We start from the raw sequence: 115,343 nt of genomic DNA, 5'->3' as shown, positions 1-115,343 counted from the left end.
TAAGACCTTATTTTCAGTAGTTGCATTTCTACCTGATATTCCTAATGAGTCTTTTATAAAACCGTTTTGTTCGTCTCTTAAAAGATATTCTCTAATTGAAGCAAATGAAATATCGCTATTTTCATCACCTAATATCTCTTTCTGGACCTTCTTCTTATAATCCTTATCTTCATATATATCCCAATCATTTAAATCATAAATAATATTTTTGTCCCATAATATATATCCCTTATCAGGTGTATTAATGAACCTAGCTAAAAAGAAGTCTATATCATTTGAATGAACCTTAAGGGTAATTAAAATATCTTTACTTAATAGAATTTTGTTAGTTCTATAATATGCATGTACTTCTTCACCTAAAAGGAAGGAAAGACATTCTATCATAGTTGTCTTCCCAACCCCATTTGCTTCATCCTTTTCGTCTTTTTTTTCACCCAATATTATATTTACGCCTACTTCATTGAATTGATAAGTATTTAAAACTTTCTTCTCTTTATAAGAATATATTTCTAACTCTTTTAAAATCATTTCTTTACCCTCTTTATCATATTGCTATCTGACGTTATTAAACCCATTGAATACAAGAATGACAATGATAAGAATAAAACTCTTTCTATATTTACATTTAATACAATACTTTGTTTTTGGGCAAATTCAGAAAAAAGTTCATCTAAATGTTTCGGTTTATTATCATCCAAAAGAGAATACAATACCTTAGCGTCGTATAGTAAATTCTCTTCAATACTTTGATATTTATGCATTGTAAAAAAATTCATAAAGACACCTTTTTCCGCTTATCTTCATTAAAAATATCACAACCAATAATTGTCCATGAAACTAAAATCTTGACGTAAAATCGTAGCTTAGCCTTTTTATATGAAAGTTCGCTTGAATATTCATTATAAATTTCATCGACAGTTGCCTCAAATATACTTTCACCACTATCAAAACGATTATGAACCCTATTATAACTAGACCTTACAGTACTTGTTATAATAGTCTTTTTATCAAAATCAATATAGCTTGGTGACATCATAATCTCATCAATTGAAGGAAAATACGAAGAATAAGTTTCAATTTCCTTCCTAAAACTCTCGCTACAAACCATTTTTTCATACTTTTTTTCTATTTCTTCTTCATTTAAATCTAGAACATCAGGTGCTTTTTTTTTATTTTTGTTAAAGTCTAATAGAAAGCTTTTAAACTCATCTTCATCTAAATCTTCATCTTCATTTTTAACTATAGGCTTTTCCTCCCCTAACTTTTCACTAAGTTGTTCAAGAAAAGTAACAATTTGATCATGGTTTTCTAATTGTATATTTGTAACATTATATTTTGTGAAATCATCATTATTAACAGATAAAATAAAACTTTTTTCATGATATCCACCGTAAATTTTATTAACATACTCAAATAAGTGACTTACATAAGGATCTGTTAAACTAAATCCAATGAAAAGAATTGACTTACTAGCAATTATACTTTTCATTTGGGCTAGAGCAGCATTATCTTTATCATATAACTTCTCATAGTCCTCCCTTAATAAGACACAATCATTAGCAAACTCATGGTCTCCATGGATTTTCAGAATAAATTCGCCAAAATTATGAATTTGTCCCATCAAATGAGCATTTGTATATACTACTTTATCTATTTGTTCTTTTGCAGCTTTTTCTAATAATTGATCATAGTTAGTAGTAATAATTTTCTTTGAGATACTAAATAACTTTCTATGCTTTTCCAATAACTCTTCTTTACTAATATCGTACTTAAATTCCTTATAAATAGTATCCCTAATTATTCTTTTCTCACTTTTTATATGTTCTAATATATCCAATACTCCCATAGTGCCACTCTCGAGTAGAGCTAAAAATGGTTTATATTTTGGGTTCTCATCAATCATCTTCTCTAACATTATTTTCACTAATCCATTCCAATCAGGGAAGCCAAAATCTCTCGAAAATCCAGCACCAATAAAGAATACAAGATTATTATTCTTTGCATTTTCAATTAAGGATTTAGGTATAAATAGTTCTTTTGTCATTTTAATCACCTTTTTTTGTTCTCTCTTTCATAGATTACCATATCAAGTTGTATTATTGGGAAATTTTGTCGAATTATTTATTTGTTTCATTCCAATATTCCGCCTTTTTAATTCAACTTTATAATTCATCCAAGTTTTATGACTAAAAATATTTGTATTTATAAGGCTAATTGGAAGCCAAAAATAGGAATATGTTAGTATGTAAATATAAAATTGGTTAGGAAAGAGGTACTGTTATGGAAACCCTTGTTAAAAAAATTATCGACTTTAGAGATGATCGGAATTGGCAGCAATTTCATAATCCAAAGGACTTGGCTATTTCATTGAATTTAGAGGCTAGCGAACTACTTGAAAACTTCCAATGGTTATCAAGTGAGGAAGCAGTGAGCAAAAACATTAAAGCTATCAAGGAAGAACTAGCGGACACATTAATATATAGTATTTTATTAGCTAATGAACTAAATCTGGATATTGAAGAGATCATTTTAGATAAACTAGCTAAAAATGAAAAGAAATATCCTATTGAAAAAGCTTTCGGATCAAATAAAAAATACACAGAATTTGGTGAATGATAATGAATGAACTTTTTAAAGGGTCTGTCAGTCAGTTATTAAAAGACGCTAAAGATAAAAAGAAAAGTTTGGGTGTTTATCTAAAAGATATTTATGAAATACATTGGGGTGAAAATACCCCACCTTCAGATGGTGAAGTTAATTCATGGGATAAATCTCTTACTAACTTATTAGATTTAGTTCACTCTATAAAGGAGTTAGATGACATACAAATTCTAGTGGAGTATCAATTACCATCTAAACTCGAAAGAATAGACTGTATTTTAACAGGAGTTACTAAAGGCATTTCTAAAGTTCTGTTGGTGGAATTGAAACAATGGTCGAACGTAAATACTACTAATAGCATTAAGAGAGTAGAATACGAGTGGCAAGGTAAAATCACTAGATGTCTTCACCCATGCGTACAGGTAGGAAATTACGAAAACTTTTTGCGTAATAGCCATTCTTTCCTGTCTCAAGAAGAAGTTGAGATTTCATCTTGTGTGTATATGCATAACCTTCCTGATAACGAGATGGAGAAAATTATTCACAGTTCATTCTCACACATCCCTATCTTTAATAAGGAAAATACCTTAGCAGAGTTTATCAAAGATAAATTTCTAAATATTAGTAATAAAAGTATTATTGATAATGTATCAGATGGAACCTTTTTATACTCAGATGATTTACTTAAAGTCTTAGGAGAAATGCTTGAAAAAGAAAGCCAACCATTTCATTTAATTGGGGAACAATAAAATGCATATGAGAAAATCTTTGAAGTGCTAAATCAGGAAGGTAAGCACATTATAGTTGTTAAGGGTAATCCAGGAACAGGTAAAACAGCAGTTGCTTTAAACTTACTTTTCTTAGCTAAGAATGAAAAATTCAAAAACAATATTATAGATTACCTAAAGGGAATTAAATCAACATGTATTAGTACTGATTCTGGGGTTATTAGTCACCCACGATTCGAGGAATTACATAGAAAGCTAAGTGATTCTTTCTATTGCACTTGAGAAAATAAATTTTAGAAAGGGTCTCATACGAGAATACGAGCACCAAATATATTTAATAATAGGGTATTTCACGAGTGAGTGGCTTAATTAACTTCTCTTATACGGCTATTTAAGTATCTAAAATAGAATGTATAAATTTTTAATAATAGAGTAGCCAACAAATTTAATTATGTTGGCTGCTTCACTCCAGAAATATTCAACTTGCAATTACATTCTGGCATTCCCAATAGAAATATAATGGACAATCCCGTTTATAGGGTAAAATAAACACCTGTTCAGCTTACTAACTTTTAATTAAGGATCGAAACCATTTATGACCTTCCTCTTCTGCGTCCTCTCGAGACTTCATGTCGAAATACCACTTCATATTTTTATAAACCTCTTTGATAGTTTCTTCTGGAACATTAGCATCTTTACAAGCTAGGAGGAAATATCCTAATGCTTGATTTTGATCCAACCCTTTAATCCTTGATGTGAAAGACAAATTTTTTTCTTCATCTAAAGTCTCGCTACTCACAATCTTAATAACAAAATCCCTCCCCCCTACTTCTTTTATTTTTTCAAGTAAAAGCGGCTTATATCTCTCTTCTACCCAATCTTTAGAGATATCATTTTGAGTTGTAATTATGATAGTTTGATCTTCTACATGAGCAGTTAGAGGAGCAATCCAGGTATCAAAAGACGGCTTAGATATGCTTTTTCTAATTTCATCTAAAGCTTTTTCCCAAAACTCGAAAATATTATTTTTATCAAAAATATCATTCATATGGCTACCTCTTTCATAACTTTTCTAATAATAAAATAGTATTATAAGCTAAAAGAAGTAACCTACCCTGCCGACCAAGCTTGTGTAGGTTACTCCCCTTAGTACCACACCCTGCTGTGGTTACTATAATAAGAATAGTAAATTTATTACAATAAAACAACTTTATTCTACTTTTAGCATATTCAGTGGATCTACAACCTCTTTTACTAGTTTCAACAATTTTCAATTACAGATACCATCATTCCGAAGTCTACAACAGTAAGAGGTGTTCTTTTTTTCACTCATAATTAGTTTTTTGAGCGATGCACCTAACAAAAAGTAAATGCTTTATTCTAATATTAATTCCAATATTCCTTCTTATTAAACCCTTCTTTTTGTTGACGAAACTATATTAAGAGATGCTAGAATATACCTCTGTCTTATTTAATGAAATTATTTTTAATTAATGTTTTTCACTTTTTTAGCACCTTTTTATTGTAAGCTTTCAAATGGGTTTTAGACGGTACTATTAGCCCTGTACACTAACCAATCATAGATAGGTCTAACCTTCAATTACTAGTCCATATTTATCTACTATTCCTTCAAATTGTCGACAAAAGGGGTTCGAATGATCTCATTCCGAACCCCTTTTTCTATTTTCATACTATTGAGGAATTATACCTCTTTTCCATTAATCAAGAACCTCTTTCCAGTGCCTTCCTCAAACGGCAGAGTGTTTAGGATTCTTTTATATAAATCATCAATCCATATTGGTTCCCTCAACATTTTTACGTTCTATTCTGCCTCTGTTTTGAAAATCTCCTGTTACAAGACGGTACTTTTTAGCTAATTGTTGTTGTTTTTTTCCCAGCTGCTTTTGCCAAAATCTATACTTGATTTTTCAAAACATCCTTATTTCATAGTTTAATTAATATATTTATGTGCAAAAGTTGATCATCCGTTTATTTGGTAAAGGCTACAGAAGTTACAAGGTTACACATAATATAAAAATAGTATTACCCTTTTACATAATTCCCCATGGTTTGTTTAATAATTCTATTGTAACCTTGTAACACGTAACTCTATCATTCATAAGCAGGAAATTTCAGTTATATCAGGTGTTAAACGTTATCTGTAAGAAACTTTCCGTGTAACTCCTTGTAGCTTACATTATTGTTTATTAAAGTCTAATCCCATATCTTCAATGAACTCTCTTTTTACTATAATTACACGGTGACTAGAATTGCAATGCTTCACTGTCTTGTAATCAATCATTTTTCCATCCCTATTTTCAAATGGTTGTGTGTACCCTTTTTTCAGCCACTCTGCACGAACCATTTTCTCTTCTAAACCCAGATAATCGTGTAAAAAGGCAGGTGTTAGACAAATGGTTTCAAACTTAAAAATAGCCTTAGTGCTGAATGGTTCAATATCGTAATATACATTATTTCTAGAGCTGTCTAGTAATAGTAATATTTGCTCAAGTAACTGTTTTGGCTTATCAGTTGCCTTATTTTCATCAGCTATTTCATCATATAAAAAATCCAATTTTTTGAAATCTATATCCAATTGAAATAGCTTCTTTACTACAAAGCCAGCAAATACAACAGCTGCATAATACATACTTAAACGAATTAACACTTCATTACACTTAGCCTTGTTGAAATAGTGTTCTTTAAATCTACCAAACAGCGGAATGAAGGAATCTTTATGTTTTTTCCATAACCTTACAAACTCCAAGCCTATTGCCCCAAAATCGTTATTAATCGCCTCATAAAGCTCAGAAAAGAACTTGTAATTCACATTGCTAAACGGTTCATCAAATAAGGTGATAACACGTGCTGCCGCACCACCAGCCTTTCTTGCATATTCCGTTAAAGAAACTTCTCCAGTACTAATAAGGATATTCCACCAATTCTTTTCTCCTTGAGAACCATTTAAGCTTCCACGCCCTTTGGAGCGCCCTCCACTGAACTGATAGATTATCTGCTGTATAATATGGGGGTCTACTTTTCGAGAATCATCTAGAAAGAGCGGAAAGCTGTTTAAGAATTCAGCTTTACGTTCAATAGATACCATGGTTGTATTCCATTCATTAATAAGCCCATCAGTACCCCAAATACTTCTTGCTACTTGTAAAGCAGTTGTCTTTCCTTTTGATGTACTCCCAGATAAATCTACAATAAATGGCGGTACTCGTAAATCATGAAGCATTACCGATGCGAACGATGACAATATTAAAAATAAAGGCTTAGGAAAATCTTTTACTATTTCAAAAACACCCGATACCCAACCTTCCACCGTGCCTATTATTCTAAATGCTTCTAAGAGTTGTTTATCTCCACTATCTGCTGGGATGATATTTATATCATCATCTAAGACAAGCGGATGAATTAAAGTGTCGTTTATATGTCCTAGATGTTCCACCATCGCTTCCTGTTTTAATTCATTATTTATTAAAAATTCATTAAAGTAATCAATAAGGTTTTTACAATTCAAGTCGTTGACTGCCAAACCTTTGTCCGCTAATGTTATTAGTTCCTTCTTGGTAGCAATTTTAGAAGCTGCAACCACTTCCCGCTTTATTTTTTTCCGTTCTATCCAAACAATTTCATAATAAACATCATTTCTTTCTAAATTTATAAACTCTCTTGCAAGAATAGGAGCTGTTCGTGAAATTACTCTCTCTTTTTCCTGCTTTCCAAGGTTATTTTCTTCCCTTTTATCAAGCTTTGAAGCTATGTAAATCAATTTATTATCTTTGATACTATAAAATTTTGGTATAATAAAGTTCTGAGAGAATTCTTTAATTGAAACAGGTTCTTGGATGGAACCTGTTTCTGCTTTGTAGTTTTCGATTTTTTGAGCATTTTCTTTTAAAGTACGGCAATCCTCTTTTTTTAAATGATCAAGTTCAGACAGTAGCTCAATTTTTGATAACAACACAGACACATTGTCAAGTATCTCCTCATTTGGAATTGATGGGAGAAAGTTTACTATGTCATCTTTATACATGTTTCCAACCTCCTTCTAACGGTTTCCCTTTTTCGAGTTCATCCCTGGCAATTCTTATGTGTCTACCTACCATGATTGATGGGAAGTTTTTTCTCGAATGAGCCTATGAACCCTTGCATCCTCATTTCGCAATGCTTTAAAAGTGTTTCATATAATCTCACCTCCAAATATAAAATTGTACAAATCAACAAAAAAAGAAGCACCTCAAATAGCTTTCGCCACTTGAGGTGCTTCCTCGCAGATAAGATATACTATTTAATTATTGATTTACTATTTAAAATAATTTACTTTCTTTTAATTGTCAATAGTTTTGATTATTGTTTCTATATTCAATTTTTCATTCATAATTAAATTGCAAATTTACGGTGTTCTAAAATCTTATTTACAAATGATATAGCCAGAGTAGAGACTATTTATTATTTCCCTCAAAATTGTTTAAACTCCGTAATATCCGTTTACCCACTGATAATTTGCTTTTTCAGGTTGGAAGTTACGATCCAGAATATTTAATCCAATCTTACCAACTGTTCCTTTCTAAGAACGGATTTTCTTCATACCCAAAATCATGCTCAAATAACCAAGACTCAGAGTTTAATTTCTCAATAATTTTATTCAAATTCTCGTTAATTTCTCCAATCTCACTGCAAAACTTTTTTAATTTCTTCTGTCTTTTTTTATCATAGAATCTCGAAAGTGTGCTAGGCAGTTCCTGTCCGGTGAGATTTACAAAATTTAATGTTAAATCATTAATTTCTTTAATTGTTTTTGAGTGTTCTTCTATCATATCGTTCAGCTCCATATACTTCCTATAAACGATCTCATCAAATTTTAAACAACTATGTTCTTCCCTAACTATTTCGTTAATAGCATGATATCTTTTCATTGCCTCTTTAGAAATGCGGTCAATAAAGTTATATGATGTACATAAGTGACTAAGCTTTAAATCTTCGAATTTCGTACCATTATTATGATCCATAACATAAACACTAATTTTTTTATCTCTAATTCGAAAATAGTACTCTACAAGAGGCTCACGAATACTTCTTGCTATATAAATAAAACCCTTTGTATTCCTGTCACCTTTTGCCAATCTTGATTTACTAATCAGATCTTCAAAGTTTGTCCATTGAATTATATCAACATAATCCACATCCAACGGAACATATATTTTTGCATTAAATAGAGGAACCTCTTCAAAGAATTGTTTGAAAAGACCTGGTAAAGAATTTAATAAAGCATTATCTTGATATATTTCTTGTTGATCTTTTGTAAGTGTTTGACCATTAAAGTTAATATCATATAACTGAATCTTTCCTACCATTTCTTTAAAGAAGTTCATATCATTCATATCCATATAAGCCATCGTCGTTCTCCCCTTACACTATAAATTTTGGTTGGCTTTTTTTATTTCCTAATTTTTCGGCAAAAACAGAACATACATTCCCATCTAAAAAAAGTATCTTCCTAGCCCCCAAAAGCGACTGTTTTTTCTTTTGACTTCCTCTAGTTCTTCCTTTTGACTTTCTTCTATCAATTTTCGTTCCCTTACTTGCTGATTTCTTTTCTGTTCCAATCTAGGATTTTCTTTTTGAAGACCTTCTAAGATAGACCTATGTATTTCGTCTTCCCTATGTTTCTCCTTGTTTAACTTTTGCTGTTCCCTATTTCTTTTCTCAATTAAAGGATTAACTTTAGATGGAATAGAAATATCTACTTTTCTTAAAACATCGGTTTTTTCTTTCAGAAGTCCGAGTAGAGTGTATTTTGAATATTCGTTTTTTCGATTAAATATAAAAACAGGAAAATCATAGACATAATGTTGAAGTCCCTCACATGCTGCTCTTAAAATCGTATGAAGCCTAATGTCTTTCTCAAATGGAAGTTCGGATTGTTTAGTTACAATAAATATTCCATTCCATGCTCTTTTATGGTTTTCCTCAAAACAATAATCTAGATATTTTTTATAATTGGTGAACTTACCTAACAAGCTGCTAAATCTCTCATGTCCAGTGTCGACTTCCAAGGACCAAACTTTTTCGCCAATCATAATTTCTCCATCGGGTTTAATACTTGCTGTTTTTTTTATAGTAGATGAAGAAGAGATTTGTTGATTAAAAGTATAGTTTTGAACAGCATAATAATTATTTCTGACAGGAAATTGTTTATTTCTAGTAACAAAGTCAAGAAACAACATAGTGTGTTCAATATATCCCGTGGATGGGCTTAGCAACTTCGCATCAAAATCACCACAAATCTCGTCATTGAAACCTGCCATAGAATTCTTGGGATCAATAATTACATTTTCTTTTACATACTCAACTCCTTTTTTCGTCAGATTATGAATTAATTCTCGGGAGTACGGGTAACAACTAGAAGACTCAATTAGTTTAGCCTTTTTTAGCATAGATACAAATTTAGAAATATTCGCCTTTTGGCCTGGAATATCGGATTTCAAATGACTATAAAGAATTCTTCTTAGATGTTCATTTGTTAGGCCTCTGTATCTATAAATCAAAATTAGTATTCTATGCTGCATATTATGAATTTTAATGTTACTCCAGAGCTTCATATGTAACACTCTCCTTTCTTCATATTGACTTTTCAACCTACCTTTTTATTTAATACTAGAAAAACGTGGAACAGAAAAATAGCAACCCACCTCTAATGGTAGCTTGCTAATGTAAATGTCCAATTTCCCAACAAAAAAACACTGTTCCAATGTAAATGTGAAAAGGACATAAAAAATCCACTAACATTTTACACTCGAACAGTGTTTTTAAAAATAATTTCTCTTACCTGCTTAGGCAAGAGCAATCAAGAAATAATTATAAATTTATTATACTATTTTTTACCTTAGAGTCAACAGAAAAGTTAATCTTTTTTATCATTTCCCATTAAAATATCTTCTAACTTTTGGATGTCCAGTTCTTTAATAATTTCATAATACATCTTTCTATGCTTCGCTATTGGAATAAAATTATTTGGGTCATCTTCATGAAAATCTACCCCTAAACTTTTTAAATACCTGATTTCTTTACTTTCAAAAAATATCGAAAATTTCCTTTCAAGATTAAACTTAATATTCACAAATTTCAGCTCCCTAAAATAACTTTAAGAATTATGAAAAAATAATGAATGGTTAATAATAATATGAGTTTTTTACAGTAAACTACATTTATTACATAATAATTATAATAGTATCAAACATTATCTGTTTTTTCAAATAATTGTATTCTTTTTTATAGGAGGAATTTTTTATGAATCAATCCAAATGTCCCCACTGTTACCTGTGTGCAAACTATAACCCCAATATAAAACTGTGCACTCTAAGAAATATAAAAGTAAATGAAGTTGGTATTGACCTTCATCACTGCATTGAGAATAAGCACCTTATACGCTATCCTTTTGCTTTATCACCTAAAAAGTATTCTTCTATTACAGAATTCCACTCTATATTCAAGAAGGATATTAACGGTAACCCATTATTTGTTGTAACTAAGAGAGGAATTGAACATGCCATTCAAGCTGGACCTGGAGTAGTTTTAATGTCCCATTCCAATAGGGGCGTACCAAAAGTACTTACCTATCAAGGTCAAAGAGAAATAATTTACGATTTGGGGTTTCGGTGTGCTTACATTGAAGCCTGTAAATATAATACACCTTTATTTTATTATTTTTATGAGAAAGAATCTAAAGGGCAGAAAGATTTGATCAACTCCTTTTTAATAGATAACAAGGACTTTATTGAAGAATTAAAGAAGAATAGGAAGCTTCTTGTTAATACAATTGTAATTCAAGATAAACTCAGTGAAGAACATCAAAAATTCCTCTCTTGAAGTCTTTCTTACACATCAGGCATTATGAAAAGCTATTTTTATTATTATTCAATTAATTCACTAATAAAATTGAAGTTGAATTACAAGCTATATTGTCGCAGCTCAAAAAAATACATTATTCAATTACCTCCCCCTTGGTACTGTTGACTTTTTGGTCTAATCAAAATTCACATTACCTATGTATAGGAGTTATGTACATTTTAATTTTGAAACAATGTAATAGGAAATTAAAAATTAAGGCTGTTTTCTAAAAGATTGTTGTTTTTTGAGATATATTTTGTAATTAGTTATTATTTTGTTAAAGTAAATATTAAAATTAAATATTTTTAAAATTATAATTTTAAAAGGGGTTAAGAAAATGTATTAGGAAACTCTCCCTAATTGGTTTTGGATAATATATTACTTGGTTTTATTAATTACATTGATAACTACTATATTTAGTGTTGTAAAAAAGAAAATGAAAAGCTTATCCATTGTAGCCATTGTATTCTGTGTAACAGTTCCAATTATTAGTTTGATTAATTGTATCGGTAGATTACCAGGAATGAATGAATTTGAATATTTAATTTTTCAATTACAACAAGGTGCTACTTGGTCTATCTTTACAATTGTAGGCTATTTATATTTATTATTTTGGTGGGTTTTATTCCTACTCAAAAGAAAGACTAGAAATCAAATTATAGTTTCAAAATAAGACATTGCATAGACCTCGACTGAGGTCTTTTGTTACGCACTTCTCAGTATCTTGTAGCAAGACTTCAAATAAATCGAAGAAAATAAGTAATATCAACCGTAGGAAGGATACTTAAGTCATTTTATTAGGTACATTTTTTTTCATCCGCTCATGGCTATCTCCTGCAAGAAATGATTAATGAGAACGAGTAGGAAGCAATATATATATACCTATATCTTTGCATTAAATCTCTTAAGAACAGCTTTCAAACTCTTCTAATTCATTTTATATTGTTCTAAACATTTCACTATTTCTCTTTCTCATCATTGTTTTTTAATTTTCTTGCTTATCTACCGCATTCTCTTGATCTAGTCAAATAGGAATCTTTTCTTTACCCGTTACTTCAATATGAAGCGTCAATGTTATAGATATTTTAATAACAACTTCAATATATTATTACTATAACCTTGAAATAAAGTTTGAGTAAAAATACCTAACAAACCCATATTTCACGATAAATTTGAAAAATCCCTTTTGAAAAAAGATTGATCAAAAGGGACCCTTATTCAGCAGATTTCAGTTTGATTTTTATAAAAAAGTTTGATGATTTTCTACCTATTTTGTTCCACAATCGCGCCCGATTGTGGAATAAGACTATTAAGTAGTTAAACGAAAAGATTAAGATTTTTCCTGCAATTCCCAACCACTAAAAGTTTCAAGGAATTTGTCATGTAGTTCTTTATCTGCGCTTATAATTTCACATCCTCTATCATCGTATAAATGAAAAATACAATTAGTATTAACATTTATTAAAAAAACATCAGGTGCATAAAGGCAATGTGCCTTTCTTAATCGAGGTTGTAAAGAATGGAAATCCTCATGAATTAATGTTTTCAAAAGGTGTTCTAACTTCAAATTAGAAACTTTACAGAACAATGTCATTTGCTGAACAAATAAATTATCTTCATCGAATTGCCATTGGAACTCATGTAAGTGCAAGGAATACTTTAATTTTTGTTCATTTACATATCGTTTGAAAAAGTTAGGATAAACTACTTTGTTTGTTTCATGGGGATATGAATTTACCACCACTAGACCCTGTACCAGCGTAGCTGACACAGACCGCAAAGTAAGAAGAAAAAATTTCCTGAAACTGTGAGTATCGAAACTTTTTTCTTTCTAAGCCCCTTTGTCCGCTGGATAAGACGGGAATTACTGTTACTATGCCACAAAGTTCCCATACCATTAACAGAAATGGAACTTTACTCTGAAATACGGTTTAGTTATTACTAATTATTTACATCTACTTTGCGTGTGGTGTCAGCTACGCAGGTATTACCCCAGATCACGGTAAAGTTTCTTTTAAGCACATTTATCTGTTCTTTTTCATCCAGTACCATTAAAAGATCTCCATAATCAAAATCCCATTCTGCCTCATCATTTCGATATCCATATACAAAATACCTTTTACCTTCGTCTTGGCGGTAATCCACCTTTAAAACATTATATGATTGTTTGATAATTTCAAAATTAAATTCCATCTAATCACCTCACCAATATATTTTCCAAATAAATAGAAAAAATCCATGATGAAAATAAATTGGCAGATCTAAGAACTGAGGAGAGTTCCTTGGTTCTTTTTTGCGTTCTTTAATTATACAGGGTTCAATTTGGCTTCTCTTTTGTTATTACCCTAGTACAAAATACCGATCATAAAAAAGTTTTGCCGAACGGTTGTGAAAAGGAACCGCCATGGCTCTTTATGATTACGTAACCAAAACAATTAAGGAGTGTGGAACAAAATGGCATGTAAAGAAACGTATCCAGGTATCTGTTCAAGTGAAACAAGGGTGACCGTCTGCGGTTCATCTTACTCAGCAAGTGCCATCTCTGGCAGTGTCCTTGTGAATACCCCATGTACATTCAAATACACGATGACATTGCAACGATGGGATCAAAATATCGGGCAGTGGTTTGATTCAGGATCACGCACCGGATACAGTAACGATGGGATCTCCCAAACATTCAATTTATCTAGGAACAATTTTGACTATCGCCTAAAAGTAGAGCCAAATGGGTCTGGGGCGCGCGTTTGCTATTCGCCAGTGTTTAGACACTAAACGCCTGCTATTCCTAGCTGTGTGACGACTCAAGAATAAGAAAAGGAACCTCTCATGTGATTTTTTGCCTGAGAGGTTTTTTATATAAAAAATCGTGTTAATGGTTGTAAAATCTAGTGCCGAACGTTCTTTATCTAATAGGTAGGAAAAAAATAAGCATAAAGAGAGGATTCTTTATGAGTACAATCGATATTCCTTTATGGACTACTATTCTGGGCAACTTTGGATTCCCTATTGTGATTACCACCTACCTCTTTTTGAGGTTTGAGAGGAAATTGGAAAAGTTAGAAGAAGTCATACTGAAATTAGCGGAGGTCATAAACAAAAATTAGGAAAAATGAAATCGTCTGCGTAAATTCTCCAAAATTATACAAAATTTTGGTACAATTTAAGAGAGGTAAAGCTAGTCAAATAGGAAAGACCTATTTTTTTTGGTTATTAATACGAACGTACGTTTCGGAAAGGAAGGTGGACGTTTGAAAATGCGCAATTTATCGATGGATTTGACAGGGTATTTGAAGGCGAACGAAGATCAATTGAAAAACTCTATCATTCATTCATTTTTGGCCATTCCGGGAAATATGGAGCTATTAAAACAGGTAATTGAAGACCCAACCGATCATTTAATCCATCAATTAGATGAATCGTTTAAGGAATTTTACTTTCGGATCTGGTTTACTAGCTATCTATCTAAGACCATTCATTTTCACTCCATCAACTTTGATAAGAGGCATAGGCAAAATGCCGATAGGTTTAGATTGATCCTGGATAAACCTTTGAGCAGCGAAACAGAAACATCACTCCTCGATGTGCTGGCGACAACAGAGTTCAAGGACGAACTGAGTGAGATTGAGATGTCATTCGGAATCGAGGACCAGCTTACGAATTATTGGCTATACGAGGGGTATCGGCAATTGACGGAAAATCAGCGCCAAATTATAAGTTTGGCCTATCTTCATGGTTTGACCGACTCAGAGATAGCCCATAAATTAAACCGATCCCAGCAGGCGGTTTCAAAAAGTCATGCGAGGGCTTTGAAGAAAATGAGAGATTTTCTCGAAACGGCAAGTAAGAGGGAGGAACATAGATGAGAGATAGTTTATACACGCTTGTAAAACGATCCAAGACGGATGTTCAATCAATGAATAGGGTTATCGAGACGTTTTCCCCGAAAATCCTATCTTCCCTGAACCAAACCAACCATCAGGATAGGGAAGATTTATCGCAAGAGATCAAAATGAAATTGTTGCTTTGTATAAAAAATTTTGATGTGGAAAACACTCCAGGCTATTTTCAAATGATGGAGCAACTCAAAGAACGAGACGTTGCGCAGCGATGAATCATAAATGAGATTTGGGGGATGGGAAGAAAATTGTGTAAACGGGTTGTATTTAACCATGTGAGTCTTTCTTTATTAAGTAGCTGTTCATAGGAACGTGGGGAACGCTTCCCCGAAGTTCCTATGAGTAAGTACAAACTAAAACGAAGGAGTGTTTGGATATGGATTTAATGGTCTTGATGGTTCAAGAATGGGTCAACAGCACATATGGAGGACGAAACGGTTATGTGCCAGCTCCGGAAAACGGAAAAACAGGGTGGTCAACGGTATATGCCCTCACGCGTGCCCTACAGATTGAATTGGGGATTGGAACCCCAGCCGACAGTTTTGGACCTGGTACAAGTTCCGCTTATAAGGCTTGGGGTGAAATGGAATTAGGGAAAGTACCCGAAACGACGAAAGGGAAAAATATCGTTCAAATCCTACAGGGGGCTTGTTATTGCAAAGGTTATGATCCAGGCCGCTTCCATGGAATTTTTGATGAGAACTTAAAGAATGCCGTGATTCGACTGCAAACCGATGCGGGATTGCCCGTTCGTAACGGAAAAGTATATGATTACGTGTTTAAAGCGTTCCTGACCATGGATGCCTATGTTCTGACAATCGGCGGCGATCCTAGAATTCGGCAAATGCAGCAGGAATTGAATAACAAATATTATACAACGTCCGGCGTGCAGCCATGTGACGGCCATTATCAAAGAGGAACGAATAGAGCGTTGATCTATGGCATTCAAACAGAAGAAGGGATTGAGCCAAGCCTTCAAACAGGCAGCGTGGGTCCGACGACCAGGGACCGATTGCCGACATTAAGTTTAGGTAGCAGTGGCAACTTTGTTAAGTTGCTCCAATATGCCCTCTATGTGAACGGGTTTGACCCTGGATCCTTTAGCGGGATTTACGACAGTGCCGTCAGACAAGCCGTACTGAGTTTTCAAAGTTTTTGCATGTTGCCTGCTGATGGTGTCACTGGAAAGCAAACATGGCTTTCCGCTTTAGTGAGTACCGGGGATTCAACCAGAAAAGGGACGGCTTGTGATTGTGTAACCATGATTACCCCTGCGCGGGCACAAGCTCTGAAAGCGGCAGGGTATCAGACAGTGGGGCGTTACTTAACGAATGTGCCTAATTCCTCGTTGAATAAAAAAATCCAACCTGGTGAGCTGCAGAACATCTTCAACGCTGGATTGACTGTCTTCCCAATCTATCAGACGATCGGGAGTTATTTGGACTATTTCAGTCTTGAACAAGGTCGCATTGACGCTCAGGCGGCGTTGAATGCCGCCAGGGAGTATGGCTTCTTGAAGGGTACAACCATTTATTTTGCTGTGGATTTTGACGTCCTTGGTCACGAAATAACAGAGAATATCATCCCTTATTTTATTGGGGTGAACGAGAGAATGAGTAATCTTGGGGGTATTTATAAAATCGGGGTTTACGGGCCAAGAGCGGTTTGTATCCGAGTTTCTGCGCAAGGGTTGGCCACAACAAGTTTTGTGAGCGGCATGTCCACTGGATATAGTGGTAACCTTGGTTACCCTCTCCCTGGGAACTGGGCTTTTGACCAAATTTCCACTATTTCGATCGGTTCTGGTACAGGCCAAATCGAAATTGACAACAATATCAAGTCTGGCAGATACAATGGGGAAAGCAAAGTAGACCCTCAAGCTCAATACCCTGACAATCCAGACATGTCGAACCACGTATTCTTTGATTTAGTGGATAAAATCTATGATATTGCGTTTGATCACACGGGTGGGGATATTCCAGAGGCAAATATACTCGTATGCCAATATCTGAGAGGAAAGCGTTATTTTGGATCTCTTTGGAATATGGCAGCTGGTTTTTTGGATGACGAATTTATGGCTAAGGTAGATAGTCAATTAAATAACCCACCCATTAATGAAGTCTACGATCCAAAATTTAAGGTCGATATAGGTGTTTATCATTTAGCAGCCACCCTGAATAGTGTTTTACATCATGGAACGATCAATAAGGCCATTGTGGATTTTGCTGGTTGGGCCGGGGATTTGGTTGACGCTGCTGGGACATCTGCGGTTGCAGAGGGTTTCGACTCAGCTTATGACGCAGCATTACACCTAATTGGGCATCTCGATGAAACCAAGAGTAGGTTTTCAATGACCGATTTTATAGGGGATGTGGATGCGGTGAACATCGGAAATATGCTCCTCAATATCCCACAGCCAATAAATGGTTTATTGCGACATTACTATGAAGATAGATATAAAGTACGGTTCAGTCTATTCTTTGAAAGTCGATTCTCGGGAGACCCTAATTTAGTGCAATCTCAAAGCACATATATACTGACATCGGATGAGGCGGGTATGCTGGAGTTGCGATGGTTATTCATGACTGCCATTGATACCCCTGGTTTTTCCGTTGAGGACGGGAAAGAAGTGGCCAGGGCCTTCAAGGACATCCTTGTTCGGCTATCAAACGAAGAATAGAGTTCTCGAATCAAAAAGGCTAACCACCATATGGCGGTTAGCCTTTCTTCTTTGAATTTGGCGTCGAGTTAATCGTTTTGGTATTGCAATTCAATCGTTTTAAACTGGTGCTTATAATTAAAAGCATAATGGACGATTAATGTATTGGGTGACTCCCATTCCAATTCATAAGCCCCTTCCGAAAATGGTTTGTATTCCCGATCTACATCGAGCCTGGTCTTGGTCAAAGCGGTCATGAATAAGCCTGAATTGGAAATCTGGTAAAGTTTTACATACCCTTTTTCGATCACCACAAATTTTTCGCTTTGATCGGGTGAGGAGAACGTGGTGTATTTGGTTTCCATGAGCAGATTCGGTGCGCTAGTCACTAAGATGAAAAAGATCCCAACCCCTATCGCCATCCATTTCATCCCTTTATCCGTTAACATATATACAGCTGAAATGACGGCTGCAATAATGAGCAAGGCGCTTATGGTATGATGCCCGATGCCTTTGGATGGCGGCCCTAGTTGAAAGTAAACACCCTTTGTATCCATCACCAATTGTATGAGCAGAAGGAATACGCTGACACCAAGGCAAATGATGGCCATCTTATTACGTTTGATCATTTGATTTAACCCTCCCTTACCTTTGAGAACCTATCGCACAAAGTATATCATAATTAAGTTCAAAACATTGCGAGAACTCTTGTATATGGTTGGAAAGACGAATATAATGGATATGTAAAATATTAGAAGGTTGCCATCATTCATTTTAGAAGAATGCGGGTCATGGTTTCTGTTAAAGGGAGGACTGTTTTTGAAAATCATTAAAATCGGATTGGTCGGTATGTTGGCAGCCGGATTGTTGACGGCATGTAATGGAAATGACGCTAAATCGGTTGCGAAAACGGACGATCAGCCAGCCGCGATTGAAAATGATACGGTTGAATTTTCTCCGGAAGCAAAAGAATGGATTGCTGAAATGGCGGCGGAGTTCAATCGGGCACCGGAGGAAAGTTTTGATGAATTAAAGCAAGAAGATGTTGGATTTGTTTATTATACAAAAACCAATGATCTCTATGAAAATATGCAGCACTATATTGATGACAAAAATGAAAGTTTCGATGAGGACTTTGCCAACTTGCGAATGCTTGCAGCTGGAATAAGCCATGATCAATTTGAACGGACCGCCCATATCGATGATACGGGGAAAGAAAAGGACAACCTTGAACATGCTGAGGATTGGAAACCCGTACCGGCAAGCATGGAGACGGCGTATCAATACATGGGACAATTACTCAACGATTTGGACGTTGCCATCAATAAGGGCGGCAAAGGGAATTCTTTTGGAGTGTCACACTTAACGAATGGCGACAAGGTGAATGAACTGGAGTCGTTTATAAAACAGGACAGCTGATAAAAAACACCTTTCATTGGAGAGGTGTTTTCTTTTCGCCGATTAGTCGAATCACTATTTATCTTTGAAACTTACAAAAAAACCGGACAACGGGGTAGTACCAGCGTTGTTGACATCACCCGCAAAGTAGATGGAATTAAATTGGAAATTTATTGATTACTTCGTTATATTCTTGTTGGGCATCCGTAATAGCCAGCTTTGAGTAGACCTCCAAGGATTTTCTGCTTTCATGGCCTGAGTATGGTTGAATCAAAGCATCATCGATTCCTTGTTTTTTCAACCAAGTTAATAGAAAATGCCGTAGCTTGTGTGGCGACAGATTTTGGGCAAGCCCTGCTTCCTCTGAGTATTTAGCTAATATTTTGCGAACACCTCGATCCGTATATTTCTTATTCCATGATGATTCCCAAATTTAATAAAATTGATGAACCATTTCCCCATTGAAAATGGATATGCAGCAGTATTTGAATGGTTCGAAGGTGAATGCCTGCATTCTCACTGGTCTTTTGCTGGAATAGCTAAATATACTCACCCACAATCGCCGTTCTATCGTTTTAAGAATCTTGAAATTAAAAAACGCATTGATGCACTTAATACAATTTTTGCTTTTCATACTTATGTAGAATCACAAGGATATGTTGCCGTAGATTTTTATGATGGAAGTATTTTATACGATTTTAAAAATCATCAAACAAAAATATGTGATATAGATTTTTATCGTATATCACCTTCTGTAAATGATTTAGGGGAGCATTTTTGGGGTGCTACAAGATCTAAATCTCCAGAAGAGTTTACTCTAGGAAGTCCTATTGATTCAAAGACCAATGTATTTACAATGGGAGCAATAGCATTTGGGTTGTTAGGTGGCGAATTGGATCACTCATTTTCAAAGTGGGAAGCCAACAAGAAATTATATGAAGTAGCAATTAAAGCTGTCGAAAAAGAGCGAGATAATCGTTATTCAACGGTTAAAGAATTTTATGAAGCGTGGAACATCGCTTTAAAATAATAATTTTTATTAACTAAGGGTGATACATCGGAAGGTAATCACCCTTTTTTTTCACGTTATTTTTGATTGTGAAGAATCGCACTTATAATTACCAATAATATCCATCCACTTTGCGGGTAGTGACAGCAACGCTGGTACTACCCCCACTAAGACGTCATCCATTTTCTTGAAAAGTATAGAAACAATAGCAGATACCTGTTCATAAATCGTGTTAAACCTTTCCATGTTAAGGCGATTATTATCACCAATCTGATAAATATCATTTCCTAATTCTAGATGTATACCGATTTTCCATTGATGGTAAAAATCTGGTGTTATAGAAAGGCCATCAAAATGTTTTCCCATAATTTCTTTTAGTTTCATAAATATCGACTTTTACTCCCTTGCTATTTTAGTTATTTATAAATTGATTTTCATTGAATTTTAACATAAATATTAAGCTTACTTCTTATACAAGATAATGGCCCTTTAGTTGAACAATACAAATGAAGTTTAAGGTCAAAAGAAAACCCCTATATTAATATAACGGGTTCAATTTAGGGAAAGAAAACATTAAATAGTCATTGATTTAGAATACATTTCGCATAGAGATTTGGTCTTCATTTTTTATTGTTATATCAACATTTATAGATAAATTAGTATAGAAATAACAGTACAATTAACAAACGAATTAACAAGCGGACAATAATTATTGTCCTATGTAATATTGATATGTTTATTTAGGTGCTAATTTTAGTGCTAAAAGCTGTTTGTAGAAATTCAATATTGAGGATTTTTTATATCTAAGGTAATAAATGCGGATAATAATGTCTAAGCATGTTTCCAGAAAAAATTCAAGGACGTGGTAATTATCAAGATATTAAAAATCTTCGTTTTGTGTATTATTTTGGCCTACTCGATTTCTTACGGAGCTAAAGCTAACTACACAAGTGAAGAATTTCAAAAATCGCTTTTTGACATTGGTTTCAAGGAAGTTAATGTTGCGTTGCAAGAAAGTAAAGACCATTTTAAAAAGGATATTGGTTTGCCAATACAAATACCTCCAATTGAATTTACACACATTTTCGGCAGGCTTAGTGACTTGGATGGTGACATAAACGATGGTTTTGAAATTGAATACCGACATAAAGATAAACCAAAAAATCACTATATGATTAGGGTAAAGCCATTAACGTACGGTTTACCGATAAGGGAGGAGCATATTGACCAAACCTTAAAACTTAAAGATGGAAGCAAAGCGATTTATAGTACAAAAATCGCAAGAGGATTTAATCTTTTGGTATTCGAAAAAAAAGGTTGGCAGTATGTTCTAAACATTAACAAAGCTGTTTCAGACCAAGCAACACCAGAAATTTTAGTAGAGATAGCCAACTCAGTAAGTCCATAATCAAAACTACAAAAAAAGCATCGGTTTAAATGACCGATGCTTATCTTGTGGTATTTAGAAGTTTTAAGTTTATCCTGCAAACTGTACACTTTCGCTCTGGCTTTTGCTGGTACAAACTCCATAATTCCCACAGGTCTTATAATCATTACCTTCCTCAATACCAAGCAGCCAGCTGTATTCCCCTAATCTTATTATCTATTTTCTTTCGCTACATTTTCAGCGTTTTTATTGATAAAAAATCCCCACAGTAGCCACGGAGGAATAACAAAACATATTTTATCATGTTACCTTCACTACTTAATTTTACTACTGGTGTTAATGAAAAGATTGGTATGGTACAAGCATATGGTGCATTAGAATATTTCAGGTTCGTTTTTAATACTGTTATACCTGTAACTGTATTATTCCAAATGCCTCTCGTTATCTTATTATTAACAAGACTAAATATCATTAATCCATTTATTTTAAGAAAATCTCGAATAATAGCTTATTTCATTCTAATTATTATTTCTGTTATTATCTCACCACCAGATTTAATTTCGGATCTTTAGTATTTATTCCACTGATTATACTATTTGAATTTAGCGTTTTACTTTCTTCATGGGTTTATAAAAATAAGCTAGAACTTAAAAATAATACTTCAATTGACTCTTGATGCTAAAAATTATTCAATAAGTATATAATAGTATTATTATGGAATATTTGATAATGAGTCTATAAAAAGCTGAAAGGTTGAGATAAAATGAGAACTACTTTGTTATTTTTAATTAGTGTTTTCTTTGTAATTTCAGCGTGCAGTCCTAATAGTCAAAATACTAAAATTGAAGATAAACAAAAGGATGGTGAAGAAAAAATTAGCTACAATCTCACTCCCACATTCATTACGGAAGGTCATGAAATGAGAGGAATTGAAGGGAGGATAGGGTTTCTTAATTTAAAATTTAAAGCTAAAGAATCCCAAAAAGTACTATGGCACTTTTGGGGTGAAGAAAATGAAATTTCTGGAACATTTAAATTAGAAGGTACGCATTTATTGTCTGGTAAAAAAACTCCATTATTAGTTAATTTAAATACGCATGAAAAGATATATGAATCTATTCAACCTTATACACAAGCTAATTTAGGTGCTATAAAGTCAATGCCATCAACTTTATTATTTGAAGAGCCAGGTGTTTGGCAGTTAAATGTTTTTATAGACAATAAGCACTTTGCTGAATTAGTTGTAGAAGTTGATTAGTGTTTATTTCTAAGTGGTAGCCTTACAGTTACCTTGCACAATCCTTTTCAAAAATGTTCCTCTATAGTTAAGCTAAAAAAATTAAACAGCAATTTTCATTACAAATTTATCTATAAAAAAGTATATATTTTATTAAATGTAGCATTCTAAATTTCTTGCAAGCTATTATTTTTTTCCTTTATTAGGTGAACAAAAAATAATTAGGTTTCCAGTCTTTTGACGCGCAGAAATAACCGAAAGTTTAAAATTGTTTAAGCTTGTTCAACCAGTTTAATAAAACCTCAAATCCCTCTTCACTATTTTCAAATATAAGAGGATCACCTAATGTCCACACCAACAACCAGGTGCGTATCGGAAATTTTCTCTATTAGTTGATTTTGTTTGTCTTGCATTTTAAACTCCATATTAGGGGTTCCTCCTTAAGGATTTGAGTTAGAGTGGTGTCTATACTCATATCTTACTGAGTAGCCCTATATTTTTCAAAATCCGAAAATAGCAATCTACAGAAATGCTAACCTGCTTGGTTAGTACAATAAATTCAACAAATCAAGCGTTAATCCCTTCTGAACTGCACCCCAATAGTTTATTAACAATCTCTTGCATCTGCTATAAAACTTTGTAAAGATTTTATTAACAATATAATTTGTATTTTCCATGTTCTAAAATTTTAGTAAGGACTAAGAATCGATTACTGCATATGTTCTTTTTTTATAAGGGTGCGGTTAAATGCCAAAAACAAATATTTTTTTTGATTTATTCCCAAATCTTATAGCCGAGTGGCATCCAACTAAAAACGGTGATTTAAAACCTTCGAATTTCTCTTATGGATCTAATAAAAAAATTTGGTGGATTTGTGCGAAAGGACATGAATGGGAAACTAGTATTAAAGAACGTTCTAGAGAGAGTCAATGTCCTTTTTGAACAACTTCAAAATTTACCACAATACCATAACAAACAATTATTTGTTTATTCCACAAACGCGCCCGATTGTTGAAGAGCGTTATTGAACTAAAGCTCCCGTTAGCTTAATAAATCATTTTACTATTTTTCCAGTAAGACCAACAGTGTCCGCCATAGTTCCCAAAATACACAGTGCGTAAGTAGAGTCTTCCTGAGCTATATAAGTAACTGTTAATTCCTTATCGGTAGTTTTTGAATAAATACTCTCAATTTCATAATTGGCAGTCGAATCAAAGGAATAATCTTTTATGATGCCTATATTAACGTTGTTGAATGAATCATTAGATTGTAATTGTAATGTTAAGGTTACTTTTTCTCCTTCCTTTAAATGTATAGGCTGAAAAATAATTGCCTGAGCATTATCCAGTTTCAAATCTTTAAATTCATATCCATTTTCGTCTTCTAATGGCAAAACATTAACTTCTCTAAAATCACCTAATTTCATTAAGTTTTGATGTTCTGAAGAACCATTTTGTTGAGTATTTATAGACAAGGAATTTTCATTGTTTTCCTTATTGCTTGATTCCTCTGAACAGCCGACTAAAACAATAAATAATAAAGGCAGAAACAGTTTTTTTATCATATCTAATCCTCCTGAGTGGTTTGAAAGTTCTGAAAAATCATAACATTTAATGTTTAAGAATAACATATTTTGGAACAAAAAGTTGCTCATTTGTGTTCAACTAACCTGCCCCTTTAGCTCAATAAGGAAAGGAGCTGCGCAGCAACCCCTTGTTAAACTCTTGCACCCGTTAGTGAAGTCACTCTAAATTAATTACAATTTCAAGACCTGTTGGTTTATCCTTTAAAGTGTCGCTATATTCTTTAAATACTAAATCAATTTCTGAAATATCATCAGGTAACGGTGGTGAAACAACAAAATTGTATGTTAAATGACCTATTGAGCCTCCTGCTCGTTTCTGCCAACAATCATATTGCTTGCTTATAAACAGTTCAAACGAATTATTATTGCGTCTGTTAATTCGGTCAATTGGTGAATCATCGGGCTCATCCCAATCGATATGAAGTTGTACTATGCTAGCATTCTCGTACTGTTGAATAGCAGTAACTGAATAAAAACGATCATCTATTTCTATTGATTTTAAAACAGGTAAGTGCTTTCTAAATCCAGTCGGTTCAACACGAGGTTTAAAGAAACCTTCCATTCTCAGTGCCACAAATAATGAATTTAAATATTCTTCATAAAGATCGTACTTTATAGCCCAATTAGAGATAACATCATCAGGTGGAAAACCTGGATTATTGTTTGAAAGCTCCTTACGCTGTTTTAATAAAGCACAAATTTGTTCATCAACTTGGTAAAGTTGTTTATCATAATGGTCTGTTGGACGGGGGTGTCGATTTAGCTTCATTTGGTCCCTTCCTTTCAGAAAGTTAAGGATTATCATTATTCTTATTTTAACACAAAATGGATATTTTGTAATTGTTTTACATCACACTGACCTGCCTGTTAGCTGAAAAAGCGACTGCCCCTGTTGAACAATCGCTACCCGATAGTTTAAGTACAATATTTCACAAACTTTCTTCTAGAATAGAGAAAAAGCAACCTACCTTTAAAAGGATTCCATCCTTTAATTAAAAAACATATCATTACCCCAAACAATTCCCATAAATATAAGCCACGTCAATACAGGAATTGCCAAACTTTTAATTGCTTCCAACCACTTGTACTTTTTATACCGACTTCCCAATATTCTATCGGTAATAAAAAATAATATAGATGCTCCAAGACTAACCCAGAACAATATCAGACCAAAAATGATATGCAAGGCTCCAGAAACAATAAGTTCTACCTTTTTCTCATTAACTTTGATTGCTATAAAATCTCCGACCTTATCACTAATAATTGACGTAAACACGCCATAAATTAAGATTACTGGAAAACTATACATCATATATATTGGGATAATCGTACTGGTAGATAATAAATAACTTTGGATTGAACTAAGATTTATATTACCAAAAGGATCGGGCAGAGTTAATCCTAAAATAATCGCAAAGATAGTCCCAGAAACTGACGCTGATATTATTTTCCTTGGTAAAATTGTCTTGACCCCCTATTTGTACACTTTTTCTATATTTTAACATATTGGAGGTTTCAATTTTCGTTTTTTCTTCAACTAACCTGCTTCTTTACTTCAATAAGAAAAAGCCATTCTCCTTCTTGAAGAATAGCCCCCGTTAGTCTAAGTACATTTCTTCACAAAGTAGACTTTATGTTGATGAAGAATAAATTAATTACTTATAACCACCATTAGATTCTGGTAATTTTTTATATTCATCCTTGTTTAAAACAATATCTAAAATATAATTTCGTAATTCAATTAGTTTTTTGGCATCCTTGGTGGGGTTGCAATATTCTTCAGACAAATAAAATGTAATTGTCTCCCCATTTAATTTTATTTTCCATTTATCTTCATCATATGGAATTTGCATACAGCTTTTTTTCTTTGGTTCAAGTTTCTTTGGTTCTAATACATTTATCTGTTTCATTTTTTTATATACCCTTTTTATTTCTTCTTTTGTTAATGGTATTTTTTCAGTTATGGTCCCATCAACTACTAAATCTTTTGTAACTGTATTATCAAAAGTATTTATTTCATTTTTGCTCCCTACACCAAATTGTACTAAAAAATCAAAGTCATTCGGCATTTCATCTGGCATTGAATTTTTAACACTACAACCAGAAATCACTAAAAGTACAATTGTAATAAAAAGACTTAAGGGGTTTCTAATTGTCAATTTCTATCCCTCCTTCATCTTCTTAGACGTGTCTTTTTATAAAAAGTTCCTTTAACCTCCTTATTAAACAAACCTGTCAGATAGTTTAAGTAAAAAAATTTCACCAACACCATACCATCATTTCCAGAAGTATTCAATTATTCTTGATATTCTTCCTGCATTAAATGACCCTATTACTGAAAAAGGCACAATTCTTCTTCAAGAATTGCGCCCGATTCTTGAAGATTAGCTCATTGGAATATCCTAATAATTAAGGTAATACTGCCACTAAGGCAAAAAATACGACTACTGAAAACGGAATAATATATAAACATTGCTTTTTTCTTTTCGGTACAAGAAGTAAAATTATAATTATCATTAAAGCATATAATATTTCAGTGCCAAGCATATAAAAATAGTTTCCCTTACTTATAAGAACATTTTCGTATTGCATGAATTTTTCATAATACTTTACCGTAGAAAGATAGATTTTATACCCTTCAAATGCAATTACGGAAATTGGTAACGCTATAATAATACTAGAAATTAAGTGGTCAGCACGAGAAAACCACATTATGTAGGCTGGAATTATTGATAGTAATGCAGCCAAGAACCAAAAAACAATATACTTTATTGGAAAAAGGCTAAGAATTAAGATCGTATACATGTAATACGAAAATAGCATTGAAATAAGGAATACAAAAACACGTGTTGCGGCTAATTTGGGAGTGTAAGAGTAGGCAGCTACCAAGGAAAGAATAAATATCCATACACCCAAATTACTTCCAACTAACCCTAAGAATGAAAGTTCGTTAGGAATTAAAGTCGAATCAAGTATTTTAGCAATAAGACCTGATGCAAATCCAAAAATGAAAGAAAATAAAACAGAATATGCTTTCTGCTTTTTGCCCATTTCATTATTAGGACGTATTCCATTAAATTTTAAAAATACACTCATAATTAACCTTCCTTCTAGATTTAGAAACACATTTTTACGTCTGTCACAGTTAATGTTTTCCCTTGATAATCTTCAATAATCTGGCCCGATTCCGGCACACTGTACTCCTGGAATCACGCCCTATAGTAGAAGATGAGTTAAGTATTTTGCAACAATAAATTCATTACAAACTGTTCACCAATAGGACCAATTTTTCTTTTACCTGTATCTTCAAAACCTACTCTTGAGTACAGTCGCTGAGCAGGAATATTTTTATGATTAACAACTAAAACGATTTCATCACAATTAGGAAATTCAGTTTTTACAAATTCACTTAGTAAGAGCATACCTTGTTTAGCATAACTTTTCCCTTGCTTCGCATGATTAACAGAAAATGCAGTTAACAACATAGCTTTCGGATTATCCGAATACTCCTTTACTCGTTCAGTTGAATGTAATAAAAAAAATCCTACAGGTTCATTCTCGCTTAAAATAACAATTCGATGTTGCCCTTCTGTCACCTCTAAAATCTTTCTTGGTAAAGCAGTGAACTGCCCTTGTTCTTCAGGGAGTTCAAAAGAATTTAATACATCTAAATATTCATTCGAAAAATGTTTTAATTCAACTTTTTCCATAGACGTGGTTGCTCCTTAGTTTTTTTACTATATATTACCACAGGAACATATATTCGTAATCTACTATTAATAAACTATTCCTTTTAGTTGAACAAGAGTGTTCAACTAAAAGGCCCGATTACTGAAAAAGGCACAATTCCTCTTCAAGAATTGCGCCCGATTGTTGAATATCGCTATTGAACTAAAGCCCTGTTACTTGAAAAAGAAAAAACATTTAAGCACCAGTAGTAGTCAAAAAATACATTCCAATAAGTATAATCATTATCACCAATATACCTATGAAAAGACGTTTCAATATAATTCACCTCAATAAAATATTAATTCCTTCAATACCTACTTATGAAGATGTAAATTCTTCATCCAAATCGTATATTCCTTCTTTCACCAAACTACCCCTTTAGTGAAAAAGCGACTGTTCTTATTGAACAATCGCCCCCGTTAGTTTAAGTGCAATTTCTCACAAACTCTCTTCAACCAATCTTGGTAGAAATTCAATTGTCCAATAGTAGTAAAAACTTAAAATCTTAACTTAATAGCGATGGGGTTGTACCTCTAATAAGATTACAACCAAATTTTTGCTAGTTGAGATACTCCTTTTATTATCTTTTCTTCACATAAATTACCCAATCCAAGTTGAATATGTGGATATTGTGGTACATATTCCGAGAAATATTTTGAGCAAGGATAAACTATAATTCCATGTTCAAATGCCCTTTCAATTAGCATTTTTTCACTCATTTTTGTTTTTACTTCGATAATAAGGGAAATTCCGGAGCTACCACCTTTTATTTCAACATAATTCTTAAAGTGTTTTAGTAATTCCTTATGCAATAGATTCATTTTACGTTTATACAATGCTTTCATCTTCCTTAAGTGTGGGTACCAATATCCTTCATTCATAAAGGTTGCCAGCGTTCTCTGATGAATAGCTGAGGATGTTTGCTCAAGCAAAGGGAGTATCTTTTTATATTCAATTTCTAGACTCCTAGGCAAAACCATATAACTAACACGGATAGAAGGTAGCAATGCTTTTGAAAAAGTTCCTAAATAAACCACCCTATCATTAGAATTTAAACTATGAAGAGACGGTATAGGTTGATGGATGTATCGAAATTCACTATCGTAATCATCCTCAATAATATATCCATTCACTCTTTTTGCCCATTGAATTAACTTTAATCTTTCATTGACAGGGATAGTTACTCCATATGGGAAGTGATGAGTAGGAGTAATATATAAAAGTCTTGAGGGCGACTTTAAAAGCCGTTCGACTTGGATGCCCTGTTCTTTTACCGGGATTGGATCAATGATAAATGATTGAAGAGCAAATAGTTCCCTTGCCACATTATATCCAGGGTCTTCTACTGCCAAATAATGATAGTCTTGCTTTAGCAACAGCGACAAAAGAAATAACAAGTGTTGTGTACTACTACCAATAATAATCTGTTCAGCAGAAGTATTAACCCCTCTTGATTGAAACAAGTAATCTGCTAGCTCCTTTCTTAATTGAATATCGCCTTGTTTTTCTCCGTATGAAAACATGCTAGAGTCATTTATGATTTTGTTTGTAATCATTCTCCACTTTTTCAAAGGGAAGTTCTCTTGATCCACTGTCCCAATCTTAAAGTCAATAATTTTTATGTCATTTTGATTTTTTTCATGTTGGTGTTCTCTAATAGGTTCATAAGTAAGCATCTCATCCGATATAGTTGCATCTACAAAAAACCCCTTTTTGTTCTCACTTCGAATATATCCCTCCGATTGCAATTGTTCATAGGCTACCTGAGTTGTGTTCCTGCTGACCTTTAATTGGAGAGCAAGTTGTCTAATTGATGGCAACTTTGTATTCCTTTCTAATTTTCCAGATAAAATCTGAGTTCGTATATATTGATAAACTTGTTGGTACATAGGCGTGTTACTTTCTCGATTGATATTAATTATTAGTTCATTCATCGTTGAAATACCTCATCTGTCATTTGCATTTATTATAAACTGTACCTTTTAGAAATGACAGTATAACTGAATAATGAATTTAGAAAAAATTTTGATCTGGGAGGTGGAAATATTGGATAAACCCCGATTATGGACAAGGGATTTTATCAGTATTGCCATTACTAATTTTCTCGTGTTTACAGCATTTTTCTATTTATTGGTTACACTACCTATATACGCTATACAAAAATTGCATGGTGACGAATCTGAAGCTGGACTTATTACTACAGTTTTTTTGATTGCATCCATCCTAACACGCCTATTTGCAGGTAAATGGTTCGAAAAGGCAGAAAAGCATGTCGTTTTTATAAGTTCCCTCCTTGTCCTTTTCACAGCTTCAATTTTGTATTTTATTCCTCAATCTCTGACTGGCTTACTAATTCTTCGCTTTTTTCATGGAATTGGTTTTGGAATGGCCACAACGTCCACTGGAGCAATTGTGGCCGATCTCATCCCGGAATCTCGCAAAGGAGAGGGTATGGGGTACTATGGACTAACGCTAAATCTTGCTATGGCTATTGGTCCCTTTTTGGGTTTGACTGTTATGCAACAAACAGGGACAAATGTAATGTTCATTATAAATGTATTTTGTGCTCTCTTTGCACTCGTTGCAGGGTTACTTGTTAAATTACCTAAGAAAGCTTCTATGCCAGAAAAGGTAATTGAACGAAAAACAAATATGAAATTTGGAGGTTATTTAGAAAATTCCGCCATTCCTGTATCATTGGTCTCAGCTTTCTTTGGAATGATTTATTCTGGAATTATCTCCTTCGTTTCCATATATGCTAAAGAGCAAAGTTTAGTGGAAGCTGGTGGTTATTTTTTTGTTGTGTACGCAGTGGTACTTTTAATTTCCCGACCATTTACCGGAAAATGGTATGATTTATTCGGGGCAAATATTATAATTTATCCAGCTATTTTATGCTTTGGAGTCGGTACTTTTTTATTGAGTATATCGAATACGTCCTTGTTATTTCTTACATCAGCAGCCTTTATTGGAGTTGGGTGGGGAACCATGTTTCCAAGTTTTCAAACCATTGCTATTCAAGTAGCACCACCTAAAAAAAAGACATTAGCTACGGCTACATTCCTTACTATATATGATTTTGGGTTCGGCATTGGATCATTTATCTTTGGTATTGCCGCAGCTAAATTTAATCATGGAACATTATATTTTTATTGTTCATTCCTTATAATAATCGGAATTGGTATTTATTATTTACTGCATGGTAGAAAACCTTCACATTCTATTGTGAAAAGTTAAAGAAAGAGATTAATTAGGTATTTTTGGCCAAAGCAATGCTGTGTGAATATGTTTCATTTGTTGTTATCAGAAAAAACAGCATAAAAAAATATGATTATTTTTACGATATTGCCATGTAAAGTTTATCTACTTTAGGGAAATGAGATTCGAAGAATAATACTATAATCAATAAACAACAGTGGTGAACGTTCTATTTAACCATTTGAGATGGAAAGAAAAAGGGGAAGCAGAAGAACTCTGGTCCAGTGTTATTAAAGATTGATGCATCGTATACGAAAGAGAATTTTGAAGATGAAGTTCCATTCAGGGTACTTGATTCAGAATTGGCTTTATCATCAATAAAACGTTTAAAAGAAGTTGTTAGTAAAAAGAATCCAATGGTTTTCTTTGGACATGATATAGAACAGGAAAATAGATGTAAAATACTGAATATATATAATAGAAAAAGTCATGGGCTAATTCGCTCATGACTTTTTCTATTATATAATCTTTTTAAATAAGTTATATACTTTTTTTAGATTTGTTTTCATTTTATTGATAATAAGTAAGATCTAAGTCATCAGGAGTGTTTTGATGGGCAATCATAACATCATAAATATGTGAACTACATTTCCTTCTTCAACTATCCTGCCCCGTTTGTACAACAAGCTAATCTTCACACAACTTAAATACACTTTCAAAAGTACCATCAGCTAACAAGTTTTTTATAACCACTTCAATATCAATCCGAGTGACTTTCCTCACCAAAATCATTTCACTTGCCCAAAAATAACTACCTCTTAAACATTCTCCTGTTTCCTCATTTTTCTTTGCCATGCTAAAAATATTTTGATAAGTAAAGAAGGTTGCCATCCATTCGGAACCACCCTCAAACCTTACGACAACGCCAGTATTATCATCATCTTCATTCCATAACTGTTCCCACTGTTCAGCTTCAATCCAAACGGAATACGGAGTATTTGTCACATTAATTCCCCCTCTTGATACACCTATGATATTTCACTAACCTGCTCCGTTAGCTTAGTAAACTCAACAAAAAAGTGCGTAATCCTTCTTGGATCAACCGCACCCGTTAATTTAAGTACAACTCTTCACAAATTTGAGATAAGTCGAGTAACAAGATCGACTTTCTACAAAAATTATTAAAAATTCAAAATTCAGACAAAGAATTAAGTAGGTTTTTACTATTATTACTGTAAAATATAAATAAAGGGGGGGTTTTTATGAAATATAGTATGTTAATTATTGTTTTGTTACTTTTGATGACTGGTTGTTCCTTTAATGCTTCGTCAGAATCACTTTCAGATGATAAAACAACCCCAGATGTTGCGATAATTGAAAATGTTGGTTCCGAAATAATAACTCACCACCATATGTACGATAATATGGACAGAGGAAATCACGATTATTTTGATAAAACTCTAGCTATTGAACTAAAAGTAAATATATCTGATATTTCTAGAGGAGATGTTATTTTTTTTGATAATGAGGATGGAGAAAAAGACATATCCAGAGTAGTTGGGCTTCCTGGTGAAAAAATTAAGATAACTAAGGGTCAAATTTATATTAACAGCAAGAAATTAGAAGCCTTTTACGGAAATGCACATAGAGTGGGCTTAGATAAAGAAAGTTATTTTGAAAAGATGGATAACGAGGGAAATGAATACGATAAAAAAGGTATGATAGAACTTTTCGAAAAAAGTATGAAAGAAATTAAACTTTCTGACAAAGAATTCTATTTAATTGGTGATGATTGGTTGCGTGGCAAAATGATGGTGTTAAATGAGGATAATTTTGTTGGTAAAGTAATCGGATACACAGAATAAATATGATTAAAAAGGCATCGAATTAAACCGATGCCTTTTTTGTGTTATTATTATCGCTAATTTTATAGCTACTCTGGTTTCATTTGTCCTGTTATTACAATGTTATTAGCATTTTTCTCTCCCAAAACGGAACCCGTTACCTTTTTAGGACAGTTTTTTTGATTATTACACGCTTTGTTTCTACTACGTAATATAAAGTTACTCCACAATCTGGCCCTTAAAATAAATAAAAAGAGCGTAATTCTTGCTGCAGAATTGCGCCCGATTGTTGAATAGCGTTATTGAACTAAAGCCCCCGTTAGCTTAAGTACAACATTTCACAATCTATTTGATTAAATAATAAAAAAGCGACCTCCTTTGATGAAGAATCGCCCTCATTAGTCTCAAGAAATATTTATTGAAATCCACCAGTGTCTTTATTATCACCCATCGTATAGTTTGAACTATCTCCTGGCTTAGCGTTCGAATGAGTTGGTATTTGAGGATTATTATTGTTTTTCTTACGTCTCAAGTCGATTATTAAAGCAAATCCCAAAATGCCGAGAATAAAAATAATAAAAAACCAAATTGCAGTCAAATTACCCCCCCTCTCCCTTACATTATATTCCATAAATTACCTTCTAGCCATTTTAATTTAACCCTTATTAAACTAAACTGTTCGTTAGTTCAATAAGAAAAAGCCGCATGGTTTGGCAGCTGGATCTTCAACTCAAGCATCCATTAATTGAAAAAACTTCTTAATAGACCTGTTTTTATTAAAACAAAAATAATAAGTAAAGTAGAAAAAACACCAAAAAATAAGCCACTTACAAATGCAGGAAATAAATTTGAAAATTGTCTAATTATTCTTTGCACGCTCTCCTTCCTCCTCTTAAATGACTAAATTACCATATTAAGTATAATTATCCCTATATTTTTAAAATCCTTCTTTTAAATATTTCGTTCTCCTTATTCCTTGTTCAGCTAAACTGCTGCTTTAGTTGAACAAGAAAAAGAGCAGTTTTACCAGCTCAACGATTTTCAAGTAAATCTCCTATTTAAACAGTTCATAGTTGCTCAAATAAATTACTCCATTTTTTCTCGTTACTTGAAGATTTAATTCATCATTAACTTTAAACGTAGAACCGGTAATCTCTAAATTTTTTCTCTTTATAAAATATATACCATACCCTTTATATTCGGGATAACCATATATGTAACAGACAACTTTCCCTTTATTCAAAAAAACTATTTGATTCATTGCATCACTTACTGTATCCGTTATATTGTCCCATTTATACCCTACTTCTTCATACACCGTCTCTACAGGTGTATAGGGATCAAAGGAATATACGACATCCCATTCAAATGGGGTGACATCTAATAAATTTATTGTATCAACGGATTCTTCAATTGCTAACACTTCTTTTCTTAATAACTTTGCATTTACATCCCACAAATCTTTCGTAAAAAGATTGCTTAATATAGCAATAAATAGTATGCCAAGAGCAATAATTGCTCCAGTTTTTATCAATTTCAAATCGTTTCTACCTCATCCCTTTAAATAAATAGTTCTTACTAAACTAAACTGCTTCGATAGTTCAATACCTTACGTTTCCATTTCTACAATCAAGGCAATAATTCCTCCAATACAAAAAGGAGGAGATTTTGTTGTTATTATCAAGAACTTGGGAATTATATGAATCGGATAAAAAGATTGAAGGCTTCTCCCCTCAGACATTAAATGCATATAAGCTCCAATCTAAGCTACTTATCCAATACTTTGACGATGTGAATATTGAATCATTGACTACTGATCGGCTGAAAGAATACTTGGCAAAATCCAGCGAACATCTTAAGCCATCAAGTTTGGCACATCGAATTCGATTTATTAAATCGATATTTCGTTGGTTACACGAAGAAGGGCATATACCGAAGAATCCTGCTGCAAAAATCAAAGAACCTAAACAGGGAAAACGGATTCCAAAATTTTTAACAGAGAGAGAAATAGAACACCTGAGGGAAGGATGTATTACGCCAATGGAAAAGGCGTTATTTGAATTTATGTTTTCAACAGGTTGTAGAATAGGAGAAATTGTTTCTCTTGATAATAATTGTATTAATTGGTCAAATCGTTCCGCCATTGTGCTTGGGAAAGGTAATAAGGAAAGGGAGGTCTACTTTAATATACGGTGTGAAATCTGGCTGAAACGATACTTGGATCTTCGTCAGGATAAAGACCCAGCTATTTTTTTTACTGAACGGCACCCACATAGAATGAGTATTGGACAAATGAGATATATTATAAAACGAATATCAAGTCGAGCAGGGATCAACAAAGAAATTCATCCACATCAACTGCGACACAGCTATGCGACACACCTATTGAACAACGGAGCTCCTATTGATGTTATTCAAAGTTTACTGGGACACGAAAAAAGCGAGACCACTAGGATTTATGCTCAGCTAAGTGGAAGCGTTAGAAGAGAATTTTACAGAAAATATTTTTAATAATGGATGGCAAAAGGCAACGGATACTCCGCTGCCTTTTCACTATCGCCCCCTTTAGTTCAATAAGAATTTACTCCAATTGGTATTTATTCCACTCATTTTCTGGTATAACTCGGTTGAAATAATCAATTGGTTTTATTTTATTAGCAATAATTTTAAACGTTATTTTCTCTTCCATGTAGGGCGGGTTATGTGGACCTTGGAAAGTTACTACTTGAACCGTAACGTAAAATATATCATTGTTTTGGTCGTCGTCTTTTATTTCTAATATTTTTTCATTACCTCTAAACCAATCTGTACCAACAACAGAGAGAATTGGTCCTTGTAATAGCTTAATTAACGCTTTTTCCAATACGTCTTGAGGTAATTCAGTCGCATTTGAGGAATTGGGAGATACAAATACCATAAAACATAAAATGAATAAGATATATATTGGCTTTTTCATATGAACACCTCAGTATTAATCTACCCTTACTAAGGTTCGTTTATTTAATATCCTACTTTGGCTAGTCGAGTAGAAGGAAACCTTTCTACCTTGCGGTAGATTGTGTTCCTCCCCCCTCACAGAACCGTGCTTGCGCTATTCACGCACACGGCTCCTCCTAGTTACCATTCACAAAATGTAGCTAATCTCTTAGATTCAGATTTTGCTAATTCTGCTATCCTTAGTAGTTTTGTTTCCATTTATCCCTACCTCTGAGTGTAGTAAATGTTTCCCTAGTAAGGGCGATAACTGGTAGCTAGCCTTTCCTCCATCGGCATTACCCAACTTCATTGGTACTACGCTGCTATCCGACTCCCTACACAGCATTTGGTTTCCTTGCTTATTATCGCTTGTTGACCATACTCTTCTAACAAGAAAAGACCGGTAGGGTCTCCCGAGTTGCCGCATCATATCGATGTGTAACGTGCCAAGGTCTCTGACTCCAGAGAGGTTTTATCCATCTTGCCTTTAACGAAGGATAAAATGTAGCTTTCTGCTGCAGGTAAAACATCAGCCCTCTCGATTTACTAACATTATGGAGCTCAATCCCTTCAACCATTTGGCTTTCGGCCCGCCACCTAACTGTCTACGCTTAAAGACTAAAGTTACCTTTAACCCTCCAAGACTCGCTACGAGCGAATGGCTAGTTCTTACTCGACGGGAATCCCACCCGCTATATGATACGACCTAGGCTCGGCCGCACACCTGCTTCATTAGTTGAATAACTTCAACAAAAAAGTGCATTAATCCTTCTTGATCAACACACCCTTTGGTTCAAGATAAAGCCTTAAATAGACACAAAGTTTGCTAATATTAAGATACAAATTATATTATTTGTTCCAATCACAAGCTAATCCGTTCCAACATTGAGATCGCTTTTTTAATTTTCCAAAATATCCTTGTCTACCAGTGTATCTAGCTTGATAATAGAAATAGGATAAAATAACTGTTTCTAACAAGAAAAAATAGGTACGGTGATATATAATGCCAAAATATAGATGTGTAAAACACCAAAAAATTATGAATGAAAAAATTGAAAATAATAAAATACAACCATATTGTGTTGATTGTAGAACAGAAGAATTGTATAGGGAAAAGCTACAAGATTATACTTACAATGAAACACGATATATGAAAGAACATAAAAGAATAGTTAGGAATGAACGCTTTTCTAAGGTATTTGAAAGTTCATTTACTGTATTGTTTTATTTTATTATACTTTCATTTATTATTGGATCGTTATTAGAAGGATTTTTTTCACTGGAGATTGGGGCCTTTACCGGAATACTTTTTTGTTTAGGCTTATCGTTTCTTGTTTTTATTTATTTAATCGTTAAATTTGACGAACCCACTACAATATTCTCCGAGCCAACAGAAGAAATAATTAGAGATATTGTAATTGTTGAAAAGGAACATAATGAGAAAGCAGTAGAAAACTACAAAAACAAATTACAAAAAGAATATGCAGTGAAATCAACTCGAATTGATGAAGTTGATAATATGAAAGGACTTGAATTTGAACATTTTGTTGCAGAATTATTGTGGAATATTGGATATATGAATGTAAGAGTTACAAAAGGTAGTGGTGATTTTGGTGTAGATATTATAGCCACTAATATAAAGGGTGAAAAGACAGCAATACAGTGTAAAAGATATAAAGGTAAGGTAGGATATGATGCTATTCAACAAATCCTAGCAGGTAAGACAAAAGAAAAATGTAAAAAAGGAATGGTAATAACTAATTCATATTTTACAAAACCGGCCTTTGAAGCATCTAAAGAATTCGGCATAGAATTATGGAGTCGGAAACGATTAATTGAGGAGATGCAAAAATATGAGCCACGCTTCACTTGGGAAGAATTTTTGAACTCTTACTATACTAAGCCTAAAGGAAAACCAAGTTATAAAAATCGTGTACTTGTACCATAAAAAATACTTTGAATTTATACGTTTCTCCAACATGAGGGAGGCGTATTTTTTATGCTATTTTTAAAGAAAGGAGAGAAAAGATGCACCATATAGGGGTAGAGTAAGGAAAATGCTGATTTACAACGATAAGGAATTATTGAACATAAAAAAGGCAAGGCGACTTCCATTTTCTTAAAGTAATCATCTTTTTATTTATTTTGTTCAACTAAAGCACCCCGTTAGTGTAAGTACAATCCTTCACAAACTTGTTTTCATTTTGAAGAATCGCCTCTGTCGTATAAACTATATTTAATCGAACTTTCGACATTGTTTTTGACTCTCTTCTTGCGAAATATGTTTCTTAATTTTTACATTTGTTACTTTTAACCCTTCTAGGTTAGAATCCCTTACAGAAAAAGTAAGTTTATCATAATCTCCACCGTGATGTCCTGAATAGCTTAAAGCACTTGCAAAAATAAGATGTCTCCTTGGGTCCCCATCAATGGGTTCAATTTGGATTTTTGGACACATAAAAAAATCCGAATAAGATGGACCCAAAATATATAAATAACGTGTAAACAATGCTTCTTCAAGCAATTCTTCTTTAGTAGGTCCGTTCAATTCTTTTCTCCACCCTACTACCAGCCAATCATATAGGGATTGGGACTTTATTTGCACTTTATGGCTATTCTCCGAAATGATTAATTCCCCATCTTTAGCTGTACAGGTTTTGCGTTTGTTTTCAAGTACACACTTATAAGCAGGTTCAATGGTAATCACTTCATCATTTACCGTTTTTAATGTCAATTTATTGGATGGTTTCTCTAAAGATACCTCAGTTGTTCCATTCACTCGGCTAGAGTTATTAAGCCAGTGTACCACTTTTCTGAGAACACGCTCTTGAAAACCATCGTTGATACTGAATATACGCTGTTGACCAGAATCATTTTCAATTTTAATGTTTTGAACCTCATAATGCTTTAATGAGTGCGTCATTAATTGTTTCAAAAAAGGAACCCGTGGTTTATCCAGCTTATCACTTAATTTTTCAAAGTTTTTTACTGCATCAGGTAATGATAATTGCTTTGCTAATGTAGTTCCTTTCTGTATAGAATCCCTAGCTTTTTCAAATAAATTTGCCTTTATTTGAGCATCTGCAAGTGTATACCAATAGAACCACGCATCCATTTTTGATATTTTATCGTTATAAAATTTTTCAATTACAGGATAGTAACTAGAGTATAGTTCTTCATCTAGAACTAATTTTTTTCCATTCCATTTTAGAACATCTACAAAATAGGTATCAGCAATGTACCTTTGCCAAACGGCTATACCAACTTTCTTATTACTTAATAGCTCCATCATATGATAAGGAACTTCTGCTATCTTCTTTAAAGAATTATTATCCCATTTAATAATCTCTAGTTTATTTCCAGCTGAAGCACCAATTGTAACACCAAAGAGGAACTCTTTAATACCATCACCAGTAATATCAAAAACACCTGAATAATCTAATCCTATTCCCTGTGTTTTAGTCTCCCAAAATTTTTCCCATCTTTCATTTTCTTTTCTTAATACTATTACACCATATTGTGAAGGATTTGGTTGTTCTTTTGCCTTTATTTCAAAAGTAATAATAATCTCTTGTTGTCCATCTTGGTTAAAGTCATAAAACTGATATGGTTTAGTTGAATTAGGTTCTTTATGACTTACCAATATTGATTTTGGTGGCAAAAACTCATTGATAATTTTCATTGGGTCATTATTTAATTTTACAACAGCGTGAGTAAAAGTTGGTGATAGATATAAAATGACTGATACCAATATGGTAAATAATAATATTTTTTTCATAATAATCCCCTTTATTTAGCTAATATTAGAGATTATTGTTCCCTGGTGTTCCCTTGAATATCAGTACCCTTTGTTCAACTAAACCGCCTCGATAGTTAAAATACTTCAACAAAAGTAGCGAAACCCTTCTTGGATTATCGCCCCCGTTTATTCAAAAAACGACTACTAATTTAGCAATCGTTCCGTTCGAATGTTATCTTTCATAACTAACATAGGTCCCTGCGATTAAATCGTGCACTGCCCTTTTATCTTCCCTAAATATCACCATAAAAACGCTAGCAATACTAGATAAACCAACTGTTAAATACACTAATATAAACTTCCCTACAACTTCTCTCAAAAACATATCTTTAAGTGCTAATTTATCTTCATCCGTTCGTTTTACCTTTATTTTAAAAATACGTTTACCTATTATATATCCACTCCATACTATGGGTACTGACATTAAATACAAAGTGTAAATAACTTGCCAAGTCCACCCCGATGCCCAATCATATGAGTATTCTCCTTTTACATAAAAGAACACCAAAGAAATTGGAATAGTAAGAAGGAAAAAGTCAAATAAATCCGCTAATAACCTTACACCAAAGCCTGCTGGTTTCCTATCCAACAAAATCTCTCCCTTCTCTTAATATATTTTAACATTCACTTTGCGTAATGTTCTTTATCTTTTGTTAGTTTTTTACTCAATGCTTGTTCAACAATCCTGCACCGTTAACACATGAAGCGACTATTCTTGTTTAGCAATCGCACCCGTTAGTGTAAGTACATTTTTTCACAAAAGGAATAACCTTATAATTTCTATAATGGTTTTGTTTACATTTTGTCTGTGCAGAATAGGATTAAATTGAATATTAATATAAACAATTTAGGTAAGAAGGTTTATCTTATAAGTTATCGACTCTGTTTCTTCAACAGCCCAATAATATAAAATAATTGGGTTATAATAAAACAAGCAAATAAACTTAGAAGTATCGGGATAAGATACTCACCTGGACCAAATATAAAGATTGCTAATTCAGGCAATGCCAAACCTAAGACAATAGTTATTAAGATAGCAAGTAGAAAAATACTAACGTAACGTCCCACTTAATCTCTTCTCCCCTAACCAATATTTATTTTTAATACAATACTAATTCCACATTTGTATAACATTTCCTTTATGAACAAACCTGCCTCGTTACTTTAAGTACAAAGTTTACAAACTCGACTAAACTTTCACCTAGATATCTAGGTGTTATTCAACAATCTGGCCCTTTTCATGAAGAAAGACGCTTTCCTTATTTCAGAAAAGCGCCCTTTAGTTAAATAAGAACATGCTAATTGAGATTTTAAACTGTTTTATCATTTTTTACTTTTTCTTCGTATTGAATAAGATGTTTGGAATCCTGAATGGGGGTATCTTGCTTTAAATAAATTTTGTTACCCAATGTAATGTCATCATATGGCGTATATCTATTAGTAGGGGCTGATTTTTTCCTAATCATACGAAAAATAACAAATCCAATTACAGAAATAACGAATAATGTATAGAAATATGCCACTGATAACACTCCTTAAAAGGTTTATTTACTTATCTACTTATTCTAAGATTCTCTATAAAGTTCCTGCTTCATCAGCTTAAGTACATTCACAAAGCCTATATATGTATTAACATAAATATCCAGTTTCTTTTAAAGGTGTTGTTCAATACGTGAGATGGGCAGAATAGAAAAAACAATCTTTATTCTGAATTACATTTCGGATGAATCTTTAAGAAGGAAAATACAAAAAGGATTGAATAAAGGAGAAGCCATGAATGGACTTGCAAGAGTTATTTTCTTTGGAAAACAAGGAGATCTTAGAGAGAGAACTATACAGCATCAGTTTCAAAGAGCCAGCGCCTTAAGCATAATCATCAACGCCATCAGTATCTGAACACTTTACATCTAACAAAAGCAGTTGAATATCAAAAACGGTCAGGTAATTTTAATGAAGATTTATTGCACCATATGTCGCCTTTAGGCTGGGAACATATTAATTTACTGGGAGAATACCGTTTTAATTTAGAGAAAATGGTTCGTTAGATTCTTTAAGACCACTGAAACTTTCATAACGTTGTTAAAAACTGGGGGATCGTCAGGAAAATGGGCTTAGCGTTGTAAATCCGCATTTTCCTGACGGGACCCCTATCTAATGTTATATCCATGTTAATGCTAAAAGCAGCCTTATTACCTTCGGCTGCAGCAATCATCAAAGAAGAGGGAATAGACTTCTCCATCAATTTACAGGCGAAGGGAGGTCTATTTTTTTATTGCTAAAAGACAGTACAGCAACGATCAGTGTTTATTTTCTCCTTAAGATCTTCAAGTAAACAAATCATAAAAGATTCACATACTTTAGAATTTATAATAAAATTGAATACAAAGTAAATAATAAGGAGCTAACATGAAAAATAATGATAAACAACGAAAGATACAAGCTAAATATAGGAAACGCCTAAATCAAAAGAAAGAGAATCAAAGGTACTCTAAAGTTGAATTATTGATTGTTATATTGATCATTATTGTGTTAGTTGTGTTTAATAAGGAATTATAAAATTATCAAAAGTTTTTTATCTTAAAACACAAGAATAATAGTAGTTTTCAAGGAAATACCATCCTATTAAACTAGCGGAAGGTTATTTGGCATGCTTATTTTTAGAATGTCATGTGATTTAATATATTTTTATTGAAAAATATTGACATACTACTAGCTGATTAATTAAGAAAAGCATAATTAAAAATCCCAAAGGGGTGCACTTAACACCTTATAAATTTCCATAAAATCTTTTAAAAATGCACTTCTTACATTATACGCCCCTTAATTTCACCTAACTCTCTTTCCAGCTGCTCGCACTTAGTTTTATATTTTTCTACTTCTTTCAAGATTTCAGTTGTTTCGTTAATGATAGAATCGTACATATCATAATGCTTTCTTGTATTATCTAAGCTGATTTTTATAACTGTTAAACCTATGACAATAAATGCACAAGCAGTTCCTAAAATATCTAGAGATTGTTCGTCTAACACAGTTTTCAAATAGGGACCACCTATTAACAACAACACACCAAAAAATAAACAGGTGTATCTCAATCCTTTAAAAAATCTTACTTTTTTATATCTCTCGTTACCTAAAGCCTTTTTTATTTCCCACTCCTCAGCCATGTATTTGGATAAATCACTCAAAATAAAAAAAATACCTGATAAAGAAAAACTAAAAATAGCTAGAGAACTAAGATGAACCAAGCCAAATATATATCCAAAACCTAAGATTAAAAAAATTACGCCGATGAATTTCACTAACAAATTAGACTCGTTCAATTCATCAACTTTGTAGAATTTAGCTAACACATGTCTAATGAATTTACTGAATTTCTCCTTCAAAACTTCACCGCCAACCAAAATTATTTCATAACAATCATGTATCACTTAATCTCAATATTATCCTGTCATTTACCAAAAGTTCCGAATATCGTAATGATTATATAATTCAATATTCAAAACCTATATACACTTATCATAACTTAAATAAGAAGAGCCAACACTAATAATATTTTAGCGTTGGCAGTTTAAATAACGGAGCTACTTTTTTAAAAGGTATAACTTTTTTAAACAGTTCAACTTTATTTCAAAGCAGCAATTAATGTTCACCGACATTATTGTTAGTAACCGCAAAAAAACAATAAATATGAAGTAACAATATTGTTGATAACTAAGATAGATAAAATCATGTTCATTTTATCTATACTTTTCAACTAAAGTTATACGTTAATTTAATATAGTCCTGCGGTTGCTTTTAAATAAAGTTTGATTAAAAATTCCTCATAAACCCGTATTTTATGGTAAATAAGAAGAATCCATTTTTAAAAAAAGATGATCAAAATGGATTCTTTTTCAGCAGATTTAAGTTTGATTTTTAAAAAAAGTTTGATCATAAGTATATCTAGTTAAAGTAACGCCCCCGTTAGCTTAATAAGTTTTTTTAATTTTTCTTTCTACACTGTATAATACTTTCTTTTTCCGAAATCCCTTTTTCTACTGTAACTTTATTGATTACAACACCCTTTTCTGGAGTATCAGTTAATGTAAAATGAATTCTATTGTAGGGAATCTCACCATGATGCGAACCATAATTTAACGCACTTGCAAAAGCAACATGTCTGCGAGTATCACCTTTTATTCTTTCGACTCTAATTCTGGGACACAATATAAAATCTGAATATTTTTGGTCAAGATAAGTATGATACCTTGCATATAAAGTTTCTTCGAGTAATTCATTTTCGGGAACACCATTCCATCCTACCAAGAGTAATCCAACAAACACGATGATTATCCTTTTCATAAACCATTACCACCTCTGGACTATTCTTCCAAAATGATAATTCCATTATTCGACTAAACTGCCATTTAGTTTAAGTAAGTTTTTTCACAATCCCACACCAATATTAACATAAACATCCAGTTTTATTTTGGAGCCTTATTCCTTTAAATGGCCCGATTATTGAAAAAGACACAATTCCTATTCAAGAATTGCACCCTTTAATTGAATAAGAAAAAATATTTATGTACCGGTATATTCTAATTTTCAGAGCATTTATCCCAGTTGAATCGCTTAATTCGAATCTTCTTGGCCTTCTTTTCATCCACTGACATAACGACCCATACTTCACCAATTTTACTTAACTTCTTTTTAACATTGTTTCCATCAATTTTCTTATAAAGAAAATAACCTTCTTTTCCTTCTAAGCCATTCTTTAAAAATAGGCGCCTTGAACCATTACTTCTTCCGACAAATAAAGACTGTAGCGACATCTTGTCAGAATGGTCATTAAGCTTCTCCCCTACTTTTAACATCAAGTCATCAGATATAAATTCTTGATACTCTGATAAATCTAAGTTAAAGCTTTTAACAATATCTTTTAACACCTTATTATTAAATTCTTGATATTCTTTTTCAGATTCTTCTATACAAACGCTTTTAGGTGGTTTTTCTTCTTTTACAGAATTAGCAAAAAAAGTTTCATTATTTACTCCATAAATTAAAATAATTGATATTAACAATAAATGAGAAAACTTTTTATTCATTTACATCAACCTAACTATTTTAGGCTTATTTTCACCGGATCAATAACAATTATCCTTTTTCAAACAAAATGTTTTACTTGAGTAACTCCCCATTTCCCCCCCCATTCCAGATTTGGTCCTAAAATAAAAATAAGCGCTGATCCTTGTTCTCTAGGAAAGCGCCCGATTGCAGAGGATTAAAGAGAATACAGTTCTATTATTTTTTCTAAGGGTAATTTATTCAGATTACACATATCAATAAAATAAGGTAACTGCCATTTTTGAGTTTTCATCGCTTGTTTACTACTCGGACTATCCCAGCTAGGATAAACTCTTATTGCCATTTTACCCTTTGTTGAAGTAGACCTAAGAATGTTCTGTTTTAAAAGAATTTCTTTTGGAAAAATAAATTGACCAAACTCATTTTCATTTTTAAAGGTAGTTATAACTAATAAATCTGGGGCTTCCTCATATAAGTAGGGTTGATTTTTATTATTTTCGTCCTTTTCCCAAAGCGCAACAAACTGCCCTACTTTGGTAGGGGTTATATTCGCAACTCTGAATCGAACTGTTTTAGAAGATAATTGAAATGTACCAGCACCATACTTAGAATTTTGCTTCTCTTCTTGAACTGACTTTACAGTTAAGTGATTCGACTCATAAATCATTTTATCTATATAAGTTAATGCTGTAAAAAAATCATTCATTTCTTCACTCCTAAATTTCAAACAAAATGGCCCTTTAATGAAAACGAGCGCTAATCCTTAATACAGAATCGCGCCCGATCGTTGAATATCAAGATAAGCACCCGTAGTTGAAAAATGTATCTAAATTGATTGAAACGGTTTGTTTTAAATAATTATACTGTTTATCATTAGTATCTTTATATGCTTCTTCTCTATTTGAAGGAATATCCATATATAAGATGTCTTCTCCAAATTGAGAAGCTGTTAAATCGTATCGTTTCCCATTGATAATATTATAAAAATGCCATCCATCAGGCAGTTTAGTTTTCTTTATTTCCCCACCTAATATATCATTTACTACTAATGTGGTTACACCACATTGTCCCTTTGCAGGATTATCCTTACTCCATTTTGAACTTGATTCTAAAGACCACGATTTAGACAAAGCATTCATTATTTGTTCTATTTGTAACGTATTATTCTCCATACAAATCCCTCTCTATCATAGATTAACTTATTATAATTTTAATTATAATTAAGCAATCCTGCTCCGTAAATCAATAAAAAAATGCTCTACTCCTTATTGAAGTAAAGCGCCCGATTATTGAATAAGTTGTTTAAATTTAATGCACAGTATCATCGAACTGCGACAAAACAAGTTACATTTTTAGGGAATAATAGGTGTTTTATAAAACAAACTAATTTTAAAATAAAAAGGATGTGACAAAATGAAAAAGTTATTAATACAACTATCCTATGTAGGCTTGCTTTTATCATTGGCACCAATTTGTTCTTATGCAGAATCATTAGAAAAGTTACCCGCAACCGAAACATCTGAACAATGGGAAATTGTAATTGGGAAACCAAATGCCATGGACCCAAGCCTCAACAAATCTGGTAAACCAGACCTATATAATGTATACAGTATGGTCATTAATAACATTAGTAACAAGGACAACGTTGAATTAGTTAGAATTGAAGTCTATAGAGATCACCCAAACTCAACAACGGAATACGAACTTTTTACTGTTGACTATGAGGGAAATAAACCTTTAAAACCAGCTCTTGAACATCACAACTTTCCTTTATATACTAAAGCATCAAAGTTAATAGTTATTGTTACTTGGGCAGAAAAGGATGACAAAACTGATCGTAAATATAAAGAACAATTCGTCTTCCAACAGTAAAGTATATTTTCCGAGAGGTTTGACCTCTCTTTTTTTATTTCTCTTTTTATGTCAAATGTGCAATATCAAAGAAATAAATTTCTTGTTTATTCATCTAAATAACTAAAAAACACAACTCTTTATATAAGAATTGCGCCCGATTGTTGAAGATTATAATAAAGTCTTATTGAACAAAAGCCCCCATTACTTTAAGTACAATACTTCACAATCTGCTCGTTTAGTTTACCATGACTTATCGCTTTCGCTTATAATAAGTGCTTTAATTACTGCACTTCCCACTTAAATTTTCCATTATATTGTTTAAGTCGTTTTTTCACTTGCTCCAATTCATAAAAACTTGAATGTGCTTTTTTGACAATTTCTTCATCCGTTTTACCTTCTTCTAAAAGAGTTCTGATAAGTTCATACCTTGTCACTTCAAATTCAAAATAACCATGATATTCTTTGAGCTGATTCTTTATGTCCTTTAGCTCAACAATACTGTTGTTGCAATACGAAGAATTTCTTTGTCTGTTTTACCCATTTTTATAAGAGTTCGAACGATACTATATCTTTCACGTATTTCGCCTGTTGCCAATCCAAGCCCATATCCATCATCCCAAGCTATATCGTAGCATTCTTTAAAAGGAAGACACTCATCTTGTTTCTCTTTAACTAATCCCAAAAGTAAGGGTAAAGAAATTAATGTGATAAGAAATAATGTTCGTTTCACTAAAGTCACACCTTTTTTTCCTTAGTATGACCTTTTAGTTCGCAATAGGTGTGTCTATTGTGACATAAGACATATTCTTCTTATTGAATTAACCTGCATCCTTTAGTTGAAAATAAGAAAAAGAGGCTGCCGCAGCAACCTGATTGTTCTACGAAAGCCCCCGTTACTTTAATAAGATTGTTGAGTTTAATTACTAATTTCTCCCCCTAAAATTCCCATCATTTTATATTCCATCTTTCCACAAAATATTTCCATTATCATCAAATGCTTCAATCTTCAATTGGTCTGGATCCCCTAAATCTGGTTCTTCTAAAGAACCAAAGGTAGTAAACCAAAACCTCAATCCTTCATCAGTCGCAATAATTTCTGCTTCTTTCTCCATTGTTTTTTGTTTTACAAAAACAGTTGTAATTTTCTCATCTGTAATAATCCCACCAAACAATGTAATTGGTATTGTCGGGTCATTGTTCATTACCCAATCAAAACCGTCAGTAGGATTTATCTCACCGTTGCCAGTATGTGTCCAATATTCACCATCTAACTTTTTGTATCCAATACGATAACCTGTTTCGTCTGTATAAAACACTATTTCATAATCATCCTTTCGCTGTCTATCTAAAATCTCAGTTGACTTTGGATGTGGGAAATTTTCTAAAGATAACTCCGTAATATTACTTGAAGTGTTAGAACAGGCTGTATTAAGCAGTAAAAAAACAGAAAAAAATAATAATATTTTCTTCATCAACTATTCCTCCTTCTTGTACTAAACTGACAGTTAGTTGAAGTACATTCCTTCACAATATTATCAATATATTAACATAAATATCCAGTTTTTCTTAAAGGCATGTTCAATTTTATAGCCCTTTTCATGAAGAAAGACACTTTCCTTATTTCAGAAAAGTGCCCTTTTGTTGAATATCGTTATTAAAGGAAAGCCCCCGTTAGTTCAATATCAAAAACTACCCAACATATTGAAAAATCAACTGATATAATGCTATGCAAAGTCCCAGAATACTCGCTTTCATTTTAGATGGATGGTTTCTTTTGCTACGAAACAAGTAAAAGAAAACTATTATAAATCCCAAGGGAAACCATAGCTGAAATAAACCTTCTTTTGTACCGTAAGAAAAAATTGGGGTAATGTAAGTGCTAATCAAAAAGTAAAAGAAAACCGTAAATCGTCGTGTTTCTAATTGTTTGCTCCACCTTACTAAAAAAATAATAATTATTATTGCGATAATTGTAATGTGTAAAGGGGGTAGGACAATAGCACCGTTCCCAATTCTGAACTCCAATCTGAATCACCCTCCTACTTTATAGCTTACCACGGTCCGTGATTAAATTCGGAATATTTTTACTAATAGTGATATCATCCTCCGTATTTTTCATTTAAGAATAATCCTTCTATCACAAAACTGCCCCGTTAGTTTAAGTAAAAAACCTCACAAACTCTTCACCCATAACCATTTTCGTAAAATACTTTACTCCATTAAATGGCCCGATTGTGGAACAAAATAAACCCTGTATATCCCCACAGGATTTTTAATCAAACTATGTTTTAAATGATTAGTCTTTTTTATAAAACTACAAATGACAAGTTTATTCTTTAACTCAAATATACTACACATTATTCAAGCATATATTTTCCTAAAGTATATTCAAGCTTAAGTTTTTATTCTACGAAATATTACCGAAATGCATTATGAGAAAGTTTGTCTTAATTTGATTTTACTGACTAGATAATGGATTTAATGTAATTCGTGCTTATAATAAATCGACCATCATTGATTTTCAAAAGATTTTTGAATATCTAAAAGCCATGAGTAAGGTAAGTGATAATACTCCATAATAGTTGTGGATAGAATAACATTTCCATCTTTCACTGAAGCTAACACAATAGTAGACTTTTCTAGTTTTAATGTTTGCTTCCCATCCCATGATAGTTTAAAAGATTCTTGTTCCCATTCTATAGGTTCCAATTTATGCTGCTGGAATAAAGTATAAATCTTATAAATTAGAAAAATGATATTTGACCGAGTATCATTGGTTTTTGAGCTCATCTGATTACCAACTTTCTATAGGTTCTTCACTTATCCAGTCAGTTTTTGGATTGCGATACCTTCCTTGCTTTATGATCATAAGCAGCTTTAAGCTCCTGAATACCTATGCAGCCTTCTTCTTCAGGTAAAATATGTAGTGGTACTCCCGCTCTCTCTGCCTCTATTTTTGCTATATCAACACCTAAATCAAAAATGATTTCTCGTTGGCCCTGGTAAGTCATGATTCTTTTAACCCCAACTAATATATCTCCAACGAGTGGAACACGAGGATCAGCTGGAAGGGCCCGTTCTAATCCACGTTTTGTATATACAAAGAGCGGTACACCATCTGAATCTTTGGGAAGCTTAGTAAGATCTGGCTCCCAACCAAATGGGATGTCTTGATCAATTGTATAATAATGATAGCTTTCAAGCAGCACATTTAAATTACGCATAAACCTTCCTTCATCCTGGCACTGTTTTGGCAATTTATAATCCAATGGGTTTACCTCTTGTCTATTTAATTGGCAATTAGTTCTATTAGAATCAAAATGTTGACACAATGTACATGTAGCATGTATTATCTTCATCTTTAACTTCCTCTCTTTTTAAGCAATTGTTCAGGAATATCATTCTTACAATAAATGATACGAATATTATTATCTTTTTAAAAATTCATCTCACTATTTGTTAATCTTCGATTACATTTAACACATGTAACTGAGTCTTCTGAAGAATCCGATGTGCATCATATCTATTGACTTCTCTTCAAGATTATTTAAAATCTTCTTCTTTTCAATAATATTATCAACTTCATCAGTTCGTTTGTGATACCAGTTCGATCCGCTTAAGAAAGTAATAATATTTCTCTTAAAACACTTTTCATTAGGTTTATTCTTCTAATGAACTAAGCTGTCCAATAGTCAAGAGCAACCCTCACAATATCCACTTTGCTTTAAAATTGCTATTAAAAAATCTGGCCCTATTACTGAAAATGGCACAATTTCTCTACAAGAATTTCGCCCTATAACGAAAAAGACGCGTTCCTAAATAAACGCTCATTTAGTAAAACATTTTAAATGCTAAAACAATTAGATAAAGTGGAGCACCAACAATTAACATTCCTGAAAAAAAGTAACACATACTTTTGAAAATAGCTTTAAAGAAATCATAGATTGCACCAGCTAAATCGTCAATTAACCTTGCCATTACAAACCCTCCATTACCTACCCTATACTTTATTAGCATAGCGTTAGTTAAACTTGAGCAAAGCATCACCGCAGAATATACAAGAAAAATTACGTTCTTATAGTAGTTAAGTACAAGTATTAATAATCTTATTTTAATTTTACATAAATATCCAATTCTATTCAAGGTTGTTATTCCACAATATGGCCTGATTGAGGATTAATGATCATTATGGCAGACCTGATATGGCTCCCTTGGATTTTTGCTAAAATAGACTTTTATTTGATTAACCCTTAATGTTTGAATGGATCGTAAAATGGATTAACATCTGCATTAAATCAGAAAATGAAGATGGATTTAGTTGATATTTGTACATTAGAGTTCTATGCGAGGCTATGTACCTTGTTACTTCAATATGATAACATGAAAAATAGATAAGGTTTCTTGCCTAAAAGGAACGCTTTAAATGTTGAAAATGACTGGATGGAAAGATATTGATGAATTAATCATTAGCAGCTATAAACTGCTTGAAGAGGGCAGTAAATTGGATAAGTGAATTGAAGAAATCAATAAGTTTTCTCCTAAAAAAACATATAGACGCACTTCAAGAAAAATAGCTTTCTTTAGAAAGCAAGTGAAATAATTTAACAGAGCTAATTCTTTTTTAGATAAAATTAACAATTAAAATTAACCATTCCGAAAAGTGTAAACAAACCTTGAAAAAGATATCACAATAGTAGATAATAGTATCAATATATATAAATAAATTAATTATGTGGAAAATCTAGAAGCACTAGGCACATGGGTCCCTAAGACCCGTGTGCCTTTTTTGTTTATAATATCAGATTTATAAGTCAGATATCATTTATCTACAATACTTTAATAATAATAAATACTTAATAGTATCTAGGAGGTTAAGAGAAAGTGCAACAATTATCAGTTAATCTTACAATCCCTATTCCAGAAGATTCTATAATAATTTCGAAAGTCGAATTGAATGAATTAAGAAAACAAAAATTGTCTGGTGTCTATTGGTCAATGAAAGACCTTGAAAACAGAATCAACAAAAAACATGAGTGGATAAAGGAACATATTCTATATCCCGAAAAACATAGAAAAGTACTCGATGTCGAAAAAGGAGGATTTGTTTATTATCCCAAAAGTAAAGGACAAACTTGGTCCTTTCATGCATCAAAAATGGCTAAATTTCTTGATAAGAATTTCCAAGCAATATTTTCGGAATCATAAACGAGTTCACTCGTCTCTTCTAACTATACAAATAGTTTACAAAATCTTATTATTAGGGTGACCGTTATATCGCCTGGTCATCCTTCTTTAGATATACAAGAAGGTGATTGAATGGCAAGCATACAAAAACGTGGAAAAACTTATCAATACACTGTCAGTCATACCATGAATGGAAAACAGAGCCCTATTCGTAAAGGTGGATTCCGCACTAAAAAAGAGGCACAAATTGCAGCAGCAGAAGTAGAAGCACAGCTGTCAAAAGGCCTAATGCCTATGCTTAAAAGGATTCCATTAAATGAATACTTCGCGAGTTGGATTAAGCTTTACAAAGAACCAAAAGTAAGTCGTGTAACCTTAGAACATTATTTGTATTCGCTAAAGGCTGTTAAAGACTATTTTCAAGAAATGCCTATTCAAGATGTCAAAAGACAAAACTACCAGAAGTTTTTAAACTGGCTTGGCAAGGATAAAGCAAAAGAAACAGTCGCAAAAATTAACGGACACATTAAGGCATGTGTCAAAGATGCCATTGAGGAGCAAATGATACAAATCGACTTCACAAGAAAAACCGAACTTACTTGGACAGTACAAGCTAAGAAATCCATGGAGAAACATTTAAGTTATGGAGAAAGTGAACGATTGTTACAAAACATATGGAGTAAGCTTGAGGAAGGACTAGGTTACTCATTATTGCTTTTGGCAATTACATCAGGAATGCGCTATGAGGAGCTTATTGGTCTTACAAGAAAAGACTTTGACTTTGTAAACAATACAATCAGTGTCAATAAAACATGGGGTTACAAGAAGAACTCCCCAGAAGGATTCGGACCAACTAAGAATGAACAATCAGATCGCATAATAAAGATGGATTCGGCTACTATGAACTACTTTAAAAAACTGTTTATATCAACACCCACTAATTTAAATCAATTGGTGTTTTACAGTCCATCTTCAAAGTACAAAGTCATTAGCAATACAAATGCAAATAAGTTGCTGCAAAAATTATTAGATAAACTAAGAATTCATTCTATCACTGTACATGGATTAAGACATACGCATGGAAGTATATTGCTCTATAAAAAAGCATCAATTCATTATGTAAGCGAACGACTAGGACACGGTGATATCGAAACAACATTGAAAGTGTATACTCATGTTCTTAAAGAATTGCGCATTGAGGATGAACAGCTTAGTATGAAGACGTTTGAGGAAATGATTGTGTAAAACCTTGTGTAAAAAATGTGTAAAATGATTTAAAATCTTATCGTTTTCTAACGAATACTCAGAAATAGAAAATAGCTCATATCCCCCGTCAAATCAAGGATTATGAGCTATTTAAAAAATCATATCGAAACTTAAATTTTTCTAAAGATACCGGTGGTCGGGGTCGAACCGACACTCCAGAAGGAACACGATTTTGAGTCGTGCGCGTCTGCCAATTCCGCCACACCGGCTTATTAAGTTTTATAGAAGTGCCGAGGACCGGAATCGAACCGGTACGGTAGTCACCTACCGCAGGATTTTAAGTCCTGTGCGTCTGCCAGTTCCGCCACCCCGGCGTATATAATAAAATGAATAAAACTCAATTTGGAGGCGGCAACCGGATTTGAACCGGTGATCAAGGTTTTGCAGACCTATGCCTTACCACTTGGCTATGCCGCCATAATATGAAAATGGAGCGGAAGACGGGATTCGAACCCGCGACCCCCACCTTGGCAAGGTGGTGTTCTACCACTGAACTACTTCCGCAAATGGCTGGGCTAGCTGGATTCGAACCAACGCATGTCGCAGTCAAAGTGCGATGCCTTACCGCTTGGCTATAGCCCAATAATTTCATTCGTTTCTGTATTATCATTATATAAATTTATCTTAATAATGTTACACATTTAAATATATGGGGCGACTGATGGGAATCGAACCCACGAATGTCGGAACCACAATCCGATGCGTTAACCACTTCGCCACAATCGCCATAACTTTATTATTCATTTCAATATTATGGGGCGACTGATGGGAATCGAACCCACGAATGTCGGAACCACAATCCGATGCGTTAACCACTTCGCCACAATCGCCATAATTAATTACAGGGGTAGTAGGAATCGAACCCACACTGGAGGTTTTGGAGACCTCTGTTCTACCTTTAAACTATACCCCTAAATGGTGGTGGGGGACGGATTCGAACCGCCGAACCCACAGGGAGCGGATTTACAGTCCGCCGCGTTTAGCCACTTCGCTACCCCACCTATATAAGTGGTGCCGGCCAGAGGACTTGAACCCCCAACCTACTGATTACAAGTCAGTTGCTCTACCAATTGAGCTAGGCCGGCACTTTTTTTAAAATGGTGGCTCAGGACGGAATCGAACCGCCGACACAAGGATTTTCAGTCCTTTGCTCTACCGACTGAGCTACTGAGCCACTATGCATTAAAATAATGGCGGTCCGGACGGGACTCGAACCCGCGACCTCCTGCGTGACAGGCAGGCATTCTAACCAACTGAACTACCGGACCATATTGCGGGGACAGGATTTGAACCTGCGACCTTCGGGTTATGAGCCCGACGAGCTACCGGACTGCTCCACCCCGCGATAATATTATTTCTCATGCTCATGAATTTGAGTATGGTGGAGGATGACGGGATCGAACCGCCGACCCTCTGCTTGTAAGGCAGATGCTCTCCCAGCTGAGCTAATCCTCCATATATGGTGACCCGTACGGGATTCGAACCCGTGTTACCGCCGTGAAAGGGCGGTGTCTTAACCGCTTGACCAACGGGCCAGTATGTAAATGGCGGAGAGCAAGGGATTTGAACCCTTGAGACAGCTATAAACCGCCTACACGATTTCCAATCGTGCTCCTTCGGCCACTCGGACAGCTCTCCTTATGGCTCCGCAGGTAGGATTCGAACCTACGACCGTTCGGTTAACAGCCGAATGCTCTACCACTGAGCTACTGCGGAATAATCCATATGCCTGGCGACGTCCTACTCTCACATGGGGACAGCCCCAAACTACCATCGGCGCTGAGAAGCTTAACTTCCGTGTTCGGGATGGGAACGGGTGTGACCTTCTCGCTATCGCCACCAGACTATTTTTTAAAGACAATATTTATTATATCGTCTTTTTAAATTTTTTCAAGAGAAATTTTTTATTCTCTCAAAACTAGATAATGTAGAAGAAGAATTCGAGTAATCAATTTGGTTAAGTCCTCGACCGATTAGTATTTGTCAGCTCCACGTGTCACCACGCTTCCACCTCAAACCTATCAACCTGATCATCTTTCAGGGGTCTTACTAGCTTGACGCTATGGGAAATCTCATCTCGAGGGGGGCTTCATGCTTAGATGCTTTCAGCACTTATCCCTTCCGCACATAGCTACCCAGCGATGCTCTTGGCAGAACAACTGGTACACCAGCGGTGCGTCCATCCCGGTCCTCTCGTACTAAGGACAGCTCCTCTCAAATTTCCTGCGCCCACGACGGATAGGGACCGAACTGTCTCACGACGTTCTGAACCCAGCTCGCGTACCGCTTTAATGGGCGAACAGCCCAACCCTTGGGACCGACTACAGCCCCAGGATGCGATGAGCCGACATCGAGGTGCCAAACCTCCCCGTCGATGTGGACTCTTGGGGGAGATAAGCCTGTTATCCCCGGGGTAGCTTTTATCCGTTGAGCGATGGCCCTTCCATGCGGAACCACCGGATCACTAAGCCCGACTTTCGTCCCTGCTCGACTTGTAGGTCTCGCAGTCAAGCTCCCTTATGCCTTTACACTCTTCGAATGATTTCCAACCATTCTGAGGGAACCTTTGGGCGCCTCCGTTACTTTTTAGGAGGCGACCGCCCCAGTCAAACTGCCCACCTGACACTGTCTCCCACCCCGATCAGGGGTGCGGGTTAGAATTTCAATACAGCCAGGGTAGTATCCCACCGATGCCTCCACCGAAGCTAGCGCTCCGGCTTCCAAGGCTCCTACCTATCCTGTACAAGCTGTACCGAAATTCAATATCAGGCTACAGTAAAGCTCCACGGGGTCTTTCCGTCCTGTCGCGGGTAACCTGCATCTTCACAGGTACTATAATTTCACCGAGTCTCTCGTTGAGACAGTGCCCAGATCGTTACGCCTTTCGTGCGGGTCGGAACTTACCCGACAAGGAATTTCGCTACCTTAGGACCGTTATAGTTACGGCCGCCGTTTACTGGGGCTTCAATTCAGAGCTTCGCTTGCGCTAACCCCTCCTCTTAACCTTCCAGCACCGGGCAGGCGTCAGCCCCTATACTTCGCCTTACGGCTTCGCAGAGACCTGTGTTTTTGCTAAACAGTCGCCTGGGCCTATTCACTGCGGCTCATCCGGGCTATTCACCCAAATGAGCACCCCTTCTCCCGAAGTTACGGGGTGATTTTGCCGAGTTCCTTAACGAGAGTTCTCTCGCTCACCTTAGGATTCTCTCCTCGCCTACCTGTGTCGGTTTGCGGTACGGGCACCTTTTCCCTCGCTAGAGGCTTTTCTTGGCAGTGTGGATTCAGGAACTTCGGTACTTTATTTCCCTCGCCGTCACAGCTCAGCCTTTATGCAAGCGGGATTTGCCTCGCTTGCAGCCTAACTGCTTGGACGCGCTATTCCAGCAGCGCGCTTACCCTATCCTCCTGCGTCCCCCCATTGCTCAAACGGTAAAGAGGTGGTACAGGAATATCAACCTGTTGTCCATCGCCTACGCTTTTCAGCCTCGGCTTAGGTCCCGACTAACCCTGAGCGGACGAGCCTTCCTCAGGAAACCTTAGGCATTCGGTGGATGGGATTCTCACCCATCTTTCGCTACTCATACCGGCATTCTCACTTCTAAGCGCTCCACCAGTCCTTACGGTCTAGCTTCAACGCCCTTAGAACGCTCTCCTACCACTGACATCGTAGATGTCAATCCACAGCTTCGGTGATACGTTTAGCCCCGGTACATTTTCGGCGCAGAGTCACTCGACCAGTGAGCTATTACGCACTCTTTAAATGGTGGCTGCTTCTAAGCCAACATCCTGGTTGTCTAAGCAACTCCACATCCTTTTCCACTTAACGTATACTTTGGGACCTTAGCTGGTGGTCTGGGCTGTTTCCCTCTTGACTACGGATCTTATCACTCGCAGTCTGACTCCCATGGATAAGTCTTTGGCATTCGGAGTTTGTCTGAATTCGGTAACCCGATGAGGGCCCCTAGTCCAAACAGTGCTCTACCTCCAAGACTCTTACTACATGAGGCTAGCCCTAAAGCTATTTCGGAGAGAACCAGCTATCTCCAAGTTCGATTGGAATTTCTCCGCTACCCACACCTCATCCCCGCACTTTTCAACGTGCGTGGGTTCGGTCCTCCATCCAGTGTTACCTGGACTTCAACCTGGACATGGGTAGGTCACCTGGTTTCGGGTCTACGACCACATACTCATTCGCCCTATTCAGACTCGCTTTCGCTGCGGCTCCGTCTCTTCAACTTAACCTCGCATGTAATCGTAACTCGCCGGTTCATTCTACAAAAGGCACGCCATCACCCGTTAATGGGCTCTGACTACTTGTAGGCACACGGTTTCAGGATCTCTTTCACTCCCCTTCCGGGGTGCTTTTCACCTTTCCCTCACGGTACTGGTTCACTATCGGTCACTAGGGAGTATTTAGCCTTGGGAGATGGTCCTCCCTGCTTCCGACGGGATTTCACGTGTCCCGCCGTACTCAGGATCCACTCTGGAGGGAACGAAGTTTCAACTACAGGGCTTTTACCTTCTATGGCCGGCCTTTCCAGACCTGTTCATTTACCTCGTTCCTTTGTAACTCCGTGTAGAGTGTCCTACAACCCCAAGAGGCAAGCCTCTTGGTTTGGGCTAATCCCGTTTCGCTCGCCGCTACTCAGGGAATCGCGTTTGCTTTCTCTTCCTCCGGGTACTTAGATGTTTCAGTTCCCCGGGTCTGCCTTCAATACCCTATGTATTCAGGTAAAGATCCTATCCCATTACGGATAGGGGGTTCCCCCATTCGGAAATCTCCGGATCAAAGCTTACTTACAGCTCCCCGAAGCATATCGGTGTTAGTCCCGTCCTTCATCGGCTCCTAGTGCCTAGGCATTCACCGTGCGCCCTTTCTAACTTAACCTACTTCGGTCAACGATTAACGTTGTCCTCATGGTTTGTACTCTTACTCAATGAATAAATAAGAGAGAAAACTAAAATGGCGATTACTCGGTTATTCTTCTTCATTTCATTATCTAGTTTTCAAAGAACAAAAGTTTTGAGAGATTATTCTCTCAAAACTGAACGAACAAGAAACGTCTTATTTAAGAAGTATGAAATACTTCTATATATCCTTAGAAAGGAGGTGATCCAGCCGCACCTTCCGATACGGCTACCTTGTTACGACTTCACCCCAATCATCTGTCCCACCTTAGGCGGCTGGCTCCTTACGGTTACCCCACCGACTTCGGGTGTTACAAACTCTCGTGGTGTGACGGGCGGTGTGTACAAGGCCCGGGAACGTATTCACCGCGGCATGCTGATCCGCGATTACTAGCGATTCCGGCTTCATGCAGGCGAGTTGCAGCCTGCAATCCGAACTGAGAATGGTTTTATGGGATTCGCTTAACCTCGCGGTCTCGCAGCCCTTTGTACCATCCATTGTAGCACGTGTGTAGCCCAGGTCATAAGGGGCATGATGATTTGACGTCATCCCCACCTTCCTCCGGTTTGTCACCGGCAGTCACCTTAGAGTGCCCAACTGAATGCTGGCAACTAAGATCAAGGGTTGCGCTCGTTGCGGGACTTAACCCAACATCTCACGACACGAGCTGACGACAACCATGCACCACCTGTCACTCTGTCCCCCGAAGGGGAACGCCCTATCTCTAGGGTTGGCAGAGGATGTCAAGACCTGGTAAGGTTCTTCGCGTTGCTTCGAATTAAACCACATGCTCCACCGCTTGTGCGGGCCCCCGTCAATTCCTTTGAGTTTCAGCCTTGCGGCCGTACTCCCCAGGCGGAGTGCTTAATGCGTTAGCTGCAGCACTAAGGGGCGGAAACCCCCTAACACTTAGCACTCATCGTTTACGGCGTGGACTACCAGGGTATCTAATCCTGTTCGCTCCCCACGCTTTCGCGCCTCAGTGTCAGTTACAGACCAGAAAGTCGCCTTCGCCACTGGTGTTCCTCCACATCTCTACGCATTTCACCGCTACACGTGGAATTCCACTTTCCTCTTCTGCACTCAAGTTCCCCAGTTTCCAATGACCCTCCACGGTTGAGCCGTGGGCTTTCACATCAGACTTAAGGAACCACCTGCGCGCGCTTTACGCCCAATAATTCCGGACAACGCTTGCCACCTACGTATTACCGCGGCTGCTGGCACGTAGTTAGCCGTGGCTTTCTGGTTAGGTACCGTCAAGGTACCGCCCTATTCGAACGGTACTTGTTCTTCCCTAACAACAGAGTTTTACGATCCGAAAACCTTCATCACTCACGCGGCGTTGCTCCGTCAGACTTTCGTCCATTGCGGAAGATTCCCTACTGCTGCCTCCCGTAGGAGTCTGGGCCGTGTCTCAGTCCCAGTGTGGCCGATCACCCTCTCAGGTCGGCTACGCATCGTTGCCTTGGTGAGCCGTTACCTCACCAACTAGCTAATGCGCCGCGGGCCCATCTGTAAGTGATAGCCGAAGCCATCTTTCAGCTTTCCTACATGTGTAGAAAAGAATTATCCGGTATTAGCTCCGGTTTCCCGAAGTTATCCCAGTCTTACAGGCAGGTTGCCCACGTGTTACTCACCCGTCCGCCGCTAACTTGCGAGAGCAAGCTCTCACAAGTCCGCTCGACTTGCATGTATTAGGCACGCCGCCAGCGTTCGTCCTGAGCCAGGATCAAACTCTCCAATAAAGAGTAAGATTAGCTCTTAAAAATGTCTTATAAAAAGACTTAGAATTAACGTTGACGTTTTTGTTCGTTCAGTTTTCAAAGAACAAATTTTCTTATTTATCGCTCAGAAGCGACTTTTCTAATATAACATGTTGTCATTGTTAATGTCAACACTTTTTATAAAGAATATCCGCCATCAGCTCTTTGTATATGCGTACAAATCGCAGCGACGGATATTAATATAACAATTATTAATAAAAAGGTCAATAACATTTTTGTTTTTTTACGATAATTTTTTTCCAAGTTTATAGTAGCGATGAAAAATATCTTGACCTTTTGTTTCAATATTAACTATTTCAACAACATGCTTATCAATTAAATATTCAAGAAGCATGCCTAGATCAACAGAATAGAATAACAATTCCTCGTGTTTCATCAACTCACTAATGGACCAAAATTCTTTTTCTGATAGCACATCAACAAAGTGACTGATTCCACTTTTCGTTTTTGAATGGATTAAAAATTCACTTGCTAGGAAGAGCAGTTCTAATCTTTTCTCTAATGGCTCATGACTATTCACCAGTTCTTCATATAACTTTAATATTTCTGGTTCAATCTGCTTTACCTGCTGCCAAACGGTAACCTCTGGATGAAAACCGTGCTCAATAATGGCAAGTCTTGCAAGATGGTGAAGAGAGTGGACAACATGATTATATGTATCTAGATAATGTCCGTTTTCAAAAAATGCTTTTCCGTCCATATAGCGGCGAATTAATTTGGCAAATTCTATTCCCATTTTCATCTTCCGCCCATTAAAAGGGAACTCCCTTAACTCTGTTTTTAGATCGTGTATATATTCATTGCGTTCAAATAATATTTTTCCATTATATAACCAATCAAAAATTTTCTTGTTAGATCCTAGCAAAAGCCATTCATGTAGCTGTTGGTCTGTAACCATATATAAAGCAGCTTTCTTATCATTATAAGAATAATGCTTAACAAATACAGGAGATTCAGCTTCCTTCACGAGAATAAGCAGGATTGCATCAAACGTGTCAGTAGCTGGAGTGTTTTTTTGTTGCTTATTAATGATTAAAACCCCTAGGGTGTTCGCTTGACTTGCCCGTTCCTGGTAAATAGGCCGGAGAATGTCTTCCATTATCATTCCTCCATATTCTTGATTAACTATATGTTCGACAATTTTTTTAAATAATCCTCCTTAAGTAGAGAGAAAAGGATAACTTTTATTAACTTTAATTTTTGTTTATCATCTAACAACCGTTATGATATAGTTAATCCTTAGGAGGGACAAGGATGGCTAAATATTCTAGTAAAATTAATAAAATACGATCATTTGCCCTTAGTTTAATATTTGTTGGTTTTCTTGTCATGTACATAGGTATCTTCTTTAGAAATTCCCCTCTTGCTATGACAATATTTATGCTTTTGGGATTGCTCTTTATTATTGCAAGCACTGGAGTATATTTTTGGATTGGGATGCTTTCAACGAAAACGGTACAGGTAGCTTGTCCAAATTGTGGTAAACACACAAAAATGCTTGGGCGTGTAGATATGTGCATGTATTGTAAAGAGCCTTTAACACTTGATCAAAACTTAGAGGGCATGGAATTCGACGAAAAATATAACAAGAAGAAAAAATAAAACTCGGCAATAGGCCGAGTTTTATTTTTCACAAAAAGCCCATGAAAAATAAATAAGCTGTCAGCAACTTGGCCACCAGCTTAGTTTTAGTTTGAGCATATTAATATTAGTGCGCTTCTTTACTAGCACAATCCGGGCAGGTTCCATAAATCTCCATACGATGATGGCTTATTTTAAACCCTGTCACATGAGAGGCTAAATGCTCAACTTCATCAAGTCCTGGATAATGAAAATCAACAATCTTACCACATTTCTCACAGATCACGTGATAGTGATGTGTTGTGACAAAATCAAATCGGCTTGATGCGTCTCCATAGGTTAATTCTTTAACAAGTCCAACCTCACGAAATACTCTTAAATTATTGTAAACTGTTGCCACACTCATATTAGGAAACTTTCCTTCTAGAGCTTTATAAATATCATCTGCAGTTGGGTGCGACATAGAGTTTATTAAAAATTCAAGTATCGCATGACGCTGTGGTGTTATGCGAACTCCGGTATCCTTTAAAGTATCCAACGCTTCCTTTAATTGAATATGCGCCACCGCCATGCACCTCTTTTCTAACAAGAATTATTACTTTATAATCTTTATAATTAGTTTACTCACTACTTGCTACTTTTGTCAACATTACAACCTACAATACATTAAAGAGATATTCAAATTATCATTCATTTTCATTGAAGTTTCGTTTACAAACCCCCTTCTTTACATCAACTTTCTTGTTTTAAATATATGAATGTTAAGTGTGTTTAAAAACCTCCTTTTGAAAAACTTGGCTTTCGCTAAGTCTATCCAGTGAATGCTTAGTGTTTCTTATGCGGTCTTTTTGCAGAGGTTTTATTCGAAGCTTCATATTTACCATGGTACGCCTTACAAACTAACCAAAGAAAAAAGGCGGATCATTAAGATCCGCTTTATCATTTATCTGAGGAGGTATGCCCTAATTAAATGATATTCAAAACTTTGGTTTATGAATGGACAGAAGCCTTGTTTATAAAAAAATAGGCAAAAACTAAAAGTCTATTATGGCTGCAATTTAAAATGATGAAAGATTTTCCTGAATATATTGTAGCGCTTCTTTCAACATGACCTTTAACTTTAACCTTTCTCCATTCCTTTACTAGCTTGCCGTCCTTATCAATTATGAAAGTACTGCGTTCAATCCCCATATATTCTTTCCCAAAATTTTTCTTAAGCTTCCAGACATCAAATGCTTCTGCAGCCTTATGTTCCTCGTCTGCAAGCAGGATAAAAGGTAAATCATATTTTTCGATAAATTTCTCATGCCGTTTTATTGGATCTGGACTTATTCCAATGATAACCGCATTCACTTCTGAAAAACGATCATGCTGATCCCTAAAATCACAAGCTTGGGTTGTACAACCAGGTGTCATATCCTTTGGATAGAAATAAAGAACGACATTTTTTCCACGATAATCGGACAACTTAACCGCTTCGCCTGTACTTGCAAAAAGCGTAAAATCTGGAGCCAATTCTCCTAAAGTAACTGACATCGAAATCCCTCCAATGACTTTTTCTTAAGCCTATCCAATTTTCAATGGAAACTCAACTTATCAATCCTACAATTTATTTTCTATATCAAACACTGCTCTAAAAACGAAAGCAGCCGGAATGGTATAACCAATCAATGCCTCAAGCACTGAGATCATTCTTCCAATTCCAATAGGTGCAATATCACCATATCCTACTGAGAATAGTGTAACTGCACTGAAATAAAATCCTGTTTCTAATTGACTAAGAAAATTTTCATCAAAACCAATCGTCCCATCCATAAAAACGGGATACCCATTAAATTCCAGGAGGATATATATTAGTCCGAACCCAAGCATGACAGTTACATATATGAATGCAAGATACATAAAGTTTTCAAATGAAAGCTTCTTTCCTTTTAATCGGTGAGGTATAAATAAGGTTCTCAAACTCATAATCATACAAAAAACGATAAGTACTAGGAATATATAAAAAACCATTACACTCCCTCTCTTCTCTCTCATCTGTTATACTATACGCCTTATGAGCAAATGGTATGACAGCTTGTCAAAGAAAAGCGCAAGCGCCTTGATCACCCCCGACAAGCACAAGACGAGCCTCACGGAAAGGTGTTCTTTACCTTTCTGGGAGGATTGGCTTGTGACCTCGAGGTCGACAAAAACGCGACGTCCTGTCGCATTGCCGACACTAGTACGTCCTGTACGTCGGGGGTAGGCGCTGGAGCTAGACATTTCTCTAACTCAGAAAAGTTATACTTTATTATAAGAAAAGCGCAAGCGCTAGACAATTCTCAATCTCGCAAAAAGTTCAAAGCATCCATTCAATAAAACATGGTAATATAATAAAGGTTGCAAAAACTCTATTTCCGATCATTAAAGGAGGATCTATATATGCAATTTACCAATTCAGAGCGAATACATAAGCAGGCGCTTGAACATATTGTAGGTGGGGTAAACAGCCCTTCTCGTTCATATAAAGCAGTAGGTGGAGGAGCACCTGTCGTCATGGAAAAAGGGCAAGGAGCGTACTTTTGGGATGTAGATGGAAATCAATATATCGATTATTTAGCCGCATATGGACCAATTATTACTGGACATGCACATCCGCATATTACAGAGGCGATTAAGACTGCTGCTGAAAATGGCGTACTTTTTGGAACACCAACTCCACATGAAGTGAAATTTGCCGAAATGCTAAAGGAAGCTATGCCAGCATTAGAAAAGGTACGATTCGTGAATTCTGGAACGGAAGCAGTTATGACAACGATACGAGTAGCACGTGCTTATACGGGACGAGATAAAATTATAAAATTCGCGGGCTGCTATCACGGACATTCTGACCTTGTTCTTGTTGCCGCAGGATCCGGTCCTTCAACACTAGGTACTCCAGATTCCGCTGGTGTTCCTAAGAGTATTGCTCAGGAAGTCATTACAGTTCCATTTAATGATATCGAGCCATTTAAAGAAGCACTAGAAAAATGGGGAAGCGAAATCGCTGCAGTTCTTGTAGAGCCAATCGTAGGGAACTTCGGAATTGTTGAACCAAAACCGGGCTTCCTCGAGCAAGTAAATGAATTGACACACGCTGCAGGTGCACTTGTTATTTATGATGAGGTCATAACCGCATTCCGCTTCATGTATGGCGGAGCACAGGATCTTTTAGGAGTAACCCCTGATTTAACTGCAATGGGGAAAATTATTGGCGGAGGATTGCCAATTGGTGCCTATGGCGGTAAAAAAGAAATTATGGAAAAAGTCGCTCCGTTAGGTCCAGCCTACCAAGCAGGTACAATGGCAGGAAACCCAGCATCTATTTTATCAGGTATTGCATGCCTTGAAGTTCTGAAGCAAAAGGGTGTTTATGAATACCTTGATCAATTAGGTGCTATGCTTGAAGAAGGTATCGAAGCTGCTGCTAAAGAGAATAATATTCCAATTACGATAAATCGTTTAAAAGGAGCTTTAACCGTCTATTTTACAGATGTAAAAGTTGAAAACTATGAACAAGCAGAAAATACGGATGGAGAAATGTTTGCGAAATTCTTCAAACTCATGCTTAAACAAGGAATCAATCTAGCCCCTTCGAAATATGAAGCATGGTTCATTACCATTGCCCATACAGAAGATGACATTCAAGCAACCATTCAGGCAGTAAACAATGCATTTCAAGCATTAAAAGATGCATAATTCCTATTATATTTAATACGATTTTAAGGAGCGATTATTCGCTCCTTTTTCTATTGGTTAAATTGTTTTATTCTATCTTTCAGAAGAGCCACACAGGATTAACCAATTTGTTAAAAATTTTAGTAAAATCCCATTGTACTTCTTTATATATCCATGTATAGTACATTCATGTCATCGAACAATTCCACTATGAAACGATTTCAATCATTTTTCGTATTTAGATATGTTACAATAAGTGTTCTTAAACTCATAATACAAACAGAGGAAAGCTCTTCTGAAAGAAAGGAAACAAATTAGTATGAAGCTTGGCGCCCGCATTTTGAAAACGGGAATCGCAATTGTTCTATCATTATTTTTAGCTGAATTATTTCAGATGCCATCACCTGTATTTGCAGCTATTGCTGCTATTTTCGCAATACAGCCGACTATTTATCGATCCTTCTTGTCAATTATCGAACAGGTGCAAGGGAATGCAATTGGAGCCATTATCGCAATTGTGTTTGTTCTTGTATTTGGTAATCATATATTCATCATCGGATTGGCAGCTATTGTTGTCATAACGATTAACCTAAAGCTTAAAATTGAAAATACAATTGGTTTGGCACTTGTTACAATGATCGCCATTATGGAAACGCCTGGTGATACCTTTATCCAATTCGCGCTTCTCCGATTTACTACTATTATGTTAGGGGTATTTTCTGCTTTTATCGTTAATCTTCTATTCTTACCGCCTAGATATGAAAAAAAGCTATACTTTAAACTGTCAGACATTACAGAAGAAACAACGAAATGGATTCGATTAACAATAAGACATGCTTCTGAACATAAATTATTGAAAAACGATATAGGTAGAATGAAAGAAACAATCAGAAGCCTTGATCATTTATATTTAATGTATAAGGAAGAAAGAAATTATTTCAAAAAAGATACGATAGCTAAGTCACGAAAGCTTGTTATTTATCGCCAAATGATATCTACAGAAAAAAGATCACTAGATACGTTACGAAAATTGCATCGCTTTGAAAATGATCTTCAGGAAATGCCAGCAGACTTTCAATATGTTGTTCAGCAGCAGCTAGATTGTCTGATTCATTATCACGAGCATGTTATGTTGAAATTTATTGGAAAAGTACGTCCACAGGTGGTTTTTGAAGAAGGTGACATTTTTCTAAATAGAAAAGAGCTTTTCAATCTTTTCTTTTCACAGCAAAAAGAAGCTAAATTAGAAGATGAAGCGATTTTATCCCATACGATGCAGATCATCGCAACCATTATTGACTATAATGAACAAGTTGAACACCTTGATAAATTAATTACTAGTTTTCAAACCTATCATAAAAAGTCTAATGAAGTAACAATTGAAAAGTGATCTGTCATTAGAAATGCAAATTTGCTCTTGAAAAAGAAGGGGCGTCTCAAAGCCGAAAATTCGGTCTATGAGACAGCCCCTAATTTAATTCTCAAGCTGCTGTACTTGGAATAACTTATAATAATTCCCCTGTTTCTTCATTAACTCCTCATGACTTCCGATTTCTGAAATTTCACCATGCTCAATTAAAATAATGCGATTTGCATGTGTAATGGTTGAAAGCCGATGGGCAACAATGAAGGTAGTCCGATCTTTCGCAAGCTGTTCGAGTGCTTCCTGTATTAAATGTTCGCTCTCTAAATCTAAGGCAGATGTTGCTTCATCTAAAACTAAAATTGGCGGGTTCTTTAAAAATACTCTTGCAATGGCTACCCTTTGCTTTTGCCCCCCAGAGAGCTTCACTCCACGTTCTCCAACCTTTGTGTCATAGCCATTTGGCAAGTTCATAATAAACTCATGAGCATTAGCAGCCTTGGCCGCTGCAATGACCTCTTCTTCTGTTGCATCCGGTTTCCCTAAGAGAATATTGGTTTTGACTGATTCACTGAAAAGAATATTATCTTGTAAAACCATCCCGATTTTATCCCGTAAAGATCTTACCTTAAATGAACGGATATCTTTCCCGTCTAATAATATTCTCCCTTTTGTTACATCATAAAACCTAGGAATCAATCCTACTAGTGATGATTTTCCACCGCCGCTCATTCCAACAAGCGCAATCGTTTCTCCTTTTTTTACATGAAGAGAAATATTTTTTAATACTAGATCTTCCTTTTCATCGTAAGCAAAGCTAACCTGCTCGAAATTGATATCTCCTTTAATATTTGTGCATTCAGTAGCATCTGGAGAATCATCAATATCATATTTCTCATCAATTAATTCAAACACCCTGTCCATCGAAGCGATCGATTGTGTAAGTGTTGTGGATGAATTTACTAGTCTTCTAAGAGGACTGTACAATTTATCGATATAGGCAATGAAAGCCATCATCGTTCCCATAGAGAGGTTTCCTTGAATAACTTGGTAACCTGAATAGCCGATGACGAGTAAAGGTGCGATATCTGTTATTGTGTTTACAACAGCAAATGCCTTTGCATTCCATTTCGTCTGATCGATAGCCTTAATTAAAAAATTTCCGTTTTGCTTATTAAACTGGGTTTGTTCATAGTCTTCAATGGCAAAGCTCTTGATTACAGCCATTCCTTGAACACGTTCATGTAGATAGCCCTGAACTTCTGCAAGTGCCTGTGACCGTGCTCTTGTTAGTTTTCTTAAATTACCGAAAAAATACTTCACTGAAAACCCATAAAACGGAAAAAGAATTAACGATGCGATCGTTAATGTCATATCCATTTGCATCATTATCACCACTGCAATTACAATGGTGGCAATATCAAGCCATAAGTTCATTAGTCCAGTTATGACAAACGTCTTTGTTTGCTCAACATCATTAATAACTCTAGAAATAACCTCTCCAGCTCTTGTGTTAGAATAATATTTAAAACTTAGCTTTTGTATATGCGTAAATAGCCTATCTCGTATATCAAATAAAATTTTGCTAGCTACCCATTGTGCAAAATATTGTCGATAATATTCTATTGGAGGACGAATGACAACAAATATAAAAATCATTATTCCCATCATTTTCAATAAGCTGCTTGTCTTATCAGCACTGCTTAAATCAGGATTTCCTATAATATCATCAATGACAAATTTGATTAATAGCGGAATCAATAGCGGAATCGCAAATTTTATGATTCCAATTATGATTGTTACTATTATTTGAAGGCGATAAGGCTTAACAAAATGCATGTAACGCCGGATGCTGCCCAACTTTTTTCCCCCTCTTAACACTTTCCTCTTTTTGGCCATATAAAAACCTGTTGATACAACGTCAACAGGCGTTAATTATGGTAGCCATCCATTTTTTTATCGTCTGTATGTAAGATATCTTTCATACCAAATATCAATAAAATCGGGTGCAAAAGGACCTTTTTTTTGGCGGATCCAATGAATTAATTGATCTACATTGAATTTTAGAATCCGGTCAATGGGCTCTGGATAATTCATTTCCAAACGATGTCTTTCATATTCATCCTCATCTAGTAAATTGAAAGTCATATCAGGAAACACTTTAATATCAAGATCATAATCAATATATTTCACTGCTTCCCCATCAAAAATAAATGGAGAGCTCAAATTACAATAATAATAAATCCCATCTTCCCGAATCATCCCAATCACATTAAACCAATATTGGGAATGAAAATAACAAATTGCCGGCTCTCTTGTAACCCATGTTCTTCCATCCGATTCTGTTACAACAGTTCTGTCATTTCCGCCAATTACTAAATTTTGAGTCCCTTTTAATACAGTTGTTTCCTCCCAGACCCGATGGATGTGCCCATTATGTTTATAGCTATGGATTTGTACTGGTTCTCCTTCTCTGGGTACGGCCATTCTTTTTCCCCTACTTTCATTTCACCGGGCTTTGCAACCTATTCAAATAAGAAAAACGCTGCGTATCTTTTTTTAGAAACGTGAGATTATCGACTTTTGACGAAATCGTCCATTTTTAATATCCCAACAATAATCCCCTTTAATTTTTCAATTGACTAAAGGCAACAAAGAACGAATCCTTTTTCTATTATTATAACGGTTAATAGCAAATTTTAAAACAAAGAGCCATTGAAAAACATCAATGGCCTTAAGAAAAATTTATATGAAGTGAATTTTTATTATACATTTACTTTTACTTTTTCATAGGAACGAATGACTTCTTCTGTCTGGTTCTCAAATAATAGATGAATTTCTTTTAATTCTCTCTTCAAATTGGCAATTTCAATTTGAATACTTTCTAGCTCTGTTTCCTGCTGTATAGAATTTAATTCCTCTTCTAATTCCTCACAACGCTCAAGCTCACTTTGGAGAAATAATAGTTTTTCCATTGTTTGCATTTGCTCAGATACTAAAGAGTTAAAGGTTTTCATCCCTTGTCACCGTCCCATTCATTATTCATCTCTATGTATTCGCTCATAACTTTACGAACCCTTTGACTACTTCTGTAGACTAGATAGAAGTTTTGTCGAAAAGAAAAGCGCAAGAATCAAAATCAGATTGTTCGTGTAAAGATCAAGGTAGCTTTATGACGGGACGACGAGAAGGTTGTTCTTTAAAATCAAACAAAGTTATGCTTTAACCAAAAAAGAAGGTGCCCTTTCGAATGAGGAGCACCTTCTTTGTAAGTATTATTGGCCTTGTTGACCTGAGTTTTGGGCTTTTTTTGCTTCAGCTTGTTGGTTTTGTTGTTTTACCTGTTGAGCATTGGTTTCACTAGCGAACTCAGTCCCGAATTGGCCTTGAGTAACACCACCAGCTGATTGAGCATTTTGTTGTCTTACTTCTTGAATGTTAGTTCCAGCCATTGATTGATTTGGTTGTTTTGCCATGTTTATCACCTCCACGCTCTTTAATTTATCCAAGCGCAGAAATATTATCCTTAGATTTTAAAAAACTAGGGCAAAGAAAATTTATGTAAAGAGAAACCTCAATCAGGGGGCCAAGTCTCTTATATTTTTATACAAGTAATGATATGCCTCCATCAACAATGATTGTTTGACCGCGAATCATACTTGATGCATCTGCCAATAAGAACATTACGGCATTTACGATATCCTCTATTTCAACCATTCTTCCAGCAGGTGTTTTGGTTTTTGCTTCAGCAAGCATTTCTTCCCTATTTGGAAAATGCTTTAATGCTTCCGTATCTACAGCTCCACCGGAAACAGCATTCACGATAATATTCTTAGGGGCAAGTTCAACAGCTAAGTATCTCGTTAAAGCCTCTAATGCTGCTTTAGAAACCCCAACGGTTGTATAATTTTCTAAATACCGAATGGAACCTAAAGAGCTGATGCTTACAATTTTACCTCCATTATTTTTTTCCATTAGCTTAGCTGCTTCTTGTGCACAAAATAGTAATGCTTTGCTATTAATATTCATTGTCCAATCCCAATGTGACTCCTGCAGCTCCATCGCAGGTCGCTGAACTCCTGAAGCTGCATTACTGACAAATACATCTAGACGTCCAAATTCTCTTTCGATTTCTTGAAATAAAAATTTTATCTTTTCAACATCCCCAACATTTGCCTTTACCGTTAAAACCTTTCTGCCCATTGCTTCAATTTCAGCGGCAACTTCCCCAGCTGCTGTTTTGCTTCTTGCGTAATTGATAACGATATCATAGCCTTCTTTTGCTAATCTCAAGGCTGTTGCTTTTCCAATTCCTCTGCTGCTTCCAGTTATTAATGCTACTTTTTGTGTCATTATTAACAATCCTTTCTTTTAGCGATTGCACTAGAAATGATAAATATTTATATGAACCGCTTTTTCCTCGATTGCTTAACATTTTATCTTTTTCATGTATATCTAGCAATCCGTTTCAAACAATACATATAAGGGAGTTATGAAAGGAAGAGAATTATGTATAATGGTCGAGACATGACAGAACTTTCAATGATATCAAAAAAAGACTGGAATGATCATGAACTAACCTATTTTCACCATTCCTTCCAGCAGATCGTTCCTTATTTGAATGCGGAGGGGCAATCGATTCAAAGAGAAATTGTGGAGGAAATCCAAAACCGTGGGGGATTAAGGAATACTAGAGAATAAAATGCATCTTCCTTATGGGGCTCTTTAGCCCCTTTAATTTGCGATAAAAACCTCTATAAATTAAATAGCGCTGTCTTTAGTTCATATTTTATATTTAGAAATTAGCATCACAAAGTTGGAAAAATCGACTTATGTGATGTTTTTTTGTTAAGAGGAAGGTTTATGAGAACAGTCATCAATGGAAATTTGCAAAAGGCGGTCTCATGAAAGGCTTATGAGACCACTCGCCAAAGGAAATTTGCAAATAGTGGTCTCATGTAAGTCTTATGAGACCACTCATCAATCAAAATTAACAAAAAGTGGTCTCATGAAACACTTATGAGACCACTCATCAATCAAAATTAACAAAAAGTGGTCTCATGAAACACTTATGAGACCACTCATCAATCAAAATTAACAAAAAGTGGTCTCATGTAAGTCTTATGAGACCACTCATCAATCAAAATTTGCTAAAAGCGGTCTCATGAAAGACTTATGAGACCGCTCACCAATGATAATTAACAAAAAGTGGTCTCATGAAACACTTATGAGACCACTCACCAAAGGAAACTAAAATAAAGCGGTCTCATGAGAGCCTTTAATTCTCTCAAAATTAAACCACACTAGAGAATTAGCCCCTTCTTTTTTATGTCAGACTCTCTTTGTACTTTTTTAGAATCTTTTGGTGTGAAACGGAGAATGCATACTGCTTTATTTCACTTATCGTTACGAATTTTAATTCCTCTGTTTCTTTTTCAATCGAATGAATACGTCCTTTATACGCATTGATATTCCATGTTAAATGGGAAAATATATGCTCAATTTGACCGATCATCTCATCTATTTGAACGTCTGCATCATAATCGATTTTGAATGTATTCTTTAATTGATCTTTTTCATGTTCAAACGGGAGCATGACTTCTATATTTAAGAATTCCCATAAATTTGCTAATAGTCCTGTGTCAGGCCTTTTATGAATAAGTATCCTTCCATCCTTATCTGTTAATACCGCAGCTGCTATCCGTACATGACGTGTTTTTTTGTTTTTCGTTTTCACAGGAAGCTCGTTTTGAGTCCCTTTATGAAAAGCATCGCAATGTTCACGAACTGGGCATAATAGGCAGCTTGGTGAAGTTGGTGTACAAATTAATGCGCCAAGCTCCATTAGTGCCTGATTAAAATACGATGGATTATCATGGGAAATTAGTTGTCTTACCGCCTCTTCAAAAATCTTTCTTGTAGATGGTTTAGCAATATCATCCCAAATGGATAATATTCTTGAGAGTACCCGCATAACATTACCATCAACAGCCGGTTCAGGCAGGCCGTAAGCAATACTTAAAATAGCACCTGCCGTATAGGGGCCTACTCCTTTTAAAGAAGAAATCTCCTTTTGGTTATTAGGTACCTTTCCCTCATAATTTTCATGGACTTCCTTTACGGCAGATTGGAGATTTCTTACCCGAGAATAATACCCAAGTCCTTCCCAAGCTTTTAACACTATTTCTTCATCCGCTTCTGATAATGCCTGAATCGTCGGAAACTGTTCTATAAATCGCTGAAAATATGGAATAACTGTGTCTACACGTGTTTGCTGCAACATAATTTCCGATACCCAAACTTTATATGGATCCTGATCCTTTCGCCATGGCAAGTCCCTTTTTTCAGCGTCAAACCATGTAATTAAATCATGCTGAAAGTTATTTATATTCATTTTATTGAGTTGATCAATTTGATTCTTTTTATCCAACGCTTTTCCTCCATGAAGATTTCAATTAGAAAAACTTTGCGTTCGCCAAGCCCTTTTTGCGAATGCCTTAGTTTTTCTTGTGCGATCTTATTAGCAGACATTTAATCGAAAACACACTTTACTTTAGTCCGTTAATAAAATTAAACTTTCCTGTTAGCTTAGAAAAACTTGGTGTACGCCAAGTCCTTTTTGGCGAATGCATTAGTTTTTCTATGCGATCTTATTAGCAGACATTTAATTGTGAACACACTTTACTTTAGTACGTTAATAAACTTAAACTTTCCTGTTAGGTAAAAAAAGTTTGTTTTCCTTTGTTAGGATAAACAACTGTTTAAATGAGAAAATATGATTATCATTTTAATTTTTAGTTCGCAGGAGAATAAATTGAATTTTTTTCCTAAATATGCACAAGCCTATGAACTTTTTTCTTCAATTTTAACAACTCTTATAAATGTAACCTATTTTTAACTGGTGGAACAAGATAAATAGGACTAAAATTAATATAGAAAGAATTTCTATAAGGAGGTTATTCCTCTTGGATACCGGTACACATATTGTCATGGGTCTTGCCCTAGCTGGTATAGCAACACTTGATCCTGTAGTAGCTGAAAATTCTGCTACCGCAACTAGTGTTATGATTGGGACGATCGTTGGTTCACAAATACCAGATGTCGACACCATCTTGAAGCTTAGAAGTAATGCTGTCTATATACGAAACCATCGCGGGATCACGCATTCTATTCCCGCTGTTCTACTTTGGCCATTAGCCATTATTGCTGTCATTTATCCATTCTTCCCTGAAGCAAATCTGTTCCATTTATGGATGTGGACATTTATTGCTGTTTTCCTGCATGTATTTGTTGATATATTTAATGCTTACGGAACACAAGCATTAAGACCTTTTTCATCGAAATGGGTCGCATTAGGTGTTATAAATACCTTTGATCCTTATATATTTGGAATTCATATTATCGGACTAATAATATGGGCTTTTGGTGCAAATCCCGGATATATTTTTATTGCTATTTATGCCATTTTGTTTTTTTATTATGTGCTCCGATTTAGAGAAAAGCGTAAAGTTTATAAAGAAGTTAAAAGGATGATTCCTGACGCCACTGAAATCATCATTGCTCCTACAATGAAAAATAATAAATGGCGAATTGCCGTCATGAACAGGCATCAATTTTTTGTTGGTCGCGCCCTAAATTCAGATGTGGAAATTATTGATCAATTTGACCGTGTGCCTGTACCTAAGATTCCTATTTTAGATGCGGCAAAAAAGGATAAAAACCTTTCTGCTTTTTTATCATTTTCCCCTGTTTACCGGTGGGAAATCGATGAATATGATGATTACTATGAGGTTCGCTTTATTGACCTCCGCTACCGCAGCAATGACTATTATCCATTTGTTGCCGTTGTTCAGCTAGACACTGATTTAAAAATTTTAACTTCCTATACAGGTTGGATTTTTAGTGAAGAAAAGTTAAGAAAAAAGCTTGATATTTTACCTAGTTAACTTTTTTTACAAGCTAAAAAAGGGAACAAACCATTAGAGTCGGCTTGTTCCCTTTTTTCCAATTACTAACCATTATACTGTACGAAGAAAAACAAATACTATATATACGTGAATAGCAATAACTCATCGTGCTTGCTATTCACGCTTTTTTATTTTGGGGGTAGGAGGCGGCTATATTATGCGTAATAAGGTAACGAACTTCCCAAATCAGAATAATAATAAATTCGAGGGTGAACCACGAGCAAAAGCTGAATATGCTTCCAAAAGAGCGGATGGAACAACCAATACACACCCTCAAGAACGTATGCGTGCATCAACAAACCGAGATAGCGATACACCTGAATTTTAAATGAATACATGAGGAGGCTTTGTGATGGCAAAACCAAAGAATTTTTTTAATTCAAAAGTCAAAGCACCTTGGTATCGGCCAAAACGTTCCCATTCACAGGTTAACGGAGAAACACAGCTTACTCAAGACCTCATTATTTTAGAAGCCACGACAAGAAGAAGATCTTAAGCAGAAAGAGGATGGCGCCATCCTCTTTCTCAGCTAAAATTTACTGCTTATAAGATCGCATAAGAAAATCTAGGTATTCGCTGAAAAGACTAGGCGAATGCCTAGTTTTTCTAATTATTTTTTCAACATCGAGATAGGAAGAGCTTCTTCACCATTGCTTCCTTTCAAACGAAACCCCCAAGCAAAAACACCATTCATATAATCAATTTTAAAATATTCGCCTGGTGCTCCCTCAATTTCGTAAATATCTCCCGCTTTATAGTCATCAGGATTCAATAAATAAGCTTTTGCCATCACTGCTTTTCTTTCAAGAACAGCAAACTCATTCACCATTCCCATTTGTTCTGCCTTCCTTGCCTTTTCATTCAGTTGAGAAATTTCCTGCTGAAGTTCATAAGAAGTCATATCACTATATCTTTTCTCTTGCAAATCATTCACCTTCCCTAACATGTACATTTACTATAAGTAAAAGTATATTGAAAAAAGATCTTTAAGAAAAGGAGTAAGTTTGAAGGAAATCTTTCATTAATTTGATACAATATGATTCAAGATGTTATTAAAAGGTGTGAAAACGAAAATGAAATCAATCATTATTACAGGAGCAGGTTCAGGTTTAGGAAAGGAATTAGCCCTATCCTTTGGACTTAAAGGATATCATATTATTTTGACAGGAAGAACAATGCAAAAGCTAAAATCTGTAGAGGAACAAATCGTCGCAAATAACGGCCATGCCGATTCCTTTTTAGTAGACATTACGAATCGATCTGCTATTCAGGAGTTTATGAATGAAGCGAATAGCAAATTTGACCTTTTTGGTTTGATTAATAACGCTGGAATAGGTCACTTTGGTCCATTTGAACAATTGACTATAAAAGAGATTGAAGAAATGATGCTCACAAACGTATTTGGAACCATTAACATGTCACAGACCTTTCTTTCGTCTAAAAAAAATAAAAGCGAAGGATTGATCATGAATATCATTTCAACGGCTGGACTTAAAGGCAAAGCCAAAGAGGCAGGATATTGTGCAAGTAAGTTTGCAGTTCGGGGACTTACTGAAAGCATGCAAAAGGAATATGAGAATTCAGGCATTCAAATAAAAGCTGTTTATATGGGTGGTATGGATACGCCTTTCTGGGATCAAAACGATCATATTCAAGACAAATCACGTCTGCGATCACCTGAGGAAATTGCTACAATCATTTTGGCGAACATGGATCAGGAAACGATTATTATTGAATCAAAGGGAAAGTAATTTGCACCATGAAATGAGGCTGTCCCATAAGGTGTCTGGCATCCACTTAATACACAACATCTAGTATCGTACTTTCTTATCGATATTAGATATTGCTCGTGGTGCCTGACATCTTTGCTTTTGGGCAGCCCCTTTTTTATATATCTTTATATTCATGAATAATCTTTTCAATTAAATCGATCGAGAATCCTTTACGATATAAGGCCTGTTTCATTTTTTGCTCATATTCATAAGAATTGATGAGATTTGAATATTTGCGATGTGTTTTTTCTGCATGCTTTCGTAGTGCGTCCATTTCTACATCTTCTGCTTTATCTATTTCAGATTCAGCAACAACAGCTTGAATGAGTTCATGTGAATACCCTTTCCTCATAAGCATTTGTTCAAGCTTTTGCTTCATGATACGAGAAGAATCCGTTTTATTTTTTTGGACAAACTTGTAGCTAAGCTTCATGGCTGCCTCAAATTCTTTCTCGTAAGGTAATTCCCGTAATGCTGCATTAATCAGCTGCTCTGAAATACCCTTCTCTCTTAATTCCCCACGTATCAATCCTGACCCTTTGTCTGTCGTATTCATGAGTGTTCGAACATATGCAATGGCGAACTCTTTATCGTCTAAAAAGCGATACTCATATAATTTATGAACTACTTCCTGCACAATGATTTCATCCACTTCTTTTTCCTTTAAATACTGGCGAACTTCTTTTTCCGATCTCATCCTTCTTGATAAATATTGGATAGATGTGTTGTAGGCTTTACGGATGTCATCTTGATAAGCAATCTCTGAAAGAGAAAATTCATCTACCTCCATTCCCTTTTTCAACTGATGCTTAATCAATACGTCTTCATCAACACTAAAGGCATATTTTTCATCTAAAAAAATATTATAACGGTCATTTTTTTTTTGCTGTACAGATATTTTTGTAATAATAGGCATGATTGTCACCTCACTTTTAATGTAACACATTAAGGAATACCGTGCCCGATTTTCTAAAAGCATGATTTCTGTATGATCAAATGTCGAGAAATAAAAGGGGTTAAGACATTATTGTAGAAGTCATAACGTATGAGTTATGTATTAGGGGGATTATGTATGAAAATTGCTTTGACTGGTGGAACGGGTTTTGTTGGCAAAGCTCTGACTAAGGAATTAATCAAATATGGCCACGAGATATTTATTTTAACAAGAAGGAATCATTTAAAAAACAGTGCAAACCTTTCATATGTTCAATGGCTGAATGATGGAAGCCTTCCTGAAAAAGAATTAGAAGGAATTGATGTCTTCATCAATTTAGCAGGAGAATCGATAAACAGTGGAAGATGGACGGAAGAACGCAAGAAAAAAATATTGACCAGCCGTATTACAGCAACAAAGGAAGTGCTGCGCATTTGCGGTCAATTGAGAAAAAAGCCTTCATTATTAATTAACGCGAGTGCTGTCGGTTATTATGGAACATCTTTAAATAAGACTTTTACAGAAAGTTCAATGGAGCATGGAAAAGACTTTCTTGCTGCCACTGTTCAACAATGGGAGGCTGAAGCTTTTAAAGCAAGAGAGTTAAATATAAGGGTTGTTTGTTGTCGCTTTGGCATTATTCTAGATAAAACAGATGGAGCATTGCCGCGGATTGCCCTTCCTTACAAATTATTTGCTGGCGGAACAGTAGGATCGGGAAATCAATGGGTATCATGGATTCATTTAAAGGATGTCATAAATGGAATAATATTTGCCATAAATCAAGCCGATTTAGAAGGGCCAGTCAACTTTACATCTCCAAATCCAGTATCTATGAGAGAATTTGGTCAGACGCTTGGGGAGGTTTTACACCGGCCACACTGGATTCCTGCACCTGGTTTTGCCCTGAAAGCTGTATTAGGAGAAATGAGCCTTCTCGTACTCGAGGGCCAAAAGGTTCTTCCGGCAGCATTGACATCTCATGGCTATTCATTTCAATACGATCATTTAAAACCTGCTTTATTAGACATCTTCAAATAATGAGTATCAAACTTTTCTAAAAAGGGAAAAATAAGGATGGTGTGAAAATTTATCAAAAATTGAAAGGATGATCCAAATGGATAAGAAAACGAAGGATAAGAAGAAACGATCTTTATCTGCTACTCAGGAGGTCCTTTACTCACGCGAATTTAAAATGGCTGACCGGGCTGGCGGCTATGTAGACAAACATACGAAGCATTAATTTCCACAAATAGTTTTTTGTGAAGTGTAGAAAATAAAGTACGGAAGCCTTTATTTCGTTTCCGTACTTTTATGCTGAAAGGGGTTTTTGACATGGGTCGTTCACGCGGACAAAGATCTCGGGATAAAAACAAAGCATCACTTCCACAAGTACCTAAACATATGAAATCCGATGGCATTGATGAAGAATTCTCTGAAGAGCTAGCAGATCGAGATGATCTTGAAGCACAAGCTCGCGCAAATGCAGCAAACCAAAGAGTAAAAGGAATAAATGAATGAAATAAGAAGCCGGGAAAACTCCCGGCTTCTTATTTCTGATTCTGTATATTATTTAAGCAGTTTGCTTATTAATTTCTTGTCCACCTTTGCCTAGGCGATTCTTAATATATGGGATTGCAAAGCGGTCAACACCCCAGAAATATGCACCACTGCCAGTAAAGAGTAGAATAATTGCTGCTGTGTATAGGATAGGGTTAGTGCTTGTAGTTCCTGCTAGCATGAAGTTAAGGTTCATGAATGCACCCGCCAGTAAAGCCGGAATTGTAGCTGCCCCTAGAATTAAACCTAAACCTACTAGAAGTTCACCATATGCTACTAATGTACTGAATAATTCCGCGTTTGGTAAAGCAAAGTTTTCTAAAAATGCTGCATACCAGCCTTGAACTGCAGGATGATCCCCAGTAGAATTTTGAATCGCGAATTGCATAAATCCACTCGCATCAAAGCCATCAGTTACTTTATGCCATCCAGCATTAATCCATTGTATTCCTAGCCATATTCTTAATATTGTCCACAGTACCGCTACTTGCGGAGTTTTCCACCATTTCATGGTAATCATCTCCTGATTTCAAAATATATTGTGATTTTTTTCACAATACTTATTAATAAATTTTCACCTTATGAAGGTTATAAAGCCGGCCAGCTTCTTACAGAAAGAAAGTTGTTTAACTTTGTGATTTTTTTCACTTTCTTTCTACACTTTTAATATACTCGATTAAATACTCATTGCCAATGGACTTCACCGTTTCTTCACAAATGATTTACATGTATATGACTTTCCTGTGAACATAATTTACCAAGCACCAATTAATCGTGGGAGTAGCCAATCAGAATTCCTTTTCATAAAATGAAAGCCCACAGAGATATTGAATAAATAATAAAGACAGGCATTATATTGCTAAGGCCTGTCTTAGATCAAATGTATCTATTTTTTTCAAAAGTTTATCAACCGTTAGTTAATGCTACAGCCTTACTATGTAGCTGATAATAAACTCCTTCTTGCATTAAAAGGAAGTCATGCGTGCCCTCTTCAATAATTCGCCCATTATCAAGAACAAAAATGCGATCTGCATTTTGGACGGTATTCAAGCGGTGAGCAATCACAAAACTTGTTCTTCCCTTCATTAATTCCTTTAGTGCTGCTTGAATTTTTAATTCAGTCACTGTATCAATGCTGCTTGTTGCTTCATCCAAAATTAAAATAGTCGGATTGGCGAGAAATGCTCTAGCAATTGATAATAGCTGCTTTTGCCCCTGACTAATACCGCTTCCATCTTGATTTAATACTGTATGATAATGATGAGGGAGCTTCATAATAAATGAATGGGCGTTAGCCAATTTTGCAGCTGTTATGACTTCCTCTTCTGTTGCTGACAGTCTTCCATAACGAATATTTTCTATTACTGTACCTTGAAATAAGAATGAATCTTGTAAAACAAAACCCATATGCTGTCTTAAGCTTTCCCTTCTTATATCTGAAATATCTTGACCATCAATTAATATACACCCACTATCCACCTCATAAAAACGAGAAAGCAGATTAATCATCGTGGTTTTCCCTGCACCTGTTGGACCAACAAATGCCGCTGTTTCACCAGGTGAAACGTGGAGATTAATATTCTTAACTGTTTGATTCTCCTCTTCATAAGAAAAGGTTACGTCCTGAAATTCAACTTCTCCCCTTACATCATCTAGCTCTCGAAGATCAGTCTCATGCAGAAACTCATCCTCTTCATCCAGTATTTCAAATACTCTTTCCGCTCCAGCAATAGCTGAAAGCAATGTATTAAACTGGTTGGCAAGATCATTAAGAGGACGAGTAAAGGAGCGTGAATACTCAGCAAAAATAACAATGACTCCGATAGATATCATTCCTTTTAAGGCTAGAATCCCTCCTATTCCAGCGATAATCGTGAAGCTAAAATTATTTAGAAAGTTCATCAGCTTTGGGATAAAGCCAGAATAGGTTTGTGCCCAATAGCCTGCTCCTTTTAACCGTTCTGCTTTTTCCGTAAATTCAGCTATTACTTTCTTTTCCTGAGAAAAGGTTTTAATAATTCTTTGTCCTGAAATCGTTTCTTCTATAAAGCCATTTAATTCACCCAGATTTTTTTGCTGTTCCTTAAACAATTTTCCGGTTCTCTTCGTGATCCATTTCATTCCGTAAAACATAAGAGGGACAATAATCAATGTAAGTAATGTTAATAATGGACTAAGCCAAAGCATGACTGATATCGTGCCAATAAGAGTAACCAGGCTCGAAAAAATTTGAATGACTGAGCTGTTTAAGGTTGAACTGACATTTTCAATATCATTTGTCATTCTGCTCATTAATTCCCCGTGCTGACGCTTATCGAAAAAAGAGATCGGCAGCTTATGCAAATGCTGAAATAACTTAGTCCTCATCTCATAGACTGTGTTTTGTGCAATGCCAATCATCCAATAATTTTGGAACCAAACGGAAAGAGAGTAGACGACATAGATTCCCGCAAGTCCAAGGAGAAGCAAAATAAACCCTTCACTGCTCTTCTTTACAATATATTCATCGATTGCCATTCCTACTAAAAATGGTCCAAGTAAACCCAAAAAAGAACTAAGGAGTACCATAAAAAGAACAAGGAATAAAAGCCCTTTATTAAAAGCGAGATATTGCCAAATTCTGTTTAATGTTTGCTTGTAGTTTTTGGATTTTGTCCGCTTTTTGATAGGTACTTCTTCTTCCTTTTCCATATTTAATAAAGAGTTTCTTTTATATTGAAACAGTCTTTTCAATTCATTAAGCATAATTTATTTTCTCCTCTCTCAATTGAGATCGGAATATTTGTCTGTACAGATCCGAAGACTCCAGTAACGATTCATGGTTCCCCTCATCTAATAGTCTCCCATTTTCTAAAAGCAGGATTTTATCAGCTTCCATTGCAGTACTTATTTTCTGGGTAATAATGAGTGTTGTACATGTATATACCTTTAAGGCATGGAGCAATTTCGCTTCTGTTCGCATATCTAAAGCACTGGTACTATCATCAAGCAGCAGTATTTTCGGTTTCCTTACAATTGCCCTGGCAATAGATAGCCTTTGTTTTTGACCGCCTGAAAGATTAACTCCTTTTTGACCAAGCTTGGTCTCAAGCTTATTTGGCAGATTTTTTATCGTTTCATAGATTTGCGCATTTTTAGCAGCATCAATGATCTCATCTATTGATGCATCTTCCTTTCCCCATGCAATATTTTCCTTGACTGTTCCTGTGAACAGCAATGCTTCCTGAGGCACAAAGCCAATTTGTCTTCGCAAATTCTCCTGCTTCATTCGGCGAACATCCATACCGTCGATAGAAATTTCTCCAGAGCTTGCATCATATAAACGGGGAATTAACTGAAACAAGCTGGTTTTGCCAGACCCAGTTGCTCCTAAGATGGCAACTGTTTCTCCTGGATGAGCAATGAAGCTAATATTTTCGAGTGCAAAGGTTTCCGTCCCTGGATATTGGAAGGTCACATCCTTAAACTCAATCTTTCCCTCCTTAACAAGCAAGGATGAATTTGCATCCACATGATCAGAAAGATCCACTGTTGTATCAAGAACCTCCTCAATCCTTTTAGAAGAGGCACGTGCACGCGAAAAGGCCATAATAAGAAAAGAAAAGATTGAAAAAGCACCTGTAATTCTAGTTGCATAGTTCACGATCGCAACGACTTCCCCTACCTTCACATCTCCAGTATTCACCTGAATGCTTCCAAACCACAGAACACCAAGAATGCTTATATTCATAATAAAGAGAAGGATAGGCATGGTAACTTCCATTAGTCTTAGCGCTTTCATTGTATGATCCTTCAATTCTTCATTCGCATCAGTAAATCGTTTTACCTCATATTTTCTTCTAGTAAAAGCCTTTATTAACCTGATTCCTGTAAGATTTTCCTTCATGACATTATTCAAAGAATCTAATTTTTCCTGCACCGTTTTAAATAGCATCCCACCCTTGTTCATTACCCAAGTTAAAAAAATAAACAAAAATGGTACAACGACAGATAAAATCAGTGCTAGCTTTACATTCACAACGAATGCCATGACAAGCCCCCCAATAATTAAGAGCGGAGCACGCAGCATAATTCTTAAACTCATAAATAATGTATTTTGAATTTGTGTAATATCGTTCGTCATCCTTGTAATAAGAGATGCCACTGAGAACTGGTTATAGTTTGCAAAAGAAAAGGATTGCACCTTTTCGAATAAACTCATTCTTACATCAAATCCGAAGCTCTGACTAGCATGGGCAGAGTAAAAAGAATTGACGATACCCGCTGCAAAGGAAATAAGCGAGAACCCTAGCATGATGGCTCCCCATTTCATGACGATGGCCAAATCACTCTTTAAAATGCCATCATCAATAATCTTTGCCATGAAAAGAGGCTGAAAAAGCTCAACTGCGAGCTCAGTGAATGTTAAAAATAATGCAATTGCAACAGCAATCCGGTAAGGCTTCAAATAAGACAATACCTTTATCATGATGGAATCCCCCAAAGCATTTACTAGTTTATTAACATAGGTATATAGATAATCAATACTTCGAATCCCTAAATAAATAAGATGATAACATAATCATATCCTCTTTTACGGAATTTTTAAATAATTTATTTTTTTATATAACTTAAAGCTTTTCGGATATCTGCTTTAGGAATAGCATTTCTTGTTTTGATTCATTTAAGACTACTAAAAAGAAGCACCCAATAAGTGCTTCCTTTTGTTGGTACTATCAAAAAACATCATTACCTAATTTAATTGTTCTTTCTTCACAATCACGAATTTTTTTTAATAATTCGGGTTATTATCTCCGACTTTTAAGCCTTTGTTTTCATAATAAGCTTGTCCCTTTTTATACATTTTTTTCGTGATAAATCGCTCTTTGTTGTATGTAATCTCTAGCTTTCTAGCATAACCTTTAGCGTATATTCATAATTTCCTATTCAAGAATAACTGGATAAACTCAATATCCTCTTTTGTTATGTCTTCAATCTCATCAATCGACTGAATTACTTTCATGACTTGCTTATCTCGAGAATCTTTAGGTTTATTACTAAAATAATTAGTAACAGCAGATGTGAATATACCAATAATCCCAATCCCTACCATTAGTAATACGGCAGCCATTAATCGGCCTAATACGGTAACAGGCGCAATATCTCCATATCCAACTGTAGTTATTGTAATCAAACCCCACCACAACGCTTCACCGTAAGTTTCAATCGCCGGTTCAACGATAGCAATCGGTATTGGTATGACAAATAACATTGCGACACCAAACTTGAAAGCTTTGTCTAATCCATTCGTTTTTAACACCGCATAAAAAGGTTTTAAATAACGAGAACTGATGCCAAGCAATTGAAGAACTTTAAATATACGGACTAGTCTAGCTGCTCTTAAAAGTGAATCGAACGGGATTATAGCTACTAACTCTAAGAGATGTTTCTTTACATAGTGCCACTTGTTTTCTGCTCGTGCAAAACGAACAAAGTAATCCACTACGAATATAAGCCAAATAGTTTGTTGAAAAATCACAAATCGCTTATCAACCATGAGAGCAAGGACTACTGAGATAAGGATCAAAACAATCATAAAAATTTCATATGCAATTACAAGCTTTTTCACTAAATCGACCGCCTATATCAAATAGTTTAATAGAACCAGTGTAGCACATGGGCGAAGAGAGCCAAACCATTTGGTATAGCCTGTTATACCAAATGGTTTGGCTCTTTGAAGCTGTGTCGGCGTCCGCCGAGCAAAAAAAGACACGAGAATAATCTCCCGTATCTCTTGTATCTCACTCTTTTTCTTTGTCAATCTCGGCATTATATTGACAATATGTAAAATTTTCGTGTACATGGACTGACAATCTTTATTCGTTTTTGTAGGCCTCATATTCTGATAGGATAAACAAATGGACGATTCGTATTTCTTTTGGGTCACCTAAGAGTGATTGATCTTCACCAAAAATAGGTTTTCTATTTGAATCTAGCATGATCCAGTTAGATGCCAAAGTATTAAAAATTCTACTTATATTTTCAATAGATAACTTAACATTTTCAATTTTGCCTGGGGATGCAGTGAAATCAGTTCCTGCCTCTAATCCAAAGCATTCCTTCATCCATATCTGCAATCCGCCTAATGTATTAAACTTCATTTTATAGCCATTATTAATCGTGTCCTCTAAATCCTCCCCATGTTTTTCTGCATAGGTAAAAAATTCATCATAATGATAATGTTGATCTTCTGCAATTTTCAACGGAGTCGTATCATTTGTTTTCAAGCTAGACAATAATACTTCGTCAGACACACCAAATCTACGGGCCCTTTCTAGTAAAATAGCAGTCATTTGCGAAAGCTTTGTTTTTTGACTCATGAATGATTCCTTCTTTCAAATAGCATTTTTTATAAAAATATTAACACAATTCTAAAATTAATAGCTAAAAAAAACAGATGTCACTTGTAAAATGACATCTGTCTACTACTAAATCCTAGGAAAATCTATCATTATAATAGATCTCTTCTTAATTCTTCAGCCGTTTTATGTGACAAGTAAACCGGTGGTACTTCAAAAACTGATTTTGCTCCAGCTTGTCCCTCTTTATTTAATCGATAGGCAGCACGTGCATAGGCGACTAATACGCTAGAAGTGAATTCCGGATTACTGTCTAGATTTAATGAAAATTCAATAATTTGTTTATTCTCAGCACCTGATTTTCCGCCTCGGATAACAAATCCGCCATGTGGAAGCTTGGAATGATTTGCTTTTAATTCTTCTTCGGAAATAAAATGTACCTCTGTTATATAATCAGCAAAATAATTTGGCATTGTTTTGATAGTTTCTTCAATCTTTGCTTGGTCATAACCTTCTTCGGCAACTACATAGCAAACGCGTAAATGCTTTTCAGCAGTTGATAGTTCAGGATTGTCTCCGCTTCTAACTTTATTAACTGCTTCTTCTATCGGGACAGTGTACTGAACAGCGCCCTTTACTCCTTCTATTCTGCGAATAGCATCTGAATGTCCTTGGCTGACACCTTTTCCCCAGAAGGTATAAGTTTCACCGACTGGCAAAATAGCCTCTGCCATTAAGCGATTGATTGAAAACAATCCTGGGTCCCAGCCTACAGAAATAATACTCGTTTTCCCGCTTTCTTTTGCAGCTTTATCAACCGAATCGAAATATTCTGGAATTTTCGCATGTGTATCAAAGCTATCAACCGTATTAAACAGTTGTGCAAACTGAGGGCCTTGTTCAGGCAGGTCTGTGGCAGATCCTCCACATAAAATCATGACGTCAATTTTGTTCTTATAATCTTCAGCTTCGGAAATATGTAAAACCTTAGCATTTGTACCCTCTACAGAAACGCTCTCCGGAGACCGTCTAGTAAAAATGCTAACTAACTCCATATCTGAGCTTTGATTTATTGCCGATACAACCCCTCGTCCAAGATTACCATAACCAACAATTCCTACTTTAATTTGACTATTCATTGTTCTCCCTCCATAGCTGCATATTTAAAAGGACATTAGTGCCTTTTTTATTTTTCATATTACCTTTTTTTATAACGACATACAATAAAAACTTTATTGCAATAAAGTGAAACTTCAATCAGTGGAGGTTCTCCGACGCACAGGACGTGCTAGTGCCGACGTTGCCACAGGACGTGGCGTTCTAAGTCGGCTTTCATCCCCCACTGATTGTTAGTTGCGGCCCATAGGAAGTGGGTCACGCAGACGTTGCCACAGGATGTGGCGCTTTTAGTCTGTGTTCATTTTATGGGCCTTTACGGGCAGCTGATCCCCCACTTAGGTTTCTTTGATTCTCTAGCAACCTTGAAGTGGGGGGTCTTACTGCCCGTTAATCTGTGATAAAGTAATAATATGCTCGCTTATTCTGATGTGCCCCTACTTCCATCCATGGAAATAACAAAAATAACAAATGAAGGAAATAAATCTTTGGAATTGAATATATACACATATAAAGAAAAATAATTGAAAGGAACACACTATGAAAATCAAAACATCTTTCCTTTATGCAGGAATGGCAATTGTATTATTAAGTTTAATTGGAAATTACATCGTATATAAATCTAGCCAGCTAAAAGAGCCAATCATGCTGAAGCATTATTATCATATTACTGCTGATCGTGGTACTATTTTGGAGCTTTATTATATCGCTAACCGCAATAATGATGTTGACATTCAATCGATATCGATTCCAGGAATTGATTATTCGTTTTTTTCATCTTTATACGGAATGCCAGCAAACGGTCAATCCAATAATCATTACCAAATAAAAACATTACATATTGAGATTGATGATCGAATAATGGATGTTTTGAATGGAAAACCATATAAATTTGATCAAGTTACTGCCCATCTCTCTAATGGAAAGAACCTTACCCTGCCAGTTGGTGAAATTATTTTATTTAAACGAGAAGCCTCTACATTGAAAACTTCAAGTTCAGGCAGTTCAAATGACAACAGTGGTTTCGAGATATTAAAAGCAGATCATGATATTGAAATAACCGGTTTGGATCTTCCCTTTGCAGATGCATTAAAGTCCGCACTTTCATTAAAGTTAAATGGTACTCAAATGCAGCTCCATGAGTTCAACAAGGTGAAGACACACAAGGATTCATACCCGATTAAGTCCGAACTATTTCCTTTAAACGTGAAAAAAGAAGAACTTTTCCCTATCATTTATAAATTTTCTTTTGCGGAAAATGACCCGCTCAGATTTAACTTCTATCTGATCGACGCAAAATTACATGGTAAAGATCAAAACGGACCAGAATTTACCAATATTTCCCACCTCTCTTATCGACCATATTTCGAAAAAAAAGATTTGAAGGAAATCGTTAAGGAGGCAATAAAATGACAAAAACCCCTTCTTCCTTCAACAAAATATTTTGGGGTTTACTACTAGTCCTTATAGACTTCAATATTATTATTGATATATTGCCAGATATCATCGGTTATATCGTCATTACATCCGGACTAGGACAATTACAGCCCCACTCTCAATATTTTTCGAAGGCGAAAATATTTTCAATCCTATTAGCCATTTTTTCTTTAACTGCCATAATACAAGGACCTGGTATCCCATTAAATGAATTCCAGCCATCCAATTTTTCGCTATTCTTCATGCTTGTTACAACAATCCTAGGTCTTCTGCACATCGTTCTCATTTTTTATACTTTCAAAGGATTCATTGACATGGCAGTGAAAGATGGTCTTGTGCAGCTTTCCGAAATAGCACAAAAAAGATTGTTCATCTATATTATCGGAGCCTTCCTACCAAAGGCAGCTATACCATTTGTTTGGAATGTCGGGGAATACGGAGTTTTTTACATTCTGAGCTTCAGTATAATCATTACAGTGATTTTGGAGATTATAATCCTTATTTCGGTTAGAGATCTTCGAAAGCGATATATGTGGATTGATCAATAATGATTTAGAATCATAGTAAGATCGTTCGAAAAAACAAGTAACTAATGGGTGGTTTCAATATGGGAGAAATTCAACTAAAGCATTTTCTTACTAAAAACGGGAATAAATTCGTCATTCGAACTGCTTTACCAGAAGATGCAGATAAAGTATTGGCATTCATTAGAGAGATTATCATCGAAGCACCGTATTTGCTCACTACAACAGCAGAATTTAAAGTAACGATTGATCAGCAGAAACGATTTTTGCAGCAAGTCGTTAAAGACAATGGAAAACTAGCTATTTTAGCAGAATATGAAGGAGAAATTATTGGGTTTTTAGATTTTCATAATGGTGGAAAGCAGCGGATCGAACATCAGGGATCTTTCGGGATGAGTGTGAGAAAAGACTTCAGAAATCACGGTGTAGGAAAAGCATTAGTCTCAGTTTTACTAGCTTGGGCAAAGGAAAACCCATTAATAGAAAGGGTTTGTCTTGAGGTATTCTCTGAAAATATACAGGCCATTAGCTTATACAAGAATATTGGATTTTTAGAGGAAGGTTTGAAAAGAAGAGCGATAAAATTAAGTGATCAAACATATCATGACTTAATCTTAATGGCTTATTTTGTGGAATAGGTTTGAGTTGTTTTGCTGTTTTGTTCAATGAGTGAAATATCAGTGAGGGAATTAATCCCCCACTGATTATCCTTGACTCAGTGGGGGTCTTACTTCCCGTTTAGATTATTGACCTAACGAATAGTATTCATTATTGCTTGATTGATAAGGTTTGTTAAAGTATTAATCCCTTTTGGTTGTAAATGCACACCGTCTGCGGCAAAATATTCCGGATGGCCAATCGCTGCAGAATACCAATCAACCAATGTAATATTGTCATTTTCTTGAGCTTTTTTATAGAACTCAGTATTCACTTTACTTTCCCATGAGCGTGGAACACGAGTATTTACTAAATAAATATGAGCATTCGAAAAAGCGCCAAGTAGTGAGTCAATTTGAGTATTGGTAAAGTAACCATTTGTTCCTAGCATAATTATGACTGCTTTATCTGGATGATTGAAATCTATGTAACTAGGTACCAAATCAACTGCTTGTGACACTTGTCTTCCGACTTTAGCATCAATCGTAATGTTTGGAAATATTTTTTGCAAGCTTGAAGCAATATCTATCAGGATAGAGTCTCCAAGAGCAAGTATACCTGTATAAGATTGATGATCAGGTTGAACACTTGTATCATTTTTCTCTTGTTCGGATGTTTCATTGTTCTTCTCATTTTTTGGAGGTACACCCTTTTCTTCCTCTTGAACAGGAGGAATTTCCTCTGCAATGCTTTCCTCTTGAGCAGAAGAATTTTTCTCTGCAATGCTCTCCTCTTGAGTAGAAGAATTTTTCTCTGCAATACTTTCCTTCTTTTCAGAAGAATCTTTCTCTGTAATGCTTTCCTTCTTTTCAGAAGAATTCTTATTAGAACTTTTACTGCTAGAAGACTGCTCTTCATGATTTATTTTTACTTGAGTTGGATATGATTTCATTGAATCTAATTTTTCTTCACCTTTTACCACACCCGTGATACCAGCAGTAAATACAAAAAGGATTAGAGTTATGAGTAAAGTTGATATCCCTCTAACAAAAGTATTTTTTTTCCAATTGATAAAATTGATTGTAAAATGCTGACTAAAGAAAGTTCGGAATCCATGCTTTCGAATAGGCATTTCAATATAACGATAGGAAAGTTCCGCAATGATCAGTGTGATGACTAGCTGCAAAATAACACGCCATAATACTGGATTTCCTATATCTTGAACAGGGGTTCCAAGCACAATAATAGGATAATGCCAAAGGTAGATCCCGTAAGATCTTGAACCAATCCAACGAAGTGGCTTCCAAGAGAGCATTTTCCCTAAAAAGCTAGCAGGATGACAAACACAAGCTAGCAAGATGGCTGTATTTATACAAATGAGCAGCATCCCGCCTCTGTACAAAAACACTTGATATTCATCTACAAAAAAGATGCAAAGAATTAAGATGCTAAAAGCAATCATACTTGTAATATTTAGTGTAAGACTATGATTAGTTGTAAGCTTTTTGGAAGTGAGTCTTTTCATTGGCCAAACAAGAGCTAGGCAACAGCCAATAAGCAGTTCAAAAGAACGAGTATCTGTTCCATAATAGACGCGACTAGGATCCGTTCCTGGTTGATAGAGCATGCCCATTAACAAAGCCGAACACAATGCACAAATTAAGACGAAAATGGAAACCCTGCTTCTCTTTTTAAATACAAATAGTCCAGCTGCCAGCACAATAGGCCAAATTAAATAAAATTGTTCTTCAATCGATAACGACCATAGATTTTTCAAAGGTGAAGGTGAACCAAAACTATCAAAATAGGAGAGTTTATGAAAAATGAACCACCAATTGCTTGCATAAAAAATAGAAGATATCGCATCTCCACGCACAGTGTCTAAAAGCTCTCTGTGAAATAATGTTACCCAAACAAAAGTAGCGATAATCATTACTAACGAAGCAGGTAGTAATCGTCGAATTCGTCCAACCCAAAATTTACGTAAATTTAATGTTAGTTGATTACCTTGCGTGGGTAATAAGATTGAGGTTATTAGATAACCAGATAAGACAAAAAAGATGTCAACGCCAAGGAATCCTCCTTTAGCCCAACTAAAGTTAAAGTGGTAAGCAATTACAGCCAGGACAGCAAAAGCTCGTAGTCCATCCAAGCCAGGAATAAAACGGTTCTGAGTTGTACTTTGCATAAAAAATTCCTCATTCATCTGTGCAATTTCTTCATGATGTGTATTACTTTTTAAAACATTGTCAGTTTTCTTGGAGAAAACTAAATGATGTATGTATAAAAAAATGAATAACCGTACTTCTAATAGACGTTCCACTTATTCATTTAGTTTTTAATTAATTAATAAAAATGAAAGGTGCATATTATTATAGACAACTAACCTATTATAATCCTTGAACGTCTATCGTTAAAAGATATTTAGGTACATTTCACCAATTATATTTTATGGATTAATATCCATGTTTTGTAAATTGTATTTTAAAAATAGCTAGGTTATACCTAAGGACTTTAATTAAGTCCATCACTACTTTGAAAGAAGCTCCTACCTATATTCGTCCATATTGAAGGATATTTCTCCCATTGAAAATAATCTTGTTCATTTCCGGTGATACTGATAGAGAGATTTTTTTGGGGGGAGTTTCCTATTGGAGCTATCTTGGATGATGTTTATCATGGTTATTTTAGCAAGTTACCGTTTAACACATTTAATTGTATTTGATAAAATAACTGAGCCATTAAGGGATCTTTTTTTAAAGAATAAAGAGAATGAAAAGCATGAAATCAAAAAAGTGCCAAAGTCCAAGCTCGGTTATCTTCTAACATGTTATTGGTGTACAGGGGTTTGGTCTGCGATCGTTCTAGGGACATTATTCATTTTACTACCCACTTTTTCAAAATATGTTATTTTTATTCTTTCGATTGCAGGTGGACAAGCTATTTTAGAAACATTTGTTGGCGTAAATATTAAAAAAACTGAGTATTATAATGAGCAGATACAGCAAAACAAAGAAAACAATTCCTAAGTATGATTAGTTAAGGGGGATGAATTCTTTTTCTCGAGATTTATTCCCCTTTGACGAATCTTTTGTATAGGCTTATTACAATAAGATTGTTGCTTTTATTAATTGGCTGACAAACACCTAATTTGGCTGATAAATTAATCAAACTCGCTGCCAAAGTGTAATTTATATCAGTGTATGAAGCTTAAAGAAGTTTAAACATAGGAAAAAGCAATATTTTTTACGAAAACAGCTTAAATATACCCTCATTTTTCGCCTCCCCTGTTTTTCTATATACAAAATTCGGAATCTTCATTATAATAATTCGAATACCGAAAAATTTATAAATGAGGGATTTTTGAATGAACAGCAATCCATTAATGGAGCCTAGGGGAAAACACTCGAAAAGTGCACTCTTAATGCTCGGAATTATATTTGTTGCCTTCACCTTAAGACCCGCCATTACATCCGTCGGCCCATTAATAAGTGAGATTCGAGCTGATACAGGTATATCGAACGGGGTGGCAGGATTGCTTACTACACTCCCGCTCATTGCTTTTGGCCTCCTTTCTCCTTTTGTCCCGAAAATTGCCCGAAAATTCGGGATTGAATTTAGCGTCTTCATTGGGTTATGTATTCTTGGAGCGGGAATCATTATTCGTTCTACAGATATGATTCCACTGCTTTTTTCCGGCACTATTTTTATTGGATTTGGAATAGCCATTTGCAATGTCTTACTCCCAGGGATTGTTAAACAATCTTATCCAAATAAAGTTGGGCTTCTTACGGGAATTTATACTTTATCAATGGGGATTTGTGCAGGTTTAGCACCTGGACTTAGCATACCGCTATCAGAATCATTAGGATTTGGCTGGCGTATGTCACTTGGCATATGGATTCTTATTATCATTATCGCCATTTGTTTTTGGATACCGCAAATCAAAGGACATAGTTCTTCCCCTGTTCAGTCAAAGATGAAGCAAGCTGGAGCTTCTATTTGGGGATCAAGCATTGCGTGGCAAGTTACATTGTTTATGGGTTTGCAATCACTGGTCTATTTCAGCGTAACCTCTTGGCTTCCTGAAATTCTCCAAAACCAAGGCTTTGACATTGCAATTGCAGGATGGATGGTAACCATACTTCAGTTTTCTGGTCTTCCTGCAAATTTATTCATTCCCGTTCTTGCAGATCGCCTTCCTAATCAAAAAGGAATTGCCCTTGGAATTGGGCTCGTAAATTTTATAGGATTATTGGGCTTGCTGATTAGTCAAAATAAAATGTTGACTATGATTTGCATTATTTTAATTGGCATGGCACTTGGAGCTGCAATCAGTCATGGATTAACGCTCATTGGTCTGCGTGCTGCAAATGCGGAGCAAGTTGCAAATCTATCCGGGATGGCACAATCGGTTGGCTACATATTGGCAGCAGTTGGTCCTTTCATAATGGGATATTTATTTGATCTTTTTCACACATGGACACTTCCTTTAATGATGCTTTTGGTCGTAACATTTTTATACACGATAACTGGAATTTTAGCAGGAAGAGATCAATATGTTTTACAGGAAAAAAATAACAATAAAAAAGAAGTATCTTCGAATATTGTGTAATTTGGCTAGCTATTCAAAAACATTTAGAAAAGAGGAAACTATTTGAAAAGAATACTAGTATTGGGCGGCACTCAATTTTTCGGTAAGAAATTAGTTTCTACGCTTTTAAGAAACGGAAATGAGGTAACAATTGCGACAAGAGGAAAAACACCTGATCCATTTGGGTCAGCGGTAAAACGCTTATTCATTGAAAGGCAAGATAAGGAATCCATTGAAAAGGCTTTTGCTGAAGGAGAATGGGATATTGTCTATGACCAAACTTGTCAATCCCCATTAGAAGCCAAATATGTCTTAGATGCATTGAAAGGAAAGGTTAAGCGCTACATATTTACTTCAACACAGGCTGTATATGATTTTGGTGTGAACCATACGGAGGAAGAGTTTAATCCTTTACAATTTTTATTTGAATATAAACCTAGAGAGAAATATGTTGGATATAAAGGGTATCAGGAAGCGAAACGTGCCGCAGAGGCCGTCCTATTTAACCAGAATGATATAGAAGTAGCTGCTATACGTTTTCCAATCGTTATCGGTGAAGATGACTTTACGAATAGACTAAGATTTCATATTGATAAAATCATCAATCATGAGGTGATTGGTATTTCAAATCCTGAAGCCAGATACAGCTTTATCCTTTCAGACGAAGCTGCTAGCTTTTTAAACGAAATAGGCTTCTCCACCTTCACCGGTCCGATTAATCCAGGCTGTCAAATGGATATTTCGTTGCAAGAGCTCGTCGAAAAAATTGAAGCACTTACAGGTAAAAAGGCAAATATTACAGACATTTTAACAAAAGAGAATGCCTCTCCTTATTCATTGGATGGCTCATGGGCAATAAACACGAACAAAGCTGAGAGACTAGGTTTTTCTTTTTCAAATTTAGATGAAGTATTAGATAGTTTAATTGATCATTATGCTGTGCGATTAACTGAACGCTAAAAATAGGATGGGTGTAGTTTTATAAAGTGAAACTTCAATCAGTGGGGGTTTTCCTTCATCCCCCACTGATTGTTAGTCACGCTGAGCCTGATTGAATTTTCTAAGGGCTGAAGCCCAAAGAAAATTCTTATTTCACCAATCACGCTCAAAACGCCACGTCCTGTGGCTTTCGCCTGACTAGGACATCCTGTCCGTCGTCGGGCTTTTACGGGCTGTTGATCCCCTACTTAGAAATTTATTATTAACTCAACTTCTTGAAGTGGGGGTCTTACAGCCCGTTAATCTGCGATAAAAAAGGTTGATCATTTAAAAGATAGTTTAGAGTTTTTCCATCCTTCCTAAATGAAAAAACCACCAATTATTAAAGAAAACTCTTTAATAATTGGTGGCTAATTTTAATCGATATTAAATAAATTGTTCTTCCTCTTTTTCCTTACTTCTTAGTTTAAACCTGCCAATAATTATACCCAGAACTCCACCTATAAATGCAGGTAATAGCCAGCCTAGTCCAACTTCATATAACGGTAGGATAGACGTAAATAATTGATCAACTGGTTTTACACTAAGCCCAGCTGCCTTTAATCCGTCAAATACACTTACGATAAATGTGAATAACATACTTAATTGATAAACTTCCTTCTTACCATTAAATGCATTATGGAATAAAGTTAATATCAATAATACAATTGCTAATGGGTAAATGGCTGTTAAAACTGGTTCTGAAATAGTAATCAAATGACTTAATCCGAAGTTTGCAACCGCAGTACTAAATACTGCAAAAATGATGACATAACTAGTATAAGAAATTTTAGGAAAAATTTTATTAAAATAGGTAGCACAAGCGCTGATCAGACCGACACTTGTAGTCATACAAGCTACAGTCATGACACCGCTAAGTATGACACCGCCAAACGAACCAAAGTAGACATTTGCTACTCCAGCTAATACTGCACCGCCGTTATTTAAAATACCTAATTCCGAAACACTACTTGCCCCGATAAATGCCAAAGATCCATAAAAGAAAGTTAAAAGAACCGCAGCAATTGAAGCCGCCTTCATTGTTGATACCATAATCACTTTACCTGATTCCACACCTTTAGAGCGAAGGGAATTTATGATAATGATTCCAAACACGAAAGCGGATAAAACATCCATTGTTAAATATCCTTCTGAAAAACCGCCGAAAAATGAATTTTCTGTATATTTTTCGCTAGGTTCTTGGAAAGCGCCGAGTGGGTTAAAAATAGCCACAAGAACTAAAAGAGACAAAAAGCTTATTTTAATAGGTGTTAAATATTTACCTACGATATCAACAACTTTTGAAGAATTAAGTGAAAGGAACGCTGCAACTCCGAAGAAAAAGATAGAGAAAACCAATAGCCCAATCGTACTCCAAGATTCTGGTAATAATGGACGAATACCAATTTCAAAGGCTACCGTTCCTGCTCTTGGTATTGCAAATAATGGACCAATTGCTAAGTATAAAATAATCGAGAATACTAATCCGAACATTGGATGAACTCTACTTGCTAACGATTGAAGGTCACTTTTCCCAGAGTAACCTAAAGCAATAACGGTTAATAGTGGTAATCCTACACCAGTAATGATAAATCCAGCTGTAGCTTCCCATACATTTATGCCAGCTTCCTGCCCCATCATAATTGGGAATATTAAATTACCTGCACCAAAAAATAATGAAAATAACATTAACCCTAAAACAATAATATAAGACGTTGAAATCTTTTGATTCAAATCTACTACCCCTTTCTACTACATCCCCCTGATATAATCAATTATTCTGAAAATTATTATTTGGATATATTTTTATAAAGTTCTGCACCTTCTCGAACCTTATTGATATATTGCTTTAATAAAATAACATATCCGGATAATGAACACAACACATTATACTTATAAAATATTATAATCACCTTCTATATGATGTTTATTTCCAAATCCTACTATTTACCTACTCAAAAACACTTATATTTATCAAAAGTTAGTATCAATATTCTAACTATGATTTTGCAAGATAAAATTGGTTCATACGCAATTTAGGTGATTATAGTTAGGGTGGATTTCACAAGGGAGTTTTACCAAAAAAATTAAGTATTTCCAGTGTGTTTTTTGCAATATTTCTTCTAATTGGCTATTTCTTTTTAAAACATTCAAAAAATATTTCAATAGGATTTAGCTTTATTCCATAATTTTATGGGTATTTACGGTATTTTTGAGATTAAATACAATAGGGAATGTAAGGGGAAGGTTTGCTGAAAAAGGAAATAAAGAGCGGAAAAGAGAATAATTAAAATGTAATCTTTAAGGAAAAAAAGGATTAAGGATAATGAGGGTGGAAAATGGTAGAGTTATTTGGATTGATTCTTTTATGGGGAATCCCAGCACTATTATTATGGAGCGTTGTTTTAAGTATCATACATATAGCAAAAGAGCCTAGATCAGGACAATTCTTAGGGCGGACACTGACGTTTATTGGCGCCGTATATTCCTATACTGTCAGTTCGCTGGCATCCTGGTTTGGTCTTATTTGTATTAGTTTTGGAATCGCCGGTTTTACAGAAGATGCGATTTTTGGCCCGATCATGTTCATATTATTCGGCGCATTCATGGTGTATCACTTTTTCCCGCGTTATAATATGCCAGAATAAATAGAAAAACAATCATTTTTCATTTTCAGCCAATAATAGCAAGGCATACAAGCTAAAGGCAGCAATCATAATAGTTATCTTGATCTTCAACAAAAGGGGCTGTTTCATGGTTGATATTTCAACGATGAAACAGCCCCACATCATATTTTACCATTTGAGTATTATTTTACTGGAATCCAAATCTCAGAATAGTAATCATCCTTATTCACGTCATCATCTGAATACACTTCAAGCTCTGGTATTCCTGCATGCTTATAGCCGCTCGTCGGAAACCATTCGGAGAAAATTTGCTTCCACTTATTCTGCATAGCATCTGGCATTGGTCCATTCACTTCAAACACAACCCATTTGGCTGCTGGAATTTCCAATGTTGAGAATCCTTCAGGTACTTCCCCATTATATTCTGCAGCAACCCAATAATCGATTGCTTTTCCTGGATTCGTTCCAACTGCACAAACACCAAGAACACCTTTAATTTGACCATTGGTTATGCGTGCTAGCTTATCACATGTTCCGTCTGAATTGACCTGATCCCACATCTTAGGAATACCTATAAAATTCTCATTATTCACTAGCGAAAATTCTTTTTTAATCCCTACTACTTGAAAGCTTTCTCTTTCTAACACATTGTATTTCATTGGTTCTGCTCCTTTCAGAATTACCTGTATGATTAGGCGTTCATAAAATTTCAGCTTTCCCATGTACTTCCTTGCATCACTTGGTGTAACCCCATGCTGCCTGCGAAAAGCTTTTGTGAAAGCCTCGGGAGTGTCATAGCCATACTTATAGGCTAAATCAATGATTTTACAGTTTGTTCTTGATAATTCTTGTGCAGCTAAGGTCAGGCGGCGCCTGCGCATATACTCACCAATCGACATATCGGTTAAAATTGTAAAGGTACGCTGAAAGTGAAACGCCGACGCATTCGCTTCGCTTGCAATACTTTCAATTGAAATTTCTTCAAGCAAATGATCTTCCATATAATCTATTGCCCTTTGAATCGATTCCACCCAAGCCATATTGCTCACTCCTTGATTTAATCCTACCAGGGGGCTGAAATATTATCCTGTCAATTTATGCTTTGTTTGGACAGTATTCTCAAAAGTCTCAATTTCCTCTATATTAATTCTTTTCAAGTCAATAAATATCCTTTTTGATCTGAACTATTACTTATTTTTGCTGATGATAAAATCCCGATCATTACCGTGTATTTGGAAAAAGAACGATATCGGGCACGATTATTACTTTTTCGTTACCGCTAATTGGTTAAATGAACATCTTTGGGCACGATAATCACCTGTTCTTCTATCTCTTAGACACTAGTTAGAGGGAATCTTTCAGAAACGAAGGGAAAAATCAAAGCCCTAGCTAAAAACAGGACAGCTACAATATCAGCTGTCCTGTTTTCTAAAGGTATTTAATGATTTTTTCTGCAACTGCTGCTCCATTTTCGATACAATCCGGGATGCCTACTCCATAATACGAGCACCCAGCAAGCAAGATCCCTGGAAAGGAGACTGCTAGTTTGCTCTCGAGCTCGGTCACCGTTTGTGGATGGGAGATTAAATAATTTGGCATACTCTCAGACCATTTTGTTATTTCCATTGCAATAGGATCAGCGGCAATACCCAGACTTTTCTTTATATCACCGAGTGCTACCTGAAGGATTTCTTCTTCGTTCATATCTTTTAAAGCCGCATATGCCGGATGACTGCTTTTATAAAACAGCCTTACGAGCAAGTTTCTCGTTTCAGATGTATGCTCCCATTTTCTGCTTGTCCAAGTGCATGCATTACAAGATAATTCACTCGTGCCAGCTGTGATAAAACCTGTTCCATCAGTAGGAAGAATGCTGTCAGGCACATCAAAGCCTACATACACACTAATAAGAGAACTCGTTTTTAATTGGGAAAATTCTTTTATAACCTCGTGGTTTGTAAAAAGCTTTTTCGCCTCTGAATGAGGAATACTCAGCACCACATAATCCGCCTCAATAGTTTCCATATTGCTAAAAGTAAATTGATAACATTTGTCGCTTCTTTCAATTTTACTTACTTTCGTATTTTTTAATATTTCAACATCCTCAAGCTTTTCTTCGTAAGCATCAATGAGCTTTCCTAATCCATTTTTAAATGAGAGGAACTTCTTTTCGCCTCCGCCTTGGAATTTTTCCTTATTAGCTTCAAACCCTCTAATAATGCTGCCATATTCTTCTTTATAATCAAGCACATACGGGAGTGTAGAAGCAACGGTTAGATCACTTAACTTTCCTGAATACACACCTGAGAGTACAGGGGCAATTTGTTTTTCAACCAATTCTTTTCCGAGAAAATGCTCTAGAAATTCACCAATTGAATCGTTTTTTGTGAATGATTCATTTTTTGTATAAAAGTCCTTTAATGCCTCTACCTTACCTTCTGCAGAAACAAGTGTGCTTTTTGCCAAAGACTCTACACTTGTAGGAATTCCGAATACGGCATCGGCAGGAATCGGCTTTAATTCGCCATCCGTATAGATAAAGGATCGGCCTGATGCATTATAAACAACGTCACTTTCCAGATTGAGATCCTCGATAAATGACATTGTATTTGCTTTCCGAGCGACAATGGAATCTGCTCCCGCTTCCATGACAAAAACGCTATCCTTCACAGTACGAATCTTCCCGCCAAGCTCGGAGGAGGCTTCTGCAAGAACAAGTCTTACATCTGAATGATTCGCTTTTTTCCATTTATGTAATTCGAACATGGCGGATAATCCAGTAATCCCTCCGCCAATGACTAGGACTGTTTTCATGATGTACACCTCTGTTTATATACCATTTTCAATTATTAAAAGTGTACCATAATTCCTTTTATACCACATGTTCATCCTTTAACAATTTGTGACTGTTTGTCCCTAAGGGTGCATATAGTATTAATTAGAAGGAGGGGATTTTCATTAAGACTTCAATAACATCTATTAATCTTATTAGATATGCAGTGGCTTATGTATTCATCGTATCTAGTATGATGAAAATGATGAATCCTGAAATGGGGGCTTACTTCGTTAATCTTGGACTGCCTTACCCGATTATTGTTATGTATATCGTTGCCATAACTGAGTTTATTTGCGGTGTCTTCATATTATTGAATAGAAGTGTAAGCAATGCAACGATCCCGTTAATTGGTATTATGATCTTTGCGATTATATTAACAAAAATTCCAACGATATCATCTGGCTTTATACAATTTGCAGCTAATGCAAGATTGGACATCGTTATGCTAATTTTGCTTTTTATTTTATATAGGCAGCCTTCGAGGAAATAGAATGATGGAGCAGAGTTATACGGAGTGTCTTATGTAAACAAAAAATGGCCTGCAGGAAAGGACAATTCTCGCGCAGGCTTTGTAATATTTCTTTCTTTTTGCCTACTAGAAAAATATCACTCTTGCATTCATAGGATTATTTATTTTTTCTCATTATCTTAAAAACAGCAATAAAAACAATAGCTATTACTAAAATCGCTGCAATCCAAATATATTGATGACTGCTTTCCTGTTTGTCTGTTAAATCAACCGTTTCAGTTGGGGGCTTTCCTTCTCCTAAAAATTCCAAATCCTCCTGAGAAGTACTGAGCTCACTTGTTCGATCACAGATGATAGATATAAGGGATTTTGCACCGTACATATCGGATTCATGCGCATACACCAAATAATCATTCCCTACTTTAAAGTCAATCCCACAATCTCCTCCACCTTGACCAGTAGCAATAATAACTTGTGATTGCTTAACACCTTTCCATGTTTCCGATACTTCAAAAAGAACACTCTTTGACATAAATCCTTTTATGCTGCGCTTTTCCATAACATCTACAACTTTACCGCTGAATACCGCCTGTGACCGTTGGAATTCAGACTCTACACTTGGCCGCTCAGCACAAGAGCATGCATTTACATCAGTTGGGAAAGTCGTTGAAAGGAAAAGACCAATGGAAATGAATAAGAGGATAGAAATGACCTTTTTCATTCTGTCACCTCTTTTCTTAATATTAATAAAGCTAAACTTCCATCAGTGGGGGTTTTCCGAAGCACAGGATGTGCTAGTGCAGACGGTACGACAGGACGTCGTGTCTTTAGTCTGCGTTCATCCCCCACTGATGGTTAGTTGAACCAATCACGCTCAAAATGCCACGTCCTGTGGCTTTCGCCTGACTTGGACATCCTGTCCGTCGTCGGGCCTTTACGAGCAGTTGCCCCCCCACTTAGGTTTCTTGATTCTCTCGCAACCTTGTAGTGGGGGTCTTACTGCCCGTTAATCTGCGATAAAACAAACAATTCTGTTTAGCTCCTATACTTATGAATATTATATTTGTTGTAATATGATTCCATAAGGTATGAACAAAATCCGCTATTTAGAAAATCAAAACCGTGATCCAAATCAATAATTATTCAAGAGGTAAAACTTTCATTTTGTTTTTAACTAGGAAACTTTTTGTCAATTACGATAATTATAGTAAGATGAAAGATATATAGGAAGTTAGAACTTTCATTGGAGAGATCGTAGATGTTAGATAAGTTACACAGCTATTATAAAAATTCTTTACTATTGTCAGAGAAGCCAAACTCTAGCTTCTATTCTAATCACCATTGGTTTAAAGACGAAAATAGCTCTCGTTGGTTAGGGATTCCATTAGAATCCATACATAATCAAGAACTTGCACTACTGAAAACGCTTTTTCATTATGAATTCAATACGAAAAGCACTAACACTCTAGAAAAAAAGTGGCATGACTTCCTCTTTTCAAATGGAATGATTCCAGAAGCTGACCAAGAATCATATTATCGCTTTATTCAATTCCATCTATACGGATCGGAATGGGAACAACATGATATCGAAGAAGCTATGTATGGCTTTTTCCAAGACAATTCTATCGTACTATGGAAAGATCAAGCGAGTGGAGTCATAATAGAGCGAAATCCTGATCAATCCATCAATGTGGAGTTACTACGATCCCTTTCTCAAACACTGGAAAGTGATTTTTTTCTTAAAGCCTTTTTTTACTGTGGAAAGGTACAGGCCTTATCAATAAAATCACCAATACTTTTTACAGAGGAGCAGCATTTCTTTGAAGAAGCTATTCAGCTCATGCCATCCGATCGCGTATATACTTTTGAAAAATGCTTCCCCTATTTGCTATCAGCTCAGCTGCCAAAACATATGCAGGAATGGATGAGTTCGCAATTGCTCCAAATCATGGCTGATGAACCCGAATTATTGACAGCCGTTAAACGCTTTTTGGAAAATAACTCTAATGCCACATTAACCGCAAAACAGCTATATGTTCACCGTAATACATTACAGTATAGATTAGATAAATTTATGCAAAAAACAGGTATAAACTTAAAAGATTTCAATAGTTCCATAACGGTTTATCTCGCTTGTCTTCTACATAATCAGTGAATTCTGGAAGATCGCCTAAAAAAACTTAACAAAGAAAAAAGCAGTGAGTCCCGTGTAGCACACGAAGCTCTCTGCTTTTTTTTATTGAGAAATTGGCAAAATAATATCAATTCTTGTCCCTATATTCAATTCGCTCTCAACATTTATGAAGCCTTGATGATCTTCAATGATCTTTTTTGTCACAATAAGGCCTAGGCCTGTTCCATCTTCTTTTGTCGTATAAAAGGGTTTAAAAAGATTATCTAAATCAGACTGATCAATCCCACAACCTTGATCACTGAAGCTTATTGAAACCTGATTATTAGAACAAAATTTGGAAAGGATTCTTAAATTACCGCCATCCTGCATAGAGTCAATGCCATTTTTTATTAGATTAATAAATACTTGTTTTAATTGATTCTCATCACACTCTATTAATGGCAAATCCTCTTCCATTTCTGAAGATAACTTTATTTTCTTCTTTAAGGCAAGCAGCTGAGTAATGGAAAGAACATAAGTGAGAATATCCCTGACATTATGCTTTTCGAAATGAGTAGATTTTGGCTTTCCAAGTATGAGAAGATCATTGACGATTGAATTTATTCGAACAATTTCTTGCTCCATAATTAAGTAATAGTGTTGGTCACTTGGATGTTTTTCACGTTGCAGTTGAGTAAAACCTTTTAACGAAGCTAACGGATTTTTTATTTCGTGACTAATTGTAGCCGCAATCTGCCCAATATAGGCAAGCTTCTCCATTTGCCTTAGGTCTTCATGCGAATTGTGCAGTGCATGAATATAAGAAGAGAAACGTCTTAACAAAATGTAGGAGATCGCAGACAGAATAATAATCAAAACAATTGGAATGAGCACTACCCCTGACTTTATCATAATTCCGACTAATAAGTATCTAAGTATAGAACCTAAAGTAACTACCCAATAGAATTGCTTATTGATAAAAATGGGAGAAAATAATACAAGAATCAATTCTACTGCGTTTCCACTATTGAAGCTGCTTGGATTATCTGCAAACAGTACGGCATCGCTTATAATTGAAAATATAATATAGCTTAATAAATACATATATTTTATGGCACTTAGTTTATCTATTTTAGCCAAAAAATAAGCAATAGGGATTAGTCCAATAAAGATCAAATACCCCCAATATCCAATTGCATTTGGATATCCTATGGCTGTTTTGAGAATATATTTTGGATAAAAGAAATAGTATATGAAATCAGACAGGACATAGGTAATATAAAAAGAGGTAATATAAATTTTAAGTGCTCGTTTTTCTTCATGAATTAATAAAAAGTTAATGTTTTTCTTTCCCATTGCGATTCCTCATAACTTATAAAATTTCATACTAATCACTATCATTATTATAATATACCTTCAGTCCCGAAAATCTGCAAATTTACACTTTTTTACGAAAATTTCCCTTTAAATTAGCTAAACAACACTCGTTGAACACGTTAATCTGTAATAAACCATATTCCAAATGTGAACACCGCCCAAAATGACGGTAGAAAGTTTGTGCAGACAGCCCATATTCATTTCCTTTCTATTTGATTTACAATAAATTAAATATTTCAAAAAGGGGCTGTATGAATTGGCTGAATTGAAGCTCGATCATATTTACAAAGTCTATGATAATAAGGTTACAGCCGTTGAGGATTTTAACCTTGATATTCATGATAAAGAATTTATTGTTTTTGTAGGTCCTTCCGGATGCGGTAAATCAACTACTTTACGAATGATAGCTGGACTTGAAGAGATTTCAAAAGGCGATTTTTACATTGATGGAAATAAGGTAAATGATGTTGCTCCTAAGGATAGAGACATTGCAATGGTATTTCAGAACTATGCCCTTTACCCTCATATGTCTGTATACGATAATATGGCATTTGGCTTAAAGCTACGTAAATTTTCTAAGGCTGAAATTGAGCGTCGTGTAAAAGAAGCAGCTAAAATTCTTGGTCTGGAAGATTATTTATCCAGAAAGCCAAAAGCTCTTTCCGGAGGTCAACGTCAGCGTGTCGCATTAGGAAGAGCGATTGTTCGTGATGCAAAAGTATTTTTAATGGACGAACCGCTTTCTAACCTTGATGCTAAGCTTCGTGTACAAATGCGTTCAGAGATTATTAAGCTTCATCAACGGTTACAAACGACAACCATTTATGTTACTCATGACCAGACGGAAGCCATGACCATGGCAACACGGATCGTCGTTATGAAGGATGGCTTGATTCAACAAGTCGGATCTCCGAAAGAAGTTTACGACAACCCTGAAAATATTTTTGTTGGTGGATTTATTGGTTCTCCAGCAATGAATTTTATTACAGGAAATCTTGAAGACAGCGGATTTAAAGTAGGAAATATAAAACTTTCTATTTCTGAGGAAAAAATGAAATTTCTTCGTGAAAAAGGCTATATAGGCAAAAACATCATTCTTGGTGTTCGTCCTGAAGATATTCATAATGATTCCACTTTTAGTGGAGCAGCAAAAGGAGCAGCTATTAGCGCTCAAGTTGATGTTTCCGAACTCACAGGAGCAGAATTAATGATCTATTCAAGTATTGAAGGGCAGAATTTTGTCGCACGTTTAGACGCCAATGCCAATATTCAAAGCGGACAAAAAGTTGAACTTACCTTTAATATGGATAAAATCCATTTCTTTGATGCTGAAACAGAATTAAGAATTCGATAAAAAAATAAATGAAAAGAGGAACTCATAATGATAAAACCATTAACGAGTTCCTCTTTTTTGTATCGTCGGTTCTTGATTCTCTTTATCATAAGCGATTGTTCCATTGCAAAAAGTCATATAGACATCAAAATTTTCATCCAAAATAACCAAATCGGCGTCCTTCCCAACAGCAATACTTCCTTTTCGATCAAATACATTTAATTGCATTGCTGGGTTAGCTGATCCCATTTGAACTACATCCTCTAGCGTGCAGCCGGTAAAAGACATCATATTTTTTAAGGCTTGACCTAGCTTTAACATACTTCCAGCTAAGGTTCCATCACTCAACATTGCCTTTCCATCTTGAACGGTGACATCCTGTCCGCCTAAATCGTAGGTTCCGTTCTTTAGGCATTTTGCCCTCATTGAGTCAGTGATCAAGATGATTCTATCAGTACCTACCAGCTTATGTACCAGTTTTACAACCTCAGGTTTGACGTGAATGCCATCCGTAATAAGCTCTGCCTTCAATTCTTCCCTTAAGAAAACAGCTCCCACTACACCAGGCTCCCTGTGATGCAAGCCGCTCATTTGATTAAAAAGGTGAGTGGCATGCGTAGCTCCTGCGTCGATGGCTTCAACAGCTTCTGCATAGGTTGAACGTGAGTGGCCAATAGAAGCAATAACACCGGTTTCTTTTAAATAGCGAATAAGCTCAAGTCCTCCATCTACTTCAGGTGCAAGTGTAACGAGTTTAATATTCCCTTTCGAAAGCTTCTGCCATTCTTTAAATAATTTCTTCTGAGGGTTAATAATATATTGGACTGGTTGTGCCCCAGCCATTTCTTTATTTACAAAGGGGCCTTCTAGATGAACGCCAAGGACCTCTGCTTTATTTTTTGAGGACTTTGTTTCAATATTTTCCCCTACATTAATCAATGCCTTTTCAATGACATCCTTTGAATGGGTCATGGTAGTTGCCAAAAAGCTTGTTGTTCCTTCTTTTGGTAGCGCACTTGCCATCCTATCAAGGGCTTCTTTCGTTCCATCCATGACATCTGCTCCGTCAACGCCATGAATATGGACATCGATTAGTCCCGGAATGACTGAATAATGCTTGGGTACAGCAAGTTCTTTATAGTCCTGAGCTTGGGCTAATTCCGTCATCGACCCTATTTCAGCTATTATTCCTGCATCTATTTTGATATAACCATTCTTGATTACTCCAGCATCTGTATAAATCTGTATATCTTTAAGCAAAAATTTACTAATGTCTAGATCGTCCATTTCATCGCATCCTTTACCGCTTCCAATATACACACTTTTCAAAAAATATAACATTAAGACATTAATGCGTAAATCATTTTCTCTTAAAATTATTTTATGAAAAAAACTAGTACCTATTTAACTAGAAGTTTAACAATACAAATAGCGTAGGAAAAAACAGAATGTTATTTCTTCCCACGCTCTTATTTAGTGGACTGATTAAACAGTCATGCTCTACTTATTCATTTATTTTTTGAAAATGTTGACGGGCTATAGCGGCTACTTCTTCTGGTACTTTATATGTAAGCGGCTCTTGTTGAAGGGCTTGGAAAAAATTCATATCACTTGTGCCAAGTAATCCAATTGTAAATCGAGGAATAAGTCGTACATGAATCGGCTGATTGGAAGCAGCATCCATTGATGCCATTAATGCCATGTTAAAGCTCGCAAACCCTTGCTCCGTCATCGTTGAAAAAATTGCCTTTAAGCCTTCAGCAAAATCTGCCCAATCCTGTTCAGTAATATCATTAATCGTATATTTGCCACGGAAAATTCCTACAAAATCATTTTGACTTTTCGGAGCAAAAGCATGCATCCAAGCAACACTCCCCTTTTCCCCAATCCATCTTTCGGCAAGTGATTTTTCTATTTCATATAGAGAAGTGAAATAATCATGATCACCTTGATAAGCATCTGCCTTTTGACTTACAAGTGCCTGATAGTTCGTTGGTGAATCAGAAGCGCTGACCTGAATATGAGGATGAAGGACACTCCCGCCTGAATAAGGGAGATAATTCCAGTTAATAGATACATAGTGTACCTCTGAATCAATTTCAGCTATTTTTTGAATATAATTCTGGGCTGCCATGAAAGCATCCATTATTAATTTCTGGGTGAATTCTTCTAATCGAACATAATGCTGTTCGGAGAAAATGACAACCCCATTATGCTTGCTATAAGGGAAAAGATTTGGGAACAGAACCGCTTCTCCTTGAGAAATTCGTCCTTGTTCAGTAATATCCTTTGGAAAAATTGGAGTCAGCTTTAGTAAATTTTCAGGGCAGAACGGACATTTCGCTCCACCAGTTTGCACAGCCATATCTGTATAATCTGGTGGAGTAAATGTTATCCCAGGATTAAAAATGAGTCGAGATGATTCCCCTGTCAGTGGATCAAAGCGAACCTCCGTTTTTCTTTCAATGGCATTTCCTTGATTATCATAAAACTTAAACCACTCTTCTTTTTTCTGAAACTTGATTCCCATTATTCCTCCCCCTTACTACATTTTAATAAAGTGAAACTTCTATCAGTGGGGGTTTTTCGCACAGGACGTGCTAGTGCCGACGTTGCCACAGGACGTGGCGTTCTTAGTCGGCTTTCATCCCCCACTGATGGTTAGTTGCGGCCCACAGGAAGTGGGTCACGCAGACGTTGCCACACGATGTGGCGCTTTTAGTCTGTGTTCATTTTACGGGCAGTTGATCCCCTACTTAGGTTTCTTTGATTCTCTCGCAACATTGTAGTGGGGGTCTTACTGCCCGTTAATCTGCGAAAATATTTCATGATGCATTTGTAGATGCTAGGCATATCCTAACAATCGGTGCATCAAGCATTCACACCAAAGATAATAAAAAGAGTACCAAGTTGGTTACTTTCATTTTACTAGATACTCTTACTTAAAATAATACCATATTTTGTATAGACTATTACTAACCTTTATTATCTTAATAGTAAACTAGTTAGGAGTGTTTTTACTTCATTTCATACTGTGAAAATCTATACCTTTAAGCCTTCTTTACCCCCTCCAAACTTGATGATTGTGAAAGAATAATTCTTCAATCCATTCTACATCTACCCATTCTAAATTTAGATTTACCGATTAAGCTTAGAACGTACTATGTTCTAAAAAGATAAAACCTATTTTTTCTGTAGACTAAATAATTAATGGATAGCGATTTAATCTTTACTTTAATCTATTGTTATATTAAGGTCGTCTGAATCACTAGTAAACTCGTGCATATCTAGACGTCTGTCACCTGTACTAGGGGGGACAGTATAACGGAAAGGATCCTTGTCCCAAGGGTGCGAATATGGAATAAAACTTAGATTATTAAACACTTTATTAATATTTTTTAAGTTCGGTAATGCATTTTTTATCAAAAATTAGGCAACTTTATTTTACCCCCATCACAAAAACAGGATGGGGGTATGCGTGTGTGAAGGTTTAAAATTAAATAATTATATTGTAATCTACATTTTCTTGACATTTCCTTATTGCGGGTGGCAACATCTTCGCTGGTTCTACCCCTATTAATGAAATTAGCATCTCCGGAGTGGCTACTTTTGTGTTGTCCCATGATTTTATTGGTTTACAGCAAAAAAAAACGGTTATTATTAACTATTCAATCCTATTTGTAACTTTATAAAAAGGTAATTATATCTAGTTTGTTATCGGTTGTAATAACTATCCTATTTAATTATTAAAATTCATTCGGTTCTAAATCCTTATTTTTAGTTGTAATAATGTCCATGTTCTTAGAAACCCGCACAAATGCACGGTGATGAGGTAACTTATATATGTATTAATCCCTATTTTTCGATCATTTACCACGTTCGAAACTATCATTTTCAGAATATACTGTATATTTTGGATAAAGTTCGACAAATCTTAAATTATTTATTTGCTAATATTTACACGTTAGGAAAATATTGAACTAGGATTTTATGGAAAGAGGTGATCTATCTTCTCGGCATTCGGTTAGCAAATTATTTCAAATGGAATGAATGATTAAAGGAGGAAAAGTGTTGAAAAGTAAAAAGAATACTCGCTTTAAATGGTTGTATATCATGTTAACTGCATTACTAATCTTTCCAATGTTTTCAGGAATGGGGACAGCAGCAACAAACCAAAAACCTTACATATCCGCTAAGGATACTAGTTCAGGATCTATAAAAAGCAAGATTAATAGTAAGCTAAAAAAACAATTTGATAAACAGGAAAAAGTTACTTTCCTTATTAAATTTAAAGAGCAAGTAGATACAAAAAAGGTCGCTAAGACCGCTGAAAAAAATGCCATTAGTCAAAAGGCTTCCCCGGCAAAGGAAAAGTATATGAAACGATCAGCAGTAGTTTCTTCTTTAAGGTCAACATCAATTGAAACACAAGGAAATGTGAATGAGTACTTGAAGAAACAAGAAAAGGCTGGTAAAGCCAAAAATACTCAATCCTTTTATATTGTCAATGCAATGGCTGTAACAGCTACGAAAGAAGTAATGGAACAAATCGCAGCTTTTCCGGAAGTGGAAAAGATTCTTCCTAATGAAACGAGACAACTTCATAAAGCAGTTGAACCAGCAGAAAGTAAAGAAACTTCTGAAACAAAAGCTAGCGAAAATAGCAAAACAGACTCTGTTGAATGGAATCTTAAAAATGTAGGTGCCCCCTCTGTATGGAAAATGGGGATTGATGGTACAGGGATTGTGGTAGCTTCCATTGATACAGGCGTACAATGGGATCATCCTGCATTAAAAGAAAAATATCGAGGATATGATCCAGCAAATCCAAATAACCCAAACCATGAATTCAATTGGTATGATCCAGCTTCAAATGCAACTACTCCTTTAGATGATGTTGGTCATGGAACCCATGTAACGGGAACAATGGTTGGTGCTGAACCTAACGGAGATAATCAAATTGGTGTTGCGCCAGGAGCGAAGTGGATTGCTGTTAAGGCCTTCACAGAAGAAGGCGGAACAGATGTAGATTTATTAGCAGCAGGTGAATGGATTTTAGCTCCGAAAGATAGAAATGGAAATCCTCACCCTGAAAAGGCGCCTGACGTTGTCAATAATTCATGGGGCGGTGGTCCGGGTCTTAATGAATGGTACCGCCCAATGGTTAATGCATGGCGCGCAGCAGAAATTTTCCCTGAGTTTTCCGTAGGGAATACAAATCTTTTTAACCCTGGTGGACCGGCATCAGCTGCAGAACCTTCGAACTATCCTGAATCATTTGCAACAGGTGCGGTTGATATTAATAACAAATTAGGTGATTTTTCACTTCAAGGGCCTTCTCCATATAATGAGGTAAAACCAGATATTTCAGCCCCTGGAGTCAATATCCGATCATCTGTTCCAGGAAGTGGATATGAAGGTGGATGGAATGGAACATCAATGGCAGGACCGCATGTTTCTGGGGTTGTTGCCCTGCTTCGTCAGGTGGATTCAAGTTTGACAGTAGATGAATTAGAGGAAATTCTATTATCAACCGCTGTTCCTTTAACAGACTCGACATTTCCTAATACCCCTAATAATGGGTATGGTTATGGACTAGTCAATGCGTATGAAGCTGTGGCGTCCATTACTTCCGGTCTTGGAAAAATAAAAGGACAAGTCAGTGTAGAAGGTGAGGATAAAGAGAAACCAAAGTTCGAGCATAGTGCTCCACAAAAAACATATTCAGGCCAAGATTTACCTTTAGATATTCAAGTAACAGACAATGTCAGCGTAACGAATGTCGAATTACAATTTTTAAATGCGGATGGGAATAGGAGTACAGTTCAGGCTAAAAGAACCTCAGGAGATCATAAAAATGGCTCATATGCTGCAACAATCCCAGGAAAAGACATTAGTGAACCTACTGTCACTTACAAATGGAAGATAACGGATTATAGCGGTAATGAGGTTATGTCCAATTCGTACAATATCCCTGTTATATCTGGAATTGGTATAGGTTATTTTGAAGATTTTGAAACTAAGCCTGATGGATGGCGTTCTTACGGGGAAAATAACGTCTGGGAATGGGGAACACCAACTTCTGGACCTAAAAATGCCGTATCAGGTGAGAAAGTTTATGCGACAAAATTGGATGGGAAATATCCTGATAATGCAAATATGACGTTACTTATGCCGCCAATCGATCTTAAAGATGGAGAGGCTTACTTACAATTCAAACAATGGTATGAACTTGAAGAACATTTTGGTAAAGGTTATGATTTTGGCCATGTATTTGTTTCAACAGATATGGAAAACTGGACGCAAAAACTCCGTATCAGTGGCAAATCCATTAGTTGGATTGATGGAGAAGTTGATTTAAGTGAATATGCTGGTCAAAGAATTTATGTTGCTTTCAATGTAACTTCAGACATTCTTTTTGGTTATCAAGGCTGGTATTTAGACGATGTTCGTTTATCCAATCAATCTATTCAAGCATCTAATATGTCTACATTAGAGGTTGTTAAAGACCAAAATCAACAGGATTCCAAAACAATGCCTGATAAGGAAGAAGTGGATCCAAGCAAAATAACTCCGGTCAAAGAGGAGCTTTCTAAAGTTAACTTAGAACAGGAATCTTCTCCGTCACTTTTACCGCTTGGTGCAGAGGTAAGTGTGCTGGAATCAGGAAGATCAACCTTTACAAATCCTGAGAATGGCAGCTACAAATTAAATCACGCAACAGGGACATTTACTATTCAGGCAGAGACATATGGCTATCGTTCAGCATCTCAATCAGTTGCTATTCCAGCTAACGGAGAAGTAACAGCTAACTTTATCTTGGAAGAAATTCCAAAAGGGACGATTTCTGGAGTAGTCACAAATGAAGTGACAGGAGAAGCCGTTTCAAATGCTACTCTGTTGTTGATGGAAGATGCTCAGGTTCAACCTGTCCAAACAAATGAAAAAGGAGAATATAGCATTACTGCCTATGAGGGAAGTTATACATTAAAAGTGGCCTCCCCATCAGCCTATAGTAAAGAATTAACCGTAAAAATAAACGCGGGATCTGTCAAACAAGACGTACAGTTAAAACCGTTTATCGGGTATCCAGGAGAAATCGGCTATGATGATGGTACAGCAGAAGACGCACATATTTTTTATGGTGCAGGAAATGGCTGGGCTGTCAAAATGTCTTTAGCTAAAGGCGAAACTAGTGCGATGGTGACAGGAGGATTATTCAGATTCTGGGACACTCAATGGCCTGAGCCTGGTGGAACGGATTTCAAGGTTGCTGTTTACGATGCGAGCGGTAAAGATGGCGGCCCTGGTAAAAAAATAGCAGGACCATTTAATGCAACCGCAAAAAGAAATGGTGAGTGGACACACGTAGATTTAAGTTCAAAAGGTATTATCGTCAATGGCGATTTCTACATGGTTTATATCCAAAGTGCAGATAATCCGTATGCCCCTGGGCTTGCAAGTGATGTTGATGGTGAGAATGCTAAACGCAGCTGGTTCTTATTTGGGGGGGAATTTAATCCAACTCCTAAAGAAGATGGAAACTACATGATTCGAGCGGTTGTTAGTTACGAAGTCAAAGCACCTGTTATCACATCCCCTGCCGATGGATTCTTTACGAATCAAGGTTCAGTAATGGTAGAAGGGAAATCAGCTCCGACTACTGCGGTTAAGATATTTAATAACGGTAAGGAAGCTACAGCTGTGCAAACTGATCAGAACGGGAAATTTGCAGCAGAAGTACAATTAAATGAAGGTGAAAACCTCTTTACGGCTAAAGCTTCGACAAACAGTGGTACAACAGATCCTTCAGCTCCTGTTAAGGTAGTTTATGATAAAACGAAACCAAAACTTTTTATTGACAAGCCCGTAAACAACTTCAAAACAAATAAAGAGACTGTTACAGTAGAAGGTACAGTATCAGACCAGAACTTGGATTGGGTTAAAGTAAATGGTGAAAAAGCCAAGATTAATGCAGGTAAATATTCGCATCGTGTCCTTTTATCGGAAGGGGAAAATACAATTAAAGTAATTGCGGAGGATAAAGCTGGAAACAGCCTGGAAAAATCTGTAGTGGTTGATGCTAAATTTACAGCTCCTTCAGTAGAAAACTTGCAGCCAGCAGAGGATCAAATATTAAAATCAGGCAAATCTGTTAAAATAGAATTTGACAGTGAAGCAGGTTTAAAATCAGTGTTTGCAATCAGAATGCCATTAACGAATGCAATAACAAATGCAACTGAACTCCCAATGATTGAAACTTCCCCTGGTCATTATGTAGGCTATTACACGGCAACTTCAAAAGTCAAAGCACCTGGCGCGGAGGTTGAAATAAAAGTTACAGATGCCTACGGAAATGAAACAAGAAAAACTGCAGCTGGTAAACTATTTATTAATGCGAAAAAGTAAAAAAATAAGGCGGAAGCAGTTTAACTGTTTCTGCTTTTCTATTATTACGATTATTCTCTGAAAGTAGCCGGAGGATGCCCGTTACTTCAGTACGTTGTGTGCCAAAGCCACAATCCCGAACTCGACATGCACTTTGTCGAGACTCCGCAAGAAATATGCGAAACGACCGATTGCCCTTAATGTGGCCGAACACACTTTCTACTTCGACTTTGCTCCGAGCATAAATGGTGGATTTCTCCTCACATTCAAGGGCTAATTTTGCCTTTGCTTTCATTTACTCAAAGACGGTATTCCAGAATCCTGTCACAATTACTGTAAGAGTTCATAACGAACCTTCTAATAAAACTATCATAAATACAGCTAAGATATTAAAGACTTTAGGGACTTCTGCTTAGAGTCTTTTTTATTTTTAAAAAAATTATCCCTAAAAACAGGACTAACATGCCCTGTAAATACCCCCACTCAGCGTAAATGCGCCAATTTTTTTATTCTATTTTTCCACTCTTAAGATTTCGTTTAATGAGCAGTGAATTCAATACTTTTTCCAATTTTATCTTAATTAGTTGTTCTGTAGTCGTTCTAAAAGATTCATAACAATTTAACTACTACTGTATATTTTTTTAAATTGTTTTCTAAAAAAACAACATCGAGTAAATCGTATTTATCGATAAAATGGGCGTATCACTCATAGGACATTGCAAGAAATAATACATATATTAAACAAATGACAATTGTTTTTGTAAGGGGGGATATAGAGTGACAATTTTGGAAGGAGCTTTACAAGGTTTATTAGCCTTTATGTTTTTAACAGCTGGATTTGGAAAGGTGACAGGCTCAAAAATGCACCGCGAACTTTTCGTTCATTGGCGTTTACCACAATGGTTTCGTGTCGTAACAGGGCTTGTGGAGCTAGCTGGTGCAGTTCTATTAATAATTGGTTTTTGGCAAAAGGATTTCGCCATTGCAGGAGCATCATTACTTGGTGTAACAGCGATTGGCGGAACACTTACGCATATACGTGTAAAAGATGGTTTTAAAGAAACATTTATGATCGTGTTATTAGGGATAATCGCTTTTATATTGCTTTTTATTCTAATTTAACTGCACACGTTTATGAAGAGTAGGTGGATTCCCTACTCTTCTCTACCATAGCAGTTCATAAGCCATTTTGTGCATAAAGCCCTGCACTAGTTTATTGCGAGTAGGTCACTTTATATTTCCCACCAAGTTACCTTTTCGGTTTTCAATCAATCTATTAATATCTTCTCTCGTCAATTTATTCATTTTTTTATCTTACACTATCCTGCAATTTCAGCCGAAGCAAGATCCCCATTAATATTTCCATTTACAATGATAGAATGTCCCCAAAACATATCCCCATCAAAGAAGAACATCTCAAAATCACCATCTGGATAGACACTGATGCTGCTTAATTCCATGAAATTCATGAACATTTCTTTCGTAATCTCATCGATCTCTGCCTCATCATTATCCTGCAGCCAATCATTTGCTAACTCAACCAGTTCTTCTGAAGCATACTTTCTGATTTTCTGATTCCATTCATCCTGAACCTTGAAAAGTGTGTGTGCAGTTTCCAATGCAGACTTCATCGTATTCTCATCTTCATCCCAGTCAAAATACAAAGTGCCTTCTTCTCCAGCCCAAAAAATTTCCTTTTCAAAAAGTTTAACACTCTTTTCTAGTTCAAACTTG

At 35.6% G+C, this 115,343-nt stretch carries 107 protein-coding genes, 17 tRNA genes, 3 rRNA genes and 5 pseudogenes (2 of these 132 only partly in view); 47 read left to right on the top strand and 85 right to left on the bottom strand.

The window, feature by feature from the left end:
- The 3 genes in view from FSZ17_RS07030 to FSZ17_RS07020 are tightly spaced (at most 11 nt apart) and all read right to left on the bottom strand, a layout consistent with a single transcriptional unit that may run on beyond the window.
- A protein-coding gene (locus FSZ17_RS07030; protein ID WP_057776654.1) for a DUF2326 domain-containing protein crosses the window boundary here: on the bottom strand, nucleotides 1–528 show its 5' portion. 1,251 nt of this gene lie to the left of the window's left edge; only the first 528 of its 1,779 coding nucleotides appear in the window; its start codon is at nucleotides 526–528; its stop codon lies beyond the left edge, outside the window.
- Nucleotides 525–761 carry an ABC-three component system middle component 6 gene (locus FSZ17_RS23995; protein WP_322107611.1) on the bottom strand — a complete coding sequence of 79 codons (237 nt, stop codon included), beginning with the start codon at nucleotides 759–761 and terminating at the stop codon, nucleotides 525–527. The genes FSZ17_RS07030 and FSZ17_RS23995 overlap by 4 nt, the downstream gene beginning before the upstream one ends.
- A gap of 11 nt (nucleotides 762–772) precedes the next feature.
- Nucleotides 773–2,044 carry an SIR2 family protein gene (locus FSZ17_RS07020; RefSeq protein ID WP_057776656.1) on the bottom strand — a complete coding sequence of 424 codons (1,272 nt, stop codon included), beginning with the start codon at nucleotides 2,042–2,044 and terminating at the stop codon, nucleotides 773–775.
- Between the two features lie 236 nt (nucleotides 2,045–2,280).
- Here FSZ17_RS07020 and FSZ17_RS07015 point away from each other — a divergent pair, with 236 nt between their 5' ends.
- From FSZ17_RS07015 to FSZ17_RS24095, 3 genes are read left to right on the top strand one after another with little or no spacing between them, the layout of a single operon-like run.
- Entirely contained in the window at nucleotides 2,281–2,616 is a 336-nt protein-coding gene (locus FSZ17_RS07015) for a nucleotide pyrophosphohydrolase (protein WP_057776657.1), read from the top strand.
- Between the two features lie 2 nt (nucleotides 2,617–2,618).
- On the top strand, nucleotides 2,619–3,350 hold the full coding sequence (locus FSZ17_RS07010; RefSeq protein WP_057776658.1) for a hypothetical protein: 732 nt from the start codon (nucleotides 2,619–2,621) through the stop codon (nucleotides 3,348–3,350).
- A 15-nt stretch (nucleotides 3,351–3,365) separates the two neighbouring features.
- Entirely contained in the window at nucleotides 3,366–3,611 is a 246-nt protein-coding gene (locus FSZ17_RS24095; RefSeq protein WP_146846624.1) for a DNA/RNA helicase domain-containing protein, read from the top strand.
- 283 nt (nucleotides 3,612–3,894) lie between these two features.
- Here FSZ17_RS24095 and FSZ17_RS07000 read toward each other — a convergent pair whose 3' ends face one another.
- From FSZ17_RS07000 to FSZ17_RS06980, 5 genes are all read right to left on the bottom strand, one after another.
- Entirely contained in the window at nucleotides 3,895–4,377 is a 483-nt protein-coding gene (locus FSZ17_RS07000; protein ID WP_057776660.1) for a DnaA N-terminal domain-containing protein, read from the bottom strand.
- A 1,149-nt stretch (nucleotides 4,378–5,526) separates the two neighbouring features.
- Nucleotides 5,527–7,299, bottom strand: a complete 1,773-nt coding sequence (locus tag FSZ17_RS06995) for a DUF927 domain-containing protein (protein ID WP_185150676.1) — start codon at nucleotides 7,297–7,299, stop codon at nucleotides 5,527–5,529.
- A gap of 589 nt (nucleotides 7,300–7,888) precedes the next feature.
- Nucleotides 7,889–8,734: a hypothetical protein gene (locus FSZ17_RS06990; RefSeq protein ID WP_057776662.1), complete on the bottom strand. Its 846-nt coding sequence runs from the start codon at nucleotides 8,732–8,734 to the stop codon at nucleotides 7,889–7,891.
- An 84-nt stretch (nucleotides 8,735–8,818) separates the two neighbouring features.
- Complete coding sequence (locus tag FSZ17_RS06985) at nucleotides 8,819–9,940, bottom strand: replication-relaxation family protein (protein ID WP_057776663.1); 1,122 nt, start codon at nucleotides 9,938–9,940, stop codon at nucleotides 8,819–8,821.
- Nucleotides 9,941–10,242: 302 nt separating this feature from the next.
- Entirely contained in the window at nucleotides 10,243–10,458 is a 216-nt protein-coding gene (locus FSZ17_RS06980) for a hypothetical protein (RefSeq protein ID WP_057776664.1), read from the bottom strand.
- Nucleotides 10,459–10,628: 170 nt separating this feature from the next.
- Between FSZ17_RS06980 and FSZ17_RS06975 the strand changes: the two genes are divergently transcribed.
- Both FSZ17_RS06975 and FSZ17_RS23665 read left to right on the top strand, forming a co-directional pair.
- Entirely contained in the window at nucleotides 10,629–11,207 is a 579-nt protein-coding gene (locus FSZ17_RS06975; protein WP_057776665.1) for a hypothetical protein, read from the top strand.
- 391 nt (nucleotides 11,208–11,598) lie between these two features.
- Nucleotides 11,599–11,901 (top strand): hypothetical protein, encoded by a 303-nt coding sequence (locus FSZ17_RS23665; protein ID WP_228460337.1) that lies wholly within the window; start codon nucleotides 11,599–11,601, stop codon nucleotides 11,899–11,901.
- A gap of 657 nt (nucleotides 11,902–12,558) precedes the next feature.
- Here FSZ17_RS23665 and FSZ17_RS06965 read toward each other — a convergent pair.
- The gene (locus FSZ17_RS06965; protein ID WP_228460298.1) at nucleotides 12,559–12,969 is read right to left on the bottom strand and encodes a DUF3885 domain-containing protein; all 411 of its coding nucleotides are present in this window, start codon (nucleotides 12,967–12,969) and stop codon (nucleotides 12,559–12,561) included.
- Between the two features lie 200 nt (nucleotides 12,970–13,169).
- Nucleotides 13,170–13,421 carry a hypothetical protein gene (locus FSZ17_RS06960; protein WP_057776666.1) on the bottom strand — a complete coding sequence of 84 codons (252 nt, stop codon included), beginning with the start codon at nucleotides 13,419–13,421 and terminating at the stop codon, nucleotides 13,170–13,172.
- 755 nt (nucleotides 13,422–14,176) lie between these two features.
- Between FSZ17_RS06960 and FSZ17_RS06955 the strand changes: the two genes are divergently transcribed.
- The 4 genes from FSZ17_RS06955 to FSZ17_RS06940 all read left to right on the top strand — a co-directional run bounded on the left by FSZ17_RS06955 (nucleotide 14,177) and on the right by FSZ17_RS06940 (nucleotide 17,804).
- Nucleotides 14,177–14,332, top strand: coding sequence for a YvrJ family protein (locus FSZ17_RS06955; RefSeq protein WP_082625446.1), 156 nt, complete (start codon nucleotides 14,177–14,179; stop codon nucleotides 14,330–14,332).
- A gap of 150 nt (nucleotides 14,333–14,482) precedes the next feature.
- A complete protein-coding gene (locus FSZ17_RS06950; protein ID WP_057776667.1) occupies nucleotides 14,483–15,091 on the top strand; it encodes a sigma-70 family RNA polymerase sigma factor in 609 nt (202 codons plus the stop codon).
- Nucleotides 15,088–15,339 (top strand): helix-turn-helix domain-containing protein, encoded by a 252-nt coding sequence (locus tag FSZ17_RS06945; protein WP_057776668.1) that lies wholly within the window; start codon nucleotides 15,088–15,090, stop codon nucleotides 15,337–15,339. Before FSZ17_RS06950 ends, FSZ17_RS06945 begins: the two co-directional genes overlap by 4 nt.
- A gap of 161 nt (nucleotides 15,340–15,500) precedes the next feature.
- On the top strand, nucleotides 15,501–17,804 hold the full coding sequence (locus tag FSZ17_RS06940; RefSeq protein ID WP_057776669.1) for a glycoside hydrolase domain-containing protein: 2,304 nt from the start codon (nucleotides 15,501–15,503) through the stop codon (nucleotides 17,802–17,804).
- 68 nt (nucleotides 17,805–17,872) lie between these two features.
- On the opposite strand, the gene FSZ17_RS06935 is transcribed toward FSZ17_RS06940, so the two are convergent.
- A complete protein-coding gene (locus FSZ17_RS06935; protein ID WP_057776670.1) occupies nucleotides 17,873–18,412 on the bottom strand; it encodes a hypothetical protein in 540 nt (179 codons plus the stop codon).
- A gap of 190 nt (nucleotides 18,413–18,602) precedes the next feature.
- On the opposite strand from FSZ17_RS06935, the gene FSZ17_RS06930 reads away from it, so the two are divergent.
- Entirely contained in the window at nucleotides 18,603–19,202 is a 600-nt protein-coding gene (locus tag FSZ17_RS06930) for a hypothetical protein (RefSeq protein ID WP_057776671.1), read from the top strand.
- A 136-nt stretch (nucleotides 19,203–19,338) separates the two neighbouring features.
- On the opposite strand, the gene FSZ17_RS06925 is transcribed toward FSZ17_RS06930, so the two are convergent.
- Nucleotides 19,339–19,614, bottom strand: a complete 276-nt coding sequence (locus FSZ17_RS06925) for a site-specific integrase (RefSeq protein WP_146846622.1) — start codon at nucleotides 19,612–19,614, stop codon at nucleotides 19,339–19,341.
- Between FSZ17_RS06925 and FSZ17_RS06920 the strand changes: the two are divergent.
- A pseudogene (locus FSZ17_RS06920) lies at nucleotides 19,612–20,211 on the top strand (serine/threonine protein kinase); the annotation flags it as partial. The gene FSZ17_RS06925 and the pseudogene FSZ17_RS06920 overlap by 3 nt on opposite strands.
- A 51-nt stretch (nucleotides 20,212–20,262) precedes the next feature.
- Here the strand turns inward: FSZ17_RS06920 and FSZ17_RS06915 are convergent.
- Complete coding sequence (locus FSZ17_RS06915; RefSeq protein WP_228460297.1) at nucleotides 20,263–20,574, bottom strand: DUF3885 domain-containing protein; 312 nt, start codon at nucleotides 20,572–20,574, stop codon at nucleotides 20,263–20,265.
- Nucleotides 20,575–21,196: 622 nt separating this feature from the next.
- On the opposite strand from FSZ17_RS06915, the gene FSZ17_RS06910 reads away from it, so the two are divergent.
- The 3 genes from FSZ17_RS06910 (at nucleotide 21,197) to FSZ17_RS06900 (ending at nucleotide 22,835) form a co-directional block, all read left to right on the top strand.
- Complete coding sequence (locus FSZ17_RS06910) at nucleotides 21,197–21,598, top strand: hypothetical protein (protein ID WP_228460296.1); 402 nt, start codon at nucleotides 21,197–21,199, stop codon at nucleotides 21,596–21,598.
- A gap of 281 nt (nucleotides 21,599–21,879) precedes the next feature.
- Nucleotides 21,880–22,149, top strand: coding sequence for a twin-arginine translocase subunit TatC (locus tag FSZ17_RS06905; protein WP_057776672.1), 270 nt, complete (start codon nucleotides 21,880–21,882; stop codon nucleotides 22,147–22,149).
- A gap of 191 nt (nucleotides 22,150–22,340) precedes the next feature.
- A complete protein-coding gene (locus FSZ17_RS06900; RefSeq protein ID WP_057776673.1) occupies nucleotides 22,341–22,835 on the top strand; it encodes a DUF4871 domain-containing protein in 495 nt (164 codons plus the stop codon).
- Between the two features lie 250 nt (nucleotides 22,836–23,085).
- On the opposite strand, the pseudogene FSZ17_RS23660 reads toward FSZ17_RS06900, so the two are convergent.
- Nucleotides 23,086–23,239 (bottom strand): annotated as a pseudogene (locus FSZ17_RS23660) (IS110 family transposase); the annotation flags it as partial.
- Nucleotides 23,240–23,561: 322 nt separating this feature from the next.
- Between FSZ17_RS23660 and FSZ17_RS06890 the strand changes: the two are divergent.
- Nucleotides 23,562–23,756, top strand: coding sequence for a zinc-ribbon domain-containing protein (locus tag FSZ17_RS06890; protein ID WP_057776674.1), 195 nt, complete (start codon nucleotides 23,562–23,564; stop codon nucleotides 23,754–23,756).
- Between the two features lie 112 nt (nucleotides 23,757–23,868).
- Here the strand turns inward: FSZ17_RS06890 and FSZ17_RS06885 are convergent, their stop codons facing one another.
- The 6 genes from FSZ17_RS06885 to pdxR all read right to left on the bottom strand — a co-directional run bounded on the left by FSZ17_RS06885 (nucleotide 23,869) and on the right by pdxR (nucleotide 30,062).
- Nucleotides 23,869–24,378, bottom strand: a complete 510-nt coding sequence (locus tag FSZ17_RS06885) for a hypothetical protein (RefSeq protein ID WP_057776675.1) — start codon at nucleotides 24,376–24,378, stop codon at nucleotides 23,869–23,871.
- Nucleotides 24,379–24,556: 178 nt separating this feature from the next.
- On the bottom strand, nucleotides 24,557–25,168 hold the full coding sequence (locus FSZ17_RS06880) for a hypothetical protein (RefSeq protein WP_057776676.1): 612 nt from the start codon (nucleotides 25,166–25,168) through the stop codon (nucleotides 24,557–24,559).
- Nucleotides 25,169–26,054: 886 nt separating this feature from the next.
- Entirely contained in the window at nucleotides 26,055–26,558 is a 504-nt protein-coding gene (locus tag FSZ17_RS06870; protein WP_057776678.1) for a hypothetical protein, read from the bottom strand.
- A 250-nt stretch (nucleotides 26,559–26,808) separates the two neighbouring features.
- On the bottom strand, nucleotides 26,809–27,495 hold the full coding sequence (locus FSZ17_RS06865) for a hypothetical protein (RefSeq protein ID WP_057776679.1): 687 nt from the start codon (nucleotides 27,493–27,495) through the stop codon (nucleotides 26,809–26,811).
- Between the two features lie 137 nt (nucleotides 27,496–27,632).
- Complete coding sequence (locus tag FSZ17_RS06860) at nucleotides 27,633–28,109, bottom strand: GNAT family N-acetyltransferase (protein ID WP_057776680.1); 477 nt, start codon at nucleotides 28,107–28,109, stop codon at nucleotides 27,633–27,635.
- Between the two features lie 561 nt (nucleotides 28,110–28,670).
- Nucleotides 28,671–30,062 carry a MocR-like pyridoxine biosynthesis transcription factor PdxR gene (gene pdxR / locus FSZ17_RS06855; RefSeq protein ID WP_057776681.1) on the bottom strand — a complete coding sequence of 464 codons (1,392 nt, stop codon included), beginning with the start codon at nucleotides 30,060–30,062 and terminating at the stop codon, nucleotides 28,671–28,673.
- Between the two features lie 112 nt (nucleotides 30,063–30,174).
- On the opposite strand from pdxR, the gene FSZ17_RS06850 reads away from it, so the two are divergent.
- Together FSZ17_RS06850 and FSZ17_RS06845 are read left to right on the top strand one after the other, a co-directional pair.
- On the top strand, nucleotides 30,175–31,365 hold the full coding sequence (locus FSZ17_RS06850) for an MFS transporter (RefSeq protein WP_146846404.1): 1,191 nt from the start codon (nucleotides 30,175–30,177) through the stop codon (nucleotides 31,363–31,365).
- A 230-nt stretch (nucleotides 31,366–31,595) separates the two neighbouring features.
- Nucleotides 31,596–31,835 (top strand): annotated as a pseudogene (locus tag FSZ17_RS06845) (hypothetical protein); the annotation flags it as partial.
- A 178-nt stretch (nucleotides 31,836–32,013) separates the two neighbouring features.
- Here the strand turns inward: FSZ17_RS06845 and FSZ17_RS06840 are convergent.
- On the bottom strand, nucleotides 32,014–32,331 hold the full coding sequence (locus FSZ17_RS06840; RefSeq protein WP_057776684.1) for a hypothetical protein: 318 nt from the start codon (nucleotides 32,329–32,331) through the stop codon (nucleotides 32,014–32,016).
- A 257-nt stretch (nucleotides 32,332–32,588) separates the two neighbouring features.
- On the opposite strand from FSZ17_RS06840, the gene lepB reads away from it, so the two are divergent.
- A complete protein-coding gene (gene lepB / locus FSZ17_RS06835; protein WP_057776685.1) occupies nucleotides 32,589–33,191 on the top strand; it encodes a signal peptidase I in 603 nt (200 codons plus the stop codon).
- Nucleotides 33,192–33,585: 394 nt separating this feature from the next.
- Here the strand turns inward: lepB and FSZ17_RS06830 are convergent, their stop codons facing one another.
- Nucleotides 33,586–33,768, bottom strand: coding sequence for a hypothetical protein (locus FSZ17_RS06830; protein ID WP_146846403.1), 183 nt, complete (start codon nucleotides 33,766–33,768; stop codon nucleotides 33,586–33,588).
- Between the two features lie 456 nt (nucleotides 33,769–34,224).
- Nucleotides 34,225–34,710 carry a hypothetical protein gene (locus FSZ17_RS06825; RefSeq protein WP_057776687.1) on the bottom strand — a complete coding sequence of 162 codons (486 nt, stop codon included), beginning with the start codon at nucleotides 34,708–34,710 and terminating at the stop codon, nucleotides 34,225–34,227.
- 131 nt (nucleotides 34,711–34,841) lie between these two features.
- Between FSZ17_RS06825 and FSZ17_RS06820 the strand changes: the two genes are divergently transcribed.
- Nucleotides 34,842–35,681 (top strand): tyrosine-type recombinase/integrase, encoded by an 840-nt coding sequence (locus tag FSZ17_RS06820; protein ID WP_057776688.1) that lies wholly within the window; start codon nucleotides 34,842–34,844, stop codon nucleotides 35,679–35,681.
- Between the two features lie 70 nt (nucleotides 35,682–35,751).
- On the opposite strand, the gene FSZ17_RS06815 is transcribed toward FSZ17_RS06820, so the two are convergent.
- Nucleotides 35,752–36,126 carry a DUF3888 domain-containing protein gene (locus FSZ17_RS06815; protein WP_057776689.1) on the bottom strand — a complete coding sequence of 125 codons (375 nt, stop codon included), beginning with the start codon at nucleotides 36,124–36,126 and terminating at the stop codon, nucleotides 35,752–35,754.
- A gap of 1,023 nt (nucleotides 36,127–37,149) precedes the next feature.
- Here FSZ17_RS06815 and FSZ17_RS06810 point away from each other — a divergent pair.
- A complete protein-coding gene (locus tag FSZ17_RS06810; RefSeq protein ID WP_057776691.1) occupies nucleotides 37,150–38,094 on the top strand; it encodes a restriction endonuclease in 945 nt (314 codons plus the stop codon).
- A 288-nt stretch (nucleotides 38,095–38,382) separates the two neighbouring features.
- On the opposite strand, the gene FSZ17_RS23315 is transcribed toward FSZ17_RS06810, so the two are convergent.
- The 4 genes from FSZ17_RS23315 to FSZ17_RS06790 form a co-directional block, all read right to left on the bottom strand.
- Nucleotides 38,383–39,924, bottom strand: a complete 1,542-nt coding sequence (locus FSZ17_RS23315; RefSeq protein ID WP_185150675.1) for a hypothetical protein — start codon at nucleotides 39,922–39,924, stop codon at nucleotides 38,383–38,385.
- Nucleotides 39,925–40,117: 193 nt separating this feature from the next.
- Nucleotides 40,118–40,534, bottom strand: coding sequence for an RDD family protein (locus FSZ17_RS06800; protein ID WP_057776692.1), 417 nt, complete (start codon nucleotides 40,532–40,534; stop codon nucleotides 40,118–40,120).
- Nucleotides 40,535–40,818: 284 nt separating this feature from the next.
- Nucleotides 40,819–41,013 carry a hypothetical protein gene (locus tag FSZ17_RS06795; RefSeq protein ID WP_057776693.1) on the bottom strand — a complete coding sequence of 65 codons (195 nt, stop codon included), beginning with the start codon at nucleotides 41,011–41,013 and terminating at the stop codon, nucleotides 40,819–40,821.
- A gap of 242 nt (nucleotides 41,014–41,255) precedes the next feature.
- Nucleotides 41,256–41,468 (bottom strand): DUF3951 domain-containing protein, encoded by a 213-nt coding sequence (locus FSZ17_RS06790; RefSeq protein WP_057776694.1) that lies wholly within the window; start codon nucleotides 41,466–41,468, stop codon nucleotides 41,256–41,258.
- A 142-nt stretch (nucleotides 41,469–41,610) separates the two neighbouring features.
- Between FSZ17_RS06790 and FSZ17_RS06785 the strand changes: the two are divergent.
- Nucleotides 41,611–42,019: pseudogene (locus FSZ17_RS06785) on the top strand (Tn3 family transposase); the annotation flags it as partial.
- A 730-nt stretch (nucleotides 42,020–42,749) separates the two neighbouring features.
- Here the strand turns inward: FSZ17_RS06785 and FSZ17_RS06775 are convergent.
- From FSZ17_RS06775 to FSZ17_RS06750, 5 genes are all read right to left on the bottom strand, one after another.
- Nucleotides 42,750–43,328 (bottom strand): hypothetical protein, encoded by a 579-nt coding sequence (locus tag FSZ17_RS06775; RefSeq protein WP_057776696.1) that lies wholly within the window; start codon nucleotides 43,326–43,328, stop codon nucleotides 42,750–42,752.
- A 598-nt stretch (nucleotides 43,329–43,926) separates the two neighbouring features.
- Nucleotides 43,927–44,286 carry a hypothetical protein gene (locus FSZ17_RS06765; protein WP_057776697.1) on the bottom strand — a complete coding sequence of 120 codons (360 nt, stop codon included), beginning with the start codon at nucleotides 44,284–44,286 and terminating at the stop codon, nucleotides 43,927–43,929.
- A 236-nt stretch (nucleotides 44,287–44,522) separates the two neighbouring features.
- Nucleotides 44,523–45,029 carry a hypothetical protein gene (locus FSZ17_RS06760; protein ID WP_146846399.1) on the bottom strand — a complete coding sequence of 169 codons (507 nt, stop codon included), beginning with the start codon at nucleotides 45,027–45,029 and terminating at the stop codon, nucleotides 44,523–44,525.
- A 176-nt stretch (nucleotides 45,030–45,205) separates the two neighbouring features.
- On the bottom strand, nucleotides 45,206–45,715 hold the full coding sequence (locus FSZ17_RS06755) for a MepB family protein (RefSeq protein ID WP_057777003.1): 510 nt from the start codon (nucleotides 45,713–45,715) through the stop codon (nucleotides 45,206–45,208).
- 88 nt (nucleotides 45,716–45,803) lie between these two features.
- The gene (locus FSZ17_RS06750; protein ID WP_057776979.1) at nucleotides 45,804–46,181 is read right to left on the bottom strand and encodes a YunG family protein; all 378 of its coding nucleotides are present in this window, start codon (nucleotides 46,179–46,181) and stop codon (nucleotides 45,804–45,806) included.
- Between the two features lie 241 nt (nucleotides 46,182–46,422).
- Between FSZ17_RS06750 and FSZ17_RS06745 the strand changes: the two genes are divergently transcribed.
- Nucleotides 46,423–46,881: a hypothetical protein gene (locus FSZ17_RS06745; protein ID WP_057776978.1), complete on the top strand. Its 459-nt coding sequence runs from the start codon at nucleotides 46,423–46,425 to the stop codon at nucleotides 46,879–46,881.
- Between the two features lie 466 nt (nucleotides 46,882–47,347).
- Here FSZ17_RS06745 and FSZ17_RS06740 read toward each other — a convergent pair whose 3' ends face one another.
- The 5 genes from FSZ17_RS06740 to FSZ17_RS23310 all read right to left on the bottom strand — a co-directional run bounded on the left by FSZ17_RS06740 (nucleotide 47,348) and on the right by FSZ17_RS23310 (nucleotide 50,841).
- Nucleotides 47,348–47,593, bottom strand: a complete 246-nt coding sequence (locus tag FSZ17_RS06740; RefSeq protein ID WP_057776977.1) for a hypothetical protein — start codon at nucleotides 47,591–47,593, stop codon at nucleotides 47,348–47,350.
- A gap of 223 nt (nucleotides 47,594–47,816) precedes the next feature.
- The gene (locus FSZ17_RS06735; RefSeq protein ID WP_057776976.1) at nucleotides 47,817–48,335 is read right to left on the bottom strand and encodes a hypothetical protein; all 519 of its coding nucleotides are present in this window, start codon (nucleotides 48,333–48,335) and stop codon (nucleotides 47,817–47,819) included.
- A 1,039-nt stretch (nucleotides 48,336–49,374) separates the two neighbouring features.
- Nucleotides 49,375–49,653: a hypothetical protein gene (locus FSZ17_RS06725; RefSeq protein WP_057776974.1), complete on the bottom strand. Its 279-nt coding sequence runs from the start codon at nucleotides 49,651–49,653 to the stop codon at nucleotides 49,375–49,377.
- Nucleotides 49,654–49,691: 38 nt separating this feature from the next.
- The gene (locus FSZ17_RS06720; protein ID WP_057776973.1) at nucleotides 49,692–50,132 is read right to left on the bottom strand and encodes a hypothetical protein; all 441 of its coding nucleotides are present in this window, start codon (nucleotides 50,130–50,132) and stop codon (nucleotides 49,692–49,694) included.
- Nucleotides 50,133–50,694: 562 nt separating this feature from the next.
- On the bottom strand, nucleotides 50,695–50,841 hold the full coding sequence (locus FSZ17_RS23310; RefSeq protein ID WP_185150674.1) for a hypothetical protein: 147 nt from the start codon (nucleotides 50,839–50,841) through the stop codon (nucleotides 50,695–50,697).
- A gap of 903 nt (nucleotides 50,842–51,744) precedes the next feature.
- On the opposite strand from FSZ17_RS23310, the gene FSZ17_RS06715 reads away from it, so the two are divergent.
- Nucleotides 51,745–52,068 carry a DUF771 domain-containing protein gene (locus FSZ17_RS06715; RefSeq protein WP_057776972.1) on the top strand — a complete coding sequence of 108 codons (324 nt, stop codon included), beginning with the start codon at nucleotides 51,745–51,747 and terminating at the stop codon, nucleotides 52,066–52,068.
- Nucleotides 52,069–52,179: 111 nt separating this feature from the next.
- Nucleotides 52,180–53,292, top strand: a complete 1,113-nt coding sequence (locus FSZ17_RS06710) for a site-specific integrase (RefSeq protein ID WP_057776971.1) — start codon at nucleotides 52,180–52,182, stop codon at nucleotides 53,290–53,292.
- A gap of 148 nt (nucleotides 53,293–53,440) precedes the next feature.
- Here FSZ17_RS06710 and FSZ17_RS06705 read toward each other — a convergent pair.
- The 21 genes from FSZ17_RS06705 to FSZ17_RS06605 all read right to left on the bottom strand — a co-directional run bounded on the left by FSZ17_RS06705 (nucleotide 53,441) and on the right by FSZ17_RS06605 (nucleotide 61,105).
- A tRNA-Leu gene (locus tag FSZ17_RS06705) sits at nucleotides 53,441–53,522 on the bottom strand.
- A 19-nt stretch (nucleotides 53,523–53,541) separates the two neighbouring features.
- Nucleotides 53,542–53,627: transfer RNA gene (locus FSZ17_RS06700), tRNA-Leu, on the bottom strand.
- Between the two features lie 29 nt (nucleotides 53,628–53,656).
- Nucleotides 53,657–53,730, bottom strand: a tRNA-Cys gene (locus tag FSZ17_RS06695).
- Between the two features lie 12 nt (nucleotides 53,731–53,742).
- A tRNA-Gly gene (locus FSZ17_RS06690) sits at nucleotides 53,743–53,817 on the bottom strand.
- Between the two features lie 3 nt (nucleotides 53,818–53,820).
- A tRNA-Gln gene (locus FSZ17_RS06685) sits at nucleotides 53,821–53,895 on the bottom strand.
- Nucleotides 53,896–53,963: 68 nt separating this feature from the next.
- Nucleotides 53,964–54,039, bottom strand: a tRNA-His gene (locus tag FSZ17_RS06680).
- Nucleotides 54,040–54,067: 28 nt separating this feature from the next.
- Nucleotides 54,068–54,143, bottom strand: a tRNA-His gene (locus FSZ17_RS06675).
- Nucleotides 54,144–54,155: 12 nt separating this feature from the next.
- Nucleotides 54,156–54,226: transfer RNA gene (locus tag FSZ17_RS06670), tRNA-Trp, on the bottom strand.
- Nucleotides 54,227–54,229: 3 nt separating this feature from the next.
- Nucleotides 54,230–54,314: transfer RNA gene (locus FSZ17_RS06665), tRNA-Tyr, on the bottom strand.
- An 8-nt stretch (nucleotides 54,315–54,322) separates the two neighbouring features.
- A tRNA-Thr gene (locus FSZ17_RS06660) sits at nucleotides 54,323–54,398 on the bottom strand.
- Nucleotides 54,399–54,411: 13 nt separating this feature from the next.
- A tRNA-Phe gene (locus FSZ17_RS06655) sits at nucleotides 54,412–54,487 on the bottom strand.
- A gap of 17 nt (nucleotides 54,488–54,504) precedes the next feature.
- Nucleotides 54,505–54,581, bottom strand: a tRNA-Asp gene (locus tag FSZ17_RS06650).
- A gap of 3 nt (nucleotides 54,582–54,584) precedes the next feature.
- Nucleotides 54,585–54,658, bottom strand: a tRNA-Met gene (locus FSZ17_RS06645).
- Nucleotides 54,659–54,692: 34 nt separating this feature from the next.
- Nucleotides 54,693–54,768 (bottom strand) — tRNA-Val (locus FSZ17_RS06640).
- Nucleotides 54,769–54,773: 5 nt separating this feature from the next.
- A tRNA-Glu gene (locus tag FSZ17_RS06635) sits at nucleotides 54,774–54,848 on the bottom strand.
- Nucleotides 54,849–54,858: 10 nt separating this feature from the next.
- Nucleotides 54,859–54,951: transfer RNA gene (locus FSZ17_RS06630), tRNA-Ser, on the bottom strand.
- Nucleotides 54,952–54,954: 3 nt separating this feature from the next.
- Nucleotides 54,955–55,029, bottom strand: a tRNA-Asn gene (locus FSZ17_RS06625).
- An 11-nt stretch (nucleotides 55,030–55,040) separates the two neighbouring features.
- A 5S ribosomal RNA gene (rrf, locus tag FSZ17_RS06620) occupies nucleotides 55,041–55,157 on the bottom strand.
- A gap of 109 nt (nucleotides 55,158–55,266) precedes the next feature.
- A 23S ribosomal RNA gene (locus tag FSZ17_RS06615) occupies nucleotides 55,267–58,201 on the bottom strand.
- Between the two features lie 215 nt (nucleotides 58,202–58,416).
- Nucleotides 58,417–59,967: ribosomal RNA gene (locus tag FSZ17_RS06610) — 16S ribosomal RNA — on the bottom strand.
- Together the 16S, 23S and 5S rRNA genes with 17 tRNA genes alongside form the textbook arrangement of a ribosomal RNA operon.
- 262 nt (nucleotides 59,968–60,229) lie before the next feature.
- Entirely contained in the window at nucleotides 60,230–61,105 is an 876-nt protein-coding gene (locus tag FSZ17_RS06605) for a nucleotidyltransferase-like protein (protein ID WP_057774879.1), read from the bottom strand.
- Between the two features lie 155 nt (nucleotides 61,106–61,260).
- Here FSZ17_RS06605 and FSZ17_RS06600 point away from each other — a divergent pair, with 155 nt between their 5' ends.
- On the top strand, nucleotides 61,261–61,608 hold the full coding sequence (locus FSZ17_RS06600) for a YgzB family protein (RefSeq protein WP_057774882.1): 348 nt from the start codon (nucleotides 61,261–61,263) through the stop codon (nucleotides 61,606–61,608).
- A gap of 106 nt (nucleotides 61,609–61,714) precedes the next feature.
- Here the strand turns inward: FSZ17_RS06600 and perR are convergent, their stop codons facing one another.
- The 3 genes and pseudogenes from perR to FSZ17_RS06585 all read right to left on the bottom strand — a co-directional run bounded on the left by perR (nucleotide 61,715) and on the right by FSZ17_RS06585 (nucleotide 63,600).
- Nucleotides 61,715–62,152, bottom strand: a complete 438-nt coding sequence (gene perR / locus FSZ17_RS06595) for a peroxide-responsive transcriptional repressor PerR (RefSeq protein ID WP_185150673.1) — start codon at nucleotides 62,150–62,152, stop codon at nucleotides 61,715–61,717.
- A gap of 493 nt (nucleotides 62,153–62,645) precedes the next feature.
- Nucleotides 62,646–63,123, bottom strand: a pseudogene (gene bcp / locus FSZ17_RS06590) (thioredoxin-dependent thiol peroxidase).
- Nucleotides 63,124–63,189: 66 nt separating this feature from the next.
- Nucleotides 63,190–63,600 carry an ion channel gene (locus FSZ17_RS06585; RefSeq protein ID WP_057774889.1) on the bottom strand — a complete coding sequence of 137 codons (411 nt, stop codon included), beginning with the start codon at nucleotides 63,598–63,600 and terminating at the stop codon, nucleotides 63,190–63,192.
- Between the two features lie 411 nt (nucleotides 63,601–64,011).
- Between FSZ17_RS06585 and FSZ17_RS06580 the strand changes: the two genes are divergently transcribed.
- Both FSZ17_RS06580 and FSZ17_RS06575 read left to right on the top strand, forming a co-directional pair.
- Nucleotides 64,012–65,307 (top strand): glutamate-1-semialdehyde 2,1-aminomutase, encoded by a 1,296-nt coding sequence (locus FSZ17_RS06580; protein ID WP_057774892.1) that lies wholly within the window; start codon nucleotides 64,012–64,014, stop codon nucleotides 65,305–65,307.
- A 298-nt stretch (nucleotides 65,308–65,605) separates the two neighbouring features.
- Nucleotides 65,606–66,676 carry an FUSC family protein gene (locus FSZ17_RS06575; protein WP_057774895.1) on the top strand — a complete coding sequence of 357 codons (1,071 nt, stop codon included), beginning with the start codon at nucleotides 65,606–65,608 and terminating at the stop codon, nucleotides 66,674–66,676.
- An 84-nt stretch (nucleotides 66,677–66,760) separates the two neighbouring features.
- Here FSZ17_RS06575 and FSZ17_RS06570 read toward each other — a convergent pair whose 3' ends face one another.
- The 5 genes from FSZ17_RS06570 to fabL form a co-directional block, all read right to left on the bottom strand.
- A complete protein-coding gene (locus tag FSZ17_RS06570; protein WP_057774898.1) occupies nucleotides 66,761–68,509 on the bottom strand; it encodes an ABC transporter ATP-binding protein in 1,749 nt (582 codons plus the stop codon).
- Between the two features lie 96 nt (nucleotides 68,510–68,605).
- The gene (ntdP, locus tag FSZ17_RS06565; RefSeq protein ID WP_057774901.1) at nucleotides 68,606–69,136 is read right to left on the bottom strand and encodes a nucleoside tri-diphosphate phosphatase; all 531 of its coding nucleotides are present in this window, start codon (nucleotides 69,134–69,136) and stop codon (nucleotides 68,606–68,608) included.
- Nucleotides 69,137–69,414: 278 nt separating this feature from the next.
- Nucleotides 69,415–69,666 (bottom strand): YgaB family protein, encoded by a 252-nt coding sequence (locus FSZ17_RS06560; protein ID WP_057774903.1) that lies wholly within the window; start codon nucleotides 69,664–69,666, stop codon nucleotides 69,415–69,417.
- Between the two features lie 258 nt (nucleotides 69,667–69,924).
- The gene (locus tag FSZ17_RS06555) at nucleotides 69,925–70,125 is read right to left on the bottom strand and encodes a gamma-type small acid-soluble spore protein (RefSeq protein WP_057774906.1); all 201 of its coding nucleotides are present in this window, start codon (nucleotides 70,123–70,125) and stop codon (nucleotides 69,925–69,927) included.
- Between the two features lie 127 nt (nucleotides 70,126–70,252).
- Entirely contained in the window at nucleotides 70,253–71,002 is a 750-nt protein-coding gene (gene fabL / locus FSZ17_RS06550) for an enoyl-[acyl-carrier-protein] reductase FabL (RefSeq protein WP_057774908.1), read from the bottom strand.
- A 156-nt stretch (nucleotides 71,003–71,158) separates the two neighbouring features.
- On the opposite strand from fabL, the gene FSZ17_RS06545 reads away from it, so the two are divergent.
- Nucleotides 71,159–71,350 (top strand): hypothetical protein, encoded by a 192-nt coding sequence (locus tag FSZ17_RS06545; protein ID WP_057774912.1) that lies wholly within the window; start codon nucleotides 71,159–71,161, stop codon nucleotides 71,348–71,350.
- Nucleotides 71,351–71,975: 625 nt separating this feature from the next.
- Here the strand turns inward: FSZ17_RS06545 and mutY are convergent.
- Entirely contained in the window at nucleotides 71,976–73,043 is a 1,068-nt protein-coding gene (mutY, locus tag FSZ17_RS06540; RefSeq protein ID WP_185150704.1) for an A/G-specific adenine glycosylase, read from the bottom strand.
- A gap of 571 nt (nucleotides 73,044–73,614) precedes the next feature.
- Here mutY and FSZ17_RS06535 point away from each other — a divergent pair.
- From FSZ17_RS06535 to FSZ17_RS06525, 3 genes are all read left to right on the top strand, one after another.
- On the top strand, nucleotides 73,615–74,595 hold the full coding sequence (locus FSZ17_RS06535; protein ID WP_057774917.1) for a metal-dependent hydrolase: 981 nt from the start codon (nucleotides 73,615–73,617) through the stop codon (nucleotides 74,593–74,595).
- A gap of 178 nt (nucleotides 74,596–74,773) precedes the next feature.
- The gene (locus FSZ17_RS06530; protein WP_057774920.1) at nucleotides 74,774–74,944 is read left to right on the top strand and encodes a small, acid-soluble spore protein K; all 171 of its coding nucleotides are present in this window, start codon (nucleotides 74,774–74,776) and stop codon (nucleotides 74,942–74,944) included.
- A 24-nt stretch (nucleotides 74,945–74,968) separates the two neighbouring features.
- Complete coding sequence (locus FSZ17_RS06525; protein ID WP_082625339.1) at nucleotides 74,969–75,112, top strand: YpzG family protein; 144 nt, start codon at nucleotides 74,969–74,971, stop codon at nucleotides 75,110–75,112.
- Between the two features lie 114 nt (nucleotides 75,113–75,226).
- Here the strand turns inward: FSZ17_RS06525 and FSZ17_RS06520 are convergent, their stop codons facing one another.
- Nucleotides 75,227–75,541 (bottom strand): YfhH family protein, encoded by a 315-nt coding sequence (locus FSZ17_RS06520; protein ID WP_057774923.1) that lies wholly within the window; start codon nucleotides 75,539–75,541, stop codon nucleotides 75,227–75,229.
- Between the two features lie 148 nt (nucleotides 75,542–75,689).
- On the opposite strand from FSZ17_RS06520, the gene FSZ17_RS06515 reads away from it, so the two are divergent.
- Nucleotides 75,690–76,367, top strand: coding sequence for an SDR family NAD(P)-dependent oxidoreductase (locus FSZ17_RS06515; protein WP_057775410.1), 678 nt, complete (start codon nucleotides 75,690–75,692; stop codon nucleotides 76,365–76,367).
- Nucleotides 76,368–76,503: 136 nt separating this feature from the next.
- Here FSZ17_RS06515 and recX read toward each other — a convergent pair whose 3' ends face one another.
- The gene (recX, locus tag FSZ17_RS06510; protein ID WP_057774925.1) at nucleotides 76,504–77,304 is read right to left on the bottom strand and encodes a recombination regulator RecX; all 801 of its coding nucleotides are present in this window, start codon (nucleotides 77,302–77,304) and stop codon (nucleotides 76,504–76,506) included.
- Nucleotides 77,305–77,460: 156 nt separating this feature from the next.
- Between recX and FSZ17_RS06505 the strand changes: the two genes are divergently transcribed.
- From FSZ17_RS06505 to FSZ17_RS06495, 3 genes are all read left to right on the top strand, one after another.
- Nucleotides 77,461–78,363 carry a TIGR01777 family oxidoreductase gene (locus FSZ17_RS06505; protein ID WP_057774928.1) on the top strand — a complete coding sequence of 301 codons (903 nt, stop codon included), beginning with the start codon at nucleotides 77,461–77,463 and terminating at the stop codon, nucleotides 78,361–78,363.
- Between the two features lie 76 nt (nucleotides 78,364–78,439).
- Nucleotides 78,440–78,565, top strand: a complete 126-nt coding sequence (locus FSZ17_RS06500) for a YfhE family protein (RefSeq protein ID WP_082625340.1) — start codon at nucleotides 78,440–78,442, stop codon at nucleotides 78,563–78,565.
- 92 nt (nucleotides 78,566–78,657) lie between these two features.
- Nucleotides 78,658–78,843 (top strand): YfhD family protein, encoded by a 186-nt coding sequence (locus tag FSZ17_RS06495; RefSeq protein WP_057774932.1) that lies wholly within the window; start codon nucleotides 78,658–78,660, stop codon nucleotides 78,841–78,843.
- Between the two features lie 52 nt (nucleotides 78,844–78,895).
- Here the strand turns inward: FSZ17_RS06495 and FSZ17_RS06490 are convergent, their stop codons facing one another.
- From FSZ17_RS06490 to FSZ17_RS06460, 6 genes are all read right to left on the bottom strand, one after another.
- Entirely contained in the window at nucleotides 78,896–79,393 is a 498-nt protein-coding gene (locus tag FSZ17_RS06490) for a DoxX family membrane protein (protein ID WP_057774934.1), read from the bottom strand.
- 395 nt (nucleotides 79,394–79,788) lie between these two features.
- The gene (locus tag FSZ17_RS06485; protein ID WP_057774937.1) at nucleotides 79,789–81,627 is read right to left on the bottom strand and encodes an ABC transporter ATP-binding protein; all 1,839 of its coding nucleotides are present in this window, start codon (nucleotides 81,625–81,627) and stop codon (nucleotides 79,789–79,791) included.
- Nucleotides 81,620–83,350 carry an ABC transporter ATP-binding protein gene (locus FSZ17_RS06480; RefSeq protein WP_057774941.1) on the bottom strand — a complete coding sequence of 577 codons (1,731 nt, stop codon included), beginning with the start codon at nucleotides 83,348–83,350 and terminating at the stop codon, nucleotides 81,620–81,622. Before FSZ17_RS06480 ends, FSZ17_RS06485 begins: the two co-directional genes overlap by 8 nt.
- Before the next feature lie 444 nt (nucleotides 83,351–83,794).
- Nucleotides 83,795–84,490, bottom strand: a complete 696-nt coding sequence (locus tag FSZ17_RS06470; RefSeq protein WP_057774944.1) for a potassium channel family protein — start codon at nucleotides 84,488–84,490, stop codon at nucleotides 83,795–83,797.
- A gap of 247 nt (nucleotides 84,491–84,737) precedes the next feature.
- Nucleotides 84,738–85,241 (bottom strand): hypothetical protein, encoded by a 504-nt coding sequence (locus FSZ17_RS06465; RefSeq protein WP_057774947.1) that lies wholly within the window; start codon nucleotides 85,239–85,241, stop codon nucleotides 84,738–84,740.
- Nucleotides 85,242–85,372: 131 nt separating this feature from the next.
- Nucleotides 85,373–86,359 (bottom strand): diaminopimelate dehydrogenase, encoded by a 987-nt coding sequence (locus FSZ17_RS06460; RefSeq protein WP_057774951.1) that lies wholly within the window; start codon nucleotides 86,357–86,359, stop codon nucleotides 85,373–85,375.
- A 517-nt stretch (nucleotides 86,360–86,876) separates the two neighbouring features.
- On the opposite strand from FSZ17_RS06460, the gene FSZ17_RS06455 reads away from it, so the two are divergent.
- Genes FSZ17_RS06455 through FSZ17_RS06445 form a run of 3 tightly spaced genes read left to right on the top strand, consistent with a single transcriptional unit; the run spans nucleotide 86,877 to nucleotide 88,935 of the window.
- Complete coding sequence (locus FSZ17_RS06455) at nucleotides 86,877–87,749, top strand: hypothetical protein (RefSeq protein ID WP_057774954.1); 873 nt, start codon at nucleotides 86,877–86,879, stop codon at nucleotides 87,747–87,749.
- A complete protein-coding gene (locus FSZ17_RS06450; RefSeq protein WP_057774957.1) occupies nucleotides 87,746–88,321 on the top strand; it encodes a hypothetical protein in 576 nt (191 codons plus the stop codon). The genes FSZ17_RS06455 and FSZ17_RS06450 overlap by 4 nt, the downstream gene beginning before the upstream one ends.
- A gap of 59 nt (nucleotides 88,322–88,380) precedes the next feature.
- Nucleotides 88,381–88,935, top strand: coding sequence for a GNAT family N-acetyltransferase (locus FSZ17_RS06445; RefSeq protein ID WP_057774961.1), 555 nt, complete (start codon nucleotides 88,381–88,383; stop codon nucleotides 88,933–88,935).
- A 113-nt stretch (nucleotides 88,936–89,048) separates the two neighbouring features.
- Here FSZ17_RS06445 and FSZ17_RS06440 read toward each other — a convergent pair whose 3' ends face one another.
- Nucleotides 89,049–91,082 carry an acyltransferase family protein gene (locus tag FSZ17_RS06440; protein WP_057774964.1) on the bottom strand — a complete coding sequence of 678 codons (2,034 nt, stop codon included), beginning with the start codon at nucleotides 91,080–91,082 and terminating at the stop codon, nucleotides 89,049–89,051.
- 478 nt (nucleotides 91,083–91,560) lie between these two features.
- Between FSZ17_RS06440 and FSZ17_RS06435 the strand changes: the two genes are divergently transcribed.
- The 3 genes from FSZ17_RS06435 to FSZ17_RS06425 all read left to right on the top strand — a co-directional run bounded on the left by FSZ17_RS06435 (nucleotide 91,561) and on the right by FSZ17_RS06425 (nucleotide 94,448).
- Entirely contained in the window at nucleotides 91,561–91,923 is a 363-nt protein-coding gene (locus FSZ17_RS06435; protein WP_057775411.1) for a DUF1360 domain-containing protein, read from the top strand.
- A 338-nt stretch (nucleotides 91,924–92,261) separates the two neighbouring features.
- The gene (locus FSZ17_RS06430) at nucleotides 92,262–93,509 is read left to right on the top strand and encodes a CynX/NimT family MFS transporter (protein WP_228460294.1); all 1,248 of its coding nucleotides are present in this window, start codon (nucleotides 92,262–92,264) and stop codon (nucleotides 93,507–93,509) included.
- A 42-nt stretch (nucleotides 93,510–93,551) separates the two neighbouring features.
- Nucleotides 93,552–94,448, top strand: coding sequence for an NAD-dependent epimerase/dehydratase family protein (locus FSZ17_RS06425; protein ID WP_057774968.1), 897 nt, complete (start codon nucleotides 93,552–93,554; stop codon nucleotides 94,446–94,448).
- Between the two features lie 405 nt (nucleotides 94,449–94,853).
- On the opposite strand, the gene brnQ is transcribed toward FSZ17_RS06425, so the two are convergent.
- Complete coding sequence (brnQ, locus tag FSZ17_RS06420) at nucleotides 94,854–96,200, bottom strand: branched-chain amino acid transport system II carrier protein (protein WP_082625341.1); 1,347 nt, start codon at nucleotides 96,198–96,200, stop codon at nucleotides 94,854–94,856.
- A gap of 605 nt (nucleotides 96,201–96,805) precedes the next feature.
- Between brnQ and FSZ17_RS06415 the strand changes: the two genes are divergently transcribed.
- The gene (locus FSZ17_RS06415) at nucleotides 96,806–97,114 is read left to right on the top strand and encodes a hypothetical protein (protein ID WP_057774972.1); all 309 of its coding nucleotides are present in this window, start codon (nucleotides 96,806–96,808) and stop codon (nucleotides 97,112–97,114) included.
- 161 nt (nucleotides 97,115–97,275) lie between these two features.
- Here FSZ17_RS06415 and FSZ17_RS06410 read toward each other — a convergent pair whose 3' ends face one another.
- Together FSZ17_RS06410 and hemG are read right to left on the bottom strand one after the other, a co-directional pair.
- Nucleotides 97,276–98,133: an AraC family transcriptional regulator gene (locus FSZ17_RS06410; RefSeq protein WP_057774975.1), complete on the bottom strand. Its 858-nt coding sequence runs from the start codon at nucleotides 98,131–98,133 to the stop codon at nucleotides 97,276–97,278.
- Between the two features lie 388 nt (nucleotides 98,134–98,521).
- Entirely contained in the window at nucleotides 98,522–99,907 is a 1,386-nt protein-coding gene (gene hemG, locus FSZ17_RS06405; protein ID WP_057774978.1) for a protoporphyrinogen oxidase, read from the bottom strand.
- A 137-nt stretch (nucleotides 99,908–100,044) separates the two neighbouring features.
- Here hemG and FSZ17_RS06400 point away from each other — a divergent pair, with 137 nt between their 5' ends.
- Nucleotides 100,045–100,419, top strand: coding sequence for a DoxX family protein (locus tag FSZ17_RS06400; RefSeq protein ID WP_322107609.1), 375 nt, complete (start codon nucleotides 100,045–100,047; stop codon nucleotides 100,417–100,419).
- Nucleotides 100,420–100,555: 136 nt separating this feature from the next.
- Here FSZ17_RS06400 and FSZ17_RS06395 read toward each other — a convergent pair whose 3' ends face one another.
- Complete coding sequence (locus tag FSZ17_RS06395; RefSeq protein ID WP_057774984.1) at nucleotides 100,556–101,119, bottom strand: hypothetical protein; 564 nt, start codon at nucleotides 101,117–101,119, stop codon at nucleotides 100,556–100,558.
- Nucleotides 101,120–101,656: 537 nt separating this feature from the next.
- On the opposite strand from FSZ17_RS06395, the gene FSZ17_RS06390 reads away from it, so the two are divergent.
- Nucleotides 101,657–102,553 (top strand): PucR family transcriptional regulator, encoded by an 897-nt coding sequence (locus FSZ17_RS06390; protein WP_057774986.1) that lies wholly within the window; start codon nucleotides 101,657–101,659, stop codon nucleotides 102,551–102,553.
- Between the two features lie 81 nt (nucleotides 102,554–102,634).
- Here FSZ17_RS06390 and FSZ17_RS06385 read toward each other — a convergent pair whose 3' ends face one another.
- Nucleotides 102,635–103,867: an ATP-binding protein gene (locus tag FSZ17_RS06385; RefSeq protein WP_057774988.1), complete on the bottom strand. Its 1,233-nt coding sequence runs from the start codon at nucleotides 103,865–103,867 to the stop codon at nucleotides 102,635–102,637.
- A 277-nt stretch (nucleotides 103,868–104,144) separates the two neighbouring features.
- On the opposite strand from FSZ17_RS06385, the gene FSZ17_RS06380 reads away from it, so the two are divergent.
- Nucleotides 104,145–105,242 carry an ABC transporter ATP-binding protein gene (locus FSZ17_RS06380; RefSeq protein ID WP_057774991.1) on the top strand — a complete coding sequence of 366 codons (1,098 nt, stop codon included), beginning with the start codon at nucleotides 104,145–104,147 and terminating at the stop codon, nucleotides 105,240–105,242.
- Between the two features lie 39 nt (nucleotides 105,243–105,281).
- Here FSZ17_RS06380 and nagA read toward each other — a convergent pair whose 3' ends face one another.
- A complete protein-coding gene (gene nagA / locus FSZ17_RS06375) occupies nucleotides 105,282–106,508 on the bottom strand; it encodes an N-acetylglucosamine-6-phosphate deacetylase (RefSeq protein WP_057774994.1) in 1,227 nt (408 codons plus the stop codon).
- 217 nt (nucleotides 106,509–106,725) lie between these two features.
- The gene (locus FSZ17_RS06370; RefSeq protein WP_057774998.1) at nucleotides 106,726–107,751 is read right to left on the bottom strand and encodes a hypothetical protein; all 1,026 of its coding nucleotides are present in this window, start codon (nucleotides 107,749–107,751) and stop codon (nucleotides 106,726–106,728) included.
- A 1,520-nt stretch (nucleotides 107,752–109,271) separates the two neighbouring features.
- On the opposite strand from FSZ17_RS06370, the gene FSZ17_RS06365 reads away from it, so the two are divergent.
- Nucleotides 109,272–113,630, top strand: a complete 4,359-nt coding sequence (locus FSZ17_RS06365) for a S8 family serine peptidase (RefSeq protein WP_407643425.1) — start codon at nucleotides 109,272–109,274, stop codon at nucleotides 113,628–113,630.
- A 756-nt stretch (nucleotides 113,631–114,386) separates the two neighbouring features.
- On the top strand, nucleotides 114,387–114,731 hold the full coding sequence (locus FSZ17_RS06360) for a DoxX family protein (protein WP_057775009.1): 345 nt from the start codon (nucleotides 114,387–114,389) through the stop codon (nucleotides 114,729–114,731).
- A 197-nt stretch (nucleotides 114,732–114,928) separates the two neighbouring features.
- On the opposite strand, the gene FSZ17_RS06355 is transcribed toward FSZ17_RS06360, so the two are convergent.
- A protein-coding gene (locus tag FSZ17_RS06355; protein WP_057775012.1) for a DUF2262 domain-containing protein crosses the window boundary here: on the bottom strand, nucleotides 114,929–115,343 show its 3' portion. The gene runs 398 nt beyond the window's last position; 415 of the gene's 813 nt are visible here — the last part of the coding sequence; its start codon lies off the right edge, out of view; its stop codon occupies nucleotides 114,929–114,931.

Source organism: Cytobacillus dafuensis (genome assembly GCF_007995155.1).
GTDB classification, from domain to species: Bacteria; Bacillota; Bacilli; order Bacillales; family Cytobacillaceae; genus Cytobacillus; species Cytobacillus dafuensis.
This window is presented reverse-complemented; position numbering and strand designations above follow the sequence as displayed.

Bases quoted from the DNA above. Each gene is read 5' to 3' on its own strand.
- FSZ17_RS06445 (WP_057774961.1), top strand. From the start codon at position 88,381: ATGGGAGAAATTCAACTAAAGCATTTTCTTACTAAAAACGGGAATAAA.
- FSZ17_RS06905 (WP_057776672.1), top strand. From the start codon at position 21,880: ATGTTACCTTCACTACTTAATTTTACTACTGGTGTTAATGAAAAGATT.
- FSZ17_RS07015 (WP_057776657.1), top strand. From the start codon at position 2,281: ATGGAAACCCTTGTTAAAAAAATTATCGACTTTAGAGATGATCGGAAT.
- FSZ17_RS23310 (WP_185150674.1), bottom strand. From the start codon at position 50,841: ATGGCAAGGTTAATTGACGATTTAGCTGGTGCAATCTATGATTTCTTT.
- FSZ17_RS06465 (WP_057774947.1), bottom strand. From the start codon at position 85,241: ATGAGTCAAAAAACAAAGCTTTCGCAAATGACTGCTATTTTACTAGAA.
- FSZ17_RS06580 (WP_057774892.1), top strand. From the start codon at position 64,012: ATGCAATTTACCAATTCAGAGCGAATACATAAGCAGGCGCTTGAACAT.
- ntdP (WP_057774901.1), bottom strand. From the start codon at position 69,136: ATGGCCGTACCCAGAGAAGGAGAACCAGTACAAATCCATAGCTATAAA.
- FSZ17_RS07000 (WP_057776660.1), bottom strand. From the start codon at position 4,377: ATGAATGATATTTTTGATAAAAATAATATTTTCGAGTTTTGGGAAAAA.
- FSZ17_RS06410 (WP_057774975.1), bottom strand. From the start codon at position 98,133: ATGGCTTGGGTGGAATCGATTCAAAGGGCAATAGATTATATGGAAGAT.
- FSZ17_RS06485 (WP_057774937.1), bottom strand. From the start codon at position 81,627: ATGCTTAATGAATTGAAAAGACTGTTTCAATATAAAAGAAACTCTTTA.
- FSZ17_RS06940 (WP_057776669.1), top strand. From the start codon at position 15,501: ATGGATTTAATGGTCTTGATGGTTCAAGAATGGGTCAACAGCACATAT.
- FSZ17_RS06455 (WP_057774954.1), top strand. From the start codon at position 86,877: ATGAAAATCAAAACATCTTTCCTTTATGCAGGAATGGCAATTGTATTA.
- FSZ17_RS06750 (WP_057776979.1), bottom strand. From the start codon at position 46,181: ATGGAGAATAATACGTTACAAATAGAACAAATAATGAATGCTTTGTCT.
- FSZ17_RS23995 (WP_322107611.1), bottom strand. From the start codon at position 761: ATGCATAAATATCAAAGTATTGAAGAGAATTTACTATACGACGCTAAG.
- FSZ17_RS06885 (WP_057776675.1), bottom strand. From the start codon at position 24,378: ATGATAAAAAAACTGTTTCTGCCTTTATTATTTATTGTTTTAGTCGGC.
- FSZ17_RS06760 (WP_146846399.1), bottom strand. From the start codon at position 45,029: ATGAATAAAAAGTTTTCTCATTTATTGTTAATATCAATTATTTTAATT.
- FSZ17_RS06370 (WP_057774998.1), bottom strand. From the start codon at position 107,751: ATGGGAATCAAGTTTCAGAAAAAAGAAGAGTGGTTTAAGTTTTATGAT.
- FSZ17_RS06990 (WP_057776662.1), bottom strand. From the start codon at position 8,734: ATGGCTTATATGGATATGAATGATATGAACTTCTTTAAAGAAATGGTA.
- FSZ17_RS06600 (WP_057774882.1), top strand. From the start codon at position 61,261: ATGGCTAAATATTCTAGTAAAATTAATAAAATACGATCATTTGCCCTT.
- fabL (WP_057774908.1), bottom strand. From the start codon at position 71,002: ATGACACAAAAAGTAGCATTAATAACTGGAAGCAGCAGAGGAATTGGA.
- FSZ17_RS06935 (WP_057776670.1), bottom strand. From the start codon at position 18,412: ATGATCAAACGTAATAAGATGGCCATCATTTGCCTTGGTGTCAGCGTA.
- FSZ17_RS06890 (WP_057776674.1), top strand. From the start codon at position 23,562: ATGCCAAAAACAAATATTTTTTTTGATTTATTCCCAAATCTTATAGCC.
- FSZ17_RS06490 (WP_057774934.1), bottom strand. From the start codon at position 79,393: ATGAAATGGTGGAAAACTCCGCAAGTAGCGGTACTGTGGACAATATTA.
- FSZ17_RS06900 (WP_057776673.1), top strand. From the start codon at position 22,341: ATGAGAACTACTTTGTTATTTTTAATTAGTGTTTTCTTTGTAATTTCA.
- recX (WP_057774925.1), bottom strand. From the start codon at position 77,304: ATGCCTATTATTACAAAAATATCTGTACAGCAAAAAAAAAATGACCGT.
- FSZ17_RS06530 (WP_057774920.1), top strand. From the start codon at position 74,774: ATGCGTAATAAGGTAACGAACTTCCCAAATCAGAATAATAATAAATTC.
- FSZ17_RS06480 (WP_057774941.1), bottom strand. From the start codon at position 83,350: ATGATAAAGGTATTGTCTTATTTGAAGCCTTACCGGATTGCTGTTGCA.
- lepB (WP_057776685.1), top strand. From the start codon at position 32,589: ATGAAATATAGTATGTTAATTATTGTTTTGTTACTTTTGATGACTGGT.
- FSZ17_RS06710 (WP_057776971.1), top strand. From the start codon at position 52,180: ATGGCAAGCATACAAAAACGTGGAAAAACTTATCAATACACTGTCAGT.
- FSZ17_RS06860 (WP_057776680.1), bottom strand. From the start codon at position 28,109: ATGGAAAAAGTTGAATTAAAACATTTTTCGAATGAATATTTAGATGTA.
- FSZ17_RS06865 (WP_057776679.1), bottom strand. From the start codon at position 27,495: ATGAGTGTATTTTTAAAATTTAATGGAATACGTCCTAATAATGAAATG.
- FSZ17_RS06735 (WP_057776976.1), bottom strand. From the start codon at position 48,335: ATGAAGAAAATATTATTATTTTTTTCTGTTTTTTTACTGCTTAATACA.
- FSZ17_RS06765 (WP_057776697.1), bottom strand. From the start codon at position 44,286: ATGAAAAGGATAATCATCGTGTTTGTTGGATTACTCTTGGTAGGATGG.
- FSZ17_RS06555 (WP_057774906.1), bottom strand. From the start codon at position 70,125: ATGGCAAAACAACCAAATCAATCAATGGCTGGAACTAACATTCAAGAA.
- FSZ17_RS06560 (WP_057774903.1), bottom strand. From the start codon at position 69,666: ATGAAAACCTTTAACTCTTTAGTATCTGAGCAAATGCAAACAATGGAA.
- FSZ17_RS06500 (WP_082625340.1), top strand. From the start codon at position 78,440: ATGGATAAGAAAACGAAGGATAAGAAGAAACGATCTTTATCTGCTACT.
- pdxR (WP_057776681.1), bottom strand. From the start codon at position 30,062: ATGAATGAACTAATAATTAATATCAATCGAGAAAGTAACACGCCTATG.
- FSZ17_RS06505 (WP_057774928.1), top strand. From the start codon at position 77,461: ATGAAAATTGCTTTGACTGGTGGAACGGGTTTTGTTGGCAAAGCTCTG.
- FSZ17_RS06450 (WP_057774957.1), top strand. From the start codon at position 87,746: ATGACAAAAACCCCTTCTTCCTTCAACAAAATATTTTGGGGTTTACTA.
- FSZ17_RS06440 (WP_057774964.1), bottom strand. From the start codon at position 91,082: ATGCAAAGTACAACTCAGAACCGTTTTATTCCTGGCTTGGATGGACTA.
- FSZ17_RS07020 (WP_057776656.1), bottom strand. From the start codon at position 2,044: ATGACAAAAGAACTATTTATACCTAAATCCTTAATTGAAAATGCAAAG.
- hemG (WP_057774978.1), bottom strand. From the start codon at position 99,907: ATGAAAACAGTCCTAGTCATTGGCGGAGGGATTACTGGATTATCCGCC.
- FSZ17_RS06575 (WP_057774895.1), top strand. From the start codon at position 65,606: ATGAAGCTTGGCGCCCGCATTTTGAAAACGGGAATCGCAATTGTTCTA.
- FSZ17_RS06430 (WP_228460294.1), top strand. From the start codon at position 92,262: ATGAACAGCAATCCATTAATGGAGCCTAGGGGAAAACACTCGAAAAGT.
- FSZ17_RS06390 (WP_057774986.1), top strand. From the start codon at position 101,657: ATGTTAGATAAGTTACACAGCTATTATAAAAATTCTTTACTATTGTCA.
- nagA (WP_057774994.1), bottom strand. From the start codon at position 106,508: ATGGACGATCTAGACATTAGTAAATTTTTGCTTAAAGATATACAGATT.
- FSZ17_RS06385 (WP_057774988.1), bottom strand. From the start codon at position 103,867: ATGGGAAAGAAAAACATTAACTTTTTATTAATTCATGAAGAAAAACGA.
- FSZ17_RS06880 (WP_057776676.1), bottom strand. From the start codon at position 25,168: ATGAAGCTAAATCGACACCCCCGTCCAACAGACCATTATGATAAACAA.
- FSZ17_RS06585 (WP_057774889.1), bottom strand. From the start codon at position 63,600: ATGGTTTTTTATATATTCCTAGTACTTATCGTTTTTTGTATGATTATG.
- FSZ17_RS06755 (WP_057777003.1), bottom strand. From the start codon at position 45,715: ATGAATGATTTTTTTACAGCATTAACTTATATAGATAAAATGATTTAT.
- FSZ17_RS06810 (WP_057776691.1), top strand. From the start codon at position 37,150: ATGCCAAAATATAGATGTGTAAAACACCAAAAAATTATGAATGAAAAA.
- FSZ17_RS06495 (WP_057774932.1), top strand. From the start codon at position 78,658: ATGGGTCGTTCACGCGGACAAAGATCTCGGGATAAAAACAAAGCATCA.
- FSZ17_RS06605 (WP_057774879.1), bottom strand. From the start codon at position 61,105: ATGGAAGACATTCTCCGGCCTATTTACCAGGAACGGGCAAGTCAAGCG.
- FSZ17_RS06725 (WP_057776974.1), bottom strand. From the start codon at position 49,653: ATGAGCTCAAAAACCAATGATACTCGGTCAAATATCATTTTTCTAATT.
- FSZ17_RS06975 (WP_057776665.1), top strand. From the start codon at position 10,629: ATGAATCAATCCAAATGTCCCCACTGTTACCTGTGTGCAAACTATAAC.
- FSZ17_RS06915 (WP_228460297.1), bottom strand. From the start codon at position 20,574: ATGAAACTAAAAGAAATTATGGGAAAACATTTTGATGGCCTTTCTATA.
- FSZ17_RS07010 (WP_057776658.1), top strand. From the start codon at position 2,619: ATGAATGAACTTTTTAAAGGGTCTGTCAGTCAGTTATTAAAAGACGCT.
- mutY (WP_185150704.1), bottom strand. From the start codon at position 73,043: ATGAATATAAATAACTTTCAGCATGATTTAATTACATGGTTTGACGCT.
- FSZ17_RS06395 (WP_057774984.1), bottom strand. From the start codon at position 101,119: ATGAAAAAGGTCATTTCTATCCTCTTATTCATTTCCATTGGTCTTTTC.
- FSZ17_RS06950 (WP_057776667.1), top strand. From the start codon at position 14,483: ATGCGCAATTTATCGATGGATTTGACAGGGTATTTGAAGGCGAACGAA.
- FSZ17_RS06745 (WP_057776978.1), top strand. From the start codon at position 46,423: ATGAAAAAGTTATTAATACAACTATCCTATGTAGGCTTGCTTTTATCA.
- FSZ17_RS06955 (WP_082625446.1), top strand. From the start codon at position 14,177: ATGAGTACAATCGATATTCCTTTATGGACTACTATTCTGGGCAACTTT.
- FSZ17_RS06545 (WP_057774912.1), top strand. From the start codon at position 71,159: ATGTATAATGGTCGAGACATGACAGAACTTTCAATGATATCAAAAAAA.
- FSZ17_RS06960 (WP_057776666.1), bottom strand. From the start codon at position 13,421: ATGGAATTTAATTTTGAAATTATCAAACAATCATATAATGTTTTAAAG.
- FSZ17_RS06460 (WP_057774951.1), bottom strand. From the start codon at position 86,359: ATGAATAGTCAAATTAAAGTAGGAATTGTTGGTTATGGTAATCTTGGA.
- FSZ17_RS06815 (WP_057776689.1), bottom strand. From the start codon at position 36,126: ATGAAAAAGCCAATATATATCTTATTCATTTTATGTTTTATGGTATTT.
- FSZ17_RS06365 (WP_407643425.1), top strand. From the start codon at position 109,272: ATGATTAAAGGAGGAAAAGTGTTGAAAAGTAAAAAGAATACTCGCTTT.
- FSZ17_RS06515 (WP_057775410.1), top strand. From the start codon at position 75,690: ATGAAATCAATCATTATTACAGGAGCAGGTTCAGGTTTAGGAAAGGAA.
- FSZ17_RS06985 (WP_057776663.1), bottom strand. From the start codon at position 9,940: ATGAAGCTCTGGAGTAACATTAAAATTCATAATATGCAGCATAGAATA.
- FSZ17_RS06945 (WP_057776668.1), top strand. From the start codon at position 15,088: ATGAGAGATAGTTTATACACGCTTGTAAAACGATCCAAGACGGATGTT.
- FSZ17_RS06435 (WP_057775411.1), top strand. From the start codon at position 91,561: ATGATGTTTATCATGGTTATTTTAGCAAGTTACCGTTTAACACATTTA.
- FSZ17_RS23315 (WP_185150675.1), bottom strand. From the start codon at position 39,924: ATGAAAAAAATATTATTATTTACCATATTGGTATCAGTCATTTTATAT.
- FSZ17_RS06525 (WP_082625339.1), top strand. From the start codon at position 74,969: ATGGCAAAACCAAAGAATTTTTTTAATTCAAAAGTCAAAGCACCTTGG.
- FSZ17_RS06415 (WP_057774972.1), top strand. From the start codon at position 96,806: ATGGTAGAGTTATTTGGATTGATTCTTTTATGGGGAATCCCAGCACTA.